This is a genomic window from Kitasatospora sp. Root107 (assembly GCF_001424875.1).
Classification (GTDB): domain Bacteria; phylum Actinomycetota; class Actinomycetes; order Streptomycetales; family Streptomycetaceae; genus Kitasatospora.
Genome location: NZ_LMCT01000003.1, coordinates 1 through 113,630, shown reverse-complemented (window position 1 = coordinate 113,630; position 113,630 = coordinate 1). Strand labels below are relative to the sequence as shown.

The window sequence follows — 113,630 nt, the reverse complement described above, 5'->3', positions numbered from 1 at the left end:
AGGTCGGCGGCGTGGGCGGCGATCTTGTACGTGATCACGCCGGTCTTGACGTCGTCCCGGTTGGGGAGGCCCAGGTGCTCCTTGGGCGTGACGTAGCAGAGCATCGCGGTGCCCCACCAGGCGATCATCGCGGCACCGATGCCCGAGGTGATGTGGTCGTAGCCGGGCGCGACGTCGGTGGTGAGCGGGCCGAGGGTGTAGAACGGCGCCTCGTCGCAGATCTCCTTCTGGAGATCCATGTTCTCCTTGATCTTGTTCATCGCGACGTGGCCGGGGCCCTCGATCATCACCTGGACGTCGCGCGCCCGGGCGATCCGGCCGAGCTCGCCGAGCGTCTGCAGCTCGGCGAACTGCGCCTCGTCGTTGGCGTCCGCGGTCGAGCCGGGGCGCAGGCCGTCACCGAGCGAGAAGGTGACGTCGTAGGAGGCGAGGATGTCGCAGAGTTCCTCGAAGTTGGTGTAGAGGAAGTTCTCCTGGTGGTGCGCCAGGCACCAGGCCGCCATGATCGAGCCGCCGCGCGAGACGATGCCGGTCTTCCGACGGGCGGTCATCGGGACGTACCGCAGCAGCACGCCGGCGTGCACGGTCACGTAGTCGACGCCCTGCTCGCACTGCTCGATGATGGTGTCGCGGTAGACCTCCCAGGTCAGCTCCTCGGCCTTGCCGTCCACCTTCTCCAGCGCCTGGTAGAGCGGCACGGTGCCGATCGGCACGGGGGAGTTGCGCAGGATCCACTCGCGGGTGGTGTGGATGTTGCGGCCGGTGGAGAGGTCCATCACGGTGTCGGCACCCCAGCGGGTGGCCCAGGTCATCTTCTCCACCTCCTCCTCGATCGAGGAGGTGACGGCGGAGTTGCCGATGTTGGCGTTGATCTTGACCAGGAAGTTGGTGCCGATGATGGCCGGCTCGACCTCGGGGTGGTTCACGTTCAGCGGGATCACGGCCCGGCCGATCGCCACCTCGTTGCGGACGAACTCGGCGTCCAGGCCCTCCCGGAGCGCGATGAACTCCATCTCCGGCGTGACGATCCCGCGCTTCGCGTAGGCGAGCTGGGTCACCGCCACGCCGTCCCGGCCGCGCAGCGGGCGGCGCGGGCGGCCGGGGAAGACCGCGTCCAGGTTGCGCAGGTTCCCGCCGCGCGGCGAGGTGTGCTTGATCCCGTCGTCCTCGGGCCTGGCCTCCCGGCCGTCGTACTCCTCGACGTCCCCGCGCTGGCGGATCCACGGGTCACGCAGCGCGGGCAGCCCGCGCCGGACGTCGGGCTGGTAGGTCGGGTCGGTGTAGGGGCCCGAAGTGTCGTACAGCGGAACGGACTTGCCGTTGGTCAGCTGCACCTCGCGGTACGGCACCCGCAGGTCGGGCCGGGAGCCCTCGCGGTACGCCTTGCGCCAGGCGGGGGTCGGGTAGCCGGTGGTCGCGCTGGTGACGCTGCTCTGGGCAGACTTCTGCTGTGCGTCGAACGTGGTCATGAGACCTCTATCTCCCTACGCCGGCATTACCCGGTCAGGTTCCTGCGGTCGACGCAGCGGTTGGTACGTGTGGTGACGTACCGTTCAGCGCCCTCTCAGCCCGGTGCTCCGAGCTCCCGTGTCCACAGGCGGAATTGCCTGCAACAAACGTCCAACACCGTAGCGGTCCGCTCGGAGATGGTCCAGGGCGCCCCCACCGATGACCGGAATGCGGACGAGCCCGGCACCCCCGCGAGGGGTACCGGGCCCGGAGTCCGTCGGACAGCGGTCAGCTCTTGGCGGCCTTCTTCACCAGGATCACCACTCCGGCCGCGACGGCGACCAGGACCAGGGCCTTGACCAGGAAGGCGATCAGCGAGGTGACCGCACCGATCACGAACCAGACCAGGTTCCAGGCGAGAATCAGCACCACGATCGGGACGACGATGTTGCGCACCCACGAGGGCAGCGACTTCCAGAGCTCAGCCATGTCCGTACCTTCTCTCCCCTCGGGCCGGTGACGGCTGTTCCGTCGCGTCCCGCTTGCTTTCGATACCTCGACCGTACAGGCCCCCGGCCTGCCTTCCGAGGGCTCGCAGCCCGGAGAGAACCCGGAGATCACCCCGAGACCCGGGGCGGGGGTCACCCTGGGGTCCGGCGCCGGACGACGGCTCAGACCGGCCAGACCTCGCGGCGCCAGGCGGCGTCCCAGAACATCCACTCGTAGCGCGAGGTGGTGGTGAAGTGCTCGATCACCCGGCGGCGTTCGGCCGGGGCGAGCTGCTCGCCGAGCCGGTCGGTGAGCGCGAGCACCCGGCGCACCACCGACTGGAAGGTCTCGTCCCCGTAGGTGGCGATCCACTTGGCGTACAGCGGGTCGGGCGAGGACTTGGTGAGCAGCTGCTCGCCGACCCGGGCGTAGATCCAGTAGCACGGCAGCACCGCGCCGACCGCCTCGGCGAACGAGCCGCCGTAGACGGTGGCCAGCAGGTAGCTGGTGTAGGCCCGGGTGGTGGGCAACACCGGTTCGGCGGCGGCCTGTTCGGCGGTCTCGCCGAAGGCGCCGAGGAACTCGGCGTGCATGCCCTGCTCGGCGGCCAGCGCGCCGACCGCGTCGTCGGCGAAGGCCCGGACGTCCTGCTCGTCGGGGGCCTTGGCCGCGCAGACGGCGAGCGCGCGGGCGTAGTCGCGCAGGTAGTGCGAGTCCTGCACCACGAAGTGCCGGAAGGCGTCCTGCGGCAGCGTGCCGTCGGTCAGCCCGCCGATGAAGGGGTGCGCCAGGATCTCGGCGTAGATCGGCTCGATGGCCGACCAGAGCTCGTCGGTGAAGGTCACGGGTTCTGTTCTCCTCGGTTGGTCGTCGGCCCGGGCCGACCCTAACCTCAGTCCTCCGGAGGGGAGAACACCACCAGCACCCGGAGCTCCTCGGTGATGTGGTGGAAGCGGTGCGGGACGCCGGCCGGGACGAAGACCACGCTGCCCCGGCCGACCGTGGTGGTCTCGGCCCCGACGGTGAGTTCGGCCCGGCCGCTGATCACCTGGTAGAGCTCGTCCTGGGCGTGACGGGCCTGCGGGTCGGTGTCACCGGGGGAGAGCGCGTACAGCCCGGCGGACATGTTCCGCTCCTTCAGGAAGCGCAGGTACGCGCCTTCCCCGGCGGCCCGTTCGGCGTCCAGCTGGTCCAGGCGGAAGACCTTCATCGGGGCACACCCCTCCTTGTCGCGGTGGCCACATTGAACAACATGCGGGCGGAGAGCTTCCCCTGGGCCCTGACTGCCTGCCAGGCTCTGGCCCATGAAGAGCATTCTCCTCAAGACCCTGATCAACGCGGCCGCCATCTGGGTGGCCGCCTGGATCGTGGACGGCATCACGCTGTCCGGCGACGACTGGCAGAGCAAGACCATCACGGTGGTCGCGGTCGCCCTGATCTTCGGCGTGGTGAACTTCCTGATCAAGCCGTTGGTGAAGCTGTTCTCGCTGCCCCTGTTCGTCCTCACCCTGGGCCTGATCACCTTCGTGATCAACGCCCTGATGCTCTGGCTGACCTCCTGGGCCTCGGACAAGCTCGACCTGGACTTCCACGTCGACGGCTTCTGGGCGGCCCTGCTCGGTGCGCTGATCATCAGCGTGGTGTCCTGGGGCCTCAACCTGGCCCTCGGTGACGACGACTGACAAGGTCGGGCGGCCGCCGGAGATCAGGGATGGGCCCATCGCCCGAGCGGTGGGCCCATCGTCTTGCCGAGCGGCTGACCCGGCGTCAGCCGAGGTTCTCGCAGCCCCGGCTGAGGATGTCGGCGAGCTGGTCGTCCAGCTCCCGCCCGGTGAGTTCCTGGCCCATCGGGACCAGCCGGTCGGTGCGGGCCAGGAAGGCGATCAGCGGCGGGGCCGAGGCGCGCAGCAGGGCGTCCCCGTCCGGCGAGTGCAGCACGATGCAGACCTCGGACAGCTCCTCGCCGACCGGGTGGATGTGCACGTCGCCCTCACCGGTCGGCCGGCTGATGCCGTCCAGCAGCAGCTCCCGGGCGAAGACCCAGGTGACCGGCTCGTCGCCGGGGAGGTGGAAGGTGCACCGGACCGCGAACGGGTCCACGGGGTCGTAGTCGAGATCGACCACGATGCGGAAGGAGAGCTCTTGCGAGACCACGAGGTTCATCACCGCGTGGCCCTGGACTGTGCTGTGCATGCGCCAGTACCTCTCGTTCTGCCCGGCCCCGCGGCGTGCTGAGCCCTCCGACGTGCCGAGGGTGTCGCCGCTGTGGCCGGACATGCGATTCGATGTAGTGGAACGGCGCCCGGAGGGGGCGGCCGCCGGCCCTGGTGGCCGAGGGGGTGCAAGCTACGGCTCAGGCGTTGTCCCCATGTCCCCGTTCACAACCATCGTGCTGGTTTGGGGACGAAGTGGACAAGATGCGCTTTTTCAAATGGTGAGCGAACACGAACGACAACTCAGTGGACGAACGACGGGGACATGGCCCCGACCAGCGAACGCAGCCGCTCGGCCTTGTCCGGCAGCTGCTCGGCCCGGTCGATCGGGAGCGACAGGGCCATGGTCGCGACGGCGGAGCCGACCGTGATCGGCACCGCGGCACAGACCGTGCCGAGTGCGTACTGCTGACGCTCCAGCACCGGCCGGGTCGGTTCGGTGGCGGCCAGCCGTCGGAGCAGCACCGAGCGGTCGGTGACGGTGGAGGGGGTGAGCTCGACCGGGGGGTGGCGGGAGAGGTGGTCCCGGCGGGCCTCCTCGCCGAGCTGGGAGAGCAGGCACTGGCCGACCGCGTGGGCGTGCGCGGTGCTGCGGAAGTCGGCCCACTCGGCGACGGCCGGCCGGTTCGACCCGGCGGCGATGTCGACCACCCGGATCTCGCCGTCCTCGTAGACCGCGAAGTAGACCGCGGCCTCCAACTCCTCACCGAGCTGCACCATCCGGCTGCGCAGGTCGGCCCGCTCGGACTGCCGGTGGTCGGCCCGGCCGATCCCGTCGACCGAGGCACCGTAGAGGAACCTGCCCTCCGCACGGCGGAGATAACCCTCGTGGGTGAGGGTGCGGAGCAGGTGGTACGTGGTGCCGAGCGGCAGTCCGGCGGCCCGGGCCAGCTGCTTGGCGGTGGCGCCCTGCTGGTGACCACCGACCGCCTCCAGCAGGCGCAGGGCCCGCTGCACCGAGGCGATCAGGGTCGGTTCCCGGGCCGGGACGGCCCGGTCGGGAGACCTGACGTCCCGTATGTTCCGGGTTGTCTGCGCGATCTGATTGACTGCCATACCCAGCCCCCTGCCCGAGTCAGTGCAGATGTGGGCATCCGGTCCGGAACGTTCCGATCTGCCCGATTGGCGCTCATTGCAGCACAGGGCGGGCATGCCTGCAATCATTCCCGCCAGCAATGCCACCGAAAAACCTTCGAATCGAAGGTCACTATCGAGCCATCTGCCCCCTGAGGTGATCTTCGTCTGGCATATGCCTTGGTATCGAAGATCCACTGCCCCCGACTGGCTACCGAGGGCTTGACACGCTCGGGCACGCCGAATCAGCCGTTCGGCGGAACTGAAACCTCCAGTTCGCGCGTCTGTGCGAGTTTCGGCCCTCCCCTGGAGCGGCAGAATCCTGCACAACGCTCCTGCCCCGGAGGTGGTCATGGCCGGCCCCGTCCGCCCTGTCGTCAAGCGCACCGCGCGGGCGATCCTGCTGGACCTGGACCCGGACGACCCGCACTCGCCCGCCGACATCCTGCTGATCAAACGGACCAGGCCCGGGGCGAAGCCGTACTGGATCACCCCCGGCGGCGGGGTCGAACCCACCGACCTGACGGTGGTCGAGGCGCTGCACCGCGAGGTGGACGAGGAGCTCGGCGGCAAGGTCGAGGACGTGGTGCCCGCCTTCGTCGACACCGTCTCGCACTCGCACCACGAGGACGGCACCCTCGCCCACCCGCACGGCGTCAAGGTCCAGCACTTCTTCGTCTGCCGGCTCAGCTCGATGGACCCGGCCAGGCGGCACGGCCCCGAGGTGGACGACCCGCACGGCGAGTACGAGATCGTCCGCCTCCCGTTCACCCGCGAGGGCGTCACCTCGGTCAACGTGGTCCCCCCGAGCCTGCGGGCCTACCTGGCGGCGAACATCGAAGGTGTCCGGGCACTGCTCGCCACCGACCTGGGCTGAGGGGTCGTCAGAGAGCTTCCAGGTCGTGGTGGATGCGGTCGGCGGTGACGCCCGCCCTGGTGAGGGCCTGCTTCGCCCGGCGGACCATCGCGGGCGGGCCGCTCAGGAAGGCGTCCCGGCCGGCCCAACTGCCGTACCGGGAGACCGCGTCCGGGAGTTCACCGGCCAGCAGGCCGACCGCCTGCTGCTCGGAGAGCACCGGGTGGACGGTGAGCCAGGGGTGCCGGCCGGCCAGCCGCCGCAGGGCGTCCAGCTCGTACAGCTCCTCCTGGCGGCGCGCTCCGTAGAAGACGTCCACCGAGCGGCCGGCCGCGCCGTGCTCGGCCACCTCCTCGACCAGCGCGGCGATCGGGGCGATCCCGGTGCCGCCGCCGACGCAGACCAGGTCGGCGCCCCGCTCGTGGTCCACCCGCATGGTGCCGGCCGCCGGACCGAGCCGGAGCACGTCCCCCGGGGCCGCCCGGTTCACCAGCGCGTTGCTGACCCAGCCCGCCTGCACCGCCTTGACGTGCAGGGTGAGCAGCCCGTCAGGACGGGGCGCGGTGGCGAACGAGAAGTGCCGCCAGACCCGGGGCCACCACGGTGTCTCCAGCGGGGCGTACTGCCCGGCCCGGTACGGGTACGCCTGGTCGGGGCGCAGCGTGATCACCGCGATCTCCGAGGTGCACAGCCGGTGCTCCACCACCTCGGCCTGCCACCACGGCGGGGACGACTTGGCGGCCGCCTCGGCGGCGTCCGTCATCACCTTGGCGATCAGTCCGTAGACCCGCCGCCAGGCCAGCTCGGTGTCGGCGTCCCAGCGGCTGCCGCAGTACTTCTCCAGCGCGGCCACCAGGCACTCCCCGACCGGGGCGTAATGACCCGTCAGCGTCCCGTACTTGCGGTGCCCCTGGCCCAGCCGGGTCAGGTACTCGGTCAGCCCGGCCGGGTCGTCCGCGCTGCGGGCGGCCATCAGCAGCGAGCGGAACAGCCGGTCGCGCTGGACGTCCATGGCGGCCGGGAAGAGCGCCCTGACCTCGGGGTGGTGCACGAAGATCAGCGCGTAGAAGTGCGCGGTGGCCCGGTCGGCCTGCGGCTCCAGCACGGCCAGGCTGGCCCGGATCAGCTCGATGTCCCGGGCGGTGGGCGGCTGTTCGACGGCAGCCCGGAGGTCGTCCGCCGGGGACGGGGCGGCCGGGGACGCGCCCAGGGTGTCCAGCGCCCAGGCCCGGCTCCAGTGGTCGCCGGGGCCCGCCCAGTTGAGACCGGGGGCCCGGGTGAACAGCGGCTCGATCACCGGCGCGGGCACCGGCACGGCCGGGGGGTGGTCCGGCTTGGCCGGAATGACCAGGGTGGTGGGGGGAGCCGTGACCGGCTCGGCAGGAACCGGTACGGATGCCGGGCCGGCCGTGGCCGTCACCGGGCCGAGGGCCAGCGGCTTCGGCTCCGGGGGTGCCACCCGCACGGGTGGCACCGGGTCCACCGGCGGGAGGCCGGGTACGGCGGCCACCGCGACCGAGCCGCGCCCCGCCCGGACCCTCAACGAGGCTGTCTTCACCGCGATTTGACGAGTGCCCAAGAGAATCGTTTCGCTTCCGGTCGTACCAGTTGCTGGGGCTCAGCAGACTGGCACGGCCGTACAGCTCATCGGACAAATCCGTGGAAGCCCGGACAGCCGGGCTTCCACGGCGCTACGCTTCCGCGCTCACAACTGCCGGAGCAGTACTCCGGGCTGTTCCACACAGTCCGCGACGAACCGCAGGAAGCCGCCCGCCGTACCGCCGTCGCACACCCGGTGGTCGAAGGTGAACGACAGCTGGGTGACCTGGCGGACCGCCAACTCCCCCTCGTACACCCAGGGCTTGGGCGTGATCCGGCCGACGCCGAGCATCGCCGCCTCGGGATGGTTGAGGATCGGGGTGGAGCCGTCCACGCCGAACACGCCGTAGTTGTTCAGCGTGAACGTGCCGCCGGTCAGCTCGGCCGGGGTGAGCCGACCGGACCGTGCGGATTCGGTCAATCTTGCGAGCTCGGCGCCCAGTTGTTCGGTTCCCAGCAGGTGGGCGTCCCGGATCACCGGGACCACCAGGCCACGTTCGCTCTGCGCGGCGAAACCGAGGTGCACCGCGGAGTGCCGGACGATCGCCGAACCGTCCTCCGACACACTGGAGTTCAGCTCGGGGAAGCGGGCCAGAGCGGCGGTGGAGATCCGGGCCAACAGGGCCAGCACGCTGACCTTGGGCCCGGCCGACCGGTTCAGCTGGGCGCGCAGCTCCATCAGGGCGGTCGCGTCGGCGTCCACCCAGCAGGTGGCGGCGGGGATCTCTCGGTGACTGCGGGTCAGCTTCTCGGCCACCACCTTGCGCAGGCCACGCAGCGGCACGAGGTTCTCGTCCACACTCACGGGCACCAGCGCCTGCTCGACGTCCCGGCGCATGATCAGCCCGTCCGGGCCGCTGCCGGTCACCTTCGCCAGGTCGAGGCCGTGCTCCCGGGCCAGTCGGCGCACCAACGGCGAGATCACCGGCAACACCACCGGGGTCTCGACCACCGGGGTCTCGATCACCGCAACCGGGGAAGCAGCCGTGGCCTTCGCCCCGACCCGGGCCCGCCGGGCACCGGGCTGCCGCTCGGCCACGCCGTAGCCGACCAACGGCCGCTCCACGGTCTCGGCCACCGCGCCCGCCTCAGGCGACACCGCGACCGTCACCAGCGGCGCGCCGACCGGCACTTCCTCGCCCTCCGCGCCGTACCGCGCGGTGACCACGCCGCCGTACGGGCAGGGCACCTCGACCACCGCCTTGGCGGTCTCCACCTCCACCACCGGCTGGTCCACGGCGATCACCTCGCCCACCTCGACCAGCCAGCGCACCACCTCGGCCCCGGTGAGACCCTCACCGAGGTCGGGCAGCGTGAACTCGCGTACCACCGGCATCATCGTCAGTCCTCCCACTGCAGCCGGGCCACGGCGTCGAGAATCCGGTCCACCCCGGGCAGGTGGTGGTGCTCCAGCATCGGCGGCGGGTACGGGATGTCGAAGCCGGTCACCCGGAGCACCGGGGCGGCCAGGTGGTGGAAGCACTTCTCGGTCAGCCGGGCGGCGATCTCCGCGCCCGCGCCGCCGAAGCCGGTCGCCTCGTGCACCACGACCGCGCGGCCGAGCGAGTGGACCACCTCGACGGCGGTCTCCTCGTCGAACGGCACCAGCGAGCGCAGGTCCAGCACCGCCAGGTCCCAGCCCTCGGCCTTCGCCGCCTCGGCCGCCTCCAGGCAGACCGGCAGCGAGGGGCCGTAGGTGATCAGCACCGCCGACCGCCCCTGCCGCCGCAGCACCGCGCGCCCGATCGGCTCGACCGGCGCGGTCGCGTCCAGCGTGTCCTTGCCCCAGTAGAGCCGCTTCGGCTCCAGGAAGACCACCGGGTCGTCGGAGGCGATCGAGGCCCGCAGCAGCCCGTACGCGTCGGCCACGGTGGCCGGGGTGACCACGTGCAGGCCGGGGGTGTGGGTGTAGTACGCCTCGGAGGAGTCGCTGTGGTGCTCGACGCCGCCGATGCCGCCGCCGTACGGGATCCGGATGGTGATCGGCAGCGGCATCTTGCCGGCCGTCCGGTTGCGCATCTTGGCGACGTGCGAGACGAGTTGCTCCATCGCCGGGTAGGCGAAGGCGTCGAACTGCATCTCCACCACCGGGCGCAGCCCGTACATCGCCATGCCGATCGCGGTGCCCAGGATGCCGGCCTCGGCCAGCGGGGTGTCCAGGCAGCGCTGGCTGCCGAACTCGGCGGTCAGGCCGTCGGTGATCCGGAAGACCCCGCCGAGCGCGCCGACGTCCTCGCCCAGCACGTGCACCGACTCGTCGGCGCGCATCGCGTCCCGGAGGGCGGAGTTGAGCGCCTGAGCCATCGTGCGGGTCTCGACTGCGGTGCTCATCGGGCGTGCTCCTCCGCGTCCAGCTCGGCGGTCAACTGGGCTGCCTGCTCGACCAGTTGCTGGGTCGGCTCGGCGTAGACGTGGGCGAAGAGCGACATCGGGTCCAGTTCGGGGTCGGTGTGGAACTCGGCGCGCATCCGGGCGGCCAGTGCCTCGGCCTCCTCGGTGGCGGCCTGGACGAGCCGGTCGTCCAGCTGCCCGGTGCTGCGGAGGTGACGCTCCATCAGCAGGATCGGGTCGTGCTCGCGCCAGGCGGCGATCTCCTCGTCCTGCCGGTAGCGGGTCGCGTCGTCGGCGTTGGTGTGCGCCTCGATCCGGTAGGTCAGTGCCTCGACCAGGGTCGGACCGCCGCCGGAGCGGGCCCGCTCGACCGCCTCGGTGAGCACCGCGTGCACGGCCACCGCGTCGTTGCCGTCCACCAGCCGGCCTGGCATGCCGTAGCCGACCGCCTTGTGGGCGAGCGTCGGGGCGGCGGACTGCCGGGTGAGCGGGACGGAGATCGCGTAGCCGTTGTTCTGCACCAGGAAGACCACCGGGGCGTTCAGCACGGCGGCGAAGTTCAGCGCCTCGTGGAAGTCGCCCTCGCTGGTGCCGCCGTCGCCGAGCAGCGCCAGCGCCACGGTCGGCTCGCCGCGCAGCTGCGCCGCGTACGCCAGGCCGACCGCGTGCGGGGCCTGGGTGGCCAGCGGGGTGCAGAGCGGGGCGGTCCGGGTCGCCTTCGGGTCGTACCCGGTGTGCGCGTTGCCGCGCAGCAGGGTCAGCGCCTCCAGCGGGTCGACGCCGCGGGAGACCACCGCGAGGGTGTCCCGGTAGCTCGGGAACAGCCAGTCGTCCTGACGGAGCGCCAGCGCGGCCGCCACCTGGCAGGCCTCCTGGCCGGTCGAGGCCGGGTAGACGGCGAGCCGTCCCTGCTTGGTCAGCGTGGTGGCCTGCTGGTTGTAGCGACGGCCGACCACCAGTCGGCGGTAGAGCTCGGCGAGCAGTTCCGGGTCCGCCTTCTCGGCGGCCGGGGTGCCGAGCACCCGGTAGGGGGACTCGTCGGGGAGCAGCGGGGCGGGATCGGTCCGCGGACCGGTGGCGTCGGGACGCCAGCCGGGCACGGGGGCGGCCAGGTGTCGATGATCGAGAACGGTCATCTCGGGCACCTCCAGAGGGTGGGGGAGGGTGCGGCAGGGGCAGGTGGTGCCGGTGGTGCACGAGGGGTGACATGGCTGGTCGCCGGAGCAGCTCCTCCCTACCGATTGTTCGGTTGTCTGTTCAATCTGGCCACAGCTGCGCCAAGGTGGTGGACAATCGGCCCGAACGGCGGTCTATTGAAGACAGCATGTCCATTTCGGGAGGGTCGGGGGCCGTGTCCACTGAACAGACGTCCAGGCTGGATCGGGTCGACCGATCGATCCTCCGACTGCTCCAACAGGACGGCCGGGCCTCGATCCGCTCGGTCGCCGAGCGGGTGCACGTCTCCCGTGCCAACGCCTACGCCCGGATCGCCCGGATGGTCGAGGACGGCATCATCCGCGGCTTCACCGCTCGGATAGACCACGAACGGGCCGGGCAGGGGGCCTCGGCGTACATCACGCTCAAGATCGTGCAGAACTCCTGGCGGACGGTCCGCGAGCAGCTGCTCGCGCTGCCGGGGGTTGCGCACATCGCGCTGGTGGGCGGGGAGTTCGACGTGCTGCTGCTGGTGCACACGGCGGACAACCACGCCCTGCGCGAGCTGGTGCTGGGGCAGATCCAGGGGATCCCGCAGGTGCTCGCGACCCAGACCCTGCTGGTCTTCGAGGAGACCGACCAAGTGCCTCCCGTTTAGGCAGGCACTCGGCCATCCGTCTCAGTAGCCCGTCGAGCCGTCCAGGCTCTCGCGCATGAGGTCGGCATGCCCGTTGTGGCGGGCGTATTCGGCGAGCATGTGGATCAGGATGCGGCGGAGCGAGATTGGGTTGCCGGTGGCGCGGTGGGTGCCGGTGGCCTCCAGCGTGGGGGCGGCGGCCACGATCCGGCGGGAGTGCTCACACTCGGCACGCCAGAGGGCGAGCGCTTCGGCGACACTGCCGTCCAGCCGCTCGAAGTCCTGATCCGGGTCCTCGTCGGAGTAGTGCAGCATCGGGACCTCCTCCCCCGCGAACTGCATCCGGAACCACCAGCGCTCCGCCCCGGCCAGGTGCCGGAGCAGGCCGTGCAGGCTGAGGCCGGAGGGCGGCACGGGGTGTGAGGAGAGTTCGGCGTCGGAGAGGCCGGCGCACTTGAGGACGAGGGTCTCGCGGTGCCAGTCCAGGAATGCGGTGAGCAGCTCGCGTTCGGTGCCGGTGAGCGGCAGCGGCTCGCGGTCGTCCTCGGCCATCGGTGGGGCGAAGTGCGCAGGGATCTCGGTCATGCCGGGAGTCTGCCAGCCGGCAGTGTCAGGCCCGCAGGCCGTCGAAGGCCAGGTGCACCACGGCCTCGGCGACCCCGTCGGTGTGCTTGCTGCCGGGCCGGTACCACTCCACGATCGAGTTGATCATCCCGAACAGCAGCCGGGTGGCCAGCCGGGGTTCGACGTCCGCACGCAGCTCGCCCGCCGCGACGGCGGCCCGGAGCAGTTCGGCCACCTGGTGATCGAAGTCCCGGCGGCGCTCCAGCGCCCACTGCTCGGTCGCGGTGTTGCCGCGGACCCGGAGCAGCAGGGTGACGTAGGGCAGCTCGGCGAGCAGCACCTCGGTGGTGCGGCGGACCACGTGCTCCAGCCGGTCCACCGAGCGGCCGTCCAGCGCCTCGGGCTCGGCCAGGATGCCGAACAGCGCGTCCAGCGCCCGGCCGACCGCCAGCTTGAGCAGCTCCTCCTTGCCCCGCACGTGGTGGTAGATCGAGGACTTGGAGATCCCGGCCGCCCGCGAGAGGTCCTCCATCGAGGTGCCGTCGTATCCGCGCTCGTTGAATACCCCGACCGTGACGGCGAGCAGCGAGTCGACGGTGTACGCAGTACGGGTGGAGTTCTCGGCCATGTGAACGAGTATGGCCGCCGCCCCCGGCCCGTACGCCACCGGTCCCACAAACTGCCCCATTGACCCGACCGATCGTTCGGTTACGCTGAGGGGTGACCAGTCCGCCCCAAAAGGAGCGCGTCATGACCGCAGCGGCCAGCCACCCCGTCGTCGCCGAGCTGATCGAGCGTCACCAGCCCACCCTCACCCGCGCGGTGGAGGCCACCACGGCACGGGACTACTGGTCGCCGTACCCGGAGTTCCCGAAGGCGTACGGCGAGACCGGCCAGGCCGACGGCCAAGCCGCCTTCGACGCGGTGCTCGGCACCGTGTTCGCGCTGGACGGCCAGCCGGCCGACGGTGAGCTGGTCAGCGGCGAGTCCTCGCCGTACGGCATCGAACTCGGCGTCAGCTACCCGCACGCGGACGTCGAGGCGCTGATCGGCGCGCTCGAACTGTCCCGCCCCGGCTGGGCGGCGGCAGGCCCGACCGTCCGCGCGGCGGTCTGCCTGGAGATCCTGGCCCGGATCAACGCCCGCTCGCACGAGTTCGCGCACGCGGTCATGCACACCACCGGGCAGGCGTACGGGATGGCCTTCCAGGCCGGTGGCCCGCACGCGCAGGACCGGGGTCTGGAGGCGGTCGCGTACGCCTTCATCGAGCAGACCCGGCTGCCCGAGCGGGCGAGCTGGACCAAGCCGCAGGGCAAGCGGGACCCGCTGACCATGGTCAAGGAGTTCGTCCCGGTACCGCTCGGCGTGGCGCTGCTGATCGGCTGCAACACCTTCCCGACCTGGAACGGCTACCCCGGCCTGTTCGCCTCGCTGGCCACCGGAAACCCGGTGCTGGTCAAGCCGCACCCCCGGGCCACCCTGCCGCTGGCGCTCACCGTCAAGGTGGCCCGCGAGGTGCTGGCCGAGGCCGGCTTCGACCCCAACCTGGTCTGCCTGGCCGCCGAGCACGAGGGCTCCACCATCGCGCAGACGCTGGCCGTGCGGCCCGAGGTGAAGCTGATCGACTACACCGGCTCGACCCAGTTCGGCGACTGGCTGGAGACCAACGCCAAGCAGGCGCAGGTCTACACCGAGAAGGCCGGGGTCAACTCGGTGGTGATCGACTCCACCGACAACTACCGGGGCATGCTGGCCAACCTGGCGTTCTCGCTCTCGCTCTACAGCGGCCAGATGTGCACCACCCCGCAGAACCTGCTGATCCCCCGCACCGGTGTCCGCACCGACGAGGGCGGCAAGTCGTACGACGAGGTGGTGGCCGACCTGGCCGCCGCGATCGAGGGTCTGCTCTCCGACGACGCCCGGGCCGCCGCCATCCTCGGCGCCGTGGTCAACCCCGGGGTGCTCGGCCGCACCGTCCGGGCCGCCGGTGGCGAGTACGGCGAACTGGCGCTGGCGCCACGGGTGGTGACCTCGCCGGAGTTCCCGGCCGCGACCGTGCGGACGCCCGCGCTGGTGAAGGTGGACGCGGACAAGCCGGACGACCGGGCGGCGTTCCTCGGCGAGTGCTTCGGTCCGGTCTCGTTCGTGGTCGCGGTCGAATCCGCCGAGGCGGCCGTGGAGTTGCTGGGTCGGACGGTCCGCGAGCAGGGGGCGATGACCGCTGCCGGGTACACCGTGGACGAGGCGGTGGAGGCCGCGCTGGTGGCCGCCTGCCTGGACGCCGGGGTCTCGCTCTCGCTCAACCTCACGGGTGGGGTGTACGCCAACCAGACGGCGGCCTTCTCGGACCTGCACGGCACCGGGGCCAACCCGGCGGCCAACGCGGCCTACTGTGACGGGGCGTTCGTGGCGAGCCGGTTCCGTACGGTCGAGGTCCGCCGGCACAGCTGAGCTGACCCTGCCGGGGGCTCGGGGAACAATCTGCAGGTCAAGGCGAATGTGCCTGACCAATTACGCAGGTGCGACGCTACTGAGGTTGGCGCCGCCGTTCCCCGGGCCCCTGTTGTGGTTGGACTAGCGTCGTTGTGTGCGGCGCGGGTTGAAGACCCAGACCCGCAGCAGTAGGAAGCGGATCAGTGTGGCCAGGGCGTTGGCGCCCACCAGGGTGGCGAGTTCGGTCGGGTGCGAGGCGTCCGAGGGGAGCAGGGCGATGGCTCCGCTGCTCAGGGCGAGGCCGATCAGGAAGGCGATACCGCCCTCGATCTGGTGCTTCAGGGCGTCCCGGGCCCCGGTCACGCCGAAGGTGAAGCGGCGGTTGGCGGCGGTGTTGGCCACGGCGGTGACGGCCAGGGCGAAGGCGTTCGCCCAGAAGGCGGGCACCAGTTGACGGCTCATCAGGAACAGCAGCATGTAGGCCAGCGTGCTCAGGGTGCCCACCACGGCGAAGCTGGCGAGCTGCCAGCCGAGGCCGGGCGGGAGCTGGGCCTGCTGCACCCGGGTCGGCAGGTGGTCGACCCGTCCCGCGCCGGTCAGGGTGCGGCGGGCCACCCGGCTCATGCCCTTGAGGTCGTCCAGGACGGTGCGGACGATGTCGACCCGGCTGTCGGGGTCGTCCACCCAGTCCACCGGGACCTCGTGGATCCGCAGGCCGGTGCGTTCGGCCAGCAGCAGCAGTTCGGTGTCGAAGAACCAGGCGTTGTCCTCGACCGAGCCGAGCAACTGCTGCACCACCTCGGTCCTGGCCGCCTTGAACCCGCACTGGGCGTCCGAGAACTTGGCCGCCATGGTGGCCCGCAGCAGCACGTTGTACCCGCGCGAGATGAACTCCCGCTTTGCTCCCCGGACCACCGCCGAACCCCGGTGCAGGCGACTGCCGATGGCCAGGTCGCTGTGGCCGGAGAGCAGCGGGGCGACCAGCGGCAGGAAGGCTTCCAGGCCGGTGGAGAGGTCGACGTCCATGTACGCCACCACGTCGGCGTCGCTGTCGCCCCAGACCTGACGCAGTGCCCGGCCGCGGCCCTTGAGGTCCAGGTGAACTGCCTCGACCTGGGGGATCTCGGCAGCCACCGCGGTGGCAACCGCCCAGGTGCCGTCGACACTCGCGTTGTCCGCGATGGTGATCCGGTACGGATAGGGGAAGGTCTCTCCCAGGTAGGCATGCAGTCGGCGGACACACCGCTCGACCGTGTGCTCCTCGTTGTAGACCGGGACGACCACCTCGACGAGTTTCGTCCTGGTCGGACGTTCGTTGGCAGGGGGCGGGCCGACCACGGTCGTGCCCCGGGGTGCGAGCTCTGTCATGCCAGTGAGATTCACAGTGTCTGATGGGCCCGCGATGATGGAAGGCTGAGAGGGAGCTTAGAAGGCTCAGGTGCTGAGCCGAGCCGAACGCTGGTCCGATCAACGGGAGATGGCATGTCCGACAATCAGCTGGCCTCCGACGTGGTGATCGTCGGCGCGGGCCCGACCGGGCTCCTGCTGGCCGGTGACCTGGCCACCGCCGGACTGCGGGTGACCGTGCTGGAGAAGCGCGGCACCGAGTCCAATCTCACCCGGGCCTTCGCCGTGCACGCCCGGACCCTGGAGCAGCTGGATGCCCGGGGGCTGGCCGACGAGCTGATCGCCACCGGGACGCCGCTGTCAGACCTGCGGCTGTTTGGGAGCCTCAAGGTGGAGCTGGGCAAGCTGCCCAGCCGGTTCCCGTTCGTGCTGATCACCCCGCAGTACAACGTCGAACGGCTGCTCCAGGAGCGGGCCGTGAAGGCCGGGGCGGTGCTGGTCCGGGGCGCAGAGGTGACCGGGCTGCGGCAGGACGCCGAGGGCGTCGAGCTGGAGACCAGGAGCGGCGAGAGCTACCGGGCCGGCTACGCGGTCGGCGCTGACGGCGTGCGCAGCTCGGTGCGCGACCTGCTGGGGATTCCGTACCCCGGGGAGTCCGTGGTGAGTTCGGTGCTGCTGGCCGACGTCCGGCTGGAGCACCCGCCCACCGAGACGCTCACGGTCGCCGCCGGGGAGAACGGCTTCGCCTTCCTGGTGCCGTTCGGCGACGGCTGGTACCGGGTGATCGCCTGGGACCGGAACCGCCAACTCCCGGACGGCGCACCGGTGGAGCTCGGTGAGATCAGCCGGATCACCCAGGACGCCTTCGGGGTCGACCACGGGCTGCACGACGCCCGCTGGGTGTCCCGGTTCCACAGCGACGAGCGCCAGGTGCCCAACTACCGTTCCGGACGGGTCTTCCTGGCCGGGGACGCCGCGCACTGCCACTCCCCGGCGGGCGGGCAGGGCATGAACACCGGGCTGCAGGACGCCGCCAACCTGAGCTGGAAGCTGGTCGGCGCGGTCCGGGGCTGGGCCCCCGACGCCCTGCTGGACACCTACCAGACGGAGCGTCACCCGGTCGGGCGGGCCGCCGTCCGCAGCTCGGGCGCACTGGTCCGGCTGGCGCTGGCCAACTCGGTACCGACCAGGCTGCTGCGGTCCACCCTGGTCTCGGCGGCCAACCTGCTCGGCCCGCTGGGCGAGTTGGGTGCCCGTCAGGTCTCCGGGATCGCCGTCCAGTACCCCGCCCCGAAGGACTCCCACCGCCTGGTCGGCCGCCGGATTCCCGACCTGCGGCTCGCCGTGGACGAGCCCGGCGCACCGTCCCGGCTGTACGAGGCGCTCCGGGGCGGCCGGGCCGTGCTGGTCTCCAACGACGACCAGCAGCCGGTGGTCGAACCCTGGGCCGACCGGCTGGTCACCGCCGCACCGGCCTCGCCGCACGGGAAGCTCCGCGACACGGTGCTTCTGGTCCGTCCGGACGGGCACGCGGCCTGGGCGGGTGTCGATCCGAGCCGGGCGGAGATCCGGGCGGCGCTGGTCCGCCTGCTCGGGGCAGAGCTGTAGGCAGGGCGCCTGGTTGGGGAACTGCGAGGAGATCTGGCGTTCGGGTCACTGCGAAAGTGCCTGACCATTTACGTACGTTGAACGCTCCTGAGGTCGGCGTCGCAGTTCCCCGAGCCCCCGGTTTCACGTGGTTGAGCGCCTGCCTTCGTAGTGGCGCGCGGCCTTGGCGCGGTTGCCGCAGATGGCCATGGAGCACCAGCGGCGGCGGCCGTTCTGCGAGGTGTCGAAGAAGTGCAGGATGCAGCTCTCGTGCGCGCAGGCCTTGATGCGGTGGGCGCCCTGCCGGAGTAGGGACAGGTAGTCGTCGGCGGCGAGCCAGGCGGCCAGCCACTCGGGGGAGTCGACCTCGACGGTTTCGGTGGGGCCGGCCGGGGTGAGGGCGTGGCGGAGCCGGCCGTGGGCCAGGACCTGGTTCAGCGCGTCCAGTTCGGGTTCGCGCTGCTCCTCGGCGGCCCGGACCAGGCCGGCCAGGGCGTCCCGGGTGGTCAGGGCGGCGGCCAGGCCGGCGGCATCTGCGGGGCAGCGGTCGGCGAGGCCGGCCGAGGAGAGCCAGATCCCGTAGCCGTCCGGCCTGGCCAGCAGGTCCTGGACACCTCCGCCGTTCCAACGCGTGTTCAGCAGGTCGAGCGAGAGCGGCTCGCCGAGCAGGGGGCGCGGGTCACGGGGGTCTGCCATGACGCCGAGTCTACTTCTAACCGGTTCGCCCATCAGTAATGGTTGACGCCCCGAATATCTAACCTCTATGATCGCTAGTACAGGTTAGCCACTTCGCTTCGGGAGCTGTCATGCAGACTGGCCACGTCGGGCTCAACGTCACCGATGTCACCCGTTCCATCGCCTTCTACCGGGAGGTTCTCGGCCTGGAACTGGCCGGTGAGGGGACCGAGGCGGACCGCCGCTTCGCCTTCCTGGCGCTGGACGGCAAGCTGCTGCTGACGCTCTGGCAGCAGAGCAAGGAACGTTTCGACACCGGCACCGCCGGCCTGCACCACCTCTCCTTCCAGGTCGAGTCGCTGGACGAGGTACGCGCCGCCGAGGCGCGGTTGCGCGCGCTGGGCGCCGAGTTCGCGTACGACGGCGTCGTCCCGCACGGCGAAGGCGCGGGCTCCGGGGGGATCTTCTTCACCGACCCCGACGGCATCCGGCTGGAGATCTACGCCCCGGCCGGTCTGGAGGGCACTCCCGCTCCGGTCGCGGCTGCTCCGACCTGCGGCTTCTTCTAAAGCCAACTGCGATCGGGAGGCGGACCACGATGACTGTCGAGACCTTCCACCCGGGCGAGCGCGCGGTGCAGGCCCGAGCCGGGGTGCAGGACCGGGCGGCGCATGTCGGCCGGGGCATCGGTGCGGTCATCCCGGCCGTGGCCGCCCGGTTCCTGAGTGACCGTCGGACGCTGGTGGTGGGTGCCACCGACCGCGAGGGGCGGGTCTGGGCGAGCATGCTCAGCGGGCCCGCCGGGTTCCTGGCGGCCGACGGCGAGAACACGCTCGCGGTGGCGGCCCGTCCGGTGCCCGGTGACCCGCTGGCGGCGGTGCTGGAGACCCCGGCCGAGGTCGGCACCATCGCGCTGGATCCGGCGGGACGGCGGCGGATGCGGCTGAACGGCCGCTCCGTCCCGGACGGCCGGGGCGGGCTGCTGATCACCGCCGAGCAGGTGTACGCCAACTGCCCGAAGTACATCCAGCGCCGGCACCCGCTGGACACCCCGTCGACCCCCGAGCTGCTCGGCTCGGGATCCCGGCTCAGTACCGTCCAGCAGCTCGTGGCGACCACCACCGACACCTTCTTCGTCGCCACGGCCGGACCGGACGGCCGGGTGGACGCCTCGCACCGGGGCGGGCACCCGGGCTTCCTCTCCGTCCACGGCCCCGAGCTGCTGAGCTGGCCCGACTACCCGGGCAACAACATGTTCATGACCCTGGGGAATCTGGAGCTGAACCCCGCCGCCGGGCTGCTGCTGCCCGACTGGGAGACCGGCGGCGCCCTGCTGGTCTCCGGCCGGGCCGAGCCGGACGCCGACCGCACGGTGTGGTTCACCGTCGAGCGGGTGGTCGAGCTGGCCCACGCCAGCCCGCTCACGTGGAGCGAGCCCGAGTACTCCCCCGCCAATCCGCCGATCATTCAGGCATAAATCCTATTTGTGACCTTTCTCCTGATACACCGACAGCTCACGGTGGAACACATCTCCTCCGGCACACCCGAGGAGAGGCAGGGTCAGACGTGCTGATCGAGTTCACCGAGATAGAACCGGACCAGAGCTGTGCCTGTGCGGGCTGCTCGGCCCGGCGGCTGGCCCGGATGCACGGGGCCGGTCCGGCCGACGGCGGCCACCGTTCGGCCCGGGGCGCCCGCCGGGCGGCGGTCCTGGTCGCCGCAGTCGGCACCGTCCTCGGCGGCAGTGCGGCCGCCGGAGCAGCCGGCGCCACGCCCGCCCCGCAGCCCAGCGGCAGCGCCGCAGGATCCAACCCGCAGGGCGCGGTCAGCCCGCTGTTCGGCCGGTCGGCCGAACTGGCGCCCCGACTGCGCTCCGTCGGCGCCGCCACCACCCGCACCGAGATCCTGGCCCGGGCCCAGCGCTGGGTGGACCAGCAGGTGCCGTACAGCATGAGCAGCTACTGGTCCGACGGCTACCGGCAGGACTGCTCCGGCTTCGTCTCGATGGCCTGGGGCCTGGGCAGCAGTCAGACCACCTGGACGCTGCCGGACTTCGCCACCCGGATCGGCCGCACCGAGCTCCAGCCCGGCGACGCACTGATCTACAACAACCCGGCCAACCCCGGGGCGGGCTCACACACCGTCATCTTCGGCGGCTGGACCAATGCGACGCAGACCCAGTACCTGGCGTACGAACAGACCAGGCCGGGCACCCGCAAGCGGGCCACGCCGTACGCGTACTGGAGCAACTCCAGCTCCTACGTCGCCTACCGCTTCCGGGGCCTGGACGGTCCCGTGGCGGAGGGCTTCCCCGGGGCGGACAAGTTCGGGCCCGGCCAGTCCAACCGGTACGTGCAGCAGCTCGGCGAGATGCTGGTGAAGCGCGGGGCCGGGCGGTTCTACGGCGAGGGTCCTGACCCGAGTTGGGGCGAGCCGGACCGACGGGCGACCGAGGCGTTCCAGCTCGCGCAGGGGTGGCGCGATGCCGAGGCCGACGGCCTGCCGGGCAAGGACACCTGGGACTACCTGGTCAACGGCAAGGGCAAGGACATCCCGGCCGCGGTCACTCCGCCGCCGCCGGCCGGTGGGGTGCCGGCCTATCCCGGCGCCGACAGCTTCGGGCCCGGGCAGTCGAACGACTCCATCAGGCTGCTGGGCGAACAGCTGGTCAAGAAGGGCTTCGCCGGCCACTACACCGAGGGTCCTGGACCGGCCTGGTCCGAGAGCGACCGGCGCAACGTCGCCGACTTCCAGACCGCCCAGGGCTGGACCGGCAGCGAAGCGGACGGCCTTCCGGGGCCGCACACCTGGCGCTTGCTTTTCAGCTGAGCTCCACCATTTACGGTCCAGGGGCTCGGGGAACTGCGAGGAGATCTGGCGTTCGGGTCACATACGAAAGTGCCTGACCACCTACGCAACGGTGACCTTGCACGAGGTCGGCGTCGCAGTTCCCCGAGCCCCTGCTCTCACATGGTTAAGCATCTGCCTTATGCGTGGGTGCGGATCCAGCTGTGCATGGCGATGGCGGCCGCCGCCCCCGCGTTGATGGAGCGGGTGGAGCCGTACTGGGCGATGGAGCAGACGGCGGTGGCGTGGGCCCAGGCCTCCTCGGTGAGGCCCGGGCCCTCCTGGCCGAAGAGCAGGATGCAGCGGGCGGGCAGTGGGAAGGTCTCGATCGGGACGGCGCCGGGGAGGTTGTCGATGCCGATGATCGGGAGGTCGTGGGCGGTCGCGAAGGCGGCCAGGGTGGCGACCGAGTCGTGGTGGCGGACGTGCTGGTACCGGTCGGTGACCATGGCGCCGCGCCGGTTCCAGCGGCGGCGGCCGACGATGTGCACCTCGGCGGTGAGGAAGGCGTTGGCGGTGCGGACCACCGAGCCGATGTTGAAGTCGTGCTGCCAGTTCTCCACCGCGACGTGGAAGCCGTGCCGCCGGGTGTCCAGGTCGGCGACGATCGCCTCCCGGGTCCAGTAGCGGTACTGGTCGGTGACGTTGCGTCGGTCCCCGTGGGCGAGCAGCTCGGGGTCGTACTGCGGACCGGCCGGCCAGGGTTCGGGGTGCGGGCCGACGCCGATCTCACGGTCGTCGGTGCCGGAGGGGACGAAGGCGTCGTCGTACTGCTCGCCCGCGTGCGGGGTACCGATGCTGCTGCTCACGCCCCCGAGGGTACGGGGCGCCTGGCCCGGGTGGCCTTCTCGAGGTCGGTGAGGGCGGAGAGCAGCAGGCGGGAACCCGCCCTGGCCACCTCGACCCGGTCGGTGGCGGGCAGCACGGCCAGCCGGTCGTCCCAGTGCCGGTGGGCGGCCCGCAGCCCGGTCAGGTCGACCGGGTCGCCGACCAGCAGGGCGGCGGCGGCGATCGCGGTGGCGTCCCGCAGCTCCTCGGCGAACTCCGCCGCGCCGGGCACCGGGTCGGCGTCCTCGGGTGGCAGGTGAGCCTCCATCAGGACGGCGCTACGGCCGAGCAGTCCGATCGCGGCGCGGGCCCGGTCGATCTGCTTGCGGGACAGTTCGGGCAGGTGCGAGTCGTGCCGCACCGGCTCCGCGTCGGCCCGTTCGATCGCCTGGAGCAGCTCGGAGCGGGCCTCCCTGGAGTCCAGCAGGGCGGTCCGCACGTCCCGGTGCTCCGCTCCGGCCGGGTCGCCGAAGACCACCAGCACCGCAGCGGCGTACCGTCCGGCGGCGGCCAGCCACTCAGCCAGCCGCTCGGCCAGGCGGGCGGTCTGCCAGGTGGGGAAGAGGGCGTAGGCGAGCAGGGCGATGGAGCCGCCGAGCAGGGTCAGGGTGATCCGTTCGGCGGCGGTCTGCAGCGGGTCTCCCGGCTGCAGACCGAGCAGGAAGACCACGTAGCTGGAGACGCAGGCGGTCATCACCGCGTAGCCCGTACGGAGGGTGAGGAAAGCGCCGCCGATGAAGACCACGGCCAGTGCGGCGGAGAGCCACTGGCCGGGGTCGAAGAGCTGGACCACGGCGGTGCTGACCGCGACGCCGACCACGGTGCCGGCCAGCCGGGCCACGCCCCGGCTGTAGGTCTGGGCGAAGTCGGGCCGCATCACCATGGCGGCGGTCAGCGGGGCCCAGTAGCCGTGGTGCAGGTGGAGCAGTTTGGCGGCCAGGTAGGCGGCGGTGACCACGCAGGAGAGCCGGACGGCGTGCTGGAAGACCGCCGAGCGCGGCTGGAGCTGGCGGCGGACGGCCAGAGCGACGACCGGCAGCAGCCGGAACAGCGAGGGTCGCTGCAGGCCGGGGCCGACCACCGGGCTGCTGACGGTGTCCTGGTCCTGCTTGTCCAGGGTGTCGACGGCCTTGCGGATCAGGCTGGTGAGCCGCCGGGCGGAGCGGCGGGCGGCGCCGGTGAGCACGCCGCGGCCGTCCTCGGCGTCCTTGGACTCGCGGCCGACCATGGTGAGCGCGGGGGTGGACTTGGGCAGTCGGAGCGGGTCGCCGGTACGGATCGCCCGGGCCAGCGCGTCCATCGCCTCGGCGGCGGCGGCCAGGATCTCGCGGGCCCGGTCCCGTTCGGGGCCCTCGGCGGGGGCGCCGACCTTGGGGTCGGCGAGCGCGGCCAGGGTGGGGCGGACGCGTTCGGCGATGCCGCGCAGCCCCTTGAGTTCGCCCGGGCGGTGCCTGGCCTGCCAGGGGGTCAGCGTGGCGGCCTGCCTGGCCAGGATGAACGGGGCCGGGTCGACGTGCGCGACCGGGTCCTGGCGTAGCCGGCGGGCGTAGTGGGCGAGTTCGGCATAGGTGTCGGCGAGGGCGTCCCGCTGGGCCCGCCAGCTCTCGATCGGCCAGAGCGTGACCACCAGCGCCTGGGTGCCGCCGCCGAGCGCGCAGAGCAGCCCGTGGCCCAGCGCGGTGGGCACGCTGACGGGCAGTTGGACCACCACCAGCATCACCGAGACCGTGGTGCTGGCGACGACGCCGCCGGTCGGGCCGATCGACCAGGCCAGCCCGGCGGCGAAGGCCCAGACCGCGAGCAGCACCGGGAAGGCGCCGGGGATGCCGACCGCGAGGTAGCCGCAGAAGGTGCTGACGCCCAGTCCGATCCCCGCGGCGAGGGCCAGCGAGGCGCGCGGACGGAAGCTGCGCTGGAAGGTCGCGGTGCCCGCGATGAAGGCGCCCATCGCGGCGGAGGTGGCCGGTCCAGGACCGGCCAGCGCCAGGGTGGGGAAGACCACCAGCGCGGCTGCGACGGCTCCGCGCAGCGCGCGCTTGGGGTTGGAGAGCGTCCGGTCCACCTTCAACCCGGCGCGCACGCTGTCACGCAGGGCCGTAAACCAGGACATACCGCACAGCCTAGACGGTCAGGCCCTTGGAACCCCGTACCCGGTGCTCGATCCACAGCAGGGCGGCGGTCGGCAGGAAGACCGCGTCGGCCGCGATCATCGCCAGCGAGAAGAACGGCAGGCCGAGCAGGACCGCGATCGCCAGGTGCTCGGTGATCATCAGGGCCAGCAGCAGGTTCTTCAGCCGGCGGTTGAACAGGGTGAACGGGAAGGCGACCTGGATGATCACCGTGCCGTAGCTGAACAGGAAGACCAGCAGCAGACTGGAGCCGACCAGCCCGGAGAGCCAGGGCCAGGGTGTGAAGTAGTCCAGGTGCAGCGGATAGTGCAGCGCGGTGCCGTCCTGCCAGCGCGAGCCCTGCACCTTGTACCAGCCGGCCGTGGCGTAGATCAGCACCACCTGCACCGCGATCACCAGCATCGCGCAGTTGTGCAGCATGGTGGCCAGCGCGTCCAGCACCGCGCGCGGCTCGCCGTCCGGGCGCCACCGGTTGACGGACCACCAGAGTGCGGCCACCAGCCAGAGCAGCCAGGGCCAGGACGGCGGACCGGCCGCCAGTACGGCGCCGAGCAGCAGCCAGAGCCAGACCGCCCCGCCGTCCCGGCCGCGCCTGGCGTCCAGCGACCAGACCCGGGCACAGCGGGTGAGCACCAGGTAGACCGCCATCAGGTGGATCACGTTGTCGCCGCCGTCGCCGACGAAGACGTTCCGGTTCTGCAGCGAGAGCACGGTGACCAGGAAGACCGCGCCGCTGGCCCTGGTCCGCCAGCCGAGCGTGAACAGCACGGCGGCCAGGATCGCCAGGTGGTAGACCAGTTCGAACCAGAGCCGCCCCTGGAACCAGGGCAGCACGGTGAAGGCGTGGTTCTCCGCCAGCAGCCGGTCGGCCAGCTCCGCCGACCAGGGCGAGCGGTCGCCGTACAGCACCCGGCGGTTGGGCCACTCCCGGATCAGGTAGCCCACCCAGGCGAGACCGAAGCCGATCCGGGCCACCGCCGCCTGGTACGGGGCGAGCGGGCGGCCGGTGAAGGTGGCGAAGGCGGCGCGCAGCCTGCCCGTGTGGCGGGCCCTGAGGTCGAGCCGGCCTGTTCGGACGCGCTGCCGCGGGACGGCGCCCAGCAGGTGACGCTCCGTCTGCTGCTCGGTGCTCGGCTGCTCGACGTCCTGTTGTGAGGGGTCCTGCTGCGGGGTGCTCACCACAGCCCCCCGAGGTCGGCCTCGGCCACCGGCCACCAGGGCAGCTCGCGGTACTTCGGCGCGCTGTCCACCTGCTCCCTGCTCCACTCGGGCGGGGCCAACTCGGCTGTCCCGACCCGTAGTTGGACCTGGAACAGCCGCACTCCCCCGGCGGCCGGGCCGAGCCGCTGGAGCGCGATCCGCTTCAGGTACTGCTCGGCCAGACCGGCCCGGGGGCCGGTGTTCCCCTGTGCCGGGTGGGTGGCGTCGTAGAAGTCCCAGGCCCGGCGCAGCAGGTTCTGGTCCACGTGGCTGGGCGCCGGGTTGCCCCGGACCGCCGCGATGTCACCCGCCGTCAGCCCGGCCCACTCCTGGGTGGTCACCGTGCCGTCGGCGGCGATGGTCTGCAGCCGGGCGTCCACCGTCACGTTCTGCTGCAGCGGGTTGGGCGCGAACAGCCGCCAGTTCTGCTCGAACTCCGGGTAGATCACCGCGTCCAGCTCGGTGCGGTACTGCTGGGACAGCGCGTTGGACGGAGCCGAGTGCAGGAACAGCGCGGCCAGGAACAGGGCGGTGCCGCCGAGCAGCACCGCCCCGGTGGCACAGAGCACCACCAGCGCTGGGGTGGACCAGGTACGCACGGCCGGATCTCCCCTCGGGCTGCGGTGTGCCCGGTCATCCTGCCCTACGAGGACCTGACCTACTAGAGAACGAAGGCGTCCCGGCCGTCGCTGCTCACCATCGGGCGGCCGGCCGCCTCCCAGGCGAACATCCCGCCGTCCACGTTGACCGCCTCGCGGCCTTGGGCGACCAGGTACTGCACCACCTGGGCGGACCGGCCGCCGACCCGGCAGAGCACGTACAACTTCGCGTCCGGCAGCTCCTCGATCCGGGCGACCACCTCGCCGATCGGGATGTGCAGGGCGCCGTCCACGTGCCCGGCGTCCCACTCGTCCTGCTCACGGACGTCGAGCAGCGGGGCTTCGGTGGGCACCGACGCGGCGTCGGTGGTGGGGAGCTGCTGGGCGAACATCGTCTGGGTCTCCTGTGTCCGTTGGCGGTCAACACCATTGTCGCCCGGCCCGGCCAGCAGCCGGTCCAGTTCGGCCTGCTTGGCCGCGGCCTGGCCGAGCAGCTGGTCGGCCAGCTCCTCCAGCAGCCGGTCGGGCTCCTGCGGGGCGAGCCGCAGCAGCTCGCCCATCGGGGTGTTCTCCAGCCGGACCTGCTCGGTGGCCAGCCGGCCGATCTTCCCGGTCAGCCACTCCAGCCGCTGCCGCAGCCAGTCCGGCCGGTCGGGCGCCTCCGGAGCCGGGGCGGCCTCCGGCGCGGTGGACCACTCCTCGGTCAGCTCGGCCAGCGCCTTGGCGTCGCCGTGCGCGTACGCCTCGTTGACCCGGGCGATGAAGGCCACCCGGCGCTCCTGCTCGGCCGGTTCCGTGGTCAGGTCCGGGTGCGCCCGGCGGGCCAGCTCGCGGTAGAGCCGCTGCGCGTCCTTGCCGGGGCGGACCCGGCGGGGCGGCTCGGGCTCGGCGGCGGGCTCGGTCGGCAGGCTGTCGAAGAGCGCGTCCAGGTCGGGAAGTTCGTCCACCCGCTGCCTGGCCTCGGCCGCCCGGCGAAGGTCCTCGGTGGCACCTGTACGGGCCGCCACGGTCTCCGCGACCAGTGCGTCCAGCTCGTCCAGCCGCGCGTACAGCGGGCCGAGCAGCTGATGGTGGATCAGCGCGAAGTTGTCGATCTCGACCCGCAGGGTCTCGACGTCCACCTCCAGCGTCAACCAGGCCAGCTCGGTCGCCGCCACCCGTTCCTCGAGCTGCCACCGCTCCTGATCCGCCCACTGGACGGGGCTGCTGCTCTCCGCGCTCACCTGCTGTGCCTCCGTCCGGGGGATACGGCCTGTCACCCTACCCGGGCGCCGCCGGGTGAACCGGTGGTACAACGGGGCGCACGGAGGGTGACACGCAACTGATACTTACGAATCTCCCCGTTTCGCTTTCAGTGCCGCCCTTCACCGTGCTTCGCTGGAGGGTGCAGCAGGGACCGGAGAGACAGGAAGCGGCGGCCAGGCGGGAGCAGACCCAATTCATGGTGGACCAGCCAGATTTCCCACCGTCGGCCGACCAGCCGTCAGTTGCCGCCCTGGTGCGGTTGGCCGTTGTGCTGATCGATCCGGACGGCCGGATCACGTACTGGAGCCGGGCCGCCGAGGAGCTTTTCGGCCACCGGGCCGAGGTGGCCTTCGGGCGGACGGCCTCCGGGCTGCTGCCCGCCGTCGAGCCTCGGCCCGAGATCGCCCACCGGGCGGCCGGCGCCGCCCGCAGGTGCGACGCACTGGACACCCTGGACGACCTGACCCAGACCGGGAATGCCCCGTGGGCCGGGGCGATGGCCGTGGTGGACCGCGAGGAGCGGCTGCGCGACGTGTTCTGGTGGGCCTACCCGCTGACCGAGCCCACCGGTCGCGGCCTGCTGGCGCTGGCCGCCGACGCCCGGCCGCTGCGGGCCGGCGGGCCCCGGATCGCGCTCGGCAGCCGGCAGTTCCCGTTCACCCCCTCCGCCGGCCCGGTCGGCGGCCTGCACCGGCTCCGCCCCGACCTCACCCCGGCCGGGCAGGGCGACACCGGGCCGCTGGCCGCCCTGCTGCCCACCTGCTCGGAGGAGCGCAGGCACCGTCTGCTCGGCCAGCTCCGGACGGCCGGCCTGCCGGCCCTCTGGGTGGACGCCACCACCCGGCTCCCGGTGCAGCCGTACGAGCCGACCGGCACCGCCAGGGCCGCCGCCACCGGCCTGGGCCGCCGGTACCCGACCGCACAGCAGCGGGCCGCCCAGCCGCGGGCCGGGCGGCGCCCGGCCGAGCCGCTGCGCCCGTCCTCCAACGGCTCGCTCCAGGTGCTGGCCAACGGCGCCGGATCGGTCCCCGCCCCGCGTGACGCGAGCTCCAGCACGTCCACCGGACCTACCCCGGGAGGCCCCGCCATCGAGTCAGCAGCCGACCGCACCAGGATCAACGGCAGCGGCGGGTGGGTCCACCAGCCCGTCCCGCCGCAGCCCACCGCCGACTCGCCCGCCGCCGACTCGACCACCGCTGACCCGCCCGCCGTCGAGGTACTGACCAGCAGTCCGGCGAGCGAGCAGCTCGCCCTGCTGAGCGAGGTCGGCAACCGGGTCGGCACCACGCTGGACCTGGACACCACCGCGCGCGAGCTGTGCGAGGTGCTGGTCCCGAGCATCGCCGACTTCGCCTGCGTCGACCTGCGGGACGGCCTGATCTCGGACTCGGTGCTGCCGACCAGCCGGCCCTCCGACAGCACCATGCTGCGCCGGGTGGCCCGGGCCTTCAACGCCACCGTGGGCCAGTGGGAGCACGTCCTGGAGGAGGGCGCGCTGCTGGCGATGCCGCGCTCCACCCCGCCGGGCCTGGCCCTGCAGGAGAACCAGCCGGTGCTGGTCCCGGTGATCAACCCGGACGTCGCGGTGGACTACGCCGCCTCGCTCGGCGGTCCTGAGCTGGTGCCGGTGGTGATGGGCCGTTCGATGCTGGTGCTGCCGCTGTCCGCCCGGGGCACCGTGCTCGGCATCCTCAAGCTGCTCCGGCTGCCCGATCGGGCGCCGTTCGACCACGCCGACGCGGCCACCCTGCGCGAGCTGGCCGCCCGGGCCGCACTCTCGCTGGACAACGCCCGGCTGCACCGGATGGAGGCGAAGACCGCCACCATCCTGCAGCGCTCGATGATCCCGACCCGCCCGCCGAAGATCCCCGGCGTGCAGATCGCCCACCGCTACCTGCCCGGCGACCAGAAGGCCGAGGTCGGCGGCGACTGGTTCGACGCCATCCAGCTGCCTGGCAGCCGGGTCGCCCTGGTGGTCGGCGACGTGATGGGCCACGGTCTGCTCTCGGCCGCCGCGATGGGCCGGTTCCGCACCGCGATGCAGACCCTGGCCGCACTCGACCTGCCGCCGGGCCAGCTGCTCCGCCACCTGGACAATCTGGCCCACAAGCTCGGCGACGACCACCTGGCCACCTGCCTGTACGCGGTCTACGACCCGATCAACCGGACCTGCGAGCTGGCCAGCGCCGGTCACGTGCCACCGGTGCTGGTGCACCCGGACGGCACCGGCGAGCTGCTGGAGATCCCGTCCGGCGCTCCGATCGGGGTCGGCGGGGTGCCGTTCGTCTCGAAGAAGATCGACGTCTCGGACGGCTCGATGCTGGTGCTCTGCACCGACGGCCTGGTGGAGGTCAGGGGCGGCGACATAGGAGCCGGCCTCGCTGCTCTCTGCGGCAACCTGATCGACCCGAAGCAGAGCCCGGAGGAGGCCTGCGACGTGGTGCTGGAGCGGCTGCACTCGGAGGACCGGCAGGACGACATCGCCCTGCTGGTGGCCCGCTTCGACGGCGTCGCCCCGACCGACGTGCAGACCTGGGAGCTGGCGGTGGACGAGACCGAGGTCCGCCGGGCCAGGCAGCTGGTCCGCGAGCAGCTGGCCACCTGGCAGCTGACCGCGCTCAGCGACACCGTCGAGCTGCTGGTCAGCGAGCTGGTGACGAACGCGGTACGGGTGGCCAGGGACCACGTCCAGCTCCAGCTGATCCGGGTGGACAAGCTGCTGGTCGAGGTCAGCGACGACAACCACAACCTGCCGTCGCTGGAGCCGTCCGAGGAGCTGGACGAGAACGGCCGGGGCCTCAACCTGGTGAGCAAGCTGGCCGAGAAGTGGGGCACCGCCCGGAAGGCGGTCGGCAAGGTGGTCTGGTTCGAGCTGGCACTGCCGAGGCACTGAACGGGGCCGGCCGACCAGAGCTGACCGGACGTCAGAAGGCCGTCACACCCGGACCGCGGCGGTCGCCGCCGCGGTCCGGCGGCGCCGGGCCTCGGTGGCGACCAGGGTGGCGGCGCCGACCCCGGCCAGCACCCGGGGCCAGAAGTCGCCGAACACCTCGACCGAGGCCGCGAGCAGCACCGCCGCGAGCAGCGCCACCACGTGCTCGAGCCCGGCCAGGTTGGGCAGCACGACCGCCTCACCGACCATCACCGCAGCAACCAGCCCGGCCGTCCACCAGGCCCGGCAGCGGATCGCCACCACGATCGCCAGTGCGACCACGGCGGCGGACGGGCCGGTGTCCCGGACGTGGGCCACCGCGGCGGGGAAGCCGAACAGGTGGTCCGGGCCGATCGCCACGCCGATCCGGGCGAACAGCGTGCCGGCCAGCGTGCAGACGTAGGCCACCACCAGGGTCAGCCGTCGGCCGAGCACCAGCTCGGCGAGGCCGAACACCAGGAAGACCTGCACCAGCGCGCCCCAGACCGGCAGGTCGAGCGCGGGGACGTACAGCGAGAGCGGGGTGCGCAGCAGCGAGACGTCCAGCGGGAGACCGGCCTTGACCACGCCCACGTGGGTGACGAAGCGCTCCCCGCCGGGCAGGTGCTGGACGATGCTGAACAGCAGCACCAGCAGCGTGGCGGTGGTGGCCAGTGGGACGGCGGCGAACCGCTTGCGCGCGATCTCCGACCTGACGGTCGAGAACAGCACACCCCACTCGGCCACTGCGGCCCGCCTGAGCAACCCCTGCTGAACCACTGTTTTCCCCGTTCTCACTCCTACATTTCCCGCACACCCATTAATGCGTGGTGTCCTACATCAACACTAGGTATCCGATAAACGGGCCGCATCAGCTCCTGAGTCGAAGTCAGGTCATCCTCCAGGGGGACAGAAACCGAAATGTCTCCCCCGGTCGGCTGGTAGCGGCGGGAAGTCCTCCGCCCCCCGGCGGAGGACTATCCCTCCCCGCCGCGTTCCGGGACCGGCAGGCCGGCCGCAGCCGCCGAATCGGCGGTGGGCCGGGCGTGCCGGCGGCGGAACAGGGCGGGAAGACTGGGGGCGGTGATGAACCCCTCGGCGCGGGCGCTGGCGATGCCGATCCGGGGAATCTCGCTGCTCTTCTCGAAGAGCAGATAACGGGGTTCCCAGATCGGGCGGTACTTGGCGTTCGCCCGATAGAGGGACTCGATCTGCCACCAGCGGGAGAAGAAGCCGAGGACGGAGCGCCACAGCCGCAGCACCGGCCCGGCGCCGAGCTTCGATCCGCGCTCGAACACCGAGCGGAACATCGCGAAGTTCAGCGAAACCCGTTCGAGGTCGACCTCCTTGGCCCGCTGGAGGAGTTCGATCACCATGAACTCCATCAGGCCGTTCTCGGTGTCGCGCTCACGGCGCATCAGGTCGAGCGAGAGGCCGTTCGCGCCCCAGGGGACGAAGCTGAGCAGGGCGCGCAGTTCGCCGTCGCCGTCGTGGCACTCGAGCATCACGCAGCGGCCGTCGTCGGGGTCGCCGAGGCGGCCGAGCGCCATCGAGAAGCCGCGCTCGGTGGCGCCGTCACGCCAGTGGTCGGCCTTGTGGACCAGCTCGGCCATCTCGGCCTCGGGGATGTCCTCGTGCCGCCGGACCCGGACGGTGTACCCGGCGCGCTTGACCCGGTTGTACGCCTGACGGACCACCCGCATCGCGCGGCCGTCCAGCGAGAACTCGTCCAGCTCGACGATCGCCTCGTCGCCCAGCTCGAGGGCGTCCAGGCCGTGCCGGGCGTAGATCACTCCGGCGTCCTCGGAGGCGCCCATCACGGCGGGGACCCAGGCGTGCTCGCGGGCCTCGGCCAGCCAGGCGTCGATCGCGCCCGGCCAGGCCTCCGAGTCGCCGATCGGATCGCCCGAGGCCAGCGAGACACCGCCGAGCACCCGGTAGGCGACGGCGGCCTTGCCGCTCGGCGAGAAGATCACCGCCTTGTCCCGGCGCAGCGCGAAGTAGCCGAGCGAGTCGCGCTCGCCCTGCTTCTCCAGCAGACCGCGCAGCTGCAGCTCGTCCGCAGGGGTCAGCAGCTCCTGACCGCGCGGCGAGCGGAACGCCACGTACATCACCAGCAGGAAGAGCACCGCGCTCATCAGGTTGATCGACCCGTTCACCCAAGTGGGGACGGAGATCACGCTGGAGGCGTGCTCGGTCGGCTGGACGGTGATCATCCGGGCGATCGAGTAGCCGAACCGGTCACCGAAGCCGGCCCCGGCCACCGTGTTGGTCATCCCGACCAGCAGCGCGCCGATCCCGCCACCCAGCAGCAAGCCGCCGACGAAGGCCGCCACCGCCGCCCTCGGGTTGGAGCGGTCGCCCTTGGAGGTGAACTCCTTGCGCCCGACCAGCAGGGCCAGGAAGAACAGCCCGGTGAGCACCGTGGAGAAGTAGTTGAACGGGTGGTGGTTGAACCGGACCCCGTCGTCCGTCCACACCATCGCGGTCAGGTAGAGCAGGAAGAACAGCCCGGAGACCACCGTGTTGAAGATCCACGCGGCCCGCTTGCGCCGCCGCATCGCCACCGCCAGCAGCAGCGACAGCACCGCCGAGGTCAGCCCGGCGGTCATCAGGTACGGGGTGAAGTACTCGCCCTCGTTGTGCGTCTGCACCTGGTCCCGGAACGGGACGGCGAGCACCGCCACCAGATTCAGCAGGGCCAGCAGACGCAGATACCAGACGGTCGCCCTGGCAGCCCTGGGCTGCCAGCGGGAGAGCAGACGGGCGGCGGCGCCGGGGCGCTCGCCATGGGTGGTGGTCGGAGGCTCCGGCTTCACGGTGGAGGACACAGCTCAATTCCAAACGATCAGTTGTGAGGGCGCATCCGCACGAGATCACCTACGGGCGGTTACACCGCATTCCATGGTTGCTCACGGCAGATGAGAATTACGTGAACCCGGTAGCGGATTCCGTACCCCGCCGAACGGCGGGGGTGATCTCCCACCGGCCGCCGTCACACCGGTTCCGACCTGCCCCTAGGCTCGGAGCACCACCACCCCCACCACCCCGAGGGAGAGACCATGACGGCGATCCGCGTCCTGATCGTGGACGACGAGATCCTGGTCCGCTCCGGCCTGGGCCTGATCGTCGGATCGGCCCCCGATCTGGAGGTGGTGGGCGACTGTTCGGGTGCACTGGCGGAGGAGAAGGTCACCCAGCTTCGCCCGCACGTGGTGCTGCTCGACATCCGGATGCCCGACCTGGACGGCATCTCGGTGCTGCGCCGGCTGCGCGCCCTGCCGCACCCCCCGGCGGTGGCCATGCTGACCACCTTCGACACCGACGAGTACATCGGCACCGCGCTGCGCGCCGGGGCGGCCGGCTTCATGCTCAAGGACACCGCCCCCGAGCAACTGGTGCACGCCGTCCGGGTACTCGCGGCCGGTGGCAGCGTGCTCTCGCCGACCGTGACCCGCACGGTGATAAGCGGCTACGTCGACGGCGGCGGCCCGGACGCCGAGGCGGCGGCGCTGACCCGCGTCCTGACGGGACGTGAGCTGGACGTCCTGGCGCTGCTCGGCGAGGGACTGTCGAACGCCGAGATCGCCGACCGGCTGTTCCTCGGCACCGGCACCGTCAAGGACCACATCAGCGCCATCCTCGGGAAGCTCGGCGCCGCCAACCGAGTGCAGGCCGCCGTGCTGGCCAACCGCGCCGGGCTGGTCCGTACCCCGCCCGAGCCGGGCGCATGAGATCAGCCACCAGGGCCCGGCTGACCGCGCCCTGGCTGATGCTGCTGCTGCCGGTGCTGCTGTCCGCGATGGACGCCGCGCTGGTCGCCAAGGACTCCTCCTGGTGGGAGCTGGCGCTCTCCGGGCTTGCCACCGTGGCGCTGCTGCTGCGCCGCCGCTGCCCGCTGCTCACCCTGCTGCTGGTGCTGCCCGGCACCTTCGTGAACTACATCTGGATCGCCCCGGTCACCGCGGTCTACTCGGTCGCCGCGTACCGGCCCGGGCTGCGGATCACCACGCTCAGCGCCAGCGTCTTCGCGCTGGTCGAGTTCTTCCACTGGCCGCTGGAGGACCACCCGCTGGCGCTCGACCGGGACAACGCGCTGTACGCCATCCAGTGCGTGATGCTGGGCGCCGCGCCGGCCGCGATCGGCCTGCTGGCCCGGACCAGGACCGAACTGGCCGCCCGGCTGGACGAACTGACCGAGGGCCGGCAGCGGGAGAACCGGCTGCTCGCCGACCGGGTGCTGAGCACCGAGCGGGCCCGGCTGGCCCGGGAGATGCACGACGTGGTCTCGCACCAGGTCAGTCTGATCAGCATTCAGGCCGGGGCGCTCCAGGTGAGCACCGCCGACCCGGCCGCGCAGGCCACCGCACGGACCATCAGGGAGCTGTCGGTGCGCACCCTGGAGGAGCTGCGGCAGATGGTCGGGGTGCTGCGCGCGGCCGGCGTACGGGGCACCGATCCGCTCGCCCCGCAGCCCCGGCTGGCCGACCTGCCCCGGCTGATCGACAACAGCGGACTGACCGTCACCAGCAGCCTGGCGACCGGGGACCGGCCCTGGCCGGAGGCGGTCGAGCGGGCCGCCTTCCGGACCGTCCAGGAGGCGCTCACCAACATCAGCAAGCACGCGCCGGGCGCAGCCGTGGAGGTCCGGCTCACCACCCGGGGCACCCGGCTGCTGGTCGAGGTCAGGAACGGCCCACCGACCCGGCCGCCGGACACCGCGGCGGCCCTGCCCGGCGGCGGCCACGGCCTGGTCGGGCTGCGCGAGCGGGCCGTTCTGCTCGGCGGCAGCCTGGTCGCGGCGCCCACCCCGGAGGGCGGCTTCGTGGTCCGGGCCGAGCTGCCGGCCTCGGGGGAGTAGCGCGTAGGGGTCAGCCGCGGATCACGGCGGCGACAGCTCGTACGGCGAGGCCACCGGGTAGTAGTCGCGCAGGAACTCGGCCAGCACCCGGCTCTGCTCCTCCGCCGGGAGCTCCGGCCCGTCCCCGTCCGCCAGGCAGAAGGTGTCCGCCCAGCGGGACGCCAGCAGGTCCGCCAACCGCCCCAGCTGCTCGGCCCGGTCGGTCACCGCGTAGAAGTGCTCCAGCCGGGCGTCCACCGCCTGCCCGGTGGCGTGCGCGGCGTACAGCGCCAGGGTGACCGGGGGCAGGTCGGCGGCACTCCGGAACACCGCGGCCCGGGCGTTCTTCTGCGCCGCCGTGTAGACGCTGTCGCCCTCGGTGCGCTCACCGGGCGGCACTGTCCTGCTGTTCCGGACGATCCGGGGCAGGCCGCTGCCCAGGAAGAAGGAGTGCGGCTGGACCGGGCGGCCGAGGAAGAGATCGTCGTTGAAGTAGAGGAAGTGCTCGGCCAGGCCCGGTATCCGGTGCAGCTGCGTCTCGATGGCGTGCGAGTTGAAGACCGGCAGCACCGCCGGGTCGGCGAACAGCTCCCGGTGCGGCACCACGGTGAGCCCGGGGTGGGCGGTGTCGAGCCAGGGCGGCACCTGGTCGTCGGTGACCAGGAAGATCCGCCGCACCCAGGGTGCGTAGGCGGCGATCGACCGTAGGCAGTACCGGAGTTCGTCGCGGTTGCGGTACCGGTGATCGGCGGCGTCCAGCCGCAGTTCCGGGCCGGCCGTGGCCAGCGCCGCGGCCCGGCGGCGGCACCATCCCGGGCCGCTGTCGTCCACCCAGGTGATCACGGCGTCGACCGGGAAGTCGATGTCCTTCGGGAAGGTACCGGCCAGCAACCCCAGCACCGGGATGTCGCGGCCCGCGATCCGCACCGGTCCCGAGGTCTCCATCGACGGCAGCCACCAGCCGTACGGCGTCTCGGCGATCGCGGCGACCGCGCCGGAGCCCTCGGCGTCCGCGTCCCAGAACTCCAGGTCGCAGCCGTGGTCGGCGCCGTAGTAGAGGGTCCGGCCGGTGGTCACGGTGGGGCGGAACACCCGCAGACCCTTGACCCGTTCGATCTCCGGCTCCCCCGACTCCCCCGGCTCCTCCTGCTGCCCTGGCTCCGGATCGGCCCTGACCGCCTCGGTGGCCGCCACCGCCGCCAACAGACCGTCAGCCAGTGTCAGCCCCAACTCCTTGCCATGGCCGAGCAGTTCGAAGTACACCGGCTGATCGGCGCAGGCTTCGGCGAAGGCGTCCAGGACGGCCCTGCGGTCGCCCGGCCGGATCGCCAGCCGGTGCCGGTAGCCCGGGTCGGGCACCAGGGCGTACCTGATCCCCGCCCCGTCGAGCACCTCGGCCACCTCGGCCAGCCCTGCGTCGCGGGCCTGCCAGGAGAGCAGATCGTCCCGGATCCCGGCCAACCGGTCACCGTGCCGGACCAGCCCGGGGTGCAGGCCGAGCAGCCGCATCTCCGTCGTCCGGACCGGATCGGGCGCCTGCTCCGGCTCCGGCCCTGCGACGACCCGGACGGGCAGGCGGCACAGTCGGCGCACCAGGCGCCGCGCAGCACGGCCGGCCAGGACAGCAGCGGGCATGGGCAACTCCAGAGAGCGGGAGTCAGCAGGATGCCACCGCGATCTGGGAGAACCCTGAGGGGTTTCACGCCGAAAACTCATGGCCGGCCGGTGAACTCCCGGCGGCCGGGCCGCAGCCGAGCCGCGGCCGGGACCAAACAAGAAAGGGTGCCTCTCTTTCGAGAGGCACCCTTTGCTGGTGCGCGAGGGGGGAGTTGAACCCCCACGCCCTTTCGGGCACTGGAACCTGAATCCAGCGCGTCTGCCTATTCCGCCACCCGCGCATGGGTGTCGCCGTAAGTTCTTCCGACTGGCTCGACCTGAGTCTCGCTGGCCTTCCGTCCGGCTGCCTTGCGGCTGCCCCTTCCGACGTGGAAAACATTAGCACGACCTGCGGGTGAGCTACGAATCCCTTCCCGCGGCAGTCCGCAACCGGAGCACGGCAGTCGGCGGAGCACCCCAGCCAGCGGCCGGTCGGGTGCAGGCGAACGGGTGAGCGAGGGGTGAGCCCGGGGCGCCCCGGGTAGCCCTGGCTTGCGGCCCGCCGTACCCGGGGAACCGTACGGATGGCCCCGGCGTGGATACGATCAGCACGGAAGTACCGCTGGCGGACCCGAACAGCGGCCGGATCGAACGCCCTAGGAAGGGGGTGCCCCAGTGGGAGTACTGAAGAAGTTCGAGCAGCGACTCGAAGGCCTCGTGAACGGCACCTTCGCCAAGGTGTTCAAGTCCGAGGTCCAACCCGTGGAGATCGCGGGTGCGCTCCAGCGCGAGTGCGACAACAACGCCACCATCTGGAACCGCGACCGCACCGTGGTGCCGAACGACTTCATCGTCGAGCTCAGCCCGCACGACCACGAGCGGCTCAGCCCCTACTCGGGCCAGCTCGGCACCGAGCTGGCCGGGATGGTGCGCGAGTACGCCGAGGCACAGCGGTACAGCTTCATGGGACCGCTCCAGGTCAGCCTGGAGAAGGCCGACGACCTGGACACCGGGCTCTACCGGGTGCGCAGCCGCACGCTGGCCGCCGAGCAGCCGCCCGCGGCGCCGGCTCCGCCCGCCGCCGGCCCCGGCGCTCCGCCCGGGTACGGGCGTCCGCCGACGCCGCCGGCCCCCGGCGCACCGTGGCAGCAGCAGGGCGCGGCTCCGTACGGCGCGCCGCCGCCGCCCGCCGCACCCCCCTCGATGCCTCCGACGCCCCCTCAGCCGGGCGGCAATGTCCGCCCGTTCCCCGGGGCGGGCCACACCGGCGCCGCCACCCGGCGCTGGATCGAGGTCAACGGGCAGCGGCACCAGATCACCGGGAACGCCTGCGTGCTCGGCCGCTCCACCGAGGCCGACGTGCGGATCGACGACCCCGGGGTCTCCCGCAAGCACGCCGAGATCCGCCCGGGAACGCCCGCGATGGTGCTGGACCTCGGCTCGACCAACGGCATCGTGGTGGACGGACAGCACACCCAGCGCGCTACGCTCCGCGACGGCTCACGGATCGTCCTGGGCAGCACCACCATCGTCTACCGACAGGTCGAAGGGTAGAGCGGGCGGTTATGTCAGAACTGACCTTGACGGTCATGCGGCTGGGGTTCCTGGCCGTCTTGTGGCTTTTCGTCATCGTGGCCGTGCAGGTGATCCGCAGTGACCTGTTCGGCACCAAGGTGAACCAGCGCACCGCCCGCCGCGCGGCCGCCCCGGCGGCTGCCGGAGCAGGCCCCGGTGGGCCGGCCAGGCCGCCTCAGCAGGCTTCCGGGCCGCCCACCCAGGGCGGTCGCCGCCGTGGCGGGCCGACCCAACTCGTGGTCGTCCAGGGCTCGTTGGCGGGCACCACGGTGGCTCTGCAGGGCCAGACCATCACGCTGGGCCGGGCCCATGACTCCACGATCGTGCTCGACGACGACTACGCGTCCTCCCGTCATGCCAGGATCTACCCGGATCAGACTGGGCAGTGGACGGTCGAGGATCTAGGCTCCACCAACGGCACCTATCTGGACCGGCAGCGGCTCACCACGCCGACGCCGCTCCAGCCTGGCATGCCGATCCGAATCGGCAGGACCGTCATCGAACTGCGGAAGTAGCGGCGCATGAGGGACAGCACACCGTCCACCCGAAGGAGGGCTCGGACCGCATGAGTCTCGTGCTGCGCTTCGCCGCCGGATCCCACAAGGGGCTGATCCGGGAGGGGAACGAGGACTCCGGCTATGCCGGCCCGCGGCTGTTGGCGGTGGCCGACGGCATGGGCGGGGCGGCGGCCGGTGAGGTCGCCTCCTCCGAGGTGCTCGGTTCGATCGTCCGGCTGGACGAGGACGTACCCGGCGCCGACCTGCTCACCCTGCTCAACGACGCGGTGCACGGCGCCAACGAGCGGCTGCGTCAGATGGTCGACGAGGACCCGCAGCTCGAGGGCATGGGCTGCACCCTGACCGCGATGCTGTGGACCGGTCAGCGGATGGGCCTGGTGCACATCGGCGACTCCCGCGCGTACCTGCTGCGGGACGGTTCGCTCAGCCAGATCACCCAGGACCACACCTGGGTGCAGCGGCTGGTGGACGAGGGCCGGATCACCCCGGAGGAGGCCGAGACCCACCCGCAGCGCTCCCTGCTGATGCGCGCGCTGGACGGCCGCGGCCAGGTCGAGCCCGACCTGTCGATCCGTGAGGTCCGGGCCGGCGACCGCTACCTGATCTGTTCCGACGGCCTGTCAGGCCCGGTCAGCCACCAGACCCTGGAGGAGACGCTCGGGAGTTTCTACTCCCCCGAGCAGACCGTCCAGGAGCTGATCCAGCTGGCACTGCGCGGCGGCGGCCCGGACAACATCACCTGCGTGGTGGCGGACGTGCTCGATGTCGGCGCCACCGACCTGCTCAGCGGCGGCCTGGCCGACGTCCCGGTGGTGGTGGGCGCGGTGGCCGACACCCCGCCGGGCGCCACCGACCAGGCGATCCTGAACACCCCGGCCGGCCGCGCGGCCGGTCTGGGCCGGCCGGCCGCCCCGCAGGGCGCCTTCGGCCCGGCCGACGGCTACCAGCCCGGCTTCGGCCCCGCCGAGGGCTACCCCGCGCAGCAGGACTACGACGAGTACGAGGAGGAGCCGCGCCGCAAGCGCCGCTGGCTCAAGCTCTCGCTCGCCCTGCTGGTGCTGCTCGGGCTGCTCAGCGGCGCCGGGTACTTCGGCTGGCGCTGGACCCAGGGCCAGTACTACGTCGGCGCGGACGGCGACTCGGTCTCGGTCTACCGGGGCATCAACCAGAACCTGGCCGGCCTCGACCTCTCCTCGGTCTACCGTCAGCACAGCGAGGTCGAGCTGAAGTTCCTGCCCGCCTACCAGCGGACCCAGCTGACCAAGACCATCCAGGCCACCAGCCTGACCGACGCCGAGGACCAGGTGAAGCAGCTGGGCGAGCAGGTGGCCGTCTGCAAGAAGGTGGCGGCCACGCCGCCCGGCACCGCACCGACCCTGAACGAGCAGGAACAGAAGCTGGCCTCCTCCTGCCCGACCCAGTAGCGACACCGACCTCCAGCTGGTCCCACCGCCGTCGGGGAGCGGCCTTCCGTTGAGCACCTTTGACCTGAGCAGTAGTCAGACCGGTGGTGAGGAACCGCGCCGAAGGCGTCGGGAGAACACCACCATCACGCCCCAGGGCGCCCCCAACCGCCGCAACACCGAGCTGGTGCTGCTGGCCTTCGCGGTGGTGGTGCCGATGCTGGCGTACGCCAACGTGGGCCTGGCGATGGACGGCAAGCTGCCCTCCGGAATGCTCGCCTACGGGCTCGGCATGGGCGTGCTCGCCCTGGTCGCGCACCTGGTGCTGCGCCGGTTCGCGCCGTACGCGGACCCGCTGCTGCTGCCGTTGGCGACCCTGCTGAACGGCCTCGGGCTGGTGATGATCTGGCGGCTCGACAAGGCCGGCAGCCTGCTCAGGAACAACTTCGAGGCAGCCAGTAACCAGTTGATGTGGTCGGCGCTCGGGGTGGCGCTGTTCATCGGCGTGGTGCTGGTGCTCAAGGACCACCGGATCCTGCAGCGCTACACCTACATCTCGATGGTGGTGGCGCTGGTGCTGCTGGCCGCCCCGGCCTTCTTCCCGAGCCGGGCCGAGGACTTCGGCGCCAAGATCTGGATCCGGTTCGGCTCCTTCTCGATCCAGCCGGGCGAGTTCGCCAAGATCATCCTGACGGTGTTCTTCTCCGGCTACCTGATGGTCAAGCGGGACGCGCTGGCGCTGGCCAGCCGCCGCTTCATGGGGATGTACCTGCCGCGCGGGCGCGACCTGGGGCCGATCATCGTGGTCTGGCTGCTGTCGATCCTCATCCTGGTGTTCGAGACCGACCTCGGCTCCTCGTTCCTGTTCTTCGGCCTGTTCGTGGTGATGCTCTACGTCGCCACCGAGCGGACCAGCTGGATCGTCTTCGGCCTGCTGATGTCGATCAGCGGCGCGGCCCTGGTGGCCACCTCCGAGCCGCACGTGAAGACCCGGATCGACGCCTGGCTGGACCCGATGGCCGCGTTCGCCCCGAAGCCGCCGGCCAACTCCACCGAGCAGATCGGCCAGACCCTGATGGCCTTCGGCTCCGGCGGCACCACCGGCACCGGGCTGGGCCAGGGCCGGTCCTGGCTGATCCAGTTCGCCGCCAAGAGCGACTTCATCCTCGGCTCGTTCGGCGAGGAACTCGGCCTCACCGGGCTGATGGCGATCTTCCTGCTCTACGGGCTGATCGTGCAGCGCGGCCTGCGCACCGCGATCGCGGCCCGCGACCCGTTCGGCAAGCTGCTCGCGGTCGGCCTGTCCTCCGCCTTCGCCCTGCAGGTCTTCGTGGTGGCCGGCGGAGTCACCGGGCTGATCCCGCTGACCGGTATGACCATGCCGTTCCTGGCCCAGGGAGGCTCCTCGCTGGTGGCCAACTGGGCCCTGATCGCCATCCTGTTGAAGATCAGCGACAGCGCCCGCCGGCCGGCCGCCGAACCGGCTCCGACCACCACGGTGGACGGCGCGACCGAACAGACCAGGGGAGCCCTCGCGTGAACAAGCCGATCCGCCGGGTCTCGATCTTCTGTCTGGTGCTGGTGCTGGCCCTGATGGTCCGGGTCAACTGGGTCCAGGGCGTGCAGGCCGAGGCCTGGGCGAGCAACCCGCACAACGACCGGAACAAGTACGACCGGTACGCCTACCCGCGTGGCAACATCATCGTGGCGGGCGGCCAGCCGATCACCAGGTCCGACTTCGTCAACGGGTACCGCTACAAGTACAAGCGCGCCTGGGTGGACGGCCCGCTGTGGGCACCGGTCACCGGCTACTCCTCGCAGGCGTACACCACCAGCCAGCTGGAGTCGCTCTCCGACGGCATCCTGTCCGGCTCCGACTCCCGGCTGTTCTTCCGGAACACCCTGGACATGCTGACCGGCAAGGAGAAGCAGGGCGGCGACGTGGTCACCACCCTGAACGCCAAGGCGCAGAAGGCCGCGTACGACGCGCTCGGCAGCAAGAAGGGCGCGGCGGTCGCCATCGACCCGCGCACCGGAGCGATCCTCGCGCTGGTCTCCACCCCGTCCTACGACCCCGGTCGCTTCGCGGGCACCGGCGCGGAGGACGAAAAGGCCTGGAACGAGCTCAACGCCGACCCGAACAAGCCGATGCTCAACCGGGCGCTGCGTGAGACGTACCCGCCCGGCTCGACCTTCAAGCTGGTCACCGCCGCGGCCGCGTTCGAGAGCGGCCGCTACCAGAACATCGAGGACGTCACCGACACTCCGCAGCGCTACGTGCTGCCGAACACCAACGTCGAGCTGAAGAACGCCTCGGACGACGAGCCGTGCGCCAACGCCACCCTCAAGGTCGCGATGGACTACTCCTGCAACACCGTCTTCGGCAAGATCGGCGCCGATCTGGGCGGCGAGAAGATGCGCACGCAGGCCGAGCGGTTCGGCTTCAACAACCCCGGCATCAACGTGCCGATCCGCGCCTCCGAGTCGTTCTTCCCCTCGAAGTCCAGCGCCGACGGCACCGCGATGGACTCGATCGGCCAGCACGACACCCGGGCCACCCCGCTGCAGATGGCGATGGTCGCCGCGGCGATCGCCAACGACGGCCGGCTGATGGCGCCGTACATGGTGGACGAGGAGCGTGCGTCGAATCTCACCACCATCTCCAAGCACTCCGAGCGCCAGCTCAGCCAGGCGGTCAGCCCGGCCACCGCGCAGAAGCTCCAGCAGCTGATGGAGAGCGTGGTGCAGAACGGCACCGGCAAGAAGGCCCAGATCGACGGCCTGAAGGTCGGCGGCAAGACCGGTACCGCACAGCACGGCGAGAACAACGCCGGGCTGCCGTTCGCCTGGTTCATGTCCTACGCCAAGGCGCCCGACGGCCGGCAGGTCGCGGTCGCGGTGGTGGTCGAGGACGGCTCCAGCGAGCGGGACCAGATCAGCGGCGGCGGGCTGGCCGCCCCGATCGCCAAGGCCCTGATGAAGGCGGCACTGGACCGGTAGCGCCCGGCCGGATTGGCCACCCGGTTTCCGTACCGACCCGGTCGGTCCTTTGTCACAATGGGACCCGCCCGGTCGGTACCGGTCCGGTCTCAGCCTGCGGGCTGTTCCGGCCCCCTCAGGTTGGGCGGGTAGCGTATCCGCAAACAGCGGGTCCGCCCACCGCCGTCCACGGCTCCGGCCGTGGGGTCGACGTCACAGAACCGAGGTGACGGCGACAGCGTCCAACACAGCGTGCGGGGACCACCTACGTCACATCCTCACCAGCCGGTGGGGGAGAGGGTCGGAACTATGGAAGAGCCTCGTCGCCTCGGCGGCAGGTACGAGCTCGGTGGCGTCCTCGGGCGCGGCGGCATGGCCGAGGTGTACCTCGCCCATGACACCCGGCTCGGCCGCTCCGTCGCCGTGAAGACGCTCCGCGCCGACATGGCCCGCGACCCGTCGTTCCAGGCCCGGTTCCGCCGCGAGGCCCAGTCCGCGGCCTCGCTGAACCACCCCGCGATCGTCGCCGTGTACGACACCGGCGAGGACTACATCGACGGCATCTCCATCCCCTACATCGTGATGGAGTACGTCGAGGGATCCACGCTGCGCGAGCTGCTGCACTCCGGGCGGCGGCTGCTGCCCGAGCGCGCGCTCGAGATGACCATCGGCATCCTGCAGGCGCTGGAGTACTCCCACCGCGCCAACATCGTGCACCGCGACATCAAGCCCGCCAACGTGATGCTGACCCGGCAGGGCAACGTCAAGGTGATGGACTTCGGCATCGCCCGCGCGATGGGCGACGCCGGCATGACGATGACGCAGACCTCTGCCGTCATCGGCACCGCCCAGTACCTCTCCCCCGAGCAGGCCAAGGGCGAGACCGTGGACGCCCGGTCCGACATCTACTCGGCCGGCTGCCTGCTGTACGAGCTGCTCGCCGTACGCCCGCCGTTCGTCGGCGACTCCCCGGTCGCGGTCGCCTACCAGCACGTCCGCGAGGAGGCCCTGCCGCCCTCGACGTACGACCCCGAGCTGCGCCCCGAGATCGACGCGATCGTGCTCAAGGCCCTCACCAAGGACCGGGACTACCGGTACCAGAGCGCCGACGAGATGCGCGACGACATCGAACGCTTCCTGGACGGCCTGCCGGTCGCCGCCGCCCAGCAGGCCGCCGCGTACGGCACCGCCGGGTACGGCTACGACCAGCAGGGTTACCCGAACGCCCAGCACGACCCGTACGGGCAGACCAACCTGCTGCCCCAGCAGGGCGCGGCGGGCCCGACCACCATGCTGCCGCAGGTCGGCTCCCAGCAGCCGGGCTACGGCTACCAGGACGACGGCAACGGCGGAAACGGGAACGGCGGCTACGACGACTACGACCGCGGCCGCGGCCGGCAGCCGAAGAAGAGCAACAACACCTCCTGGGTGATCCTGGCGATCGCGGCGGTGCTGGTGCTGGTCGGCGCCTACTTCGTGGTCGACGCGATGACCAAGGGCGGCGGCGGTGGCGGCGGTTCCAAGGTCCTGGCCCCGAGCCTGGTCGGGCTGAGCCTGGACGACGCCAAGACCAAGGCGAAGAACACCAACGACAAGCTCGTGGTGGTCGCGGGCGCCGAGATCCCCTGCCCGGACGCCGCCGTGAAGAAGGGTCAGATCTGCACCCAGGACCCGGCGGCCAACACCCAGGTCGCCGCCGACACGCAGATCAAGGTCCAGGTCTCCACCGGCCCGGCCCAGGCCGACCTCCCCAGTGTGGTCGGCGACACCCTGGCCGTGGCCACGGAGAAGCTCGGCAAGCTCGGGTTCACCGTCAAGACCACCTACGAGGCGAACGACACCGTCGCCCCGGACAAGGTGATCTCGCAGAACCCGGCGGCCGGCAAGGCGGAGCCCAACTCTGCCATCACCCTGGTGGTCTCGCAGGGCCAGAGCAAGGTCAACGTCCCCGGCGTGGTCGGCCAGACCGACGCTGCCGCCCGGCAGGCCCTGGAGGCCGCGGGCTTCCAGGTCGAGGTCAGGACCACCCCGAGCACCGACCAGTCCAAGATCGGCCAGGTCTCCGCCCAGGACCCGAAGGCCAACACCAAGGCCGCCCCGAACAGCAAGGTCACACTGACCGTCTACAAGGCGGCGGACAAGGTCCAGGTCCCCGACCTCAAGGGCAAGACCGTCAAGGACGCCACCGCCGCACTCAAGGCCCAGGGCCTCGAGTGGAGCTTCACCGGAGCCGGCGGCGACACCGCCAACGTGGTCATGGACACCAGGCCGGGCCCCAACACCCTGGTGGACGCGGGCACCAGCATCCAGCTCTTCACCATGCCCCCCAAGCCCGGCGGGAGCACCTCCCCACCCGTCGGCAACAACTGACACACCGTGAGGGGCCGCCCGATGGGCGGCCCCTCCGTCGTTTCACCTCACCGCCGCCGGCGACGCCCTCCGTGCGGCGACGCGAGCATCGTGCACAGCAGGTCGACCCGCCCGCCGAGCGTCCGCACCTCGCTCCGGCAGTCGGCCATCCGGACGCTCAGCCCGGCTATCACCTCACGGTCGAACTGCGCCTGACGCAGCATCGCCAGGTTCAACTGGCGGATCTCGGCCAGCTCCCCGCGCAACTCGGCCACCGCCTGCCGCCAGTCACCGGAGTTGTCCACCGACCGGTCGGCCAGCTCCAGCAGCTCCCGGCGGACGGCCCTGGCCACGGCGCTCCCGCGCAGCAGCATGGCGACGTTGAGCACCGCCCTGCGGGGGAAAATCCCCAGGCCCACTCCCACGCCACTCAATTCCTTCAAGTTGAAGGAATTGAACTCCCGCAGGTCAGCGCCCTTGAGCACGCGGTAGCCGTGCTCCGTCAACTCCGCCCGGTGCCTCTGCACCAGGCTTTCCACAGCCTTGTCCCCAACCTCGAAGTAGTCGGCCACCATCCGCGCCGTCACGTGCACCCCATCCGGGAGCAGCAGCAGCGCCTTGACCCGACCGAGCACCTCGGTCCGCTCGACCATCCCGCCGCGCATCGTCCGGGACTCCAGCAACACCGCTTCACGGTCCATGGTTCTCACCTCGTTCGTCCGGCCCGGGCCCTGGTGGCCCGGTACCGCCCTACCAAACGAGGCGTTCTGACGGACCGTCACTGCTTCGGCGCAGCGCACGGGAGCGTGCCCCGAGCGCCCGTCAGGCGGAACGCACCAGGTCAGCGCAGCTCCGCCGGCGGCGTCCTGTTGGCGTCCACCGGGTCCACCCGGACCAGGGAGGCCCAGACCGCCATCCGGTAGCGGGAGGTGTAGACGGGGGTGCAGGTGGTCAGGGTGAGGTAGCGGCCGGGGCCGGTGTACGGGGAGCCCTTGGGGACGGGGGCGATGATGCCGGTGTCGTACTTGGAGGTCTGCGGGAGGGCGCCGTCGACCCGGTAGACGTACCACTGGTCCCGGGTCTCCACCACGACCGCGTCGCCCGTGCCGACCTTGTCCAGGTCGTGGAAGCGGGCCCCGTGCCCGTCCCGGTGGGCGGCCAGGGTGAAGTTTCCCTGGGCGTCCCAGGGCATCGCGGAACGGTAGGGACCCTCGTAGACCCCCGCCACACCCTCGTTGAGTATCGCCGGGTCGGTGCCCATCCGGATCAGCGTCTGGTTGCCCTTCCCGAAGGCGGGGACGTGCAGGAAGCCCATCCCGTCGCCGACCGCGTACACCGGCGGGGCCGCGGCCGCTGCGGCGCCGGGCACGGCCGGTGCGGACCAGGTGTCCCGCAGCCGGTCGGTCGCGGTGTCCGCCTGACGGTCCGCCACCACCCCGGTCCACCAGAGCGAGTAGCCGACGAACAGGGCCAGCACCAGCCCGGCGGTGATCAGCAGCTCGCCGACCACGCCGAGGACGGCTGCGGCCCGGCTGCGCCGCCGGGGCGCGGGGTCGGAGGCGGGGGCGGGGGCGGGGGCGGGGCCGTTCAGCTGGATCTGCACTGCGCGCCCCTCTGCCGGCCTGTCAGCCGTTCAGTGCGACGGGCTGTCCCTGGCTCCTCGGTCGTTCCTCGACCATCTTGCCAAAGACGATCAGTCTTCCCCTGGCACTGAACTCCGGCGTGCATGTCGTGAGGGTGATGTAGCGGCCCGCCTCCTTGAACGGCGAGCCCTTCGGCACCGGCTGGATCACCGAGACGTTCGACGGCGGGGTCTCCGGGATGCCGCCCGCCACCTGGTAGGTGAAGTACGAGGTCGCGGTCTCCACCACGATCTGGTCCCCGGGCACCAACTGACCGATCTGCCGGAACGGCTGACCGTGCGTCGTACGGTGCGCGGCGATCGCGAAGTTGCCGGCCTTGTCGGCGGGCATCGCGGTGCCGGTGTAGTGGCCGACCAGGCCCTTGTCGAGCACCTGCTGCTTGAGCGTGCCCTCGGCGATCGGGTACTTGAGGCCGAGCTTGGGGATGTGCAGGATCGCGAAGCCCTTCCCCGGCTCGAAGGCGGCCGGCGGGGGCGTGCTCGCGCCGGGCGCCGGGGTGGCGGCCGGGGCCTGCACCGCCTGGTTCCACTGCTCCTCCAGCCGGCTGCGGGTGCCGTCGGCGGCCGCGTCGGCCTGCACGTTGGTCCACCACAGCTGGTACGAGACGAACAGCAGCATCACCAGGCCGAGCGTGATGAACAGCTCGCCGACCACCCTGGCCGCCACCACCCGGCGCCGCTCCTTGGGCCGCCGGACGCCCGCACCCGCCCGCCCGGCGGCCCGGCGGCGGCCGCTGCCCGAGCTCAGCGCGGTGCTGCGGCGCCGGTCGGCCCGCCGTCCGGGCGGGGGCAGCACCTGGGACGGCACCACCCGCAGCTGCATGGTCCGGTCGTCCTGCCAGGGCTGGTCCTCGACCGGCTCGTAGACCCCCCAGTCACCCGCTCCGCCCGCCGCATCACCCTGCGCGCGCCCCTCCGGGCGTACCGCCGTCACAGCTCAGCCCCGGCCGATCACCGGGGCGAGCCCGGCCGAGCGGCCGACCGCCTCCGGGTAGCCGCACTCGGCCAGCCAGTTGGCGAGCATCCGGTGCCCGCCCTCGGTGAGCACCGACTCCGGGTGGAACTGCACGCCCTCGACCGGGAGCTCACGGTGCCTCAGACCCATGATGACGCCGCTCTCGGTCTCCGCGGTGACCTCGAGACCGGCCGGCACGGTGGCCGGCTCGACCGCGAGCGAGTGGTAGCGGGTCGCGATCAGCGGCGACGGCAGGCCGGCGAACACCCCGCCGTCCCGGTGGGTGACCGGCGAGACCTTGCCGTGCAGCAGCTCGGGCGCCCGGCCGACCACGGCCCCGTACGCCACCGCGATCGACTGCAGGCCCAGGCAGACGCCGAACAGCGGCAGCCCGATCCGGGCGCAGTGGTGCACCATCTCGATGCAGACCCCGGCCTCCTCGGGCGCCCCGGGGCCGGGGGAGAGCAGCACCCCGTCGAAGCCCAGCGCGCCGTCCCGGCGGACGGCGTGATCCACCGTCACCTCGTCGTTGCGGACCACCTCGCAGGTGGCGCCGAGCTGGTAGAGGTACTGGACCAGGTTGAAGACGAAGCTGTCGTAGTTGTCGACCACGAGAATCCGGGGCGGGTTGCCTGCGGCGGTCATCGGTGCGCTACTCCTGGGCTGGTACTGGTCGGGCCGGTGGATGGGGGCGCGGCTCAGCCGACGCCGCTGCCCTCGTCCACCGTGACGTCACCGAAGGGGAGCAGTGGTTCCGCCCACGGGAAGACGAACTGGAACAGGACGTAGACCGCTCCGAGCACCAGCAGCAGCGAAAGCACCGCGCGGACGAGAGCGTTCCCCGGCAGGTGCCGCCAGATCCAGCCGTACATCGTGCTCCTCGGAGTTCGGGTCGGGGTCAAGAGTAGACGGCGGCCCCCGCCGGCCAGTGGCGCTGTCGCCCTACTGACCGGAAGCCGTGCGCAGGTCGACCGTTCCGGTGTATCCGGGCACCGTGAGGTCGTTGCTCTCCTGGACCTTCCAGCCGAGGCCGTACGCCTCGACGTACTGGAGGTAGTTGGCGATGGTCGGGTCGGCGTTCACCGCGGACCGCAGCCGGTCGGTCTTCCCGACCGCCTTGATCACGTACGGCGGGGAGTAGACCCGCCCCTGCAGCAGCAGGGTGTTGCCGACGCAGCGGACCGCGCTGGTGGAGATCAGCCGCTGGTCCATCACCTGGATGCCCTCGGCGCCGCCCCGCCAGAGCGCGTTCACCACGGCCTGGATGTCCTGCTGATGGATCACCAGGTCGTTGACGCCGGGGGCCGGGATGCCGGGCAGCCGGGCGGTGGCGGTGGGGGGCGCGTCGTTGAGCGTGACGGTCAGCCCGGGGCCCTGGAGGGCCTGCAGACCGGCCTCCTGCTGGAGCACGGTCAGCCGGTCGACCTCGGCCGGGCTCTGGCCCCGCCCCTTGGCCAGCGCGTCCACCTGCCCCTGGAGGTCGCTGAGCTCGGCCTGGGCCTGCTGGTTCTGGGTGCTCCGCTGGCGTATCACGTCGCTGAGTCTGAGCAGCGAGTTGTCGGTCCGCAGATCGGTGCCTCGGGCGGTGTCCGCACTGATGTAGAACAGCAGACCGGCCATGCCGAACACGGCGCAGGTCAGGGCACGTCCGACAATTCGGGTGCGCGGAGCTCGCTCCGGCCCGGAACGGGAAGGAATCGTGGAATTCGGCACCGTACCCTTATCTCCTTACGACCCGGCGAGCCACTACGCTAACGGACGCCGGTGGCATGTGCGGAGCACCGGTCCGGTCCATGCTGCGGGTTTTCGGCCCGTGGACACCCGGACCGACCGTTCCCGTACTGCCCGGTCCCCACAGCCGCCCGCCCCCGCTGCACCCTGCGCGGTCACAGCGCATCGACAGGAGATCCCCTCGTGCCGAAGTCTCGACTCCGCAAGAAGTCCGACTACACCCCGCCGCCGTCCGGCACGACAGCGGTGAAGCTCAGTTCCGGCCGCAGCTGGGTGGCGCCCCTGATGCTCGCGCTGTTCCTGATCGGGCTGGTCTGGATCGTCACCTACTACGTGACGAGCGGCAGCTGGCCGATCCAGGACTGGGGCAACTGGAACATCCTGGCGGGCTTCGGCTTCATCGCGGCCGGCTTCGGCGTCTCCACGCAGTGGAAGTGACGCTCCCCCGCTGACTTCTCCCGAAGCACCGCTCCGGTCACCCGGAGCGGTGCTTCGGCGTGCCCGGAACGGGTCCTCCGGGTGATCGGACCATCGGGTTGTCCACACGGTTATCCACACTGGGGAAAAGTCGACCCGGCCTGTGGATAACTTTTCCGTTCGAACTCCGCAGCTTTCTCCGAATTCCGGGCGAATTACCAGCGGGACGCGCGTAGACCGAGGCCCTAGCAGTTCCCACTGACATCGGCCGTCCGTACCCCGGTACGGACTGTGGACAAACCCCCGCCCGGACTCGGGCATCAACCGTTCAGGCGAGCCGTCTGCAGCACCACGATCAGCACCGCCGCCGCCAACATGGCGGCCACCGTGAGGCCCTGCACCAGCCCACGCCGGGCCTGCGGGGCGTACATCAGGCCCGCTCCCGTGATCACCCCCGCGATCAACCCGCCGAGGTGCGCGCGCCAGTCGATCACGTCGCTCAGCGCGAAGGTGATCACCAGGTTGAAGACCAGCAGCGCGATCACCGGCCCGAGCGGCACCCGGCTGACCCGGTACAGCACCGCCGTGGCCCCCAGCAGCCCGAAGATCGCGCCCGAGGCACCGACCGAGTTCAGCTTCTCCCCGGCGAACAGGTACGAGAAGGCCCCGCCCATCAGCCCGGAGGCGAGGTAGAGACCGCCGAACCGCAGCCGCCCGAGCACCTGCTCCAGCTGCGGGCCCAGCACCCAGAGCGACACCATGTTCATCACCAGGTGCGCCACCCCGCTGTGCACGAACATCGCCGTCGCCAGCCGGTACCACTCGTCCGGACCGGCGGCCACCCCGTACACCTCGTACCAGTACGGCGGCACCACGCTCTGCAGCGCCAGTGTGTCCCGCCACTCCGGCCGGATGTACTCGGTCAGCACGAAGACCAGCAGGTTGAGCCCGATCAGCGTCTTGGTGACCAGCGCCCCGTCCGCCACCGGCAGCCCACCGAACCTGGTCCTGGCCTGCCGGACGCCCTGGACGCACTCCGGACAGTGGAAGCCCACCGAGGCGCTCACCATGCAGTCCGGGCAGATCGGCCGCCCACAGCGCCCGCAGGAGATGCCGGTCTCCCGCTCGGGGTGCCGGTAGCAGCCGGGCAGCTGGTGGCCGCCCTCGGCACCGGTCCTGGCCGGCTCGTCCGGAAGCATCTGCGGTCCCCTCCCTCATACGACTGGTCCCGGTGGCACCACCGCGTAGCGGGGCACCACCGGGACCGTAAGGCTACTGCCGGCGGATCGTCAGCCGCGGGTGATCTCGACCGACTCGATCACGATGTCCTTGACCGGGCGGTCGCCCCGGCCGGTCGGGCCCTCGGAGATCTCCTGCACGATCTTCTGGCTGGCCGCGTCCACGACCTCGCCGAAGATGGTGTGCTTGTTGGTCAGCCAGGTGGTGGGCTCGACCGTGATGAAGAACTGCGAGCCGTTGGTGCCCGGGCCGGCGTTGGCCATCGCGAGCAGGTACGGCTTGGTGAACGCCAGGTCGGGGTGGAACTCGTCGGCGAACTTGTAGCCCGGGCCACCGGTGCCGGTGCCCAGCGGGTCGCCGCCCTGGAGCATGAAGCCCTTGATCACACGGTGGAACACGGTGCCGTCGTACAGCGGCGCGTTCGACGGCTTGCCGGTGCGCGGGTCGGTCCACTGACGGGTGCCCTCGGCGAGCTCCACGAAGTTGGCAACCGTCTTCGGCGCGTGGTTCGGGAAGAGCTTGACCACGATGTCGCCGCGGTTGGTCTTCAGGGTCGCGATCAGGTCCTCGGCCACGGTGTGCCTTCCTTGTCTCTCTCAGTCAACTGACCTTCGAATCATCCCATGATCTGTCCGCCGTCCGGGGCAGAGCACTTCTTTCGGCACCCGCTTCCGGAGCAACCCGGCGCGCCGTGGGACAAACTGACATGCATGATCTCCAATCAGGTGGAAATGTGCATACAGGACGCCATCGAGGAGGAGAAGCTCGTGACCCGCTTGGACTCAGCCCGCGACACCGCCGACAAGGCCAGGGACACCCTCGCGCCCTATGCCGCCACCGCCAAGGAGACCGCCCAGCACTACGCGGCCGTCATGGACGAAGCCAGGAACCGCCTCGGCCCCAAGGTCCACGCGGCCGGCAGCCAGGCCAAGGCGGGCGCCGGCCAGGCGGCCCAGGCCGCCAGGGTCCAGTACGTCAAGCACCTCGCACCGCAGCTGGAGCACGCCTTCGGGTCACTGCCGCCGCACGCCCAGCAGAGCACCCTGAAGGCCGTGCACCGGGCCCAGGAGGCCGCCCTGGCGGCCAAGCTCTCCGCCACCCGGGCGGCCGACCAGGCCCGGGTCACGGTGCTCCCCCGGGTCACCGAGGCGGTCGAGCAGGCCAGGGCCGGCATCACCCCCGTCGCGCAGGAGGCCCAGCTGCGCGGCGCCGCCGCGTTCACCGCACTGCAGGGCAACGTCAGCGCCGCCGAGATCAGCGAGCTGGCCGCCAGGAACGTCAGGAAGCGGCAGCGGCACGGCTGGGCCACCGGCCTGGCCGTCACCGGCGCGCTGGCGATCGCCACCGGGCTGATCGCCTGGCAGTGGTGGCACAGTCGCAGCAACCCGCAGTGGCTGATCGAGCCGCCCACCGAGGATGGCCCCGAGTCCCAGCTGAACGGCTCGGGCCCGGCCGGCACCGGCGCCACCGCCGCCTCCACCCCCTCGCCGAGCGCCGACCCCGAGGACCCCACCCACGAGGACCGGCCGAAGCCGCACGACCCGCGCAAGCCGCACTGACCCGCCGGAAACGCAGTACGGCCGCTGACCTGATCCCAGGTCAGCGGCCGTACCGTTACCACGCTGTGGAGCTTAGGAGACTCGAACTCCTGACATCTGCCTTGCAAAGGCAGCGCTCTACCAACTGAGCTAAAGCCCCGTGGTCGCCGTGCTGCGCACCAGCGTACCCGTTCCGTCCGGCAATCCCGCAAAGGACCCCGGCCGGAACGGACTTCGGGTCGGCCCCGGCTGAGGGGCCGGGACCGACCCGGGAAAGATCGTCCGTCGCGTCAGCGGCCGGCCGGGACCGGGTCGGTGGCCTCGGTCCAGAGGTCCTGCTCGGCGCGGTCCGCCTGGACCTGACGGTAGACAAAGAAGCCGCCGAGGGCGACCAGGGCGACCAGGAGAAGCTTCTTCACCGCGGGGACCTCGTCCTTCTTGCTGTGGATGGGCCCAGAGAACCGCGGACCCTCGGTATGTACGAGCACGAACCGGCGGCCGGAGTGCAGACCGCCCTGCGGCCGATGATACACATCGGTAACCCGTTCCCGAGAGGTCACCGCGACTCGTCAACCGCCCGACCGACACCCGGGATTGACGCCGTGCCTCCTGTCGTACAACCAGCGCCGCCTACCTCCGCGGCAGCCGCAGCACCGCCCGGCCCCCGTCCAGATCCACCGGGCCGAGCGGCGGAGCACCGTCGCCCTCCTCGTCCCGCAGCATCAACGTGGTCTTGCGCTGCTCCAGTTCGTGCTGCTTCCCGGCCGCGAACTGGGCGTGCAGCTGCTCGAACCCGGTCGCCGAGATCTGCCCCTCCCGCCCCGTCCCCCGCCACGGCACCCACTTGGCCCGCCCGGCCCGCAGCGCCAGCTGGTCCAGAAAGGCCACCAGCACCAGCGCACAGACCAGCCCCGGCAGACTCATCGCCCAGAAGATCGCCACACCACTCACCCCAAGCTCGGCAGATCCCCATCCTCCGGCGCCCGCCCCGGAAACGCCAGAAGGCCCGGAGTGGAAATCCACTCCGGGCCTTCTGCGGTGGTGGGCCTAACAGGACTTGAACCTGTGGCCTCTTCCTTATCAGGGAAGCGCTCTAACCGTCTGAGCTATAGGCCCTTGCCGCACTGAAAGATTAGCGGACCGACGGCCGATCTCCCAAATCCGTATCGGCGGGGCCCAGCTCAGGGGCTGCGGCGAGCCACTGGGAGCGGGTGGCGGGCAGGTTGCTGGCGCCCGTGGCGGTGGGCCGGACGGCGAGGATCTGGTTGATCCCGATCCGGTTCTGCTCGAAGGCCAGCGCGCAGGCGGCCATGTACAGGCGCCAGACCCGGGCCCGGCCGTGGCCGACCAGGCGGGTGGCCTGCGGCCAATGCGCCTCCAGGTTGGCGACCCACTCGCGGAGGGTGAGGGCGTAGTGCTCGCGGAGCGACTCGAGGTCGCGGACCTCGAAGCCCGCCTCCTCCAGGGCCCCCACGGTGGCGCCGACGGGGGAGAGCTCGCCGTCGGGGAAGACGTAGTGGTCGATGAAGGGACTCGGGCTGTACTGGATACCGGGCAGGTCGGGGCGGCGGGCGATCTGGTGGTTCAGCAGCCGGCCGCCCGGGGCGAGCAGTCCGTACAGGCCGCTCGCGTAGACCTGGTACTGGACGGTGCCGACGTGCTCGGCCATGCCGACGCTGGAGATGGCGTCGAACGGGCCGTCGGAGATCTCCCGGTAGTCCTGCAGGCGGACCTCGATCCGGTCGCCGAGCCCGGCCGCCTCGACCCGCTGCCGGGCCAGTGCGACCTGCTCGGCCGAGATCGAGACGCCGACCGCCTGGACCCCGTAGTGCTCGGCGGCGTGCAGCAGCAGCGAGCCCCAGCCGCAGCCGACGTCCAGCAGGCGCATGCCGGGCCGCAGGCCGAGCTTGCGGCAGATCAGGTCGAGCTTGGCCGCCTGGGCGTCCTCCAGACTCTTGGCCGTGGGCTCCCAGTAGGCGCAGGAGTAGACCATCGAGGAGCCGAGCACCAGGCGGTAGAACTCGTTGCCGACGTCGTAGTGGTGGCTGATCGCGGCCCGGTCGCGGCCCCGGCTGTGCGCGTGGCCGCCGCCGAGCCTGGCCTCCTCCGGCGGGGGAGTGGGCCGCGGGCCGAGCGCCCCGGCCCGCAGGGCCAGACCGAGCAGGCGACGCCCGGCCGGACCGACCACGTCCCGGGGGCCGAGCCGGAGCCGGAGGACCTCCGGGCGCTCGGCGAACTCGGCGGCCGCCGAGAGGACTTCGTACAGGTCGGCGCCGGGGGCCAGGTCCAGGTCGCCGGAGACGTACGCCCTGGTCAGGCCCAGCTCGCCGGGCTGCCAGATCAGGTGCCGCAGGGCCCGGCGGTTGCGCAGCACCACCAGCGGGCCGTCGGACGGGCCGGCCTCGCTGCCGTCCCAGAGCCGGACCCGGAGCGGGATCCTGGCCCCGAGCAAGTCCTCGACCGCCCCGAGCAGTTGTGTTGCGAGCTGAGCCATGCCACGCCTCCGACCGCCGAATCGTCTCTGCCGGCCCCGCTCCCCCGCGGACAGCCAACACAGCCCGGCACGCCACCCGCAGTGCGGCACGCCGGGGCCGGACGGCTGTCACCCGAATGCAGCGGGCCCCGAAAGCTGGAACAGCCTTCGGGGCCCGCAGATTCCGATCTCCGAACAGGAGGCCGAAGCTGGCCAAAAACAACCGACGGAGCGTCAGTCCTCTTCCGCCAGCGTGAGCTCGACGCCGCCGGTGAACCCGGCCGCGGTGTTGTAGATGAAGGCGGAGAGGGTGGCCAGTGCGGTCATCAGCACCACGTCCACCACCGCGATCAGCATGGTGAACATCATCACCTTGCCGAACCCGACGTAGTCCATCAGGTCGACCGCCCCGGCGGACTCGTTGCCGGTCATCTCCTTCAGGGTGCTCCCCAGCGAGTCGAAGACCCCGAGCGCGTCCAGGGTCATCCAGAGCACCGCGGTCGCCACGATGATGACCACGCCGACGGCCAGCGAGAGCAGGAAGCTGACCTTCATCACCGACCAGGGGTCGGCCTTGGTGACCCGCAGCCGGGCCTTGCGGACCCGGCCGACCGGCGCGGCGGGGCCCGGGCGGCGCGCGGCGGAGCCCGCCGGAGCGGCCGGCCCGGGCGGGCCCGTCCGGGTGCCCCGGGGCGGCGTGGGCTGCCCCTTGGTGTACGTGGTCGGCTGCGAGAAACCGGCCGGGGCCGGCTGCTGCGCGGGCGGCTGCGGCGCCGAGCCGTACCCGCCACCACCACCGGAGGCGACCGGCGGCATCAGCGAGGTCGAGGCGGCCGACTCACCCCCTACCGGGGGCGCCCCGGCAGGGCGCGGCGGCACCCCGGGCAGTCCACCGGTCGCGCCGCCGACTCCACCGTACGAACTGCCGCCCGGCAGTCCGCTCCCGGCACCGCCCGCAGCACCCGTGGCTCCACTCACCCTGGTCCTCCCGCAACTCACCCAGCAGGTCGGGTGGTCACCGCCCTGCTCGTTTCAACTGCTCCAGCGCCCGGCCGGATTGCCCGGTACTGGTCAGTGGCCGGTGCCCGTCCGCGAGGGTCGGGCACCGGCCACCAGGGCTTGCGATCAGGCCTGTTCGGCCACGTCGTCAGCCGTGGTCACATCGTCGGCGGCCACGGAGGTGTCGGGGGCAGTGCCCTCCTCCTCCAGGACCTCCTCGTCGTCCGCCTCCGCGTTGCGGGCCATGCCCACCACCGCGTCGCGCTTTCCGAGGTTGATCAGTTGGACGCCCATCGTGTCACGTCCGGTTTCACGAACTCCGGAAACCCTGGTCCGGATGACACCGCCCGAGAGGGTGATCGCCATGATCTCGTCGGTCTCCTCGACCACCAGGGCACCGACCAGCGAGCCCCGCCCCTCGACGATCTTCGCCGCCTTGGTGCCGAAACCGCCCCGGCCCTGGACACGGTACTCGTCCACGCCGGTGCGCTTCGCGTACCCACCGTCGGTGGCCGTGAAGACGAAGGTGCCGGGCCGGACCACGTTCATCGAGAGCAGCTCGTCGTCCTCGCGGAACGCCATGCCCTTCACCCCGGAGGTGGCCCGGCTCATCGGCCGGAGCGCCTCGTCGGTCGCGGTGAACCGGATCGACTGGGCCTTCCTCGACACCAGCAGCAGGTCGTCCTCGGCGGAGACCAGCTCGGCGCCGATCAGCTCGTCGTCCCGGCCGTCCTCGATCTCCCGGAGGTTGATCGCGATCAGACCGCCGGAGCGCGGCGAGTCGTAGTCCTTGAGCGGGGTCTTCTTCACCAGACCGCCCCGGGTGGCCAGCACCAGGTAGGGCTTGTCCTCGTAGGTGCGGACCGCCATCACCTGGGTGATGTGCTCCTCCGGCTGGAAGGCCAGCAGGTTGGCCACGTGCTGGCCGCGGGCGTCCCGGCCGGCGTCGGGGAGTTCGTAGCCCTTGGCCCGGTAGACCCGGCCCTTGTTGGTGAAGAACAGGATCCAGTTGTGCGTGGTGGTCACGAAGAAGTGGTCGACGAGGTCGTCCTGCTTCAGCTGCGCACCCCGGACACCCTTGCCGCCGCGCTTCTGCGAGCGGTAGAGGTCCGAGCGGGTGCGCTTGACGTAGCCGCCCCGGGTGATCGTGACGACGATGTCCTCTTCGGCGATCAGGTCCTCGACCGACATGTCGCCGTCGAACGGGATCAGCGTGGAGCGCCGCTCGTCGCCGTACTTCTCGACGATCGCGGTCAGCTCCTCGGAGATGATCTCGCGCTGGCGGGACGGCGAGGCCAGGATCGCGTTGTACTCGTTGATCTTGGCCTGCAGCTCGTCGTGCTCGCTCAGGATGCGCGCGCTCTCCAGCGCGGCCAGCCTGCGCAGCTGCATCTCGAGGATCGCGTTGGCCTGCAGCTCGTCGATGTCGAGCAGGCCCATCAGGCCGCTGCGGGCCGCGTCCGCGCTGTCCGAGGCCCGGATCAGCGCGATCACCGCGTCGATCTGGTCCAGCGCCTTGAGCAGGGCGCGCAGGATGTGCGCGCGCTCCTCGGCCTTGCGCAGCCGGAACGTGGTCCGGCGGACGATGACCTCGACCTGGTGGTTGACCCAGTGCCGGATGAAGGCGTCCAGCGACAGCGTGCGCGGCACCCCGTCGACCAGGGCCAGCATGTTGGCGCCGAAGTTGGTCTGCAGGTCGGTGTGCTTGTAGAGGTTGTTCAGCACCACCTTGGCGACCGCGTCACGCTTGAGCACGACCACCAGGCGCTGGCCGGTCCGGCTGGAGGACTCGTCCCGGACGTCGGCGATGCCGGCCACCCGGCCGTCCTTCACCAGGTCGGCGATCTTCAGCGCCAGGTTGTCCGGGTTCACCTGGTACGGCAGCTCGGTGATCACCAGGCACTGCCTGCCCTGGATCTCCTCGACCTCCACCACCGCGCGCATGGTGATCGAGCCGCGGCCGGTCCGGTACGCGTCCTCGATCCCGCGGCGGCCGACGATCAGCGCACCGGTCGGGAAGTCCGGCGCCTTGATCCGCTCGATCAGCGCCTCCAGCAGCTCCTCGTTGGAGGCATCCGGGTGCTCCAGCGCCCAGAGCGCGCCGGAGGCGACCTCGCGGAGGTTGTGCGGCGGGATGTTGGTGGCCATGCCGACCGCGATGCCGGTGGCACCGTTGATCAGCAGGTTGGGGATGCGGGCCGGCAGGACGGTCGGCTCCTGCGAGCGGCCGTCGTAGTTGGCGGCGAAGTCGACGGTCTCCTCGTCGATGTCCCGCATCATCTCCATGGCGAGCGGCATCATCTTGCACTCGGTGTACCGCATCGCTGCGGCCGGGTCGTTGCCCGGGGAACCGAAGTTGCCGTTGCCGTCCACCAGGGGCATCCGCAGCGACCAGGGCTGGGCGAGGCGGACCACGGTGTCGTAGATCGAGGTGTCGCCGTGCGGGTGGTAGTTACCCATCACGTCGCCGACCACGCGGGCGCACTTGTAGTAGCCCTTCTCGGGCCGGTAGCCGCCGTCGTACATCGCGTAGAGCACCCGGCGGTGCACCGGCTTGAGGCCGTCGCGCACCTCGGGCAGCGCCCGGCTGACGATCACGCTCATCGCGTAGTCGAGGTACGAGCGCTGCATCTCGGTCTCGAGCTCGATCGGCTCGACCCGGGACACGAAGGTGTCGGTGGAGAGGGTGTCCGGCTGCTCGCCGTCAGGACGGTTTTCGTCGACCACTGCTGGTCAGTTTCCTTTCACGCGGACTGGAGTGTGCTGAGGGTGCGTCACACGTCCAGGAAGCGGACGTCCTTGGCGTTGCGCTGGATGAAGGACCGACGGGCCTCGACGTCCTCGCCCATCAGGACCGAGAACAGGTCGTCGGCGCGGGCCGCGTCCTCCAGGGTGATCTGCTGGAGCAGCCGGTGCGCCTGGTCCATGGTGGTGATCCGGAGCTCCTCGGCGTTCATCTCGCCGAGACCCTTGAAGCGCTGGATGGCGTCGTCCTTGGGCAGCCGGCGCCCGGCACCCACACCGGCCGAGATCACCGCGTCGCGCTCACGGTCGGAGTAGACGTACTCGAAGTCGTCCTTGCCCCACTTGATCTTGTACAGCGGCGGCATCGCCAGGTAGACGTAGCCGCCCTCGACCAGCGGGCGCATGAAGCGGAACAGCAGGGTCAGCAGCAGGGTGCGGATGTGCTGCCCGTCGACGTCGGCGTCCGCCATCAGAACGATCTTGTGATAGCGGAGCTTGGTCTCGTCGTAGTCCTCCTGGATGCCGCAGCCGAAGGCCGAGATCAGCGCCTGGACCTCGGTGTTCTGCAGCACCTTGTCGATCCGGGCCTTCTCGACGTTCAGGATCTTGCCGCGGATCGGCAGGATGGCCTGCACCCTGGGGTCACGGCCCTGCTTGGCCGAGCCGCCGGCCGAGTCGCCCTCGACGATGAAGATCTCGCACTCGGACGGGTCCTTGGACTGGCAGTCGCTCAGCTTGCCCGGCAGCGAGGCGGACTCCAGCAGGCCCTTACGGCGCGTCAGGTCACGCGCCTTGCGGGCGGCGACCCGGGCGGTGGCCGCCTGGATCGACTTGCGGATGATGTCCGAGGCCTCGGTGGGGTTGCGGTCCAGCCAGTCGTTCAGCTGCTCGTGCACCACCCGCTGGACGAAGGTCTTGACCTCGGTGTTGCCCAGCTTGTCCTTGGTCTGGCCCTCGAACTGCGGCTCGCCGAGCTTGACCGAGATGATCGCGGTCAGACCCTCGCGGATGTCCTCGCCGGAGAGGTTGTCGTCCTTCTCCCGGAGCAGCTTCTTGTCCCGCGCGTAGCGGTTGACCAGGCCGGTCAGCGCGGCGCGGAAGCCCTCCTCATGGGTGCCGCCGCCGTGCGTGTGGATGGTGTTCGCGAAGGAGTAGACGCTCTCCGTGTAGGAGCTGTTCCACTGCATCGCGATCTCCACCGAGATCGTCTTCTCCTTGTCCTCCGCCTCGAAGTCGATCACCGAGGGGTGAATGACGTCGCCCTTGCGGGAGTTCAGGTGGGTGACGAAGTCGGCGATGCCGCCGTCGTAGCGGTAGGTGATCGAGAGCGGCTTGCCCTCGTCGTCCGCGTGCTCCGGGCGCTCGTCGGTCAGCGAGATCGACAGGCCCTTGTTCAGGAAGGCCATCTCCTGGAACCGGCGGGAGAGCGTCTCGAAGGAGTAGACCGTGGTCTCGAAGATCTCCGGGTCGGCCCAGAACGTCACCGTGGTGCCGGTCGTGTCGACGGCCTCGTGCTGGGCCAGCGGCGCGGTCGGTACGCCCGACTTGTACTCCTGCGTCCAGCGGGCGCCGTCGGTGAGGATCTCCACCGCCAGGCGGGTGGAGAGCGCGTTCACCACCGAGATGCCGACGCCGTGCAGACCGCCGGAGACGGCGTAGCCGCCGCCGCCGAACTTGCCGCCCGCGTGCAGGACCGTCAGCACGACCTCGACGGCGGGCTTGTCCTGGCCGGGCATGATGCCGACCGGGATGCCACGGCCGTTGTCGGTGACCCGGACGCCGCCGTCGGCCAGGATCGTCACGTCGATGGTGTCGGCGTGCCCCGCCAGCGCCTCGTCGACGGAGTTGTCCACGATCTCCTGCACCAGGTGGTGCAGACCGCGCTCACCGGTCGAACCGATGTACATGCCGGGGCGCTTGCGGACGGCGTCGAGACCCTCCAGCACCTGGATCGCGTTGGCGTCGTACGCCCCACGAGTGTCGACGGGTGCCGCCTGGTCGGTGGGGTCTGGGGTCTGGCTGGAGTTGCCGGAATCGGCCACGAAGCGCCCTCTCTGGCACAGCGCGGGCCGCGGACCTGCCCATCGGACGGGCGAGCCTGCGACCACGGCGTTTCGACTCGGTTGCTACAAGCAACAGTGTTTGGCTCTCAGTCTACCGGTAGGACTGACATAGATGGCCGTTTGGCAGCCTCAGAAGGCAGATGAGCCGCCCTGAATACCCTCGGGACATGTCCCGATACTCGCCAGGGGGTCTCAGAGCGCTCAAAAGGGCCGTCAGCGGTTCCGGAAGATCGGCTTCCCTTCGGCACCCGGGCTACCCCCAGGTGTCGCCCGGCCCCTTGCTCCCCGGGGCCCGCAGCCGGCCGTACCCGCGCTGCGGTGCGGCCGGCCCCAGCACCTTGATCACCTTGACCGTGCCGTGCCCCAGCTCGTGGTTCAGCCGGGCCACCAACTGACGTGCCAACAGCCTGAGTTGGGTGGCCCACGCGGTCGAGTCGCACTGCACGGTGAGCACCGCCTCGGCCTCCGCGTACTCCTTCGGCACACAGTGCGCCGCGATGTCGGGCCCGACGATCTGCGGCCAGCGGCCCATCACCCCGCCCACCGCGGCCGGCGCCTCCCAGCCGCGCTCGGTGATCAGCCGGGTCAGCGCCGCCCCCAGCGGAACCGGATCGCGGCCGTCCGCGCGCGCCCCGCTGCGCAGCCCGTGCCGCTTCGCCTCACGCTTCTCGCGGACCTGCTCACCACGCTGCCTGGCCTGCTCCTTCGCCGCGCGCAGCGCGACCCGGGCCAGGTCCACGCCCGAGAGCTCCGGTGTCTCGCCCATGGCGGCACTCCTTTTCCCCAGGCTGTGGATGAAGTTTCCAGAGTACGGCTACGGGGTCAGCCGGGTCACTGTTCCGTCCGCCACTGCGAAGCGGGCGCCGGCCAGCGCCTTCGGTACGTCCTCCGGGACGGCGGCGGTGACCAGCACCTGCTCGCCCCCGGCCACCAGTTCGGCCAGCCGGTCCCGGCGGCGGGCGTCCAGCTCGGCGAAGACGTCGTCCAGGATCAGCACCGGCTCGCCGCCGTCCGCCTTCAGCAGCTCGTACGAGGCCAGCCGGAGCGCCAGCGCGTACGACCAGGACTCACCGTGGCTGGCGTAGCCCTTGGCGGGCAGCGGGCCGAGCTGCAGGCCGAGCTCGTCGCGGTGCGGGCCGACCAGGGTCAGGCCCCGGGCCACCTCCTGCGGGCGGGCCTGCCGGAGGGCTTCGAGCAGCTGCTGCTCGGCCTCCTCGCGGCTAGTCGGCAGCGCGCCCTCGAAGGAGCTCCGGTACTCCAGCACGGTCTCCCCGCCGCCGGGCGCCAGCTGCTCGTAGGCCTGCGCCACCAGCGGCTGCAGCGCGGCCACCAGCTGGAGCCGAAAGGCCGTCAACTCGGCGCCGGCCCGGGCCAGATGACTGTCCCAGATCTCCAGGGTGGAGAGGTCCGCGCCCTTGCCGCCGCGGCGGGCCTGGGCGGCGGTCTTCAGCAGGGCGTTGCGCTGCTTGAGCACCCGCTCGTAGTCCTGCCTGACCCCGGCCAGCCGGGGTGCCCGGGCGGTCAGCAGCTCGTCCAGGAACCGGCGGCGCTCACCCGGGTCGCCCTTCACCAGGGCCAGGTCCTCGGGGGCGAACAGCACGGTGCGGAGCAGGCCCAGCACGTCCCTCGGGCGGACGTTGTCGGAGCGGTTGATCCGGGCCCGGTTGGCCTTGCCCGCGGTGATCTCCAGCTCGACCAGGGTCGACCGGCCGTCCCGCAGGATGCTGGTGCGGATCACCGCCCGCTCGGCGCCGAGCCGGATCAGCGGGGCGTCGGTGGCCACCCGGTGGCTGCCCAGGGTGGCGACGTAGCCGATCGCCTCGACCAGGTTGGTCTTGCCCTGGCCGTTCGGGCCCACGAAGGCCGTCACGCCGGGGTCGAGGGGCACCTCGGCCCCGGCGTACGAACGGAAGTCGGCGAGCGACAGATGCGCGACATGCATGGGTGTGAACTGCGCTCGCCTTCTGGGGAGTTGGTCGGTCCTACTTCGACTCGACCGCGTGGCCACCGAACTGGTTGCGCAGCGCGGCGATCATCTTCATCTGCGGGGAGTCGTCCTGCCGGGAGGCGAACCGGGCGAACAGCGAGGCGGTGATCGCGGGCAGCGGCACCGCGTGGTCGATCGCGGCCTCGACCGTCCAGCGGCCCTCACCCGAGTCGGCGGCCCAGCCCTTGAGCTTGGCCAGGTGCTCGTCGTCGTCCAGCGCCCGGACGGCCAGGTCGAGCAGCCAGGAGCGGATCACGGTGCCCTCCTGCCAGCTGCGGAAGACCTCGCGCACGTCGGTGACCTCGGGGGCCGCCTCCAGCAGCTCCCAGCCCTCGGCGAAGGCCTGCATCATCGCGTACTCGATGCCGTTGTGGACCATCTTGGCGAAGTGTCCGGCGCCGACCTTGCCCGCGTGCACGCCGCCGAACTCGCCCTCCGGCTTCAACGCGTCGAAGACCGGCTGCACCTTGGCGACGTCCGCGGCCTCGCCGCCGTACATCAGCGCGTAGCCGTTCTCCAGGCCCCAGACGCCACCGGAGACGCCGCAGTCGACGAAGCCGATGCCCTTGGCGGCCAGCGCCTCGGCGTGCTTGACGTCGTCCGTCCAGCGGGAGTTGCCGCCGTCGACCACCACGTCACCGGGGGAGAGCAGCTCGGCCAGCTGGTCCACGGTGTCCTGGGTCGGGCCGCCGGCCGGGACCATCACCCAGACCACGCGCGGGGCCTGGAGCTTGCTGACGAGCTCCTCGAGGCTGTCCACGTCGGCGAGTTCCGGGTTGCGGTCGAAGCCGATGACGGTGTGCCCTGCGCGGCGGATGCGCTCGCGCATGTTGCCGCCCATCTTGCCGAGACCGATGAGGCCGAGCTCCATGACAAGTCCTTACCTGTGGTGACGTGCCTGACGGCGGCGCCGTTGCCGCACAGGGCTGAGCCTACGCCGCCGACCCAACAGGACTCCCCCGGCCAGAGCTGACCGGGGGAGTGTCCACAGCCTGTGGATCAGGGTCAGCCGGAGAGCCGGACCGGCATGATCAGGTACTGGTACGCCTCGTCCGCCTCGGCGTCCACCGCGGGGCGGCCGCTCAGCAGGGCCGGCTTGGTGGAGGTGGTGAAGCTCAGCTGGGCGTACGCGGAGTCGATGGCCTTCAGGCCCTCCTCCAGGTAGCCCGGGTTGAAGGCGATCGAGATGTCGTCACCTTCGAGGTCGGCCTCCACCCGCTCGGTGGCCTGGGCGTCGTCGCCCGAGCCCGCCTCCAGGGTGAGCACACCCTGCTCGAAGCTCAGCCGGACCGGCGTGTTCCGCTCGGCCACCAGCGAGACGCGCTTGAGTGCCTCCAGGAACGGCTGGGTCTGGATCGCGGCGACGGCGCTGAACTCGGTCGGGAAGAGGCTGCGGAACTTCGGGAACTCACCCTCGAGCAGCCGGGTGGTGGTCCGGCGGCCCGCGCCCTCGAAGCCGATCAGGCCCTCACCGGCACCGCCGGAGGCGAGCGCGATGGAGACCGTGTCGCCGCTGCCGAGCGACTTCGCGATGTCCTGCAGGGTCTTGGCGGGCACCAGGGCGACCGCCGAGATGTCGGCCTGCTCCGGCTTCCACATCAGCTCGCGGACCGCGAACCGGTAGCGGTCGGTGGCGGCGAGGGTGATCTTGTCGCCCTCGATCTCCACCCGGACGCCGGTGAGCACCGGCAGGGTGTCGTCGCGGCCGGCCGCGACGGCGGCCTGGCTGACGGCCGAGGCGAAGACCTCGCCGGAGACCGTGCCGGTCGCGGTGGGCATCTGCGGCAGCGACGGGTACTCGTCCACAGGAAGCGTGGGGAGTGTGAATCGCGAGGAGCCGCAGACCACGCTGACCCGCATGCCGTCGGTGGAGATCTCCACCGGCCGGTTCGGCAGGTTGCGGGAGATGTCGTTCAGCAGCCGGCCGGAGACCAGCACCGTGCCCGCCTCCTCGACCTCCGCCACCAGCTCGACCCGGGCCGAGACCTCGTAGTCGAAGCCGGAGAGGGCCAAGCTGCCGTCCTGCGCCGTCAGCAGCAGGCCGGCCAGCACCGGCACCGGCGGCCTCGCCGGGAGGCTGCGGGCAGCCCAGGCCACCGCCTCCGCGAGGACATCACGCTCCACCCGGAACTTCACCGGTAACCGCCTCCTGGGTCCTGCTGTTGTCAGCGTCTTGATCGTCTGGCCGGACCGGACCCGCTGGGCTCAGCCCCTCGGCTCCGGTTGCCGGAGAACAGTCTCTCCTACTCCACCGACAGCCGGGGCACACGGGCGGAAGCAACCCGAACAGATGTCGCGATCCGGTTGTCCACAGATTTCGGCCCACCCCACGATTAAGCATGTTCAGGGGTCTATAGGTGTAGTGGTAGTAGTAGGGCCTGTGGATACCGTGGATAACCTTGTTTTCGCAGGTCAGACCCGGTTTTTTGTCCACAACACCTGTGGACGTGGAGTGTGGACAACCAGGCCCTGCTGTGGACGACCGAGAGTTACCCACAGGGCACTCTGAGTATCCACAGGTTATCCCCAGGTCCGTCCCCAGATCATGGACCGGTTATCCACGGGCCCCGGTCAACATCACGTGACGGCTTTCACACCGCCTGATGAACGGGCAGCCAATGTTGTCGAACTGTGGACGCCGCTGTGGAGAACCTGGGGATAACTGCCCTGGTCCTGGGGACGAGCGGTGGATAACCCATTCGGCCCACTGGCGGTCCGTCAACTGTCCACACCCTGTGGATAACTGTTGTGCACAAGTGCACAGGGGGCTGACCTGCGTCGAAGAGCGTAGCGGCGCCCAGCCTGTGGAGGAATTCTGGATAACTCCGGGCTGCCCAGGCTGTGGACGGGGAAAAACCACCCGATCCTGTGGATTGCGGCCCTACGGCTCTGACCTGTTCGAATAGCTGGTCAGTTGTTCGGCGTGGCAGCCGGCCTGGCGGAGCGTCAGTCGGTGGATTACTGCCCGGCCGACCTCCGCTCCACACCTGCTTTCACCCGCTACGCCCCCGGACGGGCCGTACCGCCGCCCCGACGCCGCCCCGTCGCTGCCCCGCTGTTGCCCGCCGCCGCCGCTGTGCGGCCGCCCCGGCGGCGGGTACGCGAAAGGGGAGCCAGCGCCGCTGACTCCCCTTCAGACACCCGGTACCGCCCCGGGCTCAGCTCTTGATGCGGTTGGTGAGCTCGGTGACCTGGTTGTAGATCGAGCGCCGCTCGGCCATCAGCGAGCGGATCTTCCGGTCCGCGTGCATCACGGTCGTGTGGTCCCGCCCGCCGAACTGGGCGCCGATCTTCGGCAGCGAGAGGTCGGTGAGCTCCCGGCAGAGGTACATGGCGATCTGGCGGGCCGTCACCAGCACCCGGCTGCGCGAGGAGCCGCAGAGGTCCTCCACGCCCAGACCGAAGTACGCGGCCGTCTGCTGCATGATCACCTGCGCGGTGATCTCGGGGCCCGCGTCCTCGTCGCCGCCCGGGATCAGGTCCTTCAGGACGATCCCGGCCAGCTCCAGGTCGACCGGCGCCCGGTTCAGGTTGGCGAAGGCGGTGACCCGGATCAGCGCGCCCTCGAGCTCCCGGATGTTCCGGGTGATCCGGGACGCGATGAACTCCAACACATCGGCGGGAGCGTTCAGTTGCTCCTGGATCGCCTTCTTCCGCAGGATCGCGATCCGGGTCTCCAGCTCCGGCGGGGTGACGTCGGTGATCAGTCCCCACTCGAAGCGGTTCCGGAGCCGGTCCTCCAGCGTGATCAGCTGCTTGGGCGGCCGGTCCGAGGAGAGCACGATCTGCTTGTTGGCGTTGTGCAGCGTGTTGAAGGTGTGGAAGAACTCCTCCTGGGTCGACTCCTTGGACGCCAGGAACTGCACGTCGTCGACCAGCAGGATGTCCATGTCCCGGTACCGCTTGCGGAAGGCGTCCGCCTTCCCGTCCCGGATCGAGTTGATGAACTCGTTGGTGAACTCCTCGGAGCTCACGTACCGGACCCGGGTGCCCGGGAACAGGCTGCGCGAGTAGTGCCCGATGGCGTGCAGCAGGTGGGTCTTGCCCAGGCCGGACTCGCCGTAGATGAAGAGCGGGTTGTACGCCTTCGCCGGGGCCTCGGCCACCGCCACCGCGGCGGCATGCGCGAAGCGGTTGGAGGCGCCGATCACGAAGGTGTCGAACAGGTACTTGGGGTTCAGCCGGGCGGCCGGCTCGTCCTTGCGCGAGCTGCCACCGGCCGGCGGGGCACCGGGCGGTGCGGGCACCCCGGGGCTGGGCGTGCGTTCCGGCATGCCTCCCCGGCCGGGCGGGCCCGACTGCGGCCGGACGTCCGGGAGTTGGGAGCCCTGCTCGGGCTGCCCGAGCGGCGGCCGGGACGGTACCCGGCGGACCGGGGCGCCCTGCGTCGGGGCACTGTAGGCGCCCCCGAACAGGTCGTCCTGGCCGGTCTCCCGGCCCGGGTAGCCGGACTCCCAGCCGCGGTTCTCGGGCCCGTTCTCGGCGGCCGACCAGGAGGACTGCTGCTCGCCACTGCCGCCGCCGTACGGCGCGGGGCGCTGCTGGTAGCCGGCGGTGTCGTACCGGCCGCGCTCGTATCCCTGCTCGGACGGCGTCTCGTACGGCCTGGAGTACTCCTCCGGCGCCTGGTAGTTGTCCTGCGACTGGTAGCCGTCCTGGTTCTGGGACGGCCAACGGCCGGGCTCCGACTGGCGGTTGTCGTACCCGCCGGGCTCCTCCCGGTACTGCGGACGGGGCGGCCACTCCTCGGCCGGCGCCTGCTCGGCGGGCTGCTCCGCGGTGGCCTGCGGTGCGGGCGGCGGCACGGCGTTGGCGTCCACCATCACGGCGATCCGGACCGGCCGGCCGAAGCCCCGGCTCAGCTCCTCGGTCAGCGGCGGCAGCAGCCGGCCCTCCAGCACCTGCTTGGCCCGCTCGTTCGGAGCCGCCAGCAGGGCGGTGTCGTGCATCATCCACATCGGCTGGGTCCGCCGCAGCCACATCTTGTCGCTGTCCCCGACATCCGGGTCGTTGACCAGCCGCTCGACGACCCTCGCCCAGACCGCGACGAGATCGCTGTTGACATCAGCCACTGGTGCACGCTTTCTCGTTCCCCGGAGCGGGGGTCTCAAAGGACTCGGGTACCGGTCCGATCCAGACGAACAAACCCGACAAGTCCTGCAACGGTAGTCAGCCGACTGGACTGATTCAAGTTGTTGTCCACAGGCTGTGGGCAGGGCGCTCGGGTGACCGGGTCGGACGGGGTGGGTGTCGGTGCCGCCCTTGCGGCGCCTGGCCTCTATCATGATCGGAAAGCCGTCGTGGGCGATCCGGCGGGCCGGTGACCAACACCCGGTTTGACCCCCCGCACCCGTCCCGCGTACCGTGACCAGGTCGAGTTGTCGATGGCCGCTGCCGCATGCCCGCGGGTCCGCCCGCATCCATAAGGCGCGCAGCACGGGCGCCGTGGATTACCTCAACCCCCAGCCGACCTGGGACGTTGAGGCTGGATTTCCCATCCAGGGGAGATCACGCGGACGCACGGTGACGGCCAAGCGATTTCCCGTCATCCTACGATTCACCCCAGGAGCCCCCGAGTGAGCAAGCGCACCTTCCAGCCGAACAACCGTCGTCGCGCGAAGACCCACGGCTTCCGGCTGCGGATGCGTACCCGCGCCGGCCGCGCCATCCTGGCGACCCGCCGCGGCAAGGGCCGTACCAACATCTCCGCCTGATTCGATCCAAGGGACTGCAGTGCTGCCCTCCGAGAATCGGCTGCGGCGGCGCCAGGACTTCGCGACCGCGGTCAAACGTGGTCGTCGGGCCGGTCGGCCCCTGCTGGTGGTCCATCTCAACAGAGATGGGCAGCCAGGGGGGCAGACCGACCGGAACAGCGACTCCCGCCCGCACGTCGCCGAGGGGCTTCCTTCGGCGCGTGCGGGTTTCGTCGTGAGCAAGGCCGTCGGTCCGGCGGTCGTGCGCAATCTGGTCAAGCGTCGTCTACGTCATCTGGTCCGGGAGCGCCTGTCCGGGCTGCCCGCAGGTAGCCTGATCGTGGTGCGCGCACTGCCCCAGGCCGGGGCGGCCACGTACCAAGATCTCGAACAGGACCTGGACGCGGCGCTACGACGGTTGCTCCGGGCGGAGTCGACCGGCGGCGCGCCGACGGGAGCAGGGCGATGAAGTATCTGCTGATGGGGCTGATCAGGCTCTACCAGTGGACCATCAGTCCCCTGCTCGGTCCGGTCTGCCGCTATTACCCGTCGTGTTCGCACTACGGGTACGAGGCGGTGCGGTCGCACGGTGCGATCAAGGGCAGCGGGCTGACCGCCTGGCGCATCCTCCGCTGTAATCCCTGGTCCCCCGGTGGGGTCGACCACGTACCGCCGCGCAGGCATCCGGTGTGGCATCGCCGGCTGCGCGATCTGCTGAGCCCCACGAGCGGGACCGCCGAGCCGGAGCCGGTGGCGAAGCCCGATGTCCAAGGAGTCTGACCGGTGACCTTCGGTTTTCTGAGTCCCCTCTACACAATGGTGTCCTGGATCATCGTCCAGTTCCATTCGCTGTACAGCCACGTCTTCGACCCGAACGGTGGCTGGGCCTGGGGTCTCGCCATCGCCTCGATGGTGGTCGTCATCCGGATCTGCCTGATCCCGCTGTTCGTGAAGCAGATCAAGGCGACCCGGGCCATGCAGGCGATCCAGCCGAAGATGAAGGCCATCCAGGAGCGCTACAAGAACGACAAGCAGCGCCAGTCCGAAGAGATGATGAAGCTGTACAAGGAGGCGGGTACCAACCCGTTCTCCAGCTGCCTTCCCATCCTCGTGCAGGCGCCGTTCTTCACCGCGCTCTACGGTGTGCTGGCCTCGGTCGCCAACGACAAGACCATTGGTGTGATCACCCCGACGCTGCTGGCCAGCGCGCAGCAGGCGCACATCTTCGGTGCCCCGCTGTCGGCCACCTTCCTGGGCAGCACCGAGGTCAGCGTCAAGATCGTCACGGCCGTGATGATCATCCTGATGTCGCTCTCGCAGTTCATCACCCAGCGTCAGCTGATGACGAAGAACATGGACCTCACGGTCAAGACGCCGTTCATGCAGCAGCAGAAGATGCTGATGTACGTCTTCCCGATCATGTTCGCCGTGATGGGCATCAACTTCCCGGTCGGTGTGCTGGTCTACTGGCTGACCACCAACGTCTGGTCGATGGGTCAGCAGCTGATCGTCATCCACAACAACCCGACCCCGGGCAGCCAGGCGTGGGACGAGCGGCAGGCCCGCCTGAAGAAGGCCGGCCGGCTGAACCCGGACGGCTCGGTCAAGAAGGTCAGCCTGCTGGCCCGGCTCTCCGGTGGCGGCGGCAAGACCTCGGCGGCGACCACCGCGGAGCAGGCCGTGCAGGAGGCCGTGCAGGCCCGTCGGCAGCAGCCGAAGAAGCTGACCAAGGCCCAGCGGCAGCACGGCACGGGCAGCGCGTCGACCGCCGAGACGGAGAGCGCGGCCGAGGACGCCAAGCCGAGCCTGGAGAAGTCCGCGCCGGCCGATGCGAAGCCGGCGGCGGCCAAGCCGACGGCCGCCAAGAGCGGTCCGCGCCAGCAGCCGAAGCGCACCGGGCAGTCGGGCGGCCAGCGGCCGAAGAAGAAGCCCTGACCGGCCTGATCCCGGCCGTAACGGCCCACTGATCTTCGTTCTCGGCCCCACCCGAGGGCCCATTCCAGAAGGAGTCCAGCAGTGACGGAAGGCACCACCGCCACCGACAGCCCGGCCGCCGACACCCTCGTTGCCCGCCTGGAGCAGGAGGGCGACATCGCGGCCGACTATCTGGAGGGTCTGCTCGACATCGCGGACCTGGACGGCGACATCGACATGGACGTCGAGGGCGACCGCGCCCTGGTCTCCATCGTCGGCGAGGGCAACGACCGGTCGCTGCAGCGGCTGGTCGGCCAGGACGGTGAGGTGCTGGAGGCACTCCAGGAGTTGACCCGGCTGGCCGTGCACCGGGAGACCGGTGAGCGCAGCCGCCTCATGCTGGACATTGCGGGGTTCCGGGCGCGCAAGCGGGCGGAGCTGGCCCAGCTGGGTGCCGAGGCGGCCGAGCAGGCGAAGTCCTCCGGCGAGCAGGTCAAGCTGCGTCCGATGACGCCGTTCGAGCGCAAGGTGGTCCACGACGCGGTGGCCGCAGCAGGTCTGAGCAGCGAGTCGGAGGGCGAGGAGCCCCAGCGTTGCGTGGTCGTGCTGCCGCGCTGACGCGCCGCAGCCGGTCGGTCCGACGACCCCGTCCGCCTTGTGCGGGCGGGGTCGTCGTCCGCTCGGGCCCGCCGGTCGGCCGGGCTGAGTGAGCGTCATGAGTGCGCTGTTTCACGTGAAACGGCTCCTGCGTGACACAGTGGTTGCGAGCGTGGGCGGTGGAGACGGTGAGCGGAGAGGCAGAGATGGACACGGACGGCGTGGAGACCGAGGGCACCCCCGAGGAGGGCGGGCCCGAGGGTCTGCCGGAGGCTCCGGCGGTGGCCCGGGAGATCTTCGGGGACCGGTACCCGGTGGCCGTGCGCTACACCGAGTTGCTGGCCACGGCCGGTGTGCAACGCGGGCTGATCGGCCCGCGGGAGGTCCCCCGGCTCTGGGACCGGCACGTGCTGAACTGCGCGGTGCTGGCCGAGCTGCTGCCGCCCGGCGCCTCGCTCTGTGACGTCGGTTCGGGGGCCGGGCTGCCCGGTATCCCGGTGGCGATGGTCCGCCCGGACGTCTCGGTGACCCTGCTGGAGCCGCTGCTGCGCCGGACCACCTTCCTGGAGGAGGTGGTCAGGGAGCTCGGTCTCGACAACGTCACGGTGCTCCGCGGCCGGGCCGAGGAGATGATCGGCAAGCTCGCGGTGGACATCGTGACCGCCCGCGCGGTGGCCCCGCTGGACCGGTTGGCGGGCTGGGGCCTGCCGCTGCTCCGGCCGTACGGGCAGATGCTGGCGCTCAAGGGGGACACCGCCGAGCAGGAGCTGGCCGACTCGCGGTCCGCGCTGACCAAGCTGGGCGCGGTGAAGTGGTCGGTGCTGGCGGTCGGCGAGGGAACCCTGGAGACCTCGACCCGGGTGATCCGGGTGGAGGCGGGGGAGAGTCCCGGCGGGGTGAAGGCGGCGACCCGGCGGGCCAAGGCGGCCCGGGCCGGGCGTGGTGCCCGGGCGGCCGAGGCCGGCCGTGGCGGCAGCGGCGCAGGCCGGCGTCGGCGCTGACGGGCCGGTCCTGGCCCGGCCGGGGCTGCGGCTGATCGGCTCAGTGGACTGACGGAGCGGGTACCCGGACGGGTGCCCGCTCCGGTGCGTCCGGGGCGGTCGGAGTGTCGCACCGTCAGATTTCCGACATTGTGGGCATGGTGTTTCACGTGAAACGTCGCTCAATGCTTTCCGGAATCCTCGGCCGCAGCCGGGCGGTGACTGTTGCCGCTCCGGTTTCACGTGAAACACTGACCCCCATGCAGGACTCGGAGACCATCGACCACGTCGATGACACGCCCATCGCACGGGCCGCCATGGCCGCGGTGGCAGCTGCCGGACGGGCCGGTGAGGGGCTGCCCAGGCCCGCCTCGACCCGGGTGATCGTGGTGGCCAATCAGAAGGGCGGGGTGGGGAAGACCACCACTACCGTCAACCTCGCGGCCGCACTGGCCATGCACGGACTGCGCGTCCTGGTGGTCGACCTCGACCCCCAGGGGAACGCCTCCACCGCGCTCGGCATCGACCACCACGCCGATGTGCCGTCGATCTACGACGTGCTGGTGGAGGGCAAGCCGCTGGCCGACGTGGTGCAGCCGGTCCGGGACGTGGAGGGGCTGTTCTGTGTGCCCGCCACCATCGACCTGGCCGGCGCCGAGATCGAGCTGGTCTCGCTGGTGGCCAGGGAGAGCAGGCTGCAGCGGGCGATCACCGCGTACGAGCAGCCGCTGGACTACATCCTGATCGACTGCCCGCCCTCGCTGGGGCTGCTGACGGTCAATGCCCTGGTGGCGGGTCAGGAGGTGCTGATCCCGATCCAGTGCGAGTACTACGCGCTGGAGGGTCTCGGCCAGCTGCTGCGCAACGTCGAGCTGGTCCGGGCGCACCTGAACCCGACCCTGCACGTCTCCACCATCCTGCTCACCATGTACGACGCCCGGACCAGGCTGGCCGCCCAGGTGGCCGAGGAGGTCCGGACCCACTTCGCCGATCAGGTGCTGAACACGGCGATCCCGCGATCAGTCCGGATCTCGGAGGCACCCAGCTACGGGCAGACCGTGCTGACCTACGACCCGGGCTCCACCGGGGCGCTCTCCTACCTGGAGGCCGGGCGTGAACTCGCGCTGCGGGCAGCCGGGTTGGCGACGGACGGATTCGCGGCACCCGCAGTGGGGCAGCAGCGCAACAGCGCGGCGGCTCCGATGGCACAGCACGGCAGCACGATGGAGGACAACCGGTGAGTGGTGGGCGCAGGGGCCTGGGACGTGGGCTCGGGGCACTGATTCCGGCGGCGACGCCCGCGACCGGGGCCACCGTGGCCCCGGCCCGTTCGGAGCCGGCTTCGCTGCAGACGGCGGGTGCGGTCTCGCCGTCCGCCGTCCCGGTGCTGCCGACCGACCGGGGCACGGTGGCCGCCAAGGTGGCGGCCGAGATCGCCCGGGACCAGTCGGGACTGCCGCGCCGCAGCGTGCTGGAGGAGGCGCTGGCTCCGGTGGAGGGTGCCCGGTTCGCCGAGCTGCCGCTGGACTCGATCGTGCCGAACCCGCGTCAGCCGCGTGAGGTCTTCGACCAGGACAAGCTGGCCGAGCTGGTCGCCTCCATCAAGGAGGTGGGCCTGCTCCAGCCGGTGGTGGTCCGGCAGACCGGTGCGGACCGCTATGAGCTGATCATGGGCGAGCGGCGCTGGCGGGCCACCCGGGAGGCCGGCCTCGACCTCATTCCGGCGATCGTCCGGGCCACCGACGACGACAAGCTGCTGCTGGACGCGCTGCTGGAGAACCTGCACCGGGCGGAGCTCAACCCGCTGGAGGAGGCGGCCGCCTACGACCAGCTGCTGCAGGACTTCTCCTGCACCCACGACGAGCTGGCCGACCGGATCGGTCGCTCCCGTTCGCACGTCTCCAACACCCTGCGGCTGCTGAAGCTCTCGCCGACCGTGCAGCGCCGGGTGGCCGCCGGGGTGCTGACGGCGGGTCACGCCCGGGCCCTGCTCGGGGTGCCGGATGCTGAGCGGCAGGACCAGCTGGCCCGGCGGATCATCGCGGAGGGTCTCTCGGTGCGGACCACCGAGGAGATCGTCTCGGTGATGGACAAGGACGAGAAGCCGCAGCGCCCGACCGGGCCGAAGGCGGGCCGGCTCCTCTCGCCGGCCTTCAACGACCTCTCGGAGCGGCTCTCGGACCGCTTCGAGACCCGGGTCAAGGTCGAGGTCTCGCAGCGCAACGGCAAGCTCGGCAAGGGCAAGGTGGTACTGGAGTTCGCCTCGGTGGAGGACCTGAACCGGATCTTGGACAGCCTGGCGCCGGGGGACGAGGGGCTCCGACTGTCGGGCAGCTGAGGTTGCCAGCTGGTCCAGGTTGCCGGTCTGTTCCGATGGGTGCATGTTTCACGTGAAACATGCACCCATCGTCGTTCGTCGTACGGGGTGAGCCGCTCGCTGGTGACGGTCCGTCGGGGGGCCGCGGAGGAGGGATGAGTCATGGGGCGCAGGATCGCTCCGCTGACCTTGGACAACCTGGGGGATCTCCCGCTGCCCTGCCGCTCCTGTGTCTTCTGGGAGCTGGATCCGGTCAGTGCCAGGGCGGCGGAGGAGAGCGGGAAGCCCGAGCTGGAGAAGGAGGGGTGGATCTCCGCGGTCCTGCTGGAGTGGGGCTCCTGCGGCCGGGTGGTCTACGTGGACGAGCTGCCGGTGGGCTACGTGCTCTACGCCCCGCCCGCCTACGTACCGCGCTCCTCGGCCTTTCCGACCAGTCCGGTCTCGCCGGACGCGGTCCAACTGATCGTCAGTCGGCTGCTGCCCGGCTACCAGCGGCAGGGGATCGGCCGGGTGCTGGTGCAGACGGTGGTGAAGGACGTGGTCGGCCGGGGGTTCAAGGCGATCGAGGCGTTCGGTGCGGCCGGCCGGGAGACTCCCAGCTGCCTGCTCCCGGCGGACCACCTGCGGGCGGTCGGTTTCAAGACCGTACGGCCGCACCACCGGTACCCCCGGCTGCGCCTGGAGGCCCGCACCACGCTGTCCTGGAAGGGCGATGTGGAGGTGGCCCTGGAGCGTCTGCTCGGCGGTGCCAGGGGTGGGCCTCGGAAGGAACCGGCGCTGCGGCCGTTCTGACGACATGTGGGGAGACGACATGAGAGAGGGGCCCCCTGAGGGGCCCCTCTCTCCGTGCGGTGTGCGTCGAGGACTAGATGTACTCGGCCAGCTCTCGGAGCAGTGCGGCCTTCGGGCGGGCGCCGGTGATGCTCTTCACCAGCTCGCCGTTCTGGTACACGTTCAGCGTCGGGATGGAGATCACGCCGTACTGCGCGGCGGTGCCCTGGTTGGCATCGACGTCGAGCTTGGCGATGGTGAGCTTGTCGCCGTGCTCGGTCGCGATCTCCTCGAGGATCGGGGCGACCTGGCGGCACGGGCCGCACCAGGTGGCCCAGAAGTCGACCAGGACGGGCTTGTCGCTCTTCAGAACCTCGGCGTCGAAGGTCGCGTCGGTCACGGTGATGGTGGCGCCGGCCACGGGAGCTCCTAAGGGTCAGAACGAGGTAGTGCTGAGAAGAACAACGGCAGGGGCTGTTCTGTTTCTTGCAGCGCCCCCTGTTTCACCGGAGTGGCTCAACAGAGCTGTTTCACGTGAAACAGGGAGCGGGGAAGTGCTGTGGTGATCAGACCGCGACGGCTGCGGCCTGGCTCTCCAGGTCGTCCAGCGCGGCCAGGTAGCGCTCGGCGTCCAGGGCGGCGGAGCAGCCGGTGCCCGCGGCGGTGATCGCCTGGCGGTAGGTGTGGTCGACCACGTCACCGGCGCCGAAGACACCGGGGATGTTGGTCCGGGTCGAGGGGGCCTCGACCTTGAGGTAGCCCTCGGCGTCCAGCTCCAGCTGGCCGGTGAAGAGGTCGGTCCGCGGGTCGTGGCCGATCGCGATGAACAGGCCGGTGACCGGCAGCTCGCGCTTCTCGCCGGTGGTGGTGTCCCGCAGGGTGACACCGGTCAGCTTCGGGTCGCCGTGGATCGCGTCCACCGCGCTGTCCCAGGCGAAGCTGATCTTCGGGTCGGCGAAGGCCCGCTCCTGCATCGCCTTGGAGGCGCGCAGGCTGTCCCGGCGGTGGATGATCGTGACCGACTTGGCGAACCGGGAGAGGAAGGTCGCCTCCTCCAGCGCGGTGTCGCCGCCGCCGACCACGGCGATGTCCTGGTCGCGGAAGAAGAAGCCGTCGCAGGTCGCGCACCAGGAGACGCCGCGACCGGAGAGCCTGTCCTCGTTCGGGAGGTCGAGCTTGCGGTGCTGGGAGCCGGTGGTGACGATCACGGCGCGGGCCCGGTGCACGGTGCCCTCGGAGTCGGTGACGGTCTTGATGTCACCGGTGAGGTCGACCGAGACGATGTCGTCCGGCACCAGCTCGGCGCCGAAGCGCTCGGCCTGGCCGCGCATGTTGTCCATCAGCTCGGGGCCCATGATGCCGTCCCGGAAGCCGGGGAAGTTCTCGACCTCGGTGGTGTTCATCAGCGCGCCACCAGCGGTGACGGCACCCTCGAAGACCAAGGGCTTGAGGGAGGCTCGGGCGGTGTAGAGGGCAGCGGTGTAGCCGGCCGGGCCTGAGCCGATGATGATCACGTTACGGACGTCGCTCACTACATCTCCTGGTTCGCATCGCGACCCGCACTTCGGCGGGGAGGGCGGTCCTGCTCCGCCGGGGACAACGATTCACCAGTGTCGCTCATTCCCCGGTGCGGTTGCAGCCGACGCCCGCACAGTGGTCGTCCGGATCGGACACGTGACGGTGGGACGGGCTACTTGGCGGGGACGGTGCGGTGCAGCTGCACCCGGCAGTCGGCGGTCACCAGATAGACGTCCAACCGGCCGCCGGGGAGCGGGTACACCAGCGCGGTGACCCGGTCCGGGCCGAACCGGCCGGGGACGGCGAGCAGCGGCGTGCCGGATGCGGTCGACGGGCAGGGCGCCGCCGATGCGGAGGCCGCGCCGGCCTCGGGGTCGGACTCGGCCCCGAGCGAGGGCCCCTTGAGAGTGGAGTCCGCTCCCTGCTCGCTCGGCCGGGTCGGACTGCTCCGGACCAACAGGTGGATCTGACCGGCCAGTTCGGCCTCGGTGAAGACCTGCGCCCCGGCGGCGACGTCCTGCTGCCGGGGCGCGGCAGCGCCCGCCGCCGTGGTGTTCGTGCTGGAGGAGTCCTGCTGCTGGCTGAGCAGGGTGCCGCCCAGGCCGAGGGCGGCGAGACAGGCCGCCGTCGCCAGCAGCGCGCGGCCGCGGCGGCGGAGCCGGCGCGCCGGCCCGGGCCGGCGGCGGGTGAGCGGCGTGGCCGGGTCGGCGGCCGGGGTCACCGGGACGGCGGCCTCGACCGCGAGGGCGGCGTCGATCCGATCGGCCAGCTCGGCGGGCAGCGGGGGGAAGTCCTCCACCGCGCCGAGGAGTTCGCGGACCTCGGCCAGCGCGGCGTAGGTGTCGGTGCACTCCGCGCAGCCGGTCAGGTGGGCCTGCAGCAGCGGCAGCTCGGCCGGGTCGGTGAGGTCCTCGGCCAGGTCGGCCAGCAGCTCGACGTCGGGGTGGCCGGCCTCGGTCCAGGAGGGGGTCATCGTGGTGTCACGTCTCCTCTCAGGGCCTGGCCGGGGAGTGGCCGTGGTGGGACGGATCGCGAGCCGTCCTGGTTCCCCGCAGTCCTCTCGGGTACGCCGGTTTCACGTGAAACACCGTCGGCAGTCGCTGCCTCCGATGGTGTTTCACGTGAAACGGTGCGCAGGTGCCGCACCAGCGGCAGCAGTTTGGCCCGCCCCCGGGCGCACCGGCTCTTCACCGTGCCGACGGGTACGCCGAGCAGTTCGGCCGCCTCCGCGACGGCGTACCCCTGCATGTCCACCAGCACCAGGGCGGCCCGCTGCTCGACCGGGAGCGCGGCCAGCGCGGCGGTCACCTCGCGCTGGAGCTCGGCCCGGACCACCAGGGTCTCGGTCGCCTCGGCGCTGCCGAGCAGGGCGTCCAGCCGGTGCTGCTCATGATCCAGCGGGGTGGCCGGACGGCTGGCGGCGCGGCGGGCTCGGTCCAGGCAGGCGTTGACGACGATCCGGTGCAGCCAGGTCGTGACGGCCGAACGGCCCTGGAAGGTATGGGCGGCGCGGAAGGCCGATACCAGGGCGTCCTGCAGGGCGTCGGCGGCCTCCTCGCGGTCGCCCAGGGTGCGCAGGGCGACCGCCCACAGCCGGTCCCGGTGACGGTGCACCAGGAGGCCGAAGGCGTCCGGGTCGCCGGCGGTGTGCCGGGCCAGCAGGGTGGCGTCCGGGATCTGTTCCGTCATGGCCGCCCCCTCCCCGTCAGCTGGTGACCTTCACCTCGGCGATCTTGCCGCGGTACTTCCCGTCGGAGCCATCCTTGGGGACGCTGGTCAGCCAGATCAAGAGGTAGCGGGTGGTGAGTGGTTGGGCGGGCGTCAGCTGCACCGTGGTGCCGGTGCCCTGAGCGGCCGGTGCGCTCAGGCTGTCCAGGCCCGCCTTGGTGGCCGGGGGAGCGGTCAGGGTGTCCTTGGACGTGGCCCGGAGCTGGACCGTGCTGGGACCGCCGAGCTGGACCTCGACCGAGCCGACCTGCTGGACCGAGCCGAGGTCGATCAGCAGCCCGGTACCGGGGCGGTAGTCGCCGCCCAGGTTGTCCTCGTAGCCCGAGGTCTGCCAGCCGGTGGCCGGGTTGCCGTCGAAGGCCAGCGGGGCCTCGATGAGGTGCTGGTCCTTGTCGTCGCCGAGTGCGTTGAACGGGATGGCTCCGGCGATCGTGACCGGCTTGGCGACGACGGTGCCGGGGGAGGCCGGGGCGCTCTGGCCGGGCGGCGGCGGTTGCCCGTCGACGCTGTTGCTGTCGTGCAGGTGGAGATTGCTGACGAGCTGCCAGGAGGCCACCCCGATCGCGGCCAGGGCGACCAGCGAGGCGGTCACCCGGACCAGCCTGCGCAGCCGGGGGCGGCTCGGCCGGGCAGCGGTCGCCGGGGTGCCCATCGGGGCCGGGCCGTCGGCGAGCCGGATCTGCGGGCGGTGCTGCTGCGGCCGCGGTGGTCGGGGCGGCGGGGTGAAGGCCGGTGGCGGGGGCGGCTCGGGCTGCCGGATCTTCGGCATCAGCGCGATGGCCCTGGCCAGTTCCTCCGGCGTGGTGATCGGGTCCTGGTGGTGCGGCGGCTGCTCGCACAGGGCCCGGGCGGCGATCTCGGCCAGGCCCTTGTGCACGCCCGCCCTGACCTGGTCCGGCGGGACGCAGCCGAGGCCCTTGGGCAGCCCCTGCAGGTCGTACCGGTCCTCCGGGTAGGGCCAGCGGTGGGTCAGCGCCGCGTACAGCAGTGCGCCGATCGCCCGGGTGTCGGTGAGCGCGGCGTCGTCGTCCGGCAGCCCGCGCAGCGCGGCGTCCACCGCGATGCCGTTGATCCGGTACTGCCCGCTCTCGGTGCGCAGCACGCACCTCGGGGTGAGCCGCAGGTGGGCCTGGCCGCGCTTGTGGGCCGCCGCGATCGCCTCGGCGACCTGACGGACCATCTGGTACGCGTCGTACGGCTCCAGCGGTCCGTCGGCGAGCAGTTGGGCCAGGTCGGCGGCGCCGGGCAGCCACTCCCGGATCACGTAGACGTGGTCGCCCTCCTGGACCGCGTCGAGCACCTGGACGAAGCGCAGGTCGCCGAGCAGGGCGGCGGACTTGGCGGCGGCCAGCACGCCCCGGGCGCGCTGGTGTCCGGCGGCGAGCAGGTGGACGCCGACCGCGCGGCGGAGCTTCTCGTCCACCGCGCGCCAGCTGCTGAAGAACTCGGACTGGGTGATGCACTCCTCCAGCCGGTAGCGGTCGGCGATCCGGTCGCCGCTGTGCCGGTCGGGGGCGGGGCGGAGCAGCGGGAGCTCGCCGGTCGGCTGGTCCAGGGTGGCGGCCGGGTCGAACTCCGTCTCGTCCTCGGCCTGCTCGTCCTGCTCTGTCGGCGCGGTATCGGCGGCCTCAGCGGTGTCGGCGACCTCGGCGGCCGGGCCGGACTTCGGCGGCCGGCCGGTGAGCTCCGCGGCGATCTCGGCGGCCGACAGGGGGGCGGTGGCCTCGGCGGAGCTCTCCGCCGTCGGTTCGTCGGCCGGGGTCTCCCCGGCTGTGGTGGCCGGTGCCGTCTCGTCGTCCGCTACGGACGTGCCGACAACCGCCTTGGTGCCATCAGCCACCGTTGTCCTGCCTCCCCTTGTGTCGCCCCGGGTCCCGGAAAACCGGCCGTCCGCCCGGCCCCTGGGGGCGGCAGCGTGCCAGGACAATTGTGCCCACTCTTCCTCCCCTGCTACGACCGTTGGGCGGTCCGGCTGGTTGCGTTCCGGTTGCGACCGTCCGGCCCGACTCCGGGCGGTGGCACCCGGACTGAGGGAGCGGAAGATCCCGGCTGACGCCCGGTCAGCGGCCGAGTCGGCTACGCACCATACCGATCATCGCGTTCAGCTCCTCGATCCGCATCCGGCGGGCGACCAGTGCGAACACCGTGAGCTGCAGTCCGCCCGCCAGCAGGACCGTGACCACCGCGCCCGCCCAGTCACCGAGCAGGCCGGTGAGCAGGTCGTTCAGCAGCAGACTGGCAGCCAGGCCGAGGACGGCGGCGGGCAGCGAGGCGATCGCCAGCCGGATGTAGGTCTTGGCGATCCGGCCGGTGTCCAGACCGCCGATCTTCGCCTTGAGCTTGGGCACCGCGACCGCGACGCCGACCGCGTAGGAGAGGCCGTAGCCGAAGGCCATCCCGGTGACCGCCCACTGGGCGGGCAGCACGAACCAGCAGAGCACTGCCGTGGCGGCCTGGCAGAGGGCCACCCAGAGCGTGTTGGAGAACGGCGTCCGGGTGTCCTCGTAGGCGTAGAAGCCGCGCAGCAGCACGTACTGGACGGAGTACGGGATCAGGCCCAGCGCGAAGGCCGAGAGCATGTAGCCGACCGCCGTGGTGCTGTGCGCGACCGCGCCGCCGTTGCCCAGGCCGTAGATCGCGCTGCCGATCACCGGGCCGAGCGCGAGGAACAGGAAGGCGGCGGGCACGATCGCCACCGCCGAGGTGCGCAGCCCGTACGAGAGGTCGTCCCGGACCGCGCCGGCGTCGCCGTCGGCCGCCGAGCGGGAGAGCCGGGGGAGCACCGCGCTCATCACCGAGACGGTGATCACGGCCATCGGGAGCTGCCAGATCAGCAGGGCGTTGGAGTAGGCGGCCAGGCCGACCCCGAGGTGCCCGGTCTTCTCGGCGGCGGCGCCGGCCGCGGTGGCGAGCTGGGTGATCACCAGGAAGCCGGCCTGGTTGGCGAGCACGAACAGGAAGGTCCACTTGGCCAGCCGGGCGGCCTTGCCGAGGCCGTGGCCGCGCCAGTCGAAGCGCGGCCTGAAGTGGAAGTCGGCGGCCCGCAGGTAGGGGATCATCGAGAGCGCCTGGACGGCCAGGCCGAGCAGGGTGCCCAGGCCGAGCAGCCGGATGCCCTCGGGGGAGATGGTGGCGGGGGTGACCTCGGTGCGCTGGAAGGCGCCGAAGACCCAGATGTACATCCCGAAGGTGAAGATCACCACGATGTTGTTGAGGACCGGGGTCCACATCATCGCGCCGAACCGGCCCCGGGCGTTCAGGATCTGACCCATCACCACATGGATGCCCATGAAGAAGATGGTCGGCAGGCAGTACCGGGCCAGCGCCACCGTGGTGTCGGCGCTCGCCTGGTCCCGCATCAGCGAGTGCGAGATCAGCTGGACCAGCAGCGGTGCGCCCAGCACGGCGAGGAAGACGACCCCGGCCAGGCCGGCCATCACCAGGGTGAGCAGCCGGTTGGCGTAGGCGGTGCCGCCGTCCTCGTCCTGCTTCATCGCGCGGACCAGCTGGGGGACGAACACCGCGTTCAGCGCGCCGCCGCCGATCAGGATGTAGAGCAGGGTGGGCAGCGTGTTGGCGGCGTTGTACGAGTCGCCCATGGTGCCGACGCCGATCGCGGCGGCGATCACCATGGTGCGCAGGAATCCGGTGCCCCGGGAGACCAGGGTGCCGGCGGCCATGATCGCGCTGGAGTTCACCAGACTGCTGATCTTTCCGCCACCGGACGACTCCGGCCGGTGGTCCGCCGCCGGCTCCGGCTCCGGCTCGGGCGGCAGCTCGGGGCCGGATGTCTCCGCCTCGGAGAGCGGGGGGTCGAACTCGATCGGCGGGACGAAGGGGCGGGGTTCCTCGGCCTTCGCCAGCAGGGTGTCCACGCCGACGTACTCGGTGCTCTCGGAGTGCCGTGGGCCGCCCGCGCCGGTATCCCCTGACGGTGCGTCGGCGGCCACGGCCGGCCAGCGCGGGGTGGGCGCGGTCAGACCGGCCTCGGGCTCGTGGTGCGAGGGCTGGAGCAGCTGGAGGGTCTGCGGGTCGTCCTGGGTGGCCTGCTGCTGCGGCAGCGCCGGGGTCCGCAGCCCGTACGGGTCGGCCCCGGCCTCGTTCGGGAACGGGTCGGCGGCGTACGGGTCCTGGGCGTAGGTGTCCGTCAGGTACCAGTCGGCGGGCTGCTCGGCCGCACCGTCCTGGCCCGTGGCGGCGCGACTCTGCTCACGACCCTGTGCTCGCTCCTCGCGCGGCCCGCTCATGCCACCTCATCGATGCTCGGGTACGGCTGCCCGGAAGGGGCCGCCTCAGTGCCCCACCTTCTCATCACCGGGGGCGTGTTCCTCGGCATCTGCGCCGGACTCCTGCGCCGCGCCTCCCTCCTCCTCGTCGGGCTCCGCAGCCCGCTTGCGCCGCTGGAGGGTGAACCGGACGGCGGCCAGCAGTATCAGGAGCACGCCGCCGCCGATCGCGTACAGCACGCCGGAGGTGACCGAGGTGACCTCGACCGTGAAGACGACCGGTTTGCCGTACGCCTCCTCGTGGGTGCCGGTGGTCATCAGCTGGGCGGTCATCTGCACCTTGCCGTTGTTCCGGGCGCTGGCCGGGAAGTGCAGGGTCTGGCTGGTGACGGCCTCCAGCAGCACGTCCTTCTGGAGGCCCACGTTGACCCGGTTCGGCTGACTGGAGCTCAGCTTGACCCGGAGGTTGCCGACCGCCTGGTTGAGGTCGTTCTTCACGCTGACCAGGACGGTGCCGGTGTCACCTGCGAGGGTGACCGTGCTCTTGGGGGTGAGCTTGACCGCGCCGATCAGACTGACCAGGTAGTCCTGCACGCCCTTCCGGTACGAGCTGCCCTCCGCGCTCTGGTCCCGCCAGGCGGTGGACATCGAGCGGACCATGGCGGCGCTGAACGGGCCGCGCACCCGCTGGGGCTGGGTGAGGATGAAGAGCAGCTGGTCCAGCTTGCCCTGGATGTCCATCACCTGACCGAGCGTCGCGGCGGACAGCTCGCTCGCGCGCAGCCGCTGCGGGTAGTCGGCCGGGCCGGGGACGGTGGTATTGGCGTCCGGATCGGCCGGAGCGGTGGCCACGGTCTGGAGGTTCACCAGCTTGGCCCAGCCACCCTGCTGGGCCTGGGTGACCGCCTCGGCCAGCGCACCGGCGGAGCCGGTGGTGAGGTTGCGGGGCGGCAGCACCAGCAGGGTGCGCGGGGTCTCCGGCAGCTGACGGTTGATCACCATGGTCTCGGCCAGGAAGCGCTGGACGGCCGCGCTCCGGGCCTGCGGGGAGGACAGGTCGGGCTGGAACAGGTCGGAGACGGTGGAGTCGGCGACCACGGCGGTCTGCCCGTTGCCGATCGGCCGGGCGGCGCTCGGCGTGTAGTTCATCGAGGTGTCCGGCAGGCTCGCACTGCTGGTCAGCACCAGGTTCTCCCCGGCGGCCAGGGCGGTGGCGGCGATCTGCTGGTCCAGGTAGCCCTGGTAGGGCCAGGCGACGTCGGCCCGGGCATCGGTGGACAGCCGGCCCTCGGCCGTCACCTCACCGGCCGTCCCGGCCTTGCGGAGCGCGTCGGCCATTCCGTTCAGGCCCGCGCCGTTGTGGGCGATCGAGGCCAGGTCCGGGTCGGCGTACGGCAGCGCGACCACCTGGCTGCCCGCTCCGGCCACTGCGGTGCGGAGCTGCTTGAGCCACTCCGTGGCGGCGTCCTTGCCGGTGCCGGGGACGGTGTTGCTCTCCTTGGCGGGCTCCCCGGCGGTGTTCGGCTTCTGGACCCGGTACGGCTTGGTCATCGCGAACACGGTGTCCAGCAGGTCGGGGTCGATCACCCAGGTCAGCCCGGGCAGCTGACCGCCGGTCTGCACCAGCTGTCCGAGCCGCCCGCCCGGGGCCAGCTCGGTGGCCAGGCTGTCGTCCCGCAGCACCGGCACCGGGTCGTTGTCCTGCATGGTCTGGGCCACCAGCTCGGGCGTGTGGGTGATCGGCCAGACCACCGCGAGCTGGGTCGGGTGGGCGATCGCCTCGCTCCTGTACGGGAGGAAGGTCCGGGCGATGCCGAGGGTGTGCGGGTCCTCGTCGTCCGGGGTGACGCCGGCCACGTCCACCGCCAGCTCGTACACCCCGCCCTTGCCGACCTTGAGATCGGCGACCGACACCTGGACGGTGTAGGGACTGCTCTGGCCCGCCGCCAGCGTGCCCAGGCCCTTCCGGCTCGCCGCGACCGGGGTGCCGTCCGCGCCGGCCGGCTCACCGCGCCGGACGAGCTGGTCGAGGCTGCTGCGGCTGGCCAGCGTCCGGCCGGAGGCCGACTGCTGCCGGATGCTCACGGTGACGTCCTTCAGCGCGGCCGAACCGGAGTTGGTGACCACGCCGTTGACCGTCACGGTGTCGCCCGCCGCTGCCCACCCCTTGGGCGCGACCGAGTCGACGGCGACGGTGGCCGGGTACTCCGGGGAGGCGGCGACGAAGCCGACCGGTGCGGCCGCGGCCGGCAGCACGCCGGGGACCAGGACGGCGCCGAATGCCAGCAGGCCGGAGAGCTGTCTGGCCACCCGGCCCGTTCGGGTGCGGGCCACCGTACGCGGACCCGACTGCCGTACCGGCTCAACCACGCTTCGACCTCGCCGTTCTGGATCGGGTTGGAACTGAATTCAGTCCTGGACGGGGACCCACAGCGGCGGCCGACGGCCCGGGCCGGGATCTCTCCACCGGCATGGTAACGAGGCCGGTGGTCCGGTGGTGTTGCGGGTTGGGGGCTGACCGGCGGAAAACCTGGCGACGGCGGGGCGGGGTGGGCACGTACCCTTGTGAGCCGTGTCCACTGTCAATGAGTCCAGCGCCAGTCCGTCCAGCACCGACGCCCGTGCCGCCGCCCCAGGGCTGAGCGAGGCGCAGGCCCTCGGCCTGCAAGAACTGCTCCGGGTCTCCCCGGTGGCGGACGAGATCGCCGAGCGGTTCCAGGCCGCCGGGCACCGGCTGGCCCTGGTCGGCGGCTCGGTCCGGGACGCGCTGCTCGGCCGGCTCGGCAACGACCTCGACTTCACCACCGACGCCCGCCCCGAGCAGGTGCTCAAGCTGGTGAAGGGCTGGGCGGACGCGGTCTGGGACGTCGGCATCGCCTTCGGCACCGTCGGCGCTCGCAAGGACACCGTGGACGGCTCGTTCCTGATCGAGATCACCACCTACCGCAGCGAGGCGTACGACCGCACGTCGCGCAAGCCCGAGGTGACCTACGGCGAGACCATCGAACAGGACCTGGTCCGGCGGGACTTCACCGTCAACGCGATGGCCGTCGACCTGCCGGGCCGCGGCTTCGTCGACCCGCACCACGGTCTGGACGACCTGGAGGCCCGGGTGCTGCGCACCCCCGCCACGCCCGAGGAGTCCTTCTCCGACGACCCGCTGCGGATGATGCGGGCGGCCAGGTTCGCCGCCCAGCTGGACTTCGAGCCCGCTCCCGAGGTGGTCGCCGCGATGACCGCGATGGCCGAGCGGATCACCATCGTCTCCGCCGAGCGGGTGCAGGCCGAGCTCAACAAGCTGCTGCTCGCCGAGCACCCGGTGAAGGGCCTGCGGCTGCTGGTCGACACCGGCCTGGCCGACCACGTGCTGCCCGAACTCCCCGCGCTCCGGCTGGAGAGCGACGAGCACCACCGGCACAAGGACGTCTACGAGCACTCGCTGACCGTGCTGGAGCAGGCCATCGCGCTGGAGCAGGACGGGCCCGACCTGGTGCTGCGGCTGGCCGCGCTGCTGCACGACATCGGCAAGCCGCGGACCCGGCGGTTCGAGTCCGACGGCCGGGTGTCCTTCCACCACCACGAGGTGGTCGGCGCCAAGATGACCGGCAAGCGGATGCGGGACCTGAAGTACTCCAAGGACCTGACCGAGGAGGTCTCGCGGCTGGTCGAGCTGCACCTGCGCTTCCACGGCTACGGCGGCGGGGAGTGGACCGACTCGGCGGTCCGTCGCTACGTCACCGACGCGGGCCCGCTACTGGAGCGGCTGCACAAGCTCACCCGCTCCGACTGCACCACCCGCAACCGGAAGAAGGCCGCCGCCCTCTCCCGGACGTACGACTCGCTGGAGACCCGGATCTCCGAGCTCCGCGAGCAGGAGCAGCTGGACGCCATCCGCCCGGCGCTGGACGGCAACGAGATCATGCGGCTGCTCGACCTCAAGCCGGGCCCGCAGGTCGGCAAGGCGTACAAGCACCTGCTCGAACTCCGGCTGGAGCACGGGCCGATGGAGCTCGAGGCGGCGGAGGCGGCGCTGCGCGAGTGGTGGGCGGAACAGCAGTAGGAACGAACTGAGGGGGCGTCCGAATCGGACGCCCCCTCAGCTTTCGTCAGTGCTTACTTGTCGAAGAACTGCAGGCAGAGCATGAACTTCTGCGAGCCCTTCTCCTCGTAGTAGTAGCCGTCCGACTCGGGGAACTTGTCGCAGACCTTGCCGTCGGTGGTGTTGTCCACCTTGCCGACGATCTTCGCCTCGGCCTTCGGGTCCGAGCAGTCGAGCACCACCACGTCGGGGTGGTTGTCCTCGGTGCCGGCCGCCACGGTGGTGTTCCGGTTGTGCACGCACTCACCGATCGAGGCGTACTCCGGGTCGCTCTTGACCGAGAACCCGATGGCCAGCGCGACGATCACCGGCAGCAGCAGGCCCAGGATGGCCGCGCGCTGGAACACCGGCTTGCCCGGGTTCATCGGCTGCCCGGGGGCACCGGGGATGGGCTCGGCCAGCTTGTTGATCTTCGCCCGCTGCGGGATGTTGATCAGCATGGTGATCGGGTTGATGATCATCGACGCGATGCCCCACCAGCCCTGCCAGAGGCTCTTCGCCGTCATGTCCCGGTGCGCGGCGATACCGCAGGTCCGGCAGAACGGGCCCTGCAGCTTGAGGAACTTCATGATGACCAGGAAGCCCTGGTGCCCGCGGATGGTGGCCTCCACCGCAGGAGCCGAACCACAGAAACGGCAGAACGGACCGGCCGGCAGCCCCTGCTGGAACTGCTGGGACTGTTCGAACGGCTGGGCCGGAATGGGCGGAGCCGCAGCGGCCGGGTCGACGGGCGGAGCGCCGTACGGGACCTGCTGGGGAGGCGGAGTGGACATGGGATTCCCCCGAGTGTGACTGATGTGCCGGAAGTGAACGGTGCAAACTATCGGCAGGTCAGCGGCGTTCGGAAGCCAGTTCGGCGTAGGTGGGGGAATGGACATCCAACCGTGACCGCCGCGCCCGAATTGTCGGATCACAAGATCGACGGTGGCCGGCCGGGTCGAGGCGCCGGCCAACGGGTACCGGGTTGCTCGAAGCAACTCAGTGGGATCCAGCCGTGGCCGGGACGGGGGACCGGCGGGCCGCGTGGGCGTACAGGGCGGCGGTCAGAGCGTAGAGCACGGCGACGCCGAGCATCAGTGGGACGGAGCGGCCGTCGAGGGGGAGGACGAGGGCGGTGACGAAGGCGGCGGCGACGAAGGCGAGGTTGAAGAGGACGTCGTAGATGGCGAAGACGCGGCCGCGGTAGGCGTCCTCGACGGACTCCTGGACGACGGTGTCGGCGCAGATCTTGATGCCCTGGGTGACCACGCCGAGCAGCAGGGCGGCGGCCATGGTGGGGCCGAGGGAGAAGGTCAGGCCGAGGGTGGGGACGAAGGCGGCGGCCGAGGCGGCGCAGGTGGTGAGCCAGCCGGAGAGGCCGAGGCGGCGGGTGCACCAGGGGCTGATGACGGCGGCGAGGAAGAAGCCGACGGCGGAGACGAAGAGGGCCTGGCCGAGGGTGGTCATGCCGGCGGCGCTGTCGGTGGGGTTGTTGAAGGTGTAGCGGGAGAGCATCAGCAGGACCACGACCAGGATCCCGTAGCAGAAACGGGCGGCGGTGACGGCGGCCAGGGCGTGCGCGGCCGGTCGGCAGTCCCGGACCAAGTGGCGTACACCGTCGGCGAGTTCACGGGCGGCCAGGCCGAGCGCCCGGCGCAGAGGCGGCCGGTCCGGGTGGCGGTCGGGGCCGAGCAGGTCGGGGTCCATCCGCAGCGCGGTCAGGGCGGCGCTCAGGTAGAGCAGGGCGGCGACGGTGACCAGCAGGGCGTCGGCCCGGGGGCCGGGCGGCAGGATCAGGTGGACCACGAAGCCGAGGCCGCCGCCGCAGAACGCGGCGACGGTGCCGAGGGTGGGGGAGAGAGCGTTCGCGGTGACCAGCTGCTCGGGCCGGGCGACCACCCGGGGCAGCGCGGCGGAGAGTCCGGCCAGGATGAACCGGTTGAGGGCGGTGACCAGCAGGGCCGCGCCGAGGAAGAGCCAGTCCGGCATCCGGGCCAGCAGCAGGGCTCCGGTCACCAACCCGAGCCCGCAGCGGGCCAGGTTGCCGAGGTAGAGCACCTGCCGTCGGCGCCAGCGGTCGAGCAGGACGCCGGCGAACGGGCCGATCAGCGAGAACGGCAGCAGCAGCACCAGCAGGACCGAGGCGATGTCGGCCGGGCTGGACTGGCGCTCGGGCGAGAAGATCACGTACGAGGCCAGCGAGATCTGGAAGACCCCGTCGGAGAGCTGGGAGAGCACCCGGGCGGTGAGCAGTCGCCGGAAATCGGCAGCCCGGAACAGGCCGGTGAGTGAGTTGCCGCCGTTCCCCGTCTGAGCCACCCGCCCAGGGTGCCATGGTCGGTGCCGATGTTTCACGTGAAACATGGCCGGACACCCCGACCGGACACCCGGCCAGGCACCCGACTCGGCGTCACCGCCGAAAACCCCGGAGGGCCCTGACCATGGGTCAGGGCCCTCCGGGGCGTCAGCTCAGGAACTTCAGCGCTCGACCTCGCCGCGGATGAACTTCTCCACGTTGTCGCGGGCCTCGTCGTCGAAGTACTGCACCGGCGGGGACTTCATGAAGTACGAGGACGCCGACAGGATCGGGCCACCGATGCCCCGGTCCATGGCGATCTTCGCGGCGCGGACGGCGTCGATGATGACACCGGCCGAGTTCGGGGAGTCCCAGACCTCGAGCTTGTACTCGAGGTTCAGCGGGACGTCGCCGAAGGCGCGACCCTCGAGGCGGACGTACGCCCACTTGCGGTCGTCGAGCCACGCGACGTAGTCGGACGGGCCGATGTGGACGTTCTTGGCGCCCAGGTCGCGGTCCCGGACCTGGGAGGTGACGGCGTTGGTCTTCGAGATCTTCTTGGACTCGAGGCGGTCACGCTCGAGCATGTTCTTGAAGTCCATGTTGCCGCCGACGTTCAGCTGCATGGTGCGCTCCAGCAGGACACCGCGGTCCTCGAAGAGCTTCGCCATCACGCGGTGCGTGATGGTCGCGCCGACCTGCGACTTGATGTCGTCACCGACGATCGGCACGCCGGCCTCGGTGAACTTGTCCGCCCACTCCTTGGTGCCGGCGATGAACACCGGGAGGGCGTTCACGAAGCCGACCTTGGCGTCGAGCGCGCACTGGGCGTAGAAGCGGGCGGCGTCCTCGGAACCCACCGGCAGGTAGCAGACCAGGACGTCGACCTGGCGGTCCTTCAGGACCTGCACGACGTCGACCGGGGCCTCGTCGGACTGCTCGATGGTCTCGAGGTAGTACTTGCCGAGACCGTCGAGGGTGTGACCACGCTGCACGGTGACGCCGGTCGGCGGCACGTCGCAGATCTTGATGGTGTTGTTCTCGCTGGCGCCGATGGCGTCCGCGAGGTCGAAGCCGACCTTCTTGGCGTCGACGTCGAACGCGGCGACGAACTCCACGTCACCGACGTGGTACTCGCCGAACTGCACGTGCATCAGCCCAGGGACCTTGCCGGCGGGGTCGGCGTCCTTGTAGTACTCGACACCCTGAACCAGCGACGCGGCACAGTTGCCGACGCCCACGATGGCTACGCGAACCGAACCCATTCCGGTTGCTCCCTTTGAATCATGAGACCCGCCCGATCGGGCGGCCTCGCTCAACTTCTCTTCTCTGGTGGGCGCGACGCGCCCAGTCCCGCCGCGCGCACCAGAGGGTCGCGGCGAGTTCAGCGCTCCGTCAGGAACGCCCCGGGCGGTCGTGCGGTGGCCTCGGCGGGTCCGGGGACCCGGCCTCCTGGCCACGGCCGTCCGAAGTACTGGTGTCACCGGGCGCCCCTGGGCGCCCCGTGCGGTTGGCTCGCTCGGTCTCGATCAGCTCGTTGAGCCAGCGGACCTCGCGCTCCACCGATTCGAGACCGTGCCGCTGCAGTTCGAGTGTGTAGTCGTCGAACCGCTCGCGGGTACGGGCGATCGAGCTGCGCATCCGCTCCAGCCGCTCCTCCAGCCGGCTGCGGCGGCCTTCCAGGACGCGCATCCGCACGGCCCGGTCGGTCTGACCGAAGAAGGCGAAGTGCACGCCGAAGTGCTCGTCCTCCCAGGCGTCCGGGCCCGAGTCGGCGAGCAGCTCCTCGAAACGCTGCTTGCCCTCGGCGGACAGCCGGTAGACGATCTTCGACCGCTTGCCGTTGAGCGCGGTGGCGGGGACGTACTCGGTGTCCGGGTTGTCCTCGACCAGGAAGCCCTGGGCCACCAGGCTCTTCAGGCAGGGGTAGAGCGTGCCGTAGGAGAACGCGCGGAACGAGCCGAGCAGGACGTTGAGCCGCTTGCGCAGCTCGTAGCCGTGCATCGGGGCGTCGTGCAGCAGACCGAGGACGGCGAACTCAAGGACTCCCGAGCGCCTGCTCACTGTCGTTCCGCCTCCCTCCGCCGGTATGCCCGTGCGTTATGTCGCGCCGATGTATCGGCTCGATATATCGAGAACAGTAAACCTGGGTCACGGAACGGGCAAGGGCGACTCGGGTGAAAGTGATCACAGGATGTCCGTTCGGCGGAGCTGAGCTCACGTCAAGGGCTGTCCGGGGCCAGGTTGGCAACGGGCATGTAATGATCTGCCGCCGATATGCGGTAGTTGGTACCTGATGCCCGATTAGGTGTGATTTCCAGCTGCGTACTCTGTCGCGTGTGCACGGGCTGTCGGCCGTGCGCGAGGACCGAGGAGTGGCTGGAAGATGAGCGAACACCGTCGGAGGTCGTCCAACCCGGGCGACGAGGAACCGTCGGGCCGCCAGGCCGACGGCGGACGCCCGTACGCCTACGGCAGCCCGCCGGACGGCGCGCCGTCGTACGGGCCTGGCGCTGACGCCCGTGGCGGTGACCGCCCTGCCGGGGGCCGGCCCACCGCTCAGCAGCCCCGGCTGACCAGGGCCGAGATGCGCAGGGGGCAGGGCTCCCGCGGCGACGGCGGCAACGCCCGCCGCGGCGCGGCCGCCGCCGGTGCACCCCCGGTCGGGCGGAACGGCAAGCCGGCCAAGAAGCGGTTCATCGACTACCCGCGCTTCGGCAAGACCGGCCTCCGGCGCTGGATCCCGTCCTGGAAGCTGCAGTTGAGCACCTTCCTGGTGTTCTTCGGCTCCGGCGTGGCCGCGATCGGCATCGCCTACGCGAGGACGCCGATCCCGGACCTCAACAAGCTGGTGGAGACCCAGAACAACATCTACTACTGGGCCGACAACACCGAGATGACCCGGCAGGGCGAGACCAACCGGCAGGTGGTGGAACTCGGCGACATCAGCAAGGACCTGCAGAACGCGGCCATCTCGACCGAGAACGCCTCCTTCTGGACCGACAGCGGCATCGACCCCAAGGGCATCGGCCGGGCGGTCTACAACATGGCCACCGGCGGCGAGACCCAGGGTGGCTCGACCATCACCCAGCAGTACGTCAAGAACGCCTACCTGAACCAGGACCAGACCCTCAGCCGGAAGGTCCGCGAGCTGTTCATCACCCTCAAGGTGAACCAGGAGGACAGCAAGCAGAAGATCCTCACCGGCTACCTGAACACCAGCTGGTTCGGCCGCGGCGCGATCGGGGCGCAGGCCGCTGCCCAGTCCTACTACAGCGTGAACGCGAAGGACCTGAACCTCTGCCAGAGCGCCATGCTGGCGGGCCTGCTCAAGGGTGCCGCGCTGTACGACCCGGCCAACCCGGCGAACAAGGACCGGGCGGTGCGGCGCTGGAACGAGGTGCTGGATCGGATGGTGACGACCGGTGCGATCACCAAGGATCAGCGGGCCACCTGCACCGAGTACCCCATGCCGGTCGCGAAGAAGCCCTTGGCCAACATGAACGGCCAGGTCAGCTACATGGTCGAGGTGACCAACAAGTACCTGCTGGCCAAGGACAAGAAGATCGACGCGACCGCGCTGGCCAAGGGCGGCTACCAGATCTACACCACCTTCGACAAGAACAAGGTGGCGGCGCTGACCAAGTCGGTGGAGGACTTCCAGAAGGACGTCCTCAACCCGACGAAGCGCTCGGAGGACATGTTCGTCCAGATCGGCGCGGCCTCGGTGCTGCCCAACGATGGTGCGATCGTGGCCATCTACGGCGGCGAAGGCGTGGAGAAGGGGCACTACACCAACAACGCCGACGGGTCCGGTATCCCGGTCGGCTCGACCTTCAAGCCCTTCGTGCTGGCCGCCGCGATGCAGTACGGCGTGCAGACCGAGACCGGTGACGACGGCAAGCCGAAGCGGATCAACGCCGAGAGCCGCTACATGGCCAACGACATGTCGGAGATCCACAAGCTGGACGGCTCTCCGGTGCTCGAGGACGGCAAGCCCTACCGCCAGAAGAACAGCGGCAAGTCGAACCCTGGTTACGTCTCGCTCAAGGAGGCGATGCGTAACTCCTACAACGTGCCCTTCGTGCAGCTCGGCCAGGACGTCGGGACCGCGAAGGTCGGTGAGCTGGTGGAGAAGATGGGTCTGCACCACGACAGCGTGAAGGACTCCGTCAACACCACCACCTTCCCGCTCGGCACCTCGACCCCCAGCGCGATCCGGATGGCCTCGGCCTACTCGGTGTTCGCGGCGCATGGCCAGCAGACGGACCCGTACTCGGTCATCAAGGTGGTCTGGAACGGCACCGAACTGAAGGGCTTCGCCAAGCCGACGCCCAAGCCGGTGCTGGAGGAGGCGGTCGCCGACAACATCACCGACGTCCTGGTGAACGTGGCCAAGAACGGTACCGGTAGCAAGACCAACGCCATCGGCCGGCCGGTCGCGGGCAAGACCGGGACCACCGACGACGGCATCTCGGCCTGGTGGGTCGGCTACACGCCCTCGCTGGTCACCTCGGTCGGCATGTGGCGAGAGGAGCCGGGCAATCCGAAGCTGCTCGGGCTGAAGGGCACCGCGGGCAAGGACGAGATCCACGGTGGTGACTTCCCGACGGACATCTTCACCCGCTACATGAAGATCATCCTGAACGGCCAGAAGGTCGAGAACTTCGCGAAGCCGGGCAAGATCGGCGAGCAGGTCGACTCCTCGGGTGCCCCGGCCACCGCCTCGGCGTCCGCCTCGGCGAGCGCGACCGCGCCGGTGCCCGATCCGACCACCATCGCGCCGACGGCGCCGCCGAGCAGCCCGCCGAGCACGACGCCCACGCCGAGCAACAGCCCGAGCCCCAGCGAGTCCTGCCTGATCCCGGCGTTCTGCCCGGGCAACTCGCCGTCGCCGAGCAAGAGCAGAACGACCAAGCCGAGCGGCTCGGCGTCCGGCAGCCCCTCGCCCGACCCGGCCAACGGTGTCGCGGCCGGCACCGGTCCGAACTGACCCGGAGTCAGCAGCGCCGATGGCGGTCCTCCTCGGAGGGCCGCCATCGGCGCGTTCGGGACCGGATGGCGGGGGCACCTCCTACGGAGCGGATCGGTGCGGCATCATGTCCGCCATGACGTCGAGCGCTCGGGACGAGAACGGCAGCACGGCCACGGTGCCGGTGGACGATGAGGTGGGCCCGCTGCCGCACACGGTGGTCGTCCCCGCGGACGAGGACCCGGTCTCCGCCGCAGGCAGCGAGCTGCTCGGCGGCCCGCCGGGACGCCGCGCCCTGCTCGGCGTCAACTGGTGGATCCCGGCCCGCTTCCTGGCCGTCGCGGTGATCGTGGTCTGCGTGCTGGGCATGATCCAGAAGCTGCCCTGCTACGACGGCGGCTGGTTCCGCGGCGCCACCACCCAGTACACCCATGCCTGTTACAGCGACATCCCGCACCTGTACACCTGGCGCGGGTTCGCCACCGGGCTGACCCCGTACGTCGACATGCTGCCGCAGCCCAGCCCGGACATGCAGTACCTCGAATACCCGGTGCTGACCGGCCTGTTCATGCAGGTGGCCGCCTGGCTGACGCCCGGCGGGGGCTCCACCGAGACCCGCGAGCAGCTGTTCTGGCTGATCAACGCCGGGATGCTGATGGTCTGCGCGGTGGTCACCGTGGTCGCGCTCACCCGGACCCACCGCCGCCGCCCCTGGGACGCGCTGCTGTTCGCGCTGGCCCCCGCGTTGGCGCTCAACTTCACCATCAACTGGGACCTGTTGGCGGTCGCCTTCTGCGCGGTCGCGATGGCCTACTGGTCCGGCCGCCGCGCGGTCTGGGCCGGTGTCTTCATCGGCCTGGCCACCGCGGCCAAGCTCTACCCGCTGCTGCTGCTCGGCCCGCTGCTGGTGCTCTGCTGGCGGGCCGGCCGCTGGCGCGCCTTCTGGGCGGCCACCGGTGGCGCGGCCGGCGCCTGGCTGCTGGTCAACCTGCCGGTGATGGCGGCCAACTGGAAGGGCTGGGCCACCTTCTACACCTTCAGCCAGACCCGCAAGGAGGACTTCGGCTCGTTCTGGCTGATCCTCATGCAGGACCGTGGCAAGCAGCTGGAGACCCTGAACACCTGGATCGCCGGCCTGCTGGTGCTCAGCTGCCTGGGGATCTGCTGGCTCGCGCTCTCCGCTCCGCGCCGCCCGCGCTTCGCCCAGCTGGCCTTCCTGGTGGTGGCCGCGTTCATCCTGACCAACAAGGTCTACTCGCCGCAGTACGTGCTCTGGCTGATCCCGCTCGCCGCGCTGGCCCGGCCGCGCTGGCGGGACTTCCTGATCTGGCAGGCCTGCGAGGTGCTGTACTTCCTCGGTGTCTGGTCCTACCTGGCCTTCACCGGCGACTCCAAGCAGCACGGCATCGGCCAGGACTGGTACCACCTGGCGATCATGCTGCACCTGCTCGGCACCCTGTACCTGTGCTACCTGGTGGTCCGCGACATCCTCCGCCCGGAGCTGGACCCGGTCCGCTGGGACGGCAGTGACGACCCGTCGGGCGGTGTGCTGGACCAGGCCCCGGACGTCTTCGTGCTCGGCCAGGCCCGCCGGCTGCGCGAGGAGAGCAGCTACGAGGAGTACCGGCTGTCCGAGAACATCGAGTGGCTGCCGGAGGAGAGCTCGGTCAAGAACGACTGAGCACGGGGCTAGCTGTCCACCACCCGGTCGAAGTGGGTGGTGGTGTGACGGGTGTTCAGCGCGAGCTCGTCACCGATCACCGGTGGCTTGCCTCCGGTGGGCAGGAACAGGATGCTCACCTGCATGTGCGGCGGCTCGGCGAACCAGAGCTGCTTGCCGGTCCAGGCGTACGGCGAGAGGGTGCGGTTGACGGTGGCCAGGCCCGCCCGGGCCAGGCCCTTGGCCCGGGGCACTATCCCGTGCACGTACTTCGGCGCCTCCAGGCCCACCCCGTGCGCGGTGCCGCCGGAGACCACCAGCAGGTGGCCGTCCGAGGGCGCCCGGTGCTGGCGGTAGCCGTACCGGTCGCCCTTGGCCACCGGGGTGACGTCCATGACGGTGGCCCTGGCCTGCAGGGCACCGGGGTCGCCCAGCCACAGGCGGGTGCCGATCCGGGACCGGAACACCGTCGCCGGGTACCGCTGCGCCAGCCGCGCCAGGTCGGCCGAGCCGAGGTGGCTCAGGTAGACCGTGCCGGTCGGCAGCCCGGCCGCCGCGATCGCGTCCATCCAGTCCGCGACCTCGGCCACCGGATCGGAACCGTCCGGGCGGTCCAGCGGTAGGTGCAGCGCGAAGCCCTCCAGCGTGAGCCCCTCGGCCGGCAGGTGCGCCAGGTCGCCGGGTGCGATGCCGTGCCGCCGCATCGAGGTCATGCACTCCACCACCACCCGGGAGCCGGGCGGCAGCGCCCGGGCCGCCTCCAGGTGTGCCACGGTGCGGATCACCCCGAGCGGGAGCGGCTCCTCGCCGGTCCGGTACGGGGTGAGCACCAGCAGTTCGCCGTCGAAGACCCCGGCCGCCGCCCTGGCCTCGTCGGCGGTGCCGACCGCCAGCAGCCCGGTGCCCAGCCGGTTCGCCTCCTCGGCCAGCCGGGAGTTGCCGAGCCCGTAGCCGTTGCCCTTGGCCACCGGCACCAGACCGGGGAACTCGCCCAGCACGGACTGCTGGTGGGCCCGCCATCTGGCGGTGTCCAGATACAACGACAAGGTCATCGGCTTCTCCCCGAGGGTGTGACGGTCGGTCAGCGGCGGGACATGTAGATGTCCAGCGCCTTGTGAAGCAGCTTGTTGAGCGGGAAGTCCCACTCGCCGACGTACTCGGCGGCCTGGCCGCCGGTGCCGACCTTGAACTGGATCAGCCCGAACAGGTGGTCGTCCTCGTCCAGCGTGTCGCTGATCCCGCGCAGGTCGTAGATGCTCCCGCCGAGGGCGTAGGAGTCCCGCATCATCCGCCACTGGATCGCGTTCGACGGCTTGACCTCGCGCTTGTGGTCGGCCGAGGCGCCGTAGGAGTACCAGACGTGCTCACCGACCGTCAGCATGGTGGTGGCGGCCAGCGGTTCACCCTCGTGGTACGCCAGGTAGAGCCGCATCCGGTTCGGGTCCTCGGCGGTGAGCGCCGTCCACATCCGCTGGAAGTAGGAGAGCGGACGGGGTGTGAAGTGGTCGCGTTCGGCGGTCACCACGTACAGCTTGTGGAAGACCGCGAGGTCCTCGTAGCCGCCCTGGACCACCTCGACGCCGCTCTTCTCGGCCTTCTTGATGTTGCGGCGCCAGAGCTGGTTGAAGCCCTTCTGCACGTCGTCCAGCGAGCGGTTGGCCAGCGGCACCTGGAACACGTACCGGGGCTGCACGTCGCCGAAGCCCGCCCCGCCGTCCTCGCCCTGCAGCCAGCCCGACTTGCGCAGCCGCTCGGCCAGCTCGAAGGCGCGCGGCTCGTACCAGTCCGGCTCCAGGTCGCGCAGGCGCTTGGCCTGCTTGCCCGCGATCGCCTCCTTGATGGTGGGCGCGTTCCACCGGCGGATCACCACCGGGGGGCCCATCTTCACCGAGAAGGCGCCCTGCGACTTGAGGTGCGCCAGCATCGGGTCGAGCCACTGGCCCAGATCCCGGTCGAACCAGTCGATCACCGGGCCCTCGGGCAGGTAGGCCAGGTAGCGCTTCAGCTTGGGCAGCTGGCGGTAGAGCACCAGGCCGGCCCCGACCAGCTGGTCGGTCTCGTCGATCCAGCCGATGCTCTCGGTGCGCCACTCGGACTTGACGTCGCCCCAGGACGGCACCTGCATGTGGCTGGCAGACGGGCGCGTCCGGATGAACGCCAGGTGTTCCTCGCGGGTGATCGTCCTCAGGCGCAGGCTCATGCTGGGGTGCTCCTTCTGGGTCGGCCGGTCCAGGGGTGACCCTATCGCCCGAATGGTCCGTTTCTGGCTCGGCTGCCCGCGTCCGTCGGAGCGCATGGTGGCGCCCCCGTCGCAAGCGGTGCACAGTATGGACGCGACGGGGGCGCCGGAAGTTACGCACGGCGCGGGAATCGTCTTCGACGAGTCAGCGCGCGGGGCCGGTCACGCGCCCCCGTAGAGGCCACCGTGGGCCACCCCCAGATAGAAGCCGAACCCGGCCATGACGAGCGACACCATCAGCACGAACCGCTCCGCCGTGGTGACCGAGACGAACTGGCCCCAGAGCGCGGTCAGGATGCCGAAGAGCCCGGCCCAGGAACTGATCAGGTGCAGGTTGTCGAAGAACGCCGTGGTGAAGGCCAACAGACCGAGCACTGCGGCGATGCCGACCAGCGTGTTCTCCCGCGGATGCGGGTGGCCGTCGGTGTTGAGGGTGAACGGCGGAGTGCGGCGGACGGTCTGAGCCATGGAGCCCACCTCCTGGTGGAAGAGCCGTTCTGTCCAGATTGCGGCGATTGGGTGGTGGATCACAACCCGTATGCAATTTGCCCCTTAAATTTTGTTGGGCCGTACGGGTGCGGGTAGGCTGTGCGGTCTGCACTGGTGTAGTTGTGCCCCCGTCTGCCCTTCACCGGGCTGGGGGCCGGTTGTCAGTGCCGAGGGCTACGTTCTCGGTACGGCGGCCACCACATCGGTGCCGACGCTGCACAACCCTCCTGCCACGGAGAGACCGTGGCCGCTGAGTCCAAAGGAGGTGGGTTACCCATGCGTCACTACGAGCTGATGCTCATCCTCGACCCTTCGGTCGAGGAGCGCGCTGTCGCCCCGCTGATCGAGAACTTCCTCAACGTTGTCCGCACCGGTGGCGGCAAGGTCGAGAAGATCGACACCTGGGGTCGTCGTCGCCTGGCGTACGAGATCAACAAGCAGTCCGAGGGCATCTACTCGGTCATCGACCTCAAGGCCACGCCTGAGGTCGTCAAGGAGCTCGACCGCCAGCTCAGCCTGAGCGAGTCGGTTCTGCGGACCAAGGTCCTGCGCCCGGACACCCACTGAGCCACTTCCTGACGTCCTAGGCGTCAGGTGGGCTCACATCCGCTGTTTCACGTGAAACAGCGGATGAGCACCGCAGAACTTCTTTCCGAGAGGTCACCACCACCATGGCAGGCGAGACCGTCATTACCCTCGTCGGCAATCTCGTCGACGACCCCGAGCTGCGCTTCACTCCGTCGGGTGCGGCGGTCGCGAAGTTCCGTATCGCGTCCACCCCGCGCACCTTCGACCGTCAGACGAACGAGTGGAAGGACGGCGAGAGCCTCTTCCTCACGTGCAACGTCTGGCGTCAGCCGGCGGAGAACGTGGCCGAGTCGCTGCAGCGCGGCATGCGCGTGATCGTGCAGGGCCGACTGCGCCAGCGGTCTTACGAGACCAAGGAAGGCGAGAAGCGGACGGTCTTCGAGGTCGAGGTCGACGAGGTCGGTCCCAGCCTGCGTTCGGCGACCGCCAAGGTCACCCGCGCCAACCGCTCCGGCGGTACTGGCGGCGGCGGTGGCTTCGGTGGCGGCGGCCAGCAGGGTGGCTCCGGCGGCCAGGGCGGTTCCTGGGGCGGCTCCGGCGGCCAGCAGGGTGGCGGCGGCGGCAACTGGGGTGGCAACTCCGGTGGCGGCCAGTCCGCTCCGTCCGACGACCCGTGGGCTTCCAGCGCTCCGGCTCCTGGTGGAAACCAGGGTGGCGGTGGCGGTGGCGGTTGGGGTGCCCCGGCCGGTGGCGGCTTCTCGGAAGAGCCCCCGTTCTAAAGCGGTGCGTACCGGGCCCTCAGAAGCCCGGTCATGCTGACAGATTTCGTAATCACAGGAGCACATGATGGCGAAGCCGCCTGCTCGCAAGCCTAAGAAGAAGGTTTGCGTCTTCTGCAAGGACAAGGTCAACTACGTTGACTACAAGGACACGAACTTGCTCCGCAAGTTCATCTCCGACCGCGGGAAGATCCGCGCCCGCCGGGTCACCGGCAACTGCACCCAGCACCAGCGCGACGTCGCCACGGCCGTGAAGAACAGCCGTGAGATGGCGCTGCTGCCCTACACCTCCACCACGCGCTAAGAGAGGGTGACCGAAGAATGAAGATCATCCTCACTCACGAGGTCCCCGGCCTCGGCAGTGCCGGTGAGGTCGTCGAGGTCAAGGACGGCTACGCCCGTAACTACCTGGTCCCGCGTGGCTTTGCCATCCGCTGGACCAAGGGCGGCCAGAAGGACGTGGACGCGATCCGTCGCGCCCGCAAGATCCACTCGATCCAGACCCTCGAGGCCGCGACTGCGGTCAAGGGTCAGCTCGAGGGCCTTCAGGTCCAGCTGGCTGTTCGCTCCGGCGACGCCGGCCGCCTCTTCGGCTCGGTGACCCAGGCCGACGTCGTGGCTGCCGTCAAGGCTGCCGGCGGCCCGGCCGTGGACAAGCGCGCTGTCGCGATCGGCTCGCCGATCAAGACCGTGGGCACCCACAAGGTCTCGGTCAAGCTGCACGCCGACGTCCAGGCCAACCTCGACGTCGCCGTCGTCGCTGCCTGAATCACGCTGTAGCACCGAACGGCCCGGTTCCCTCTCGGGGGAGCCGGGCCGTTCTGCGTTCGGGGCCTGCGTGCTCAGCTCCGGACGGCTCCGGTGACCAGCCAGTGCCCGGTCCTGACCCGGAGGCAGAGGAAGGCGGCCCGGCACAGCATGAAGAGGTTCATCGCCCACCAGAGCGCCGCCAGCCCGCCGCCCAGCACCGGGACCAGCAGGGCCACCGGGGCGAACACCACGAAGGTGGCGACGCCCGCCCAGGCCAGGTAGCGGCCGTCCCCGGCACCCATCAGCACCCCGTCCAGGACGAACACCACCCCGGCCACCGGCTCGGTCAGCGCCACCAGCAGTAGGACGTCCGAGAGCTGCTGCTGGACCACCGGGTCGGTGCTGAACAGCGGGACGTACAGCGGGCGGGTCAGCACCAGCAGCAGCCCGAGCAGCACCCCCACCAGCAGGCCCCACTCGATCATCCGGCGGGTGGCCGCCCGGGTGCCCGGCACGTCGGCGGCGCCCAGGTAGCGGCCGATGATGGCCTGCCCGGCGATCGCGATCGCGTCCAGCACGAAAGCCAGGAACACCCAGATGGTCATCGCGATCTGATGGGCCGCCACCTCCACGTCGCCGAGCGTGGCGGCCACCGCGGTGGCGACCATCAGCACCCCGCGCAGACTGAGCGTGCGGACCAGCAGCGGCCCGCCCGCTCTGGCGCAGGCGCGGATGCCGGGCAGGTCGGGCCGCAGCCCCGTACCCTCCCGGCGGGCGCCCCTGACCACCACGAGCACGTACACCGCGGCCATCCCGGTCTGCGCCAGTACGGTGCCCCAGGCCGAGCCCGCGACGCCCAGCCCGGCGCCGTACACCAGGCCGATGTTCAGCAGCAGGTTGGCCGCGAAGCCGGCGATCGCCACCCGGAGCGGGGTACGGGTGTCCTGCAGGCCGCGCAGGACGCCGGTGGCGGCCAGCACCAGCAGGACCGCCGGGATGCCCAGGGCGCTGATCCGCAGATACGTGACGGCGTACGGGGCGGCGGTGGCCGAGGCACCGAGCGCGTCCACCGCCTGTGGGGCGAACGGGATGGTCAGTGCCACCACCCCGACCGACAGCAGCAGCGCCAGCCAGATCCCGTCGATGCCCTGCTGGACGGCGGCCCGGCGGTCGCCGGCCCCGATCCGGCGGGCCACCGCGGCGGTGGTCGCGTACGCCAGGAAGACGAACACGCCGGTGACGGTGGAGAGCACGGCGCTGGCGATGCCGAGACCGGCCAGTTGGGCGGTGCCGAGGTGGCCGACGATGGCGGAGTCGGCCATCAGGAAGAGCGGTTCGGCGACCAGGGCGCCGAACGCGGGGACCGCCAGCGCGAGGATCTCCCGGTCGTGTCGGCGGCGGGCGGCTGTGGCGGGTTTCATTCCAGCAAGGCTACTCATCCACAGGTAATGGCCGCAAGGGTTATTGATCTATTACTCGAAACGCTGAGCGAGTGGTCGGGTGGGGCTGTCGGGCCGCCGTCCGGGCGGTTGTGTGAAGAATTTCTCATGCACAGCCGCCACGATTGATCATTGCAGGTCAGAGCCAGTGTGATGAACAGCTCTAAGGGTTGTCCACAGCGGGGTCCACAGACTTGTGCACAGGATTGCGGGAGTTCTCCACAGGTATGGGCCCGTCGTCCACATGCCCTGTGGATAACCATCTTGGCCGATCGGCACCCGGCGCCTTAGCGTTGGTCGCTCTCGGGCGATTTGTCGGTGCGGTGGCGTAAGAAGGAGGACCACCCCCATTCGCTCCGCCTGGCATCAACTCGCACCACTCGCTGATCGGGGAAGACGCGTGACCGGCCCCCAGTACGACGACCACGACGCCCCTCCGCCGGAGGACGACTGGCAGCCGTCCGACGACGCCTTCCCGCCGGGCCCGGCGGACTTCCCGGACGGCCCGGGTGACCGGCTGCCGGTCACCCGCAAGAGCGAGGGTGGCGCGGGCGGCAACTTCGGCAAGGGCTCCTTCCAGCGCGGTGGCAAGCGCAAGGACTCCGCCGGCTCCGGCTCGGACTCGGCCGAGGACCGGGCCGGCACGGACGCCTTCGAGCGGGTGCCGCCGCAGGACCTCGCGGCCGAACAGTCCGTGCTCGGCGGCATGCTGCTCTCCAAGGACGCCATCGCCGACGTGGTCGAGGTGCTCAAGCCGCACGACTACTACCGCCCGGCCCACGAGCTGGTCCACAGCGCGATCCTCGACCTCTACGCCCGCGGCGAGCCGGCCGACCCGATCACCGTCGCCAGCGAGCTCACCAAGCGCGGCGAGCTCACCCGGGTCGGTGGCCCCGGCTACCTGCACACCCTGGTCAACTCCGTCCCGACGGCGGCCAACGCCGAGTACTACGCCGAGATCGTCCACGAGCGCGCCGTGCTCCGCCGCCTGGTCGAGGCCGGCACCCGGATCGCCGGCATGGGCTACGCCGCCGAGGGCGACGTCGACGAGATCGTCAACGCCGCCCAGGCCGAGATCTACGCCGTCACCGAGCAGCGCACCAGCGAGGACTACGCCCCGCTCGCCGACATCATGGAGGGCGCCCTCGACGAGATCGAGGCGATCGGCTCCCGCCAGGGCCAGATGTCCGGCGTCCCCACCGGCTTCGCCGACCTGGACGCCCTCACCAACGGCCTGCACCCGGGCCAGATGATCGTCATCGCGGCCCGACCGGCGATGGGTAAGTCGACCCTGGCACTGGACTTCTCCCGGGCCTGTTCGATCACCAACGGCCTGCCCAGTGTGATCTTCTCGCTCGAAATGGGGCGCAACGAGATCGCCATGCGTCTGCTCTCGGCCGAGGCGCGGGTGGCCCTGCACCACATGCGGTCCGGCAACATGACCGACGACGACTGGACCAGGGTGGCCCGCCGGATGCCGGACGTGACGGCGGCGCCGCTCTTCATCGACGACTCGCCGAACCTGTCGATGATGGAGATCCGGGCCAAGTGCCGTCGGCTGAAACAGCGTCAGGACCTCAAGCTGGTGGTCATCGACTACCTCCAGCTGATGCAGGCCGGTGGCTCCCGTCGGGCCGAGAGCCGGCAGCAGGAGGTCTCCGACATGTCCCGAAACCTCAAGCTGCTGGCCAAGGAGCTCGAGGTCCCGGTCATCGCGCTCTCCCAGCTGAACCGTGGCCCCGAGCAGCGCACCGACAAGAAGCCGATGGTCTCCGACCTCCGCGAGTCCGGCTCGATCGAGCAGGACGCCGACATGGTCATCCTGCTGCACCGCGAGGACGCCTACGAGAAGGAGTCCCCCCGGGCCGGTGAGGCCGACCTGATCGTCGCCAAGCACCGTAACGGCCCCACCGCCACCATCACGGTCGCCTTCCAGGGCCACTACTCCCGCTTCGTCGACATGACCCGGGATGTGACCTGACCTGCGGGTTCTCAGATCTCGTCGGTAGTATCGCCGGAGCGCGCCCCGGGTTTCGTGTGGAGGATCTCGCGGGCCTGCTCCGCGGCGCGGGCGGTGCTCTCGCTGACGAAGTCGAGAAAGCGCGCGATGTTCTCGAGGCGGGTGGCGGCCGGGGTGCCGGGGACGAGGACGGCGACGCCCTGCCGTGCGGTCTCGACGATGTGGGCGGTGCTGCGGGCGGCGGCGATCATCGACTGGTACCAGACGTCGTCGTCGACGACGTAGCGCTCGCGGCGGCGCTCGTCGCGTTCCCGGCGGACGAGGCCCTGGCTGTCCAGGAACGTGATCGCCTTCGAGATGGACGCCGGGCTGACCTGGAGGCGCTGAACGAGTTCGGACGCGGTGAGGCTGCCCGCGTCGGCGAGGGTGAGGCAGGCCAGCACCCGGGACATCATCTTGGGCATACCGGACGCCATGAGGACGGTGGTGAACGTCTCCTCGTACTCCTGCACGGCCTGGGGGTCCCGTCCGTAGGCCGGCGAGGGTACCTGTGCCCCTCGGGGAGTGGCCGCCTGGCCGCGCCGGTGGGTACGGCGCTCGGTGGCGCGGTGGGCCAGGTCGGCCCGGTAGGCGGTGGGGCCGCCGTTGCGCATCACCTCGCGCGTGATCGTCGAGGTGGGGCGGTCGAGGCGTCTGGCGATCTCCGCGTAGGCGAGGCCGTCGGCCATCCCCAGCGCGATCTGCTGGCGTTCCGGCTGGGTGAGCCTGCCTCCCGGCATCGCGGTCTCCTTCGTGGTCCGTGGTGTCTCGAGTATAGCGTTCGCTTTCATTTCATTGCAACGATCTGGGCGACTGGCGTTGCATTTGGCTTGAGCCTGCCGCAACGATTTTGTGGCCTTGACCTGTGATGATGCTGTTTTTGTGCAATGAGGTTGTTGCCGAGCTTTGGAATGCAACGTAGCTTTTCACTCATCCGAAACAGCGAGTCACAGGAGAGCACGATGCAGAAGTTCGCCACCACCACCCCGATCTCCGCCGTCCTGGACATCCCCGCCGGGCGCATCCTGTTCATCGCCGCCGACCGGGCCGACACCACGGTCGAGGTCCTGCCCGCGGACGCCTCGAAGGGCCGCGACGTGAAGGCTGCGGAGCAGACCACGGTCGAGTACGCCGACGGCGTCCTGCGCATCGGCCACTCGGCGGCGAAGAGCCAGGTCCTCGGCGCCTCCGGATCCGTCGAGGTGACCGTCCAACTGCCCGTCGGCTCCCGCATCGAGGCCAAGGCCGCCAGCGCCGAACTCCGCGGCGTCGGACGCCTCGGCGACGTCACCTACGAGAGCGCGCACGGCACGGTCAAGCTCGACGAGACCGCCGGCGCCATCCTCACCCTCCTCGCCGGCGACATCTCCATCGGCCGCCTCGACGGCCCCGCGCAGATCAGCACCCAGAAGGGCGACCTCCACATCACCGAAGCCACCCACGGCACGCTCACGCTCCGCACCGAGTACGGCGACATCTCGGTCGGCGCCGCCCGTGGCGTCTCCGCCTCCCTCGACGCCGGAACCGCCTACGGCCGCACCCACAACGCACTCAGGAACACCGACGGCACCGCCACCCTCGCCATCCACGCGACCACCGCCTACGGCAACATCACCGCCCGCAGCCTCTGAAGGAGCCGCCCTGGACTAGCGCCTCGGGCCCCGCACGGCGTAGGCGGCGGTGCCGGCCACGGCCAGGACGAGGGCCGTCCAGGTGCCGGTCGCCGTGCCGGGTGGCAGCAGCAGCCAGGTCAGTACCTGGGTCGCCGTATCCGTCGCGGGCGGGATGACGAAGGAGGACGACAGCCACGCGAACGGCAGCATCCACGCGTACTTCTGCCCGCAGCAGGCCGCCCCGAGGGCGACGAGTCCCATCAGCCCCGCGGTGTTGCGCACGACGAAGGCGGGGGAGACCGGCTGCCCGCTCACGGTCTGCACCGCCAGCAGCACCGCGCCGACGAGTACGCCGCAGAGCAGCACGTGCGCGGCCCTTCGGGGCATCCAGCGGATCGCGGCGGTCCGGTCCAATCCGAGGTCCTGACCGCCGAGTCCGACCGAGACCGCCGTCGCCCCTGCGGCGAGGACGATCGTGGACAGCCGTGGATCTCCCGGTCCGCCGCCGCCGATCCGGGCGAGTGCCCACACCGCCACCGCGCTGGTCACCACCACGGCGAGTGAGGCGGGTGCCTGCCGCGAGCGCGCGTACAGCGTCAGCCATCTCACCGGGACGCACCGCCGGTCAGTGCGTCGAGCGGGTCGCCCGAGCAGGAGACCGCGGCGGCGTGCATGGCGATGATCCGCAGTTGCTGCTCCGGCCGGGGCAACGCGATGAACCTCTCCCACACCGGGCGGGCCGTGGCGTCCTGGTCGCTCGTGGCGTGCATGGTCCCGTCGAGCGGCCGGAGGTCCGCGCCGAGGGCCCAGGCGGCTCCGATGCTCTGTGCGGCGGCATCCGAGAGCGTGCCACTCTCGGTGGTGCTGCGCGGGTGGCAGATCGGGGCGATGCCCTGGGCGACCAGGGCCCGGGTCAGCCGCTCACCCTCGGCGGTGCCGATCATGCCGTCGCCGAAGTCGACGAGTACGGAGTCGCGCGACCGTTCCGGCGTCGCACCGAGCGCCCGCAGGGCGGTGTTCTCGTGGATGGTGAGGGGCGCCCGGTCGCCCAGGGCGTCGCGCAGCAGGCGCAGCGCCTCCCGGCCGGGACCCGCCAGGCCGTCGAGCCGGGCCTGCCGGGCCGTCGTCACGCACACCGGTCCTTCGCACACCTGCGCTGCGGCGGCCCGGTCGACGACGTACGTGTCGCGGGGGTCGGCCGGGAGCAGGAGCAGGGCGGCGGACCCGCCCGCCAGCAGGGGAGTGAGGGCGAGCAGCCGGGCGCGCGGGGTGGCGGCGGCCAGCAGTGCGAGGCCCGTCGCAGCCAGGCCGAGCAGCCAGAGCGTCTGCCCGATGTGCACGGGGACGGACAGCGTGAGGAGCGTCTGGCGTACCTCCGACACCGCCGGCATCAGCAGCGAGAGACGGGTCGGCGCGGCGGAGGTCGGCACCGCGGCGTCCGTGGTCTGCCGCAGGAGGTTGGTGAACAGGAAGGCGGCCACGGCCAGTGCAGGCGGGGTCAGGGCGGAGGGCAGGGTGCGTGCGATCCCCATGCCCAGGACGGCTCCGGCGCCCAGCGCGAGTACCCCCACCAGCGAGATGGGCAGCCAGCCGAGGTGGGTGTAAGCGGCGTCGCCGGCCAGCACCTGCACCGCGCCCAGCAGGACGAGCAGCGCGAAGGCCGAGCCCAGCGTGAAGGCCGTCGTGCCCGCCAGGGCGGCCGCGCGGTGCCGGGCGGGCCGTGGGGTGCTGGTCAGCAGTTCGGACATCTTCGAGCGGTGGTCGCGCAGCCCCTGGAGCGCCCCGAGTCCGATCGCGAGCGGCCACAGGAAGATCAGCAGGAAGCGGGTCCAGAGGGCCATGGAGGTCCACTGGGCCGTCCACAGCACGGTGCCCTTCCCCCACGGCCCGGGGATGAGATGCAGGAACGCGAGCGCGGCCGCCAGCACGAGGAGGCCGGCCCACGCGGCGCCGGATCGCCTCAGTTCGATGCGCAGGATACGGAGGTTCACCAGGCACCCCTCGTCCGTACCGGGTCGGCCAGCAGGGCCGAGTAGCCGCGTTCCAGCGGGCTGTCGCCCACGTGTTCCGGGCCGCCCGCCGCGGCCAGCTCGTCCGGGGTGCCCTGGAAGACCAGCCGGCCCTCGGCGAGGAGCACCACGTCGGTGCAGGCGGCGGCCACGTCCTCGACCAGGTGGGTCGAGACGACCACGCAGGCGTCCGTTCCCAACTCCTGCAGCAGTTCGCGGAAGCGCAGCCGCTGCGCCGGGTCCAGACCGGCCGTCGGCTCGTCCAGCAGCAGGATCGGCGGGTCGTTGACGATGGCCTGGGCGATGCCGGCCCGTCGCAGCATCCCACCAGACAGGGCCTTCATCCGCTCGTCGGCACGGTCGGCCAGGCCGACCCGCTCCACGGCGCGCTGCACCGCCGCGGGGATGTCCGCCGTGGGCATCTCCTTCAGCCAGGCCATGTACTCGACGAACTCGCGCACGGTGAAACGCTTGTAGTAGCCGAACTCCTGCGGCAGGTAGCCGATCCGGCGGCGCACCGCACGGTGCTCGCCCGGCCCGCCCGCGGACTCCCCGAGTAGCTCCAGCTCGCCTCCGGCGGGGCGCAGCACGGTGGCCAGTGCCCGGATGAGGGTGGTCTTGCCCGCGCCGTTGGGACCGAGCAGACCGTGTACGCCGGTGCCCAGCGACAGGTCGAGCCCGTCGACGGCCATCCGGTTCCTGCCGACCCTGACCTGCAGCCCGGTTGCCCGGATCTCCCAGGCGTAGGTCGTGGGGGCGATGTCGGCCCTGCTCACCACGGGCATCGTGCGCTTCCTCTTCTCGCGGGGGTTCAGGAGGTTCATCGGTGGGCCCCCAGCGCGGCGTACGCGCCCCGGCGGGCGATCACGACGCCCACGCCGAGCGCGAGGATCAGCCCCCACACCGGCAGGCCCTCCACCTGCAGGGCGAAGGCCGTCCGGCTGGTGGCCAGGGTCGGTGCCAGCACCACCGCGGCCCAGGCGGCGACCAGGGCGACGGCGGCGCGGGTCACGCCGATCACCCCGCCGAGCGCCAGGGTCATCGAGGTGAAGGCCAGGCAGGGCAGCAGCCACTGCGCGGCCGTTACTCCGGTCGCCCAGCCCCCCGCGAGCAGCGGGGGGATCACCACGGCGATTACGGAGGCGGTGCGTCGCAGCACCAGCTGCAGCCCCGCCCTCGGGGTGGCGGCCGTCAGCTCGTACGCCGGGTCCAGGCCGCGCGACCACGAGGCCGCCACGCCGCACACCGGCAGGACGGGGGCGAGCAGCAGCAACAGGGACACCTGGCCGGAGCCGGGGCCCGCCAGGTCCAGCAGCAGGGCGAGCAGCGTCACGGCCAGGACCATGGCCAGCCACGGCGTCATGGCGGGCGTCGTCCATGCCGACAGCCGCGACCGGAGGCGGCGCGGCGGCGCCGGGACGGCCGTCGCCAGCTGGTGTTCGAGATCGGACCAGACGGCCTCGGTCAGTGCGGCCAGAGTGGGTGCCTCGGCCGTGACGGCGGCCGACAGCCGGTCACGGCAGAGCCGGCACCCCTCCAGATGGGCTTCCAGGGCCCAGACCTGGTCCGCGGCGAGATCCGTGTCGCCGCGTGCGTACTCGTCGATGAGTCGTGCCGACGCGTGTTCCACGTTCATGCCAGCGTCTCCCGCATCGCGTTCCGGGCCCGGCGGGCGCGGGTCTTGACCGTTCCCTCGGGCAGTCCGAGCAGGACGGCGGTCTCCCGGACGGACAGTCCGTCGAGCACCATGGCCTGCAGTACCGCTCTGAGCTCCGGCGCGAGGCACCGCAGGGCGTCCCCGACGTCACCGCCGACGGTCGCCACCAGCGCCTCCTCCTCGGCCGCGGGCGCCACGGGGGACGGAGCGGCGGCGGGCGGCGGCTCCGCGTGGTGGGCCCTGCGCCGGAACGCGTCGACGAGGCGGCGGGCCGCGATCGTCCACAGCCAGCCGACGGCCGTTCCGCCGGTCGGGCTCCCGGCGAAGGAGCCCGCGGCCCGCCACACCGCCAGGTACGTCTCCTGCATGACCTCGGCGACGATCTGCTGGTCGGCGCAGCGACGGCGCAGCCGCACCGCCAGCCAGGGCGACGTGCGCCGGTAGAGCTCCTCGAAGGCGGCTCGGTCGCCCCGGGCCACCCGCCGTAGCAGGTGCTCCTCGTCCAGTTCCTGCGGCGCTGCCGCCCCAACCCGTTTCACACCTGGTAGACGCCCGGCGGAGGCGCCGGGTTTTCCCCAAGGGGTGATCCGGGTCACATGCGGACCTACCGCCTCGTGGCGAGCCAGCTGTCCCAGTGCGGGGCGATCAGGTCGGCGATGGCGTCGTAACCGGCCTCGGCGGGGTGGGCGCCGTCGCCGGTGCGGACCTCGTGGATCCAGGTGGGGTCGGCGGCGAGGGGCTGGTGGACGGGGACGTAGGGGATGCCGGCGGTGTGGCAGATCCGGGCGAAGTCCTGGTCGAGCCGGGCCGTCCTGGCCTGGTGCTCGAGGTCGGCGACCGGGGGCGGGGCGACCACCAGGGCGGACCAGCCGTTGCCGGTGGCCTGGTCGAGCAGGCGGGTCAGGTTGGCCGACGACTCGTCAGGGGCGACCCTGGGGCGGCCGTTCTCGTGGGTGGCGTCGTTGACCCCGATGGAGAGGACGACGCGGGGATCGGTGGCGGGGGCCAGCCGCCGGCCGCACTCGTCCTGGAAGCGGTCCAGCACATCACGTGAAGTCTGCCGCCGGACCCCGAGGTTGTAGCCGGTGAGCGGCTGTCCGGAGGCGATGGTGCGGGCGGCCAGCCGGCCGGCCCAGCCGAGGAACCGGGGGTCGCCGACGCCGGCCACATAGGAGTCGCCGACGAAGCAGATACGCAGGTCGTGGGTCATGGCCGCGATCCTGGCAGCGGGTGGGGGCCGGCTGCCCGGCATTTCGCTGCTTGGACAGGGCGATCACCGGCTCACAGCGTGACGGTGGCCCGGAAGACGGTGGTGCCGGAGCCGGTCAGCACGGTCTCGGTGCCCGTCCCGGGGAGGAACGCGGACTGGCCGCGGTCCAGGGTGAGCACCGTGCCGTCGGCGGCGGTGAGTTCGGCGCTGCCCTCGGTGCAGAGCAGGATCTGCGGGGCCCGGCCGTCGAGCACCCGGGCCGCCCCGGCGAGTACGAACCGGGACAGCCGGAACTCGTCGATCGGTACGGGGTAGAGCTCCTCGCCGTTGGAGTCGGCGGTCGGCCGCAGCACCTCCGGTCGCCCGGCCCGGAAGTCGACCACCCGGAGCAGCTCGGCCACGTCCACGTGCTTGGGCGTCAACCCGCAGCGCAGCACGTTGTCGGAGTTGGCCATGATCTCCGTGCCGGTCCCTCGCAGATACCCGTGCGGGAGCCCGGCGCCCAGGTAGAGCGCCTCGCCCGGCTGGAGGACGAAGTGGTTCAGCAGCAGGCCGATGAGCAGCCCGGTGTCCCCGGGGAACTCCCGGGCGGCGAAGGCGTATCCGGCGAACTGCCCGGTCGGGTCGTCGGCCGCGGCGGCCCGCTCGATCGCGGCGGCGGTGGCCGCCACGACGGCGGCGGCGCTCTCGCCGGTCATCGACAGGATGCCGGCGACCGCCTCGCTCAGCGCCTCCGACTCCGGCTTGTTGCGCAGCAGTTCGACCAGGGGCGTCAGCTCGGGCACGTCCAGCGAGGCCAGCAGATCGGCCGCCTCGGCCGGTTGCCGGAATCCGCACAGACCCTCGAACTCGTCCAGCGCGCAGATGAGTTCGGGTTTGTGGTTGGCGTCCCGGTAGTTGCGCTCCGGGGCGTCCAGCGGGATGCCCCTGGCCTCCTCGGCGGCGAAGCCCGAGGTGGCCTGGGCCAGAGTGGGGTGCGCCTGGATGGAGAGCGGCGCCCCGGCCGCCAGCACCTTGAACAGGAACGGCAGGGCCGGCCCGAACCTGGCCACCGTCTCGGCCCCCAACTCGCCCTGCGGGTCGGCCTCGATCAGCTCGTCCAGGGCACGCGGACCACCGCCCCGGTCGACCCGGGACGGGGCGCTCGGGTGGGCGCCCATCCAGAGTTCGGCCTGCGGTTCACCGGTCGCCTCGACACCCAGCAACTCGGGAATCGTGGTGACCGACCCCCAGGCATAGGGGCGGACGGTGTTGGCGAGCCGGTCCATGGGCACGTCCTGTTCGCTCTCGTACGGGAGTGGACCCGACCCTAACCGACCCGCTTCTGCGCGAGCGGTCCGGCGGCCGGGGGTGGGGGTGGGGGTGTCAGGTGCGGATGAGGGTGAGTGCGGTGTCGCGGATGGTGGTCATGGTGGTGGGGTCGTGGGCTTCGACGTTGAGGCGCAGGAGGGGCTCGGTGTTGGAGGCGCGGAGGTTGAGCCACCAGGTGGGGGTGGTGATGGTGAGGCCGTCGAGGGTGTCGACGGTTGCGTGGGGGTGGGNCGGCCGGGGGTGGGGGTGGGGGTGTCAGGTGCGGATGAGGGTGAGTGCGGTGTCGCGGATGGTGGTCATGGTGGTGGGGTCGTGGGCTTCGACGTTGAGGCGTAGGAGGGGTTCGGTGTTGGAGGCGCGGAGGTTGAGCCACCAGGTGGGGGTGGTGATGGTGAGGCCGTCGAGGGTGTCGACGGTYGCGTGGGGGTGGGTGGCGTAGTGGGTGCGGACCTTGTCGGTGGCCGCTTGCTGGTCGGTGACGGTGGAGTTGATCTCGCCGGAGGCGGTGTAGCGGTCGTACTGGGTGGTGAGGGTGGAGAGGGGGTGATCCTGGTGGCCGAGGGCGGCCAGGACGTGGAGGGCGGCGAGCATGCCGGTGTCGGCGCGCCAGAAGTCGCGGAAGTAGTAGTGGGCGGAGTGTTCGCCGCCGAAGACCGCGTTGGTGGTGGCCATTTCCTGCTTGATGAAGGAGTGGCCGACGCGGGTGCGCACCGGGGTGGCGCCGAGTTCGCGGACRACCTCGGGGACGGTGTGGGAGGTGATGAGGTTGTGGATGACCGTGGGGTTGGCTTCGCCGGCGGCTTGGGCGCGGGTGATCTCGCGGGCGGCGACCAGGGCGGTGATMGCGGAGGGGGAGACGGCCTGGCCGTTCTCGTCGATGACGAAGCAGCGGTCGGCGTCGCCGTCGAAGGCGAGCCCGAGGTCGGCGCCGGTCTCGGTGACCTTGGCCTGCAGGTCGACCAGGTTGGCCGGGTCCAGGGGGTTGGCCTCGTGGTTGGGGAAGGTGCCGTCCAGCTCGAAGTACAGCGGCACCAGGTCCAGCGGCAGGCCGTCGAAGACGGTGGGGACGGTGTGGCCGCCCATGCCGTTRCCCGCATCCACGACCACCTTCAGCCGGCGGATCGCGGTCAGGTCCACCAGGCCCAGCAGGTGGTCGGCGTAGCCGCGCAGCGTGTCCCGCACGCTCAGCGAGCCCGGCTTCACATCCAGCTCGGGCACGCTCACGGTGTCGTCCGSKSCGGTCCASGACTCCACCAGCTCACGGATCTGCGACAGCCCGGTGTCCTGCCCCACCGGTGAAGCGCCCGCCCGGCACATCTTGATCCCGTTGTACTGSGCGGGRTTGTGGGAGGCGGTGAACATCGCACCCGGCAGGTCCATCGACCCCGACGCGTAGTACAGCTGATCGGTGGAGCACAGCCCGATCTCCACCACGTCCGCACCCGAAGCAGCCGCCCCCTGCGCGAACGCCCGCGACAACGACGGCGACGACGGACGCATGTCATGCCCCACCACCACCGCCGACGCACCCACCACCCGCACGAACGCCGCACCCAACGCGAACGACAACGACTCGTCCCACTGATCCGGCACCACACCACGCACGTCGTACGCCTTCACCAGCTGCTTCAAGTCCCGCA

General features: G+C 71.0%; 102 protein-coding genes, 3 tRNA genes, 1 pseudogene and 1 riboswitch (1 of these 107 running past the window's edge). Of the genes and pseudogenes, 37 read left to right on the top strand and 69 right to left on the bottom strand.

All coding sequences use genetic code 11. From position 1 onward, the window contains the following. The 4 genes from thiC to ASC99_RS05045 all read right to left on the bottom strand — a co-directional run. Positions 1-1,469, bottom strand: the 5' portion of a protein-coding gene (thiC, locus tag ASC99_RS05060; RefSeq protein ID WP_057228690.1) for a phosphomethylpyrimidine synthase ThiC. 346 nt of this gene lie to the left of the window's left edge; 1,469 of the gene's 1,815 nt are visible here — the first part of the coding sequence; its start codon is at positions 1,467-1,469; its stop codon lies beyond the left edge, outside the window. Continuing rightward, positions 1,465-1,599: riboswitch (TPP riboswitch) on the bottom strand. It overlaps the preceding gene by 5 nt. 138 nt (positions 1,600-1,737) lie before the next feature. Next, positions 1,738-1,938, bottom strand: a complete 201-nt coding sequence (locus ASC99_RS05055) for a DUF5326 family protein (protein WP_057228688.1) — start codon at positions 1,936-1,938, stop codon at positions 1,738-1,740. A 182-nt stretch (positions 1,939-2,120) separates the two neighbouring features. Next, positions 2,121-2,783 (bottom strand): thiaminase II, encoded by a 663-nt coding sequence (gene tenA / locus ASC99_RS05050; RefSeq protein ID WP_057228686.1) that lies wholly within the window; start codon positions 2,781-2,783, stop codon positions 2,121-2,123. A 47-nt stretch (positions 2,784-2,830) separates the two neighbouring features. Then, positions 2,831-3,148, bottom strand: coding sequence for a cupin domain-containing protein (locus ASC99_RS05045; protein ID WP_057228684.1), 318 nt, complete (start codon positions 3,146-3,148; stop codon positions 2,831-2,833). Between the two features lie 94 nt (positions 3,149-3,242). Here ASC99_RS05045 and ASC99_RS05040 point away from each other — a divergent pair, with 94 nt between their 5' ends. After that, positions 3,243-3,620: a phage holin family protein gene (locus ASC99_RS05040; RefSeq protein ID WP_057228682.1), complete on the top strand. Its 378-nt coding sequence runs from the start codon at positions 3,243-3,245 to the stop codon at positions 3,618-3,620. 85 nt (positions 3,621-3,705) lie between these two features. Here the strand turns inward: ASC99_RS05040 and ASC99_RS05035 are convergent, their stop codons facing one another. Further along, positions 3,706-4,131, bottom strand: a complete 426-nt coding sequence (locus ASC99_RS05035) for an SsgA family sporulation/cell division regulator (RefSeq protein WP_057228756.1) — start codon at positions 4,129-4,131, stop codon at positions 3,706-3,708. A 263-nt stretch (positions 4,132-4,394) separates the two neighbouring features. Then, positions 4,395-5,207 carry an IclR family transcriptional regulator gene (locus ASC99_RS05030; RefSeq protein WP_082598084.1) on the bottom strand — a complete coding sequence of 271 codons (813 nt, stop codon included), beginning with the start codon at positions 5,205-5,207 and terminating at the stop codon, positions 4,395-4,397. Positions 5,208-5,577: 370 nt separating this feature from the next. Between ASC99_RS05030 and ASC99_RS05025 the strand changes: the two genes are divergently transcribed. After that, positions 5,578-6,102 carry an NUDIX domain-containing protein gene (locus ASC99_RS05025; RefSeq protein ID WP_057228681.1) on the top strand — a complete coding sequence of 175 codons (525 nt, stop codon included), beginning with the start codon at positions 5,578-5,580 and terminating at the stop codon, positions 6,100-6,102. 7 nt (positions 6,103-6,109) lie between these two features. Here the strand turns inward: ASC99_RS05025 and ASC99_RS05020 are convergent, their stop codons facing one another. The 4 genes from ASC99_RS05020 to pdhA form a co-directional block, all read right to left on the bottom strand. Next, complete coding sequence (locus ASC99_RS05020) at positions 6,110-7,660, bottom strand: globin domain-containing protein (RefSeq protein ID WP_235502821.1); 1,551 nt, start codon at positions 7,658-7,660, stop codon at positions 6,110-6,112. A 126-nt stretch (positions 7,661-7,786) separates the two neighbouring features. Then, positions 7,787-9,016 (bottom strand): dihydrolipoamide acetyltransferase family protein, encoded by a 1,230-nt coding sequence (locus ASC99_RS05015; protein ID WP_057228750.1) that lies wholly within the window; start codon positions 9,014-9,016, stop codon positions 7,787-7,789. A gap of 5 nt (positions 9,017-9,021) precedes the next feature. Next, positions 9,022-10,011, bottom strand: coding sequence for an alpha-ketoacid dehydrogenase subunit beta (locus tag ASC99_RS05010; protein ID WP_057228678.1), 990 nt, complete (start codon positions 10,009-10,011; stop codon positions 9,022-9,024). Next, positions 10,008-11,147, bottom strand: coding sequence for a pyruvate dehydrogenase (acetyl-transferring) E1 component subunit alpha (gene pdhA / locus ASC99_RS05005; RefSeq protein WP_057228676.1), 1,140 nt, complete (start codon positions 11,145-11,147; stop codon positions 10,008-10,010). Before pdhA ends, ASC99_RS05010 begins: the two co-directional genes overlap by 4 nt. A 188-nt stretch (positions 11,148-11,335) precedes the next feature. Here pdhA and ASC99_RS05000 point away from each other — a divergent pair, with 188 nt between their 5' ends. After that, entirely contained in the window at positions 11,336-11,824 is a 489-nt protein-coding gene (locus ASC99_RS05000) for an Lrp/AsnC family transcriptional regulator (RefSeq protein WP_057228673.1), read from the top strand. 21 nt (positions 11,825-11,845) lie between these two features. On the opposite strand, the gene ASC99_RS04995 is transcribed toward ASC99_RS05000, so the two are convergent. Then, the gene (locus tag ASC99_RS04995; protein ID WP_057228672.1) at positions 11,846-12,388 is read right to left on the bottom strand and encodes a DinB family protein; all 543 of its coding nucleotides are present in this window, start codon (positions 12,386-12,388) and stop codon (positions 11,846-11,848) included. 25 nt (positions 12,389-12,413) lie between these two features. Next, positions 12,414-12,995 carry a TetR/AcrR family transcriptional regulator gene (locus ASC99_RS04990; RefSeq protein WP_057228670.1) on the bottom strand — a complete coding sequence of 194 codons (582 nt, stop codon included), beginning with the start codon at positions 12,993-12,995 and terminating at the stop codon, positions 12,414-12,416. 122 nt (positions 12,996-13,117) lie between these two features. On the opposite strand from ASC99_RS04990, the gene paaN reads away from it, so the two are divergent. Next, positions 13,118-14,818: a phenylacetic acid degradation protein PaaN gene (gene paaN, locus ASC99_RS04985; RefSeq protein WP_057228668.1), complete on the top strand. Its 1,701-nt coding sequence runs from the start codon at positions 13,118-13,120 to the stop codon at positions 14,816-14,818. Between the two features lie 123 nt (positions 14,819-14,941). On the opposite strand, the gene ASC99_RS04980 is transcribed toward paaN, so the two are convergent. Continuing rightward, positions 14,942-16,168, bottom strand: coding sequence for a glycosyltransferase (locus tag ASC99_RS04980; protein WP_057228666.1), 1,227 nt, complete (start codon positions 16,166-16,168; stop codon positions 14,942-14,944). Positions 16,169-16,282: 114 nt separating this feature from the next. On the opposite strand from ASC99_RS04980, the gene ASC99_RS04975 reads away from it, so the two are divergent. Beyond that, positions 16,283-17,755: an FAD-dependent oxidoreductase gene (locus ASC99_RS04975; protein WP_057228664.1), complete on the top strand. Its 1,473-nt coding sequence runs from the start codon at positions 16,283-16,285 to the stop codon at positions 17,753-17,755. A 123-nt stretch (positions 17,756-17,878) separates the two neighbouring features. On the opposite strand, the gene ASC99_RS04970 is transcribed toward ASC99_RS04975, so the two are convergent. Then, the gene (locus tag ASC99_RS04970) at positions 17,879-18,430 is read right to left on the bottom strand and encodes a CGNR zinc finger domain-containing protein (RefSeq protein WP_057228662.1); all 552 of its coding nucleotides are present in this window, start codon (positions 18,428-18,430) and stop codon (positions 17,879-17,881) included. A gap of 110 nt (positions 18,431-18,540) precedes the next feature. Here ASC99_RS04970 and ASC99_RS04965 point away from each other — a divergent pair, with 110 nt between their 5' ends. The 3 genes from ASC99_RS04965 (at position 18,541) to ASC99_RS04955 (ending at position 21,238) form a co-directional block, all read left to right on the top strand. Then, positions 18,541-18,978 carry a VOC family protein gene (locus ASC99_RS04965; protein WP_057228660.1) on the top strand — a complete coding sequence of 146 codons (438 nt, stop codon included), beginning with the start codon at positions 18,541-18,543 and terminating at the stop codon, positions 18,976-18,978. Between the two features lie 29 nt (positions 18,979-19,007). Further along, positions 19,008-19,886: a pyridoxamine 5'-phosphate oxidase family protein gene (locus ASC99_RS04960; RefSeq protein ID WP_057228658.1), complete on the top strand. Its 879-nt coding sequence runs from the start codon at positions 19,008-19,010 to the stop codon at positions 19,884-19,886. An 89-nt stretch (positions 19,887-19,975) separates the two neighbouring features. Next, positions 19,976-21,238, top strand: a complete 1,263-nt coding sequence (locus ASC99_RS04955) for a peptidoglycan-binding protein (protein WP_057228656.1) — start codon at positions 19,976-19,978, stop codon at positions 21,236-21,238. 158 nt (positions 21,239-21,396) lie between these two features. Here ASC99_RS04955 and ASC99_RS04950 read toward each other — a convergent pair whose 3' ends face one another. The 5 genes from ASC99_RS04950 to ASC99_RS36600 all read right to left on the bottom strand — a co-directional run bounded on the left by ASC99_RS04950 (position 21,397) and on the right by ASC99_RS36600 (position 27,235). Continuing rightward, on the bottom strand, positions 21,397-22,065 hold the full coding sequence (locus ASC99_RS04950) for a TrmH family RNA methyltransferase (RefSeq protein ID WP_369824334.1): 669 nt from the start codon (positions 22,063-22,065) through the stop codon (positions 21,397-21,399). Further along, positions 22,062-24,194, bottom strand: a complete 2,133-nt coding sequence (locus tag ASC99_RS04945; RefSeq protein ID WP_057228655.1) for an FUSC family protein — start codon at positions 24,192-24,194, stop codon at positions 22,062-22,064. The genes ASC99_RS04950 and ASC99_RS04945 overlap by 4 nt, the downstream gene beginning before the upstream one ends. 10 nt (positions 24,195-24,204) lie before the next feature. After that, the gene (locus tag ASC99_RS04940) at positions 24,205-25,245 is read right to left on the bottom strand and encodes an HTTM domain-containing protein (RefSeq protein ID WP_235502828.1); all 1,041 of its coding nucleotides are present in this window, start codon (positions 25,243-25,245) and stop codon (positions 24,205-24,207) included. A 143-nt stretch (positions 25,246-25,388) separates the two neighbouring features. Then, on the bottom strand, positions 25,389-26,012 hold the full coding sequence (locus tag ASC99_RS04935) for a DUF5819 family protein (protein ID WP_057228651.1): 624 nt from the start codon (positions 26,010-26,012) through the stop codon (positions 25,389-25,391). Between the two features lie 62 nt (positions 26,013-26,074). Beyond that, entirely contained in the window at positions 26,075-27,235 is a 1,161-nt protein-coding gene (locus ASC99_RS36600; protein WP_063856977.1) for a rhodanese-like domain-containing protein, read from the bottom strand. Positions 27,236-27,453: 218 nt separating this feature from the next. On the opposite strand from ASC99_RS36600, the gene ASC99_RS04925 reads away from it, so the two are divergent. Further along, positions 27,454-30,150, top strand: coding sequence for a SpoIIE family protein phosphatase (locus ASC99_RS04925; protein ID WP_057228649.1), 2,697 nt, complete (start codon positions 27,454-27,456; stop codon positions 30,148-30,150). Positions 30,151-30,192: 42 nt separating this feature from the next. On the opposite strand, the gene ASC99_RS38250 is transcribed toward ASC99_RS04925, so the two are convergent. Both ASC99_RS38250 and ASC99_RS04915 read right to left on the bottom strand, forming a co-directional pair. Next, positions 30,193-30,915, bottom strand: coding sequence for a hypothetical protein (locus tag ASC99_RS38250; RefSeq protein ID WP_157531371.1), 723 nt, complete (start codon positions 30,913-30,915; stop codon positions 30,193-30,195). A 230-nt stretch (positions 30,916-31,145) separates the two neighbouring features. After that, positions 31,146-32,999 (bottom strand): phosphatidylglycerol lysyltransferase domain-containing protein, encoded by a 1,854-nt coding sequence (locus tag ASC99_RS04915; protein WP_082598082.1) that lies wholly within the window; start codon positions 32,997-32,999, stop codon positions 31,146-31,148. Between the two features lie 231 nt (positions 33,000-33,230). On the opposite strand from ASC99_RS04915, the gene ASC99_RS04910 reads away from it, so the two are divergent. Both ASC99_RS04910 and ASC99_RS04905 read left to right on the top strand, forming a co-directional pair. Next, positions 33,231-33,902 (top strand): response regulator transcription factor, encoded by a 672-nt coding sequence (locus tag ASC99_RS04910; RefSeq protein WP_057228647.1) that lies wholly within the window; start codon positions 33,231-33,233, stop codon positions 33,900-33,902. Then, positions 33,899-35,029, top strand: a complete 1,131-nt coding sequence (locus ASC99_RS04905; RefSeq protein ID WP_057228645.1) for a sensor histidine kinase — start codon at positions 33,899-33,901, stop codon at positions 35,027-35,029. Before ASC99_RS04910 ends, ASC99_RS04905 begins: the two co-directional genes overlap by 4 nt. A gap of 21 nt (positions 35,030-35,050) precedes the next feature. Here the strand turns inward: ASC99_RS04905 and ASC99_RS41880 are convergent, their stop codons facing one another. Both ASC99_RS41880 and ASC99_RS04895 read right to left on the bottom strand, forming a co-directional pair. Next, on the bottom strand, positions 35,051-36,643 hold the full coding sequence (locus ASC99_RS41880) for a hypothetical protein (protein ID WP_057228643.1): 1,593 nt from the start codon (positions 36,641-36,643) through the stop codon (positions 35,051-35,053). 176 nt (positions 36,644-36,819) lie between these two features. Then, positions 36,820-36,906: transfer RNA gene (locus ASC99_RS04895), tRNA-Leu, on the bottom strand. A gap of 373 nt (positions 36,907-37,279) precedes the next feature. On the opposite strand from ASC99_RS04895, the gene ASC99_RS04890 reads away from it, so the two are divergent. The 6 genes from ASC99_RS04890 to pknB all read left to right on the top strand — a co-directional run bounded on the left by ASC99_RS04890 (position 37,280) and on the right by pknB (position 45,449). Continuing rightward, complete coding sequence (locus ASC99_RS04890; RefSeq protein WP_057228642.1) at positions 37,280-38,158, top strand: DUF3662 and FHA domain-containing protein; 879 nt, start codon at positions 37,280-37,282, stop codon at positions 38,156-38,158. A gap of 11 nt (positions 38,159-38,169) precedes the next feature. Next, positions 38,170-38,694, top strand: a complete 525-nt coding sequence (locus ASC99_RS04885; protein WP_057228640.1) for an FHA domain-containing protein — start codon at positions 38,170-38,172, stop codon at positions 38,692-38,694. A gap of 50 nt (positions 38,695-38,744) precedes the next feature. Beyond that, the gene (locus ASC99_RS04880) at positions 38,745-40,121 is read left to right on the top strand and encodes a PP2C family serine/threonine-protein phosphatase (protein ID WP_057228638.1); all 1,377 of its coding nucleotides are present in this window, start codon (positions 38,745-38,747) and stop codon (positions 40,119-40,121) included. A 64-nt stretch (positions 40,122-40,185) separates the two neighbouring features. After that, on the top strand, positions 40,186-41,640 hold the full coding sequence (locus ASC99_RS04875; protein ID WP_057228746.1) for an FtsW/RodA/SpoVE family cell cycle protein: 1,455 nt from the start codon (positions 40,186-40,188) through the stop codon (positions 41,638-41,640). Next, on the top strand, positions 41,637-43,100 hold the full coding sequence (locus tag ASC99_RS04870; RefSeq protein ID WP_057228636.1) for a penicillin-binding protein 2: 1,464 nt from the start codon (positions 41,637-41,639) through the stop codon (positions 43,098-43,100). The genes ASC99_RS04875 and ASC99_RS04870 overlap by 4 nt, the downstream gene beginning before the upstream one ends. 288 nt (positions 43,101-43,388) lie before the next feature. After that, positions 43,389-45,449 (top strand): Stk1 family PASTA domain-containing Ser/Thr kinase, encoded by a 2,061-nt coding sequence (pknB, locus tag ASC99_RS04865; protein ID WP_057228633.1) that lies wholly within the window; start codon positions 43,389-43,391, stop codon positions 45,447-45,449. A 47-nt stretch (positions 45,450-45,496) separates the two neighbouring features. On the opposite strand, the gene ASC99_RS04860 is transcribed toward pknB, so the two are convergent. The 6 genes from ASC99_RS04860 to ASC99_RS04840 form a co-directional block, all read right to left on the bottom strand. Continuing rightward, entirely contained in the window at positions 45,497-46,129 is a 633-nt protein-coding gene (locus ASC99_RS04860; protein ID WP_057228631.1) for a hypothetical protein, read from the bottom strand. 140 nt (positions 46,130-46,269) lie between these two features. Further along, positions 46,270-47,025: a class E sortase gene (locus ASC99_RS04855; RefSeq protein ID WP_082598091.1), complete on the bottom strand. Its 756-nt coding sequence runs from the start codon at positions 47,023-47,025 to the stop codon at positions 46,270-46,272. A gap of 28 nt (positions 47,026-47,053) precedes the next feature. Continuing rightward, positions 47,054-48,004 (bottom strand): class E sortase, encoded by a 951-nt coding sequence (locus ASC99_RS04850; RefSeq protein ID WP_057228629.1) that lies wholly within the window; start codon positions 48,002-48,004, stop codon positions 47,054-47,056. 3 nt (positions 48,005-48,007) lie between these two features. Beyond that, the gene (locus ASC99_RS04845; RefSeq protein WP_057228628.1) at positions 48,008-48,670 is read right to left on the bottom strand and encodes an aminodeoxychorismate/anthranilate synthase component II; all 663 of its coding nucleotides are present in this window, start codon (positions 48,668-48,670) and stop codon (positions 48,008-48,010) included. A 53-nt stretch (positions 48,671-48,723) separates the two neighbouring features. Next, positions 48,724-48,897 (bottom strand): hypothetical protein, encoded by a 174-nt coding sequence (locus tag ASC99_RS39625; RefSeq protein ID WP_200948275.1) that lies wholly within the window; start codon positions 48,895-48,897, stop codon positions 48,724-48,726. A gap of 70 nt (positions 48,898-48,967) precedes the next feature. Next, positions 48,968-49,645 carry a DUF881 domain-containing protein gene (locus ASC99_RS04840; RefSeq protein WP_082598089.1) on the bottom strand — a complete coding sequence of 226 codons (678 nt, stop codon included), beginning with the start codon at positions 49,643-49,645 and terminating at the stop codon, positions 48,968-48,970. Positions 49,646-49,939: 294 nt separating this feature from the next. Here ASC99_RS04840 and crgA point away from each other — a divergent pair, with 294 nt between their 5' ends. Further along, positions 49,940-50,194, top strand: coding sequence for a cell division protein CrgA (crgA, locus tag ASC99_RS04835; protein ID WP_057228623.1), 255 nt, complete (start codon positions 49,940-49,942; stop codon positions 50,192-50,194). A 299-nt stretch (positions 50,195-50,493) separates the two neighbouring features. Here crgA and ASC99_RS04830 read toward each other — a convergent pair whose 3' ends face one another. Both ASC99_RS04830 and ASC99_RS04825 read right to left on the bottom strand, forming a co-directional pair. Next, a complete protein-coding gene (locus ASC99_RS04830; protein WP_057228621.1) occupies positions 50,494-51,372 on the bottom strand; it encodes a rhomboid family intramembrane serine protease in 879 nt (292 codons plus the stop codon). Positions 51,373-51,462: 90 nt separating this feature from the next. Continuing rightward, positions 51,463-51,987 (bottom strand): peptidylprolyl isomerase, encoded by a 525-nt coding sequence (locus tag ASC99_RS04825; RefSeq protein WP_057228619.1) that lies wholly within the window; start codon positions 51,985-51,987, stop codon positions 51,463-51,465. 135 nt (positions 51,988-52,122) lie between these two features. Between ASC99_RS04825 and ASC99_RS04820 the strand changes: the two genes are divergently transcribed. Next, positions 52,123-52,971 (top strand): DUF5324 family protein, encoded by an 849-nt coding sequence (locus ASC99_RS04820; RefSeq protein ID WP_057228617.1) that lies wholly within the window; start codon positions 52,123-52,125, stop codon positions 52,969-52,971. Positions 52,972-53,037: 66 nt separating this feature from the next. On the opposite strand, the gene ASC99_RS04815 is transcribed toward ASC99_RS04820, so the two are convergent. The 13 genes from ASC99_RS04815 to dnaA form a co-directional block, all read right to left on the bottom strand. Further along, positions 53,038-53,110, bottom strand: a tRNA-Ala gene (locus tag ASC99_RS04815). Between the two features lie 130 nt (positions 53,111-53,240). Then, on the bottom strand, positions 53,241-53,369 hold the full coding sequence (locus tag ASC99_RS40080; protein WP_014137031.1) for a DLW-39 family protein: 129 nt from the start codon (positions 53,367-53,369) through the stop codon (positions 53,241-53,243). 211 nt (positions 53,370-53,580) lie between these two features. Next, positions 53,581-53,874, bottom strand: a complete 294-nt coding sequence (locus tag ASC99_RS04805; protein WP_057228742.1) for a DUF6191 domain-containing protein — start codon at positions 53,872-53,874, stop codon at positions 53,581-53,583. Between the two features lie 115 nt (positions 53,875-53,989). Further along, positions 53,990-54,066: transfer RNA gene (locus ASC99_RS04800), tRNA-Ile, on the bottom strand. Between the two features lie 16 nt (positions 54,067-54,082). Beyond that, positions 54,083-55,444 (bottom strand): cyclopropane-fatty-acyl-phospholipid synthase family protein, encoded by a 1,362-nt coding sequence (locus ASC99_RS04795; RefSeq protein ID WP_057228614.1) that lies wholly within the window; start codon positions 55,442-55,444, stop codon positions 54,083-54,085. Between the two features lie 213 nt (positions 55,445-55,657). Continuing rightward, positions 55,658-56,401, bottom strand: a complete 744-nt coding sequence (locus ASC99_RS04790; RefSeq protein WP_082598080.1) for a DUF3566 domain-containing protein — start codon at positions 56,399-56,401, stop codon at positions 55,658-55,660. Between the two features lie 147 nt (positions 56,402-56,548). Continuing rightward, on the bottom strand, positions 56,549-59,149 hold the full coding sequence (gene gyrA / locus ASC99_RS04785; RefSeq protein ID WP_369824333.1) for a DNA gyrase subunit A: 2,601 nt from the start codon (positions 59,147-59,149) through the stop codon (positions 56,549-56,551). 47 nt (positions 59,150-59,196) lie between these two features. Continuing rightward, positions 59,197-61,209 carry a DNA topoisomerase (ATP-hydrolyzing) subunit B gene (gene gyrB / locus ASC99_RS04780; RefSeq protein ID WP_255359219.1) on the bottom strand — a complete coding sequence of 671 codons (2,013 nt, stop codon included), beginning with the start codon at positions 61,207-61,209 and terminating at the stop codon, positions 59,197-59,199. Between the two features lie 274 nt (positions 61,210-61,483). Continuing rightward, positions 61,484-61,996: a DUF721 domain-containing protein gene (locus tag ASC99_RS04775; protein WP_057228603.1), complete on the bottom strand. Its 513-nt coding sequence runs from the start codon at positions 61,994-61,996 to the stop codon at positions 61,484-61,486. Between the two features lie 48 nt (positions 61,997-62,044). Next, positions 62,045-63,172: a DNA replication/repair protein RecF gene (gene recF, locus ASC99_RS04770; RefSeq protein ID WP_057228601.1), complete on the bottom strand. Its 1,128-nt coding sequence runs from the start codon at positions 63,170-63,172 to the stop codon at positions 62,045-62,047. Between the two features lie 40 nt (positions 63,173-63,212). Next, the gene (gene gnd / locus ASC99_RS04765) at positions 63,213-64,088 is read right to left on the bottom strand and encodes a phosphogluconate dehydrogenase (NAD(+)-dependent, decarboxylating) (protein ID WP_057228600.1); all 876 of its coding nucleotides are present in this window, start codon (positions 64,086-64,088) and stop codon (positions 63,213-63,215) included. 134 nt (positions 64,089-64,222) lie between these two features. Next, a complete protein-coding gene (gene dnaN, locus ASC99_RS04760; protein ID WP_057228598.1) occupies positions 64,223-65,353 on the bottom strand; it encodes a DNA polymerase III subunit beta in 1,131 nt (376 codons plus the stop codon). A gap of 1,022 nt (positions 65,354-66,375) precedes the next feature. Beyond that, positions 66,376-68,289 carry a chromosomal replication initiator protein DnaA gene (gene dnaA / locus ASC99_RS04755; protein WP_057228596.1) on the bottom strand — a complete coding sequence of 638 codons (1,914 nt, stop codon included), beginning with the start codon at positions 68,287-68,289 and terminating at the stop codon, positions 66,376-66,378. A gap of 504 nt (positions 68,290-68,793) precedes the next feature. On the opposite strand from dnaA, the gene rpmH reads away from it, so the two are divergent. The 9 genes from rpmH to ASC99_RS04715 all read left to right on the top strand — a co-directional run bounded on the left by rpmH (position 68,794) and on the right by ASC99_RS04715 (position 75,510). After that, positions 68,794-68,931, top strand: a complete 138-nt coding sequence (gene rpmH / locus ASC99_RS04750) for a 50S ribosomal protein L34 (protein ID WP_057228594.1) — start codon at positions 68,794-68,796, stop codon at positions 68,929-68,931. A 19-nt stretch (positions 68,932-68,950) separates the two neighbouring features. Further along, positions 68,951-69,379: a ribonuclease P protein component gene (gene rnpA / locus ASC99_RS36890; RefSeq protein ID WP_082598079.1), complete on the top strand. Its 429-nt coding sequence runs from the start codon at positions 68,951-68,953 to the stop codon at positions 69,377-69,379. Further along, entirely contained in the window at positions 69,376-69,690 is a 315-nt protein-coding gene (gene yidD, locus ASC99_RS04745) for a membrane protein insertion efficiency factor YidD (RefSeq protein WP_057228590.1), read from the top strand. Before rnpA ends, yidD begins: the two co-directional genes overlap by 4 nt. Before the next feature lie 36 nt (positions 69,691-69,726). Continuing rightward, a complete protein-coding gene (gene yidC, locus ASC99_RS04740) occupies positions 69,727-70,845 on the top strand; it encodes a membrane protein insertase YidC (protein ID WP_063856975.1) in 1,119 nt (372 codons plus the stop codon). 81 nt (positions 70,846-70,926) lie between these two features. Beyond that, positions 70,927-71,442, top strand: a complete 516-nt coding sequence (locus ASC99_RS04735) for a R3H domain-containing nucleic acid-binding protein (protein ID WP_057228585.1) — start codon at positions 70,927-70,929, stop codon at positions 71,440-71,442. Between the two features lie 185 nt (positions 71,443-71,627). Next, entirely contained in the window at positions 71,628-72,422 is a 795-nt protein-coding gene (gene rsmG / locus ASC99_RS04730; protein WP_057228583.1) for a 16S rRNA (guanine(527)-N(7))-methyltransferase RsmG, read from the top strand. Between the two features lie 164 nt (positions 72,423-72,586). Continuing rightward, positions 72,587-73,642 carry a ParA family protein gene (locus ASC99_RS04725; RefSeq protein WP_082598078.1) on the top strand — a complete coding sequence of 352 codons (1,056 nt, stop codon included), beginning with the start codon at positions 72,587-72,589 and terminating at the stop codon, positions 73,640-73,642. Further along, positions 73,639-74,739 carry a ParB/RepB/Spo0J family partition protein gene (locus ASC99_RS04720; protein WP_057228578.1) on the top strand — a complete coding sequence of 367 codons (1,101 nt, stop codon included), beginning with the start codon at positions 73,639-73,641 and terminating at the stop codon, positions 74,737-74,739. The genes ASC99_RS04725 and ASC99_RS04720 overlap by 4 nt, the downstream gene beginning before the upstream one ends. Positions 74,740-74,880: 141 nt before the next feature. Then, positions 74,881-75,510 (top strand): GNAT family N-acetyltransferase, encoded by a 630-nt coding sequence (locus ASC99_RS04715; protein WP_057228576.1) that lies wholly within the window; start codon positions 74,881-74,883, stop codon positions 75,508-75,510. A gap of 73 nt (positions 75,511-75,583) precedes the next feature. Here the strand turns inward: ASC99_RS04715 and trxA are convergent, their stop codons facing one another. The 7 genes from trxA to ASC99_RS04680 all read right to left on the bottom strand — a co-directional run bounded on the left by trxA (position 75,584) and on the right by ASC99_RS04680 (position 85,331). Then, positions 75,584-75,910, bottom strand: a complete 327-nt coding sequence (gene trxA / locus ASC99_RS04710; protein WP_057228574.1) for a thioredoxin — start codon at positions 75,908-75,910, stop codon at positions 75,584-75,586. A 145-nt stretch (positions 75,911-76,055) separates the two neighbouring features. Then, on the bottom strand, positions 76,056-77,021 hold the full coding sequence (gene trxB / locus ASC99_RS04705) for a thioredoxin-disulfide reductase (protein WP_057228572.1): 966 nt from the start codon (positions 77,019-77,021) through the stop codon (positions 76,056-76,058). Between the two features lie 158 nt (positions 77,022-77,179). Next, on the bottom strand, positions 77,180-77,980 hold the full coding sequence (locus ASC99_RS04700) for an anti-sigma factor (protein ID WP_057228570.1): 801 nt from the start codon (positions 77,978-77,980) through the stop codon (positions 77,180-77,182). Next, the gene (gene sigM / locus ASC99_RS04695; RefSeq protein WP_082598077.1) at positions 77,977-78,696 is read right to left on the bottom strand and encodes an RNA polymerase sigma factor SigM; all 720 of its coding nucleotides are present in this window, start codon (positions 78,694-78,696) and stop codon (positions 77,977-77,979) included. Before sigM ends, ASC99_RS04700 begins: the two co-directional genes overlap by 4 nt. A gap of 16 nt (positions 78,697-78,712) precedes the next feature. Continuing rightward, on the bottom strand, positions 78,713-80,575 hold the full coding sequence (locus ASC99_RS04690) for a protein kinase family protein (RefSeq protein WP_057228568.1): 1,863 nt from the start codon (positions 80,573-80,575) through the stop codon (positions 78,713-78,715). A 220-nt stretch (positions 80,576-80,795) separates the two neighbouring features. Continuing rightward, complete coding sequence (murJ, locus tag ASC99_RS04685) at positions 80,796-82,982, bottom strand: murein biosynthesis integral membrane protein MurJ (protein ID WP_057228566.1); 2,187 nt, start codon at positions 82,980-82,982, stop codon at positions 80,796-80,798. A 45-nt stretch (positions 82,983-83,027) separates the two neighbouring features. After that, the gene (locus tag ASC99_RS04680; protein ID WP_157531368.1) at positions 83,028-85,331 is read right to left on the bottom strand and encodes a DUF6049 family protein; all 2,304 of its coding nucleotides are present in this window, start codon (positions 85,329-85,331) and stop codon (positions 83,028-83,030) included. A gap of 268 nt (positions 85,332-85,599) precedes the next feature. Between ASC99_RS04680 and ASC99_RS04675 the strand changes: the two genes are divergently transcribed. Next, the gene (locus ASC99_RS04675; RefSeq protein ID WP_200948276.1) at positions 85,600-87,021 is read left to right on the top strand and encodes a CCA tRNA nucleotidyltransferase; all 1,422 of its coding nucleotides are present in this window, start codon (positions 85,600-85,602) and stop codon (positions 87,019-87,021) included. 53 nt (positions 87,022-87,074) lie between these two features. Here ASC99_RS04675 and ASC99_RS04670 read toward each other — a convergent pair whose 3' ends face one another. From ASC99_RS04670 to ASC99_RS04655, 4 genes are all read right to left on the bottom strand, one after another. Continuing rightward, complete coding sequence (locus ASC99_RS04670; RefSeq protein ID WP_057228559.1) at positions 87,075-87,833, bottom strand: hypothetical protein; 759 nt, start codon at positions 87,831-87,833, stop codon at positions 87,075-87,077. Between the two features lie 205 nt (positions 87,834-88,038). Then, positions 88,039-89,358, bottom strand: a complete 1,320-nt coding sequence (locus tag ASC99_RS04665; protein ID WP_235502817.1) for an MFS transporter — start codon at positions 89,356-89,358, stop codon at positions 88,039-88,041. A gap of 159 nt (positions 89,359-89,517) precedes the next feature. After that, a complete protein-coding gene (locus ASC99_RS04660; protein WP_057228557.1) occupies positions 89,518-90,600 on the bottom strand; it encodes an inositol-3-phosphate synthase in 1,083 nt (360 codons plus the stop codon). Between the two features lie 130 nt (positions 90,601-90,730). Next, positions 90,731-91,399: a PadR family transcriptional regulator gene (locus ASC99_RS04655; protein WP_057228555.1), complete on the bottom strand. Its 669-nt coding sequence runs from the start codon at positions 91,397-91,399 to the stop codon at positions 90,731-90,733. A 322-nt stretch (positions 91,400-91,721) separates the two neighbouring features. Between ASC99_RS04655 and ASC99_RS04650 the strand changes: the two genes are divergently transcribed. Both ASC99_RS04650 and ASC99_RS04645 read left to right on the top strand, forming a co-directional pair. After that, positions 91,722-94,328 carry a transglycosylase domain-containing protein gene (locus ASC99_RS04650; RefSeq protein ID WP_057228553.1) on the top strand — a complete coding sequence of 869 codons (2,607 nt, stop codon included), beginning with the start codon at positions 91,722-91,724 and terminating at the stop codon, positions 94,326-94,328. A 115-nt stretch (positions 94,329-94,443) separates the two neighbouring features. Continuing rightward, a complete protein-coding gene (locus ASC99_RS04645; protein ID WP_063856980.1) occupies positions 94,444-95,988 on the top strand; it encodes a glycosyltransferase family 87 protein in 1,545 nt (514 codons plus the stop codon). Between the two features lie 8 nt (positions 95,989-95,996). Here ASC99_RS04645 and ASC99_RS04640 read toward each other — a convergent pair whose 3' ends face one another. The 3 genes from ASC99_RS04640 to ASC99_RS04625 all read right to left on the bottom strand — a co-directional run bounded on the left by ASC99_RS04640 (position 95,997) and on the right by ASC99_RS04625 (position 98,674). Beyond that, positions 95,997-97,019, bottom strand: a complete 1,023-nt coding sequence (locus ASC99_RS04640; protein WP_057228551.1) for an alanine racemase — start codon at positions 97,017-97,019, stop codon at positions 95,997-95,999. Between the two features lie 29 nt (positions 97,020-97,048). Further along, complete coding sequence (locus ASC99_RS04635) at positions 97,049-98,167, bottom strand: peptidoglycan bridge formation glycyltransferase FemA/FemB family protein (protein ID WP_057228549.1); 1,119 nt, start codon at positions 98,165-98,167, stop codon at positions 97,049-97,051. A gap of 201 nt (positions 98,168-98,368) precedes the next feature. After that, positions 98,369-98,674 (bottom strand): hypothetical protein, encoded by a 306-nt coding sequence (locus tag ASC99_RS04625; RefSeq protein WP_057228545.1) that lies wholly within the window; start codon positions 98,672-98,674, stop codon positions 98,369-98,371. Between the two features lie 297 nt (positions 98,675-98,971). Here ASC99_RS04625 and rpsF point away from each other — a divergent pair, with 297 nt between their 5' ends. The 4 genes from rpsF to rplI all read left to right on the top strand — a co-directional run bounded on the left by rpsF (position 98,972) and on the right by rplI (position 100,770). Beyond that, entirely contained in the window at positions 98,972-99,262 is a 291-nt protein-coding gene (rpsF, locus tag ASC99_RS04620) for a 30S ribosomal protein S6 (protein ID WP_057228543.1), read from the top strand. 104 nt (positions 99,263-99,366) lie between these two features. Next, complete coding sequence (locus ASC99_RS04615) at positions 99,367-100,002, top strand: single-stranded DNA-binding protein (RefSeq protein WP_057228541.1); 636 nt, start codon at positions 99,367-99,369, stop codon at positions 100,000-100,002. A 67-nt stretch (positions 100,003-100,069) separates the two neighbouring features. Further along, positions 100,070-100,306: a 30S ribosomal protein S18 gene (gene rpsR / locus ASC99_RS04610; RefSeq protein ID WP_030270170.1), complete on the top strand. Its 237-nt coding sequence runs from the start codon at positions 100,070-100,072 to the stop codon at positions 100,304-100,306. A 17-nt stretch (positions 100,307-100,323) separates the two neighbouring features. Next, positions 100,324-100,770, top strand: a complete 447-nt coding sequence (gene rplI, locus ASC99_RS04605) for a 50S ribosomal protein L9 (RefSeq protein ID WP_057228539.1) — start codon at positions 100,324-100,326, stop codon at positions 100,768-100,770. A gap of 74 nt (positions 100,771-100,844) precedes the next feature. Here rplI and ASC99_RS04600 read toward each other — a convergent pair whose 3' ends face one another. Continuing rightward, the gene (locus tag ASC99_RS04600) at positions 100,845-102,173 is read right to left on the bottom strand and encodes an MATE family efflux transporter (RefSeq protein ID WP_057228537.1); all 1,329 of its coding nucleotides are present in this window, start codon (positions 102,171-102,173) and stop codon (positions 100,845-100,847) included. A 535-nt stretch (positions 102,174-102,708) separates the two neighbouring features. Between ASC99_RS04600 and dnaB the strand changes: the two genes are divergently transcribed. Further along, a complete protein-coding gene (gene dnaB / locus ASC99_RS04595; protein WP_057228734.1) occupies positions 102,709-104,172 on the top strand; it encodes a replicative DNA helicase in 1,464 nt (487 codons plus the stop codon). Positions 104,173-104,183: 11 nt separating this feature from the next. Here dnaB and ASC99_RS04590 read toward each other — a convergent pair whose 3' ends face one another. Further along, entirely contained in the window at positions 104,184-104,930 is a 747-nt protein-coding gene (locus ASC99_RS04590) for a helix-turn-helix domain-containing protein (RefSeq protein WP_057228535.1), read from the bottom strand. Between the two features lie 222 nt (positions 104,931-105,152). Here ASC99_RS04590 and ASC99_RS04585 point away from each other — a divergent pair, with 222 nt between their 5' ends. Then, positions 105,153-105,821 carry a DUF4097 family beta strand repeat-containing protein gene (locus ASC99_RS04585; RefSeq protein ID WP_057228533.1) on the top strand — a complete coding sequence of 223 codons (669 nt, stop codon included), beginning with the start codon at positions 105,153-105,155 and terminating at the stop codon, positions 105,819-105,821. A 15-nt stretch (positions 105,822-105,836) separates the two neighbouring features. Here the strand turns inward: ASC99_RS04585 and ASC99_RS04580 are convergent, their stop codons facing one another. The 9 genes and pseudogenes from ASC99_RS04580 to ASC99_RS04545 form a co-directional block, all read right to left on the bottom strand. After that, on the bottom strand, positions 105,837-106,412 hold the full coding sequence (locus tag ASC99_RS04580; protein WP_057228531.1) for a hypothetical protein: 576 nt from the start codon (positions 106,410-106,412) through the stop codon (positions 105,837-105,839). After that, positions 106,409-107,794 (bottom strand): hypothetical protein, encoded by a 1,386-nt coding sequence (locus tag ASC99_RS04575; RefSeq protein ID WP_057228530.1) that lies wholly within the window; start codon positions 107,792-107,794, stop codon positions 106,409-106,411. The genes ASC99_RS04580 and ASC99_RS04575 overlap by 4 nt, the downstream gene beginning before the upstream one ends. Beyond that, positions 107,791-108,597 carry an ABC transporter ATP-binding protein gene (locus ASC99_RS04570; protein ID WP_057228528.1) on the bottom strand — a complete coding sequence of 269 codons (807 nt, stop codon included), beginning with the start codon at positions 108,595-108,597 and terminating at the stop codon, positions 107,791-107,793. The genes ASC99_RS04575 and ASC99_RS04570 overlap by 4 nt, the downstream gene beginning before the upstream one ends. Before the next feature lie 35 nt (positions 108,598-108,632). Next, positions 108,633-109,448 (bottom strand): hypothetical protein, encoded by an 816-nt coding sequence (locus tag ASC99_RS04565; protein ID WP_057228526.1) that lies wholly within the window; start codon positions 109,446-109,448, stop codon positions 108,633-108,635. Next, positions 109,445-110,008, bottom strand: coding sequence for an RNA polymerase sigma factor (locus ASC99_RS04560; RefSeq protein WP_082598075.1), 564 nt, complete (start codon positions 110,006-110,008; stop codon positions 109,445-109,447). Before ASC99_RS04560 ends, ASC99_RS04565 begins: the two co-directional genes overlap by 4 nt. 65 nt (positions 110,009-110,073) lie before the next feature. Then, a complete protein-coding gene (locus ASC99_RS04555) occupies positions 110,074-110,679 on the bottom strand; it encodes a GDSL-type esterase/lipase family protein (RefSeq protein WP_057228523.1) in 606 nt (201 codons plus the stop codon). A gap of 71 nt (positions 110,680-110,750) precedes the next feature. Then, positions 110,751-111,947, bottom strand: coding sequence for a mannose-6-phosphate isomerase, class I (gene manA / locus ASC99_RS04550; RefSeq protein ID WP_057228521.1), 1,197 nt, complete (start codon positions 111,945-111,947; stop codon positions 110,751-110,753). A 97-nt stretch (positions 111,948-112,044) separates the two neighbouring features. Next, positions 112,045-112,220: pseudogene (gene manB, locus ASC99_RS36885) on the bottom strand (phosphomannomutase/phosphoglucomutase); the annotation flags it as partial. A 25-nt stretch (positions 112,221-112,245) separates the two neighbouring features. Beyond that, positions 112,246-113,622, bottom strand: a complete 1,377-nt coding sequence (locus ASC99_RS04545) for a phosphomannomutase/phosphoglucomutase (RefSeq protein ID WP_057228732.1) — start codon at positions 113,620-113,622, stop codon at positions 112,246-112,248. Positions 113,623-113,630 lie beyond the last annotated feature (8 nt).

What these genes read in the sequence shown, in the direction of transcription:
- ASC99_RS04565 (WP_057228526.1), bottom strand. Translation starts at nt 109,448, where the DNA reads ATGAACGTGGAACACGCGTCGGCACGACTCATCGACGAGTACGCACGC.
- ASC99_RS04650 (WP_057228553.1), top strand. Translation starts at nt 91,722, where the DNA reads ATGAGCGAACACCGTCGGAGGTCGTCCAACCCGGGCGACGAGGAACCG.
- ASC99_RS05015 (WP_057228750.1), bottom strand. Translation starts at nt 9,016, where the DNA reads ATGCCGGTGGTACGCGAGTTCACGCTGCCCGACCTCGGTGAGGGTCTC.
- rpsR (WP_030270170.1), top strand. Translation starts at nt 100,070, where the DNA reads ATGGCGAAGCCGCCTGCTCGCAAGCCTAAGAAGAAGGTTTGCGTCTTC.
- ASC99_RS04885 (WP_057228640.1), top strand. Translation starts at nt 38,170, where the DNA reads ATGTCAGAACTGACCTTGACGGTCATGCGGCTGGGGTTCCTGGCCGTC.
- ASC99_RS04795 (WP_057228614.1), bottom strand. Translation starts at nt 55,444, where the DNA reads ATGGCTCAGCTCGCAACACAACTGCTCGGGGCGGTCGAGGACTTGCTC.
- ASC99_RS04615 (WP_057228541.1), top strand. Translation starts at nt 99,367, where the DNA reads ATGGCAGGCGAGACCGTCATTACCCTCGTCGGCAATCTCGTCGACGAC.
- ASC99_RS04715 (WP_057228576.1), top strand. Translation starts at nt 74,881, where the DNA reads ATGGGGCGCAGGATCGCTCCGCTGACCTTGGACAACCTGGGGGATCTC.
- sigM (WP_082598077.1), bottom strand. Translation starts at nt 78,696, where the DNA reads ATGACGGAACAGATCCCGGACGCCACCCTGCTGGCCCGGCACACCGCC.
- yidD (WP_057228590.1), top strand. Translation starts at nt 69,376, where the DNA reads ATGAAGTATCTGCTGATGGGGCTGATCAGGCTCTACCAGTGGACCATC.
- manA (WP_057228521.1), bottom strand. Translation starts at nt 111,947, where the DNA reads ATGGACCGGCTCGCCAACACCGTCCGCCCCTATGCCTGGGGGTCGGTC.
- ASC99_RS04970 (WP_057228662.1), bottom strand. Translation starts at nt 18,430, where the DNA reads ATGGCAGACCCCCGTGACCCGCGCCCCCTGCTCGGCGAGCCGCTCTCG.
- ASC99_RS05035 (WP_057228756.1), bottom strand. Translation starts at nt 4,131, where the DNA reads ATGCACAGCACAGTCCAGGGCCACGCGGTGATGAACCTCGTGGTCTCG.
- ASC99_RS05025 (WP_057228681.1), top strand. Translation starts at nt 5,578, where the DNA reads ATGGCCGGCCCCGTCCGCCCTGTCGTCAAGCGCACCGCGCGGGCGATC.
- gnd (WP_057228600.1), bottom strand. Translation starts at nt 64,088, where the DNA reads ATGGAGCTCGGCCTCATCGGTCTCGGCAAGATGGGCGGCAACATGCGC.
- ASC99_RS04645 (WP_063856980.1), top strand. Translation starts at nt 94,444, where the DNA reads ATGACGTCGAGCGCTCGGGACGAGAACGGCAGCACGGCCACGGTGCCG.
- ASC99_RS04830 (WP_057228621.1), bottom strand. Translation starts at nt 51,372, where the DNA reads ATGCTTCCGGACGAGCCGGCCAGGACCGGTGCCGAGGGCGGCCACCAG.
- ASC99_RS04980 (WP_057228666.1), bottom strand. Translation starts at nt 16,168, where the DNA reads ATGACAGAGCTCGCACCCCGGGGCACGACCGTGGTCGGCCCGCCCCCT.
- ASC99_RS04805 (WP_057228742.1), bottom strand. Translation starts at nt 53,874, where the DNA reads ATGAGTCTGCCGGGGCTGGTCTGTGCGCTGGTGCTGGTGGCCTTTCTG.
- ASC99_RS04820 (WP_057228617.1), top strand. Translation starts at nt 52,123, where the DNA reads ATGATCTCCAATCAGGTGGAAATGTGCATACAGGACGCCATCGAGGAG.
- ASC99_RS05040 (WP_057228682.1), top strand. Translation starts at nt 3,243, where the DNA reads ATGAAGAGCATTCTCCTCAAGACCCTGATCAACGCGGCCGCCATCTGG.
- ASC99_RS04880 (WP_057228638.1), top strand. Translation starts at nt 38,745, where the DNA reads ATGAGTCTCGTGCTGCGCTTCGCCGCCGGATCCCACAAGGGGCTGATC.
- ASC99_RS05045 (WP_057228684.1), bottom strand. Translation starts at nt 3,148, where the DNA reads ATGAAGGTCTTCCGCCTGGACCAGCTGGACGCCGAACGGGCCGCCGGG.
- ASC99_RS04945 (WP_057228655.1), bottom strand. Translation starts at nt 24,194, where the DNA reads ATGTCCTGGTTTACGGCCCTGCGTGACAGCGTGCGCGCCGGGTTGAAG.
- ASC99_RS04845 (WP_057228628.1), bottom strand. Translation starts at nt 48,670, where the DNA reads ATGACCGCCGCAGGCAACCCGCCCCGGATTCTCGTGGTCGACAACTAC.
- ASC99_RS04960 (WP_057228658.1), top strand. Translation starts at nt 19,008, where the DNA reads ATGACTGTCGAGACCTTCCACCCGGGCGAGCGCGCGGTGCAGGCCCGA.
- ASC99_RS04995 (WP_057228672.1), bottom strand. Translation starts at nt 12,388, where the DNA reads ATGACCGAGATCCCTGCGCACTTCGCCCCACCGATGGCCGAGGACGAC.
- ASC99_RS04840 (WP_082598089.1), bottom strand. Translation starts at nt 49,645, where the DNA reads ATGGCCGGTCTGCTGTTCTACATCAGTGCGGACACCGCCCGAGGCACC.
- murJ (WP_057228566.1), bottom strand. Translation starts at nt 82,982, where the DNA reads ATGAGCGGGCCGCGCGAGGAGCGAGCACAGGGTCGTGAGCAGAGTCGC.
- ASC99_RS04965 (WP_057228660.1), top strand. Translation starts at nt 18,541, where the DNA reads ATGCAGACTGGCCACGTCGGGCTCAACGTCACCGATGTCACCCGTTCC.
- ASC99_RS04660 (WP_057228557.1), bottom strand. Translation starts at nt 90,600, where the DNA reads ATGGGTTCGGTTCGCGTAGCCATCGTGGGCGTCGGCAACTGTGCCGCG.
- ASC99_RS05000 (WP_057228673.1), top strand. Translation starts at nt 11,336, where the DNA reads ATGTCCATTTCGGGAGGGTCGGGGGCCGTGTCCACTGAACAGACGTCC.
- ASC99_RS04700 (WP_057228570.1), bottom strand. Translation starts at nt 77,980, where the DNA reads ATGACCCCCTCCTGGACCGAGGCCGGCCACCCCGACGTCGAGCTGCTG.
- ASC99_RS04775 (WP_057228603.1), bottom strand. Translation starts at nt 61,996, where the DNA reads ATGGGCGAGACACCGGAGCTCTCGGGCGTGGACCTGGCCCGGGTCGCG.
- ASC99_RS04590 (WP_057228535.1), bottom strand. Translation starts at nt 104,930, where the DNA reads ATGCCGGGAGGCAGGCTCACCCAGCCGGAACGCCAGCAGATCGCGCTG.
- ASC99_RS04600 (WP_057228537.1), bottom strand. Translation starts at nt 102,173, where the DNA reads ATGAAACCCGCCACAGCCGCCCGCCGCCGACACGACCGGGAGATCCTC.
- yidC (WP_063856975.1), top strand. Translation starts at nt 69,727, where the DNA reads ATGGTGTCCTGGATCATCGTCCAGTTCCATTCGCTGTACAGCCACGTC.
- ASC99_RS05010 (WP_057228678.1), bottom strand. Translation starts at nt 10,011, where the DNA reads ATGAGCACCGCAGTCGAGACCCGCACGATGGCTCAGGCGCTCAACTCC.
- ASC99_RS04990 (WP_057228670.1), bottom strand. Translation starts at nt 12,995, where the DNA reads ATGGCCGAGAACTCCACCCGTACTGCGTACACCGTCGACTCGCTGCTC.
- ASC99_RS04625 (WP_057228545.1), bottom strand. Translation starts at nt 98,674, where the DNA reads ATGGCTCAGACCGTCCGCCGCACTCCGCCGTTCACCCTCAACACCGAC.
- ASC99_RS04975 (WP_057228664.1), top strand. Translation starts at nt 16,283, where the DNA reads ATGTCCGACAATCAGCTGGCCTCCGACGTGGTGATCGTCGGCGCGGGC.
- ASC99_RS04670 (WP_057228559.1), bottom strand. Translation starts at nt 87,833, where the DNA reads ATGTCCACTCCGCCTCCCCAGCAGGTCCCGTACGGCGCTCCGCCCGTC.
- ASC99_RS04905 (WP_057228645.1), top strand. Translation starts at nt 33,899, where the DNA reads ATGAGATCAGCCACCAGGGCCCGGCTGACCGCGCCCTGGCTGATGCTG.
- rsmG (WP_057228583.1), top strand. Translation starts at nt 71,628, where the DNA reads ATGGACACGGACGGCGTGGAGACCGAGGGCACCCCCGAGGAGGGCGGG.
- rpsF (WP_057228543.1), top strand. Translation starts at nt 98,972, where the DNA reads ATGCGTCACTACGAGCTGATGCTCATCCTCGACCCTTCGGTCGAGGAG.
- ASC99_RS39625 (WP_200948275.1), bottom strand. Translation starts at nt 48,897, where the DNA reads ATGTACGGCTGGATCTGGCGGCACCTGCCGGGGAACGCTCTCGTCCGC.
- ASC99_RS04910 (WP_057228647.1), top strand. Translation starts at nt 33,231, where the DNA reads ATGACGGCGATCCGCGTCCTGATCGTGGACGACGAGATCCTGGTCCGC.
- ASC99_RS05055 (WP_057228688.1), bottom strand. Translation starts at nt 1,938, where the DNA reads ATGGCTGAGCTCTGGAAGTCGCTGCCCTCGTGGGTGCGCAACATCGTC.
- ASC99_RS04725 (WP_082598078.1), top strand. Translation starts at nt 72,587, where the DNA reads ATGCTTTCCGGAATCCTCGGCCGCAGCCGGGCGGTGACTGTTGCCGCT.
- ASC99_RS04860 (WP_057228631.1), bottom strand. Translation starts at nt 46,129, where the DNA reads ATGGACCGTGAAGCGGTGTTGCTGGAGTCCCGGACGATGCGCGGCGGG.
- pknB (WP_057228633.1), top strand. Translation starts at nt 43,389, where the DNA reads ATGGAAGAGCCTCGTCGCCTCGGCGGCAGGTACGAGCTCGGTGGCGTC.
- paaN (WP_057228668.1), top strand. Translation starts at nt 13,118, where the DNA reads ATGACCGCAGCGGCCAGCCACCCCGTCGTCGCCGAGCTGATCGAGCGT.
- recF (WP_057228601.1), bottom strand. Translation starts at nt 63,172, where the DNA reads ATGCATGTCGCGCATCTGTCGCTCGCCGACTTCCGTTCGTACGCCGGG.
- ASC99_RS04635 (WP_057228549.1), bottom strand. Translation starts at nt 98,167, where the DNA reads ATGAGCCTGCGCCTGAGGACGATCACCCGCGAGGAACACCTGGCGTTC.
- ASC99_RS04555 (WP_057228523.1), bottom strand. Translation starts at nt 110,679, where the DNA reads ATGACCCACGACCTGCGTATCTGCTTCGTCGGCGACTCCTATGTGGCC.
- ASC99_RS05030 (WP_082598084.1), bottom strand. Translation starts at nt 5,207, where the DNA reads ATGGCAGTCAATCAGATCGCGCAGACAACCCGGAACATACGGGACGTC.
- ASC99_RS04925 (WP_057228649.1), top strand. Translation starts at nt 27,454, where the DNA reads ATGGTGGACCAGCCAGATTTCCCACCGTCGGCCGACCAGCCGTCAGTT.
- ASC99_RS41880 (WP_057228643.1), bottom strand. Translation starts at nt 36,643, where the DNA reads ATGCCCGCTGCTGTCCTGGCCGGCCGTGCTGCGCGGCGCCTGGTGCGC.
- ASC99_RS04640 (WP_057228551.1), bottom strand. Translation starts at nt 97,019, where the DNA reads ATGACCTTGTCGTTGTATCTGGACACCGCCAGATGGCGGGCCCACCAG.
- rplI (WP_057228539.1), top strand. Translation starts at nt 100,324, where the DNA reads ATGAAGATCATCCTCACTCACGAGGTCCCCGGCCTCGGCAGTGCCGGT.
- pdhA (WP_057228676.1), bottom strand. Translation starts at nt 11,147, where the DNA reads ATGACCGTTCTCGATCATCGACACCTGGCCGCCCCCGTGCCCGGCTGG.
- ASC99_RS04570 (WP_057228528.1), bottom strand. Translation starts at nt 108,597, where the DNA reads ATGCCCGTGGTGAGCAGGGCCGACATCGCCCCCACGACCTACGCCTGG.
- ASC99_RS04585 (WP_057228533.1), top strand. Translation starts at nt 105,153, where the DNA reads ATGCAGAAGTTCGCCACCACCACCCCGATCTCCGCCGTCCTGGACATC.